Origin of the sequence: Pseudomonas sp. TWP3-2 (genome assembly GCF_049897765.1) — a bacterium.
Lineage (GTDB): Bacteria > Pseudomonadota > Gammaproteobacteria > Pseudomonadales > Pseudomonadaceae > Aquipseudomonas.
In genome coordinates, this window is the sequence record NZ_JAFCWW010000005.1 from 102,691 (window position 1) to 216,478 (window position 113,788).

At 58.3% G+C, this 113,788-nt stretch carries 107 protein-coding genes, 1 tRNA gene, 1 other RNA gene and 1 pseudogene; 75 read left to right on the top strand and 35 right to left on the bottom strand.

What is annotated here, in order from left to right:
- Positions 1 to 74 precede the first annotated feature (74 nt).
- Positions 75 to 1,115: an NADP(H)-dependent aldo-keto reductase gene (locus tag ACP7EE_RS09940; RefSeq protein WP_426205768.1), complete on the bottom strand. Its 1,041-nt coding sequence runs from the start codon at positions 1,113 to 1,115 to the stop codon at positions 75 to 77.
- A gap of 245 nt (positions 1,116 to 1,360) precedes the next feature.
- Here ACP7EE_RS09940 and rplM point away from each other — a divergent pair, with 245 nt between their 5' ends.
- The 7 genes from rplM to ACP7EE_RS09975 all read left to right on the top strand — a co-directional run bounded on the left by rplM (position 1,361) and on the right by ACP7EE_RS09975 (position 6,248).
- On the top strand, positions 1,361 to 1,789 hold the full coding sequence (gene rplM, locus ACP7EE_RS09945) for a 50S ribosomal protein L13 (protein ID WP_420650835.1): 429 nt from the start codon (positions 1,361 to 1,363) through the stop codon (positions 1,787 to 1,789).
- Positions 1,790 to 1,803: 14 nt separating this feature from the next.
- Complete coding sequence (gene rpsI / locus ACP7EE_RS09950) at positions 1,804 to 2,196, top strand: 30S ribosomal protein S9 (RefSeq protein ID WP_420650836.1); 393 nt, start codon at positions 1,804 to 1,806, stop codon at positions 2,194 to 2,196.
- 269 nt (positions 2,197 to 2,465) lie between these two features.
- Positions 2,466 to 3,059 carry a ubiquinol-cytochrome c reductase iron-sulfur subunit gene (gene petA, locus ACP7EE_RS09955; RefSeq protein ID WP_420650837.1) on the top strand — a complete coding sequence of 198 codons (594 nt, stop codon included), beginning with the start codon at positions 2,466 to 2,468 and terminating at the stop codon, positions 3,057 to 3,059.
- Positions 3,059 to 4,270: a cytochrome b gene (locus tag ACP7EE_RS09960; protein WP_426234388.1), complete on the top strand. Its 1,212-nt coding sequence runs from the start codon at positions 3,059 to 3,061 to the stop codon at positions 4,268 to 4,270. The genes petA and ACP7EE_RS09960 overlap by 1 nt, the downstream gene beginning before the upstream one ends.
- Positions 4,270 to 5,052: a cytochrome c1 gene (locus tag ACP7EE_RS09965; protein ID WP_420650839.1), complete on the top strand. Its 783-nt coding sequence runs from the start codon at positions 4,270 to 4,272 to the stop codon at positions 5,050 to 5,052. Before ACP7EE_RS09960 ends, ACP7EE_RS09965 begins: the two co-directional genes overlap by 1 nt.
- 148 nt (positions 5,053 to 5,200) lie before the next feature.
- Complete coding sequence (locus ACP7EE_RS09970) at positions 5,201 to 5,818, top strand: glutathione S-transferase N-terminal domain-containing protein (RefSeq protein WP_007905304.1); 618 nt, start codon at positions 5,201 to 5,203, stop codon at positions 5,816 to 5,818.
- A gap of 16 nt (positions 5,819 to 5,834) precedes the next feature.
- Positions 5,835 to 6,248: a ClpXP protease specificity-enhancing factor gene (locus ACP7EE_RS09975; protein WP_420650840.1), complete on the top strand. Its 414-nt coding sequence runs from the start codon at positions 5,835 to 5,837 to the stop codon at positions 6,246 to 6,248.
- Between the two features lie 51 nt (positions 6,249 to 6,299).
- Here the strand turns inward: ACP7EE_RS09975 and ACP7EE_RS09980 are convergent, their stop codons facing one another.
- From ACP7EE_RS09980 to ACP7EE_RS09995, 4 genes are all read right to left on the bottom strand, one after another.
- Positions 6,300 to 6,878, bottom strand: a complete 579-nt coding sequence (locus ACP7EE_RS09980) for a BON domain-containing protein (protein ID WP_420650841.1) — start codon at positions 6,876 to 6,878, stop codon at positions 6,300 to 6,302.
- Complete coding sequence (locus ACP7EE_RS09985; RefSeq protein WP_007928463.1) at positions 6,875 to 7,468, bottom strand: phosphoheptose isomerase; 594 nt, start codon at positions 7,466 to 7,468, stop codon at positions 6,875 to 6,877. Before ACP7EE_RS09985 ends, ACP7EE_RS09980 begins: the two co-directional genes overlap by 4 nt.
- 102 nt (positions 7,469 to 7,570) lie before the next feature.
- Positions 7,571 to 7,933: a YraN family protein gene (locus ACP7EE_RS09990; RefSeq protein ID WP_420650842.1), complete on the bottom strand. Its 363-nt coding sequence runs from the start codon at positions 7,931 to 7,933 to the stop codon at positions 7,571 to 7,573.
- On the bottom strand, positions 7,933 to 9,744 hold the full coding sequence (locus ACP7EE_RS09995; protein WP_426205769.1) for a penicillin-binding protein activator: 1,812 nt from the start codon (positions 9,742 to 9,744) through the stop codon (positions 7,933 to 7,935). The genes ACP7EE_RS09990 and ACP7EE_RS09995 overlap by 1 nt, the downstream gene beginning before the upstream one ends.
- A gap of 177 nt (positions 9,745 to 9,921) precedes the next feature.
- On the opposite strand from ACP7EE_RS09995, the gene rsmI reads away from it, so the two are divergent.
- From rsmI to ltrA, 19 genes are all read left to right on the top strand, one after another.
- Positions 9,922 to 10,827 carry a 16S rRNA (cytidine(1402)-2'-O)-methyltransferase gene (rsmI, locus tag ACP7EE_RS10000; protein ID WP_426205770.1) on the top strand — a complete coding sequence of 302 codons (906 nt, stop codon included), beginning with the start codon at positions 9,922 to 9,924 and terminating at the stop codon, positions 10,825 to 10,827.
- A gap of 73 nt (positions 10,828 to 10,900) precedes the next feature.
- Positions 10,901 to 11,254, top strand: an RNA gene (rnpB, locus tag ACP7EE_RS10005) — RNase P RNA component class A.
- Between the two features lie 404 nt (positions 11,255 to 11,658).
- Positions 11,659 to 12,114, top strand: a complete 456-nt coding sequence (gene mraZ / locus ACP7EE_RS10010; RefSeq protein ID WP_003178209.1) for a division/cell wall cluster transcriptional repressor MraZ — start codon at positions 11,659 to 11,661, stop codon at positions 12,112 to 12,114.
- A complete protein-coding gene (rsmH, locus tag ACP7EE_RS10015) occupies positions 12,111 to 13,058 on the top strand; it encodes a 16S rRNA (cytosine(1402)-N(4))-methyltransferase RsmH (protein WP_420650845.1) in 948 nt (315 codons plus the stop codon). Before mraZ ends, rsmH begins: the two co-directional genes overlap by 4 nt.
- Complete coding sequence (ftsL, locus tag ACP7EE_RS10020) at positions 13,055 to 13,348, top strand: cell division protein FtsL (protein WP_420650846.1); 294 nt, start codon at positions 13,055 to 13,057, stop codon at positions 13,346 to 13,348. The genes rsmH and ftsL overlap by 4 nt, the downstream gene beginning before the upstream one ends.
- The gene (locus ACP7EE_RS10025) at positions 13,348 to 15,087 is read left to right on the top strand and encodes a peptidoglycan D,D-transpeptidase FtsI family protein (RefSeq protein ID WP_426205814.1); all 1,740 of its coding nucleotides are present in this window, start codon (positions 13,348 to 13,350) and stop codon (positions 15,085 to 15,087) included. Before ftsL ends, ACP7EE_RS10025 begins: the two co-directional genes overlap by 1 nt.
- Positions 15,087 to 16,550 carry a UDP-N-acetylmuramoyl-L-alanyl-D-glutamate--2,6-diaminopimelate ligase gene (locus ACP7EE_RS10030; protein WP_426234389.1) on the top strand — a complete coding sequence of 488 codons (1,464 nt, stop codon included), beginning with the start codon at positions 15,087 to 15,089 and terminating at the stop codon, positions 16,548 to 16,550. Before ACP7EE_RS10025 ends, ACP7EE_RS10030 begins: the two co-directional genes overlap by 1 nt.
- Positions 16,543 to 17,910, top strand: a complete 1,368-nt coding sequence (locus tag ACP7EE_RS10035; RefSeq protein WP_426234390.1) for a UDP-N-acetylmuramoyl-tripeptide--D-alanyl-D-alanine ligase — start codon at positions 16,543 to 16,545, stop codon at positions 17,908 to 17,910. The genes ACP7EE_RS10030 and ACP7EE_RS10035 overlap by 8 nt, the downstream gene beginning before the upstream one ends.
- Positions 17,910 to 18,992 (top strand): phospho-N-acetylmuramoyl-pentapeptide-transferase, encoded by a 1,083-nt coding sequence (gene mraY, locus ACP7EE_RS10040; protein ID WP_420650849.1) that lies wholly within the window; start codon positions 17,910 to 17,912, stop codon positions 18,990 to 18,992. The genes ACP7EE_RS10035 and mraY overlap by 1 nt, the downstream gene beginning before the upstream one ends.
- Before the next feature lie 5 nt (positions 18,993 to 18,997).
- The gene (gene murD, locus ACP7EE_RS10045) at positions 18,998 to 20,344 is read left to right on the top strand and encodes a UDP-N-acetylmuramoyl-L-alanine--D-glutamate ligase (RefSeq protein WP_426234391.1); all 1,347 of its coding nucleotides are present in this window, start codon (positions 18,998 to 19,000) and stop codon (positions 20,342 to 20,344) included.
- Positions 20,341 to 21,558, top strand: a complete 1,218-nt coding sequence (gene ftsW / locus ACP7EE_RS10050) for a putative lipid II flippase FtsW (RefSeq protein WP_426205776.1) — start codon at positions 20,341 to 20,343, stop codon at positions 21,556 to 21,558. Before murD ends, ftsW begins: the two co-directional genes overlap by 4 nt.
- Positions 21,548 to 22,618 (top strand): undecaprenyldiphospho-muramoylpentapeptide beta-N-acetylglucosaminyltransferase, encoded by a 1,071-nt coding sequence (gene murG / locus ACP7EE_RS10055; protein ID WP_426205777.1) that lies wholly within the window; start codon positions 21,548 to 21,550, stop codon positions 22,616 to 22,618. The genes ftsW and murG overlap by 11 nt, the downstream gene beginning before the upstream one ends.
- A 13-nt stretch (positions 22,619 to 22,631) precedes the next feature.
- Positions 22,632 to 24,071, top strand: a complete 1,440-nt coding sequence (gene murC, locus ACP7EE_RS10060) for a UDP-N-acetylmuramate--L-alanine ligase (protein ID WP_426205815.1) — start codon at positions 22,632 to 22,634, stop codon at positions 24,069 to 24,071.
- Positions 24,068 to 25,033 carry a D-alanine--D-alanine ligase gene (locus ACP7EE_RS10065; protein ID WP_426234392.1) on the top strand — a complete coding sequence of 322 codons (966 nt, stop codon included), beginning with the start codon at positions 24,068 to 24,070 and terminating at the stop codon, positions 25,031 to 25,033. The genes murC and ACP7EE_RS10065 overlap by 4 nt, the downstream gene beginning before the upstream one ends.
- Positions 25,034 to 25,037: 4 nt before the next feature.
- Positions 25,038 to 25,904: a cell division protein FtsQ/DivIB gene (locus ACP7EE_RS10070; RefSeq protein ID WP_420650855.1), complete on the top strand. Its 867-nt coding sequence runs from the start codon at positions 25,038 to 25,040 to the stop codon at positions 25,902 to 25,904.
- Positions 25,905 to 25,919: 15 nt separating this feature from the next.
- Entirely contained in the window at positions 25,920 to 27,182 is a 1,263-nt protein-coding gene (ftsA, locus tag ACP7EE_RS10075; protein ID WP_420650856.1) for a cell division protein FtsA, read from the top strand.
- Between the two features lie 75 nt (positions 27,183 to 27,257).
- Entirely contained in the window at positions 27,258 to 28,454 is a 1,197-nt protein-coding gene (gene ftsZ, locus ACP7EE_RS10080) for a cell division protein FtsZ (protein WP_201146599.1), read from the top strand.
- A gap of 112 nt (positions 28,455 to 28,566) precedes the next feature.
- Entirely contained in the window at positions 28,567 to 29,478 is a 912-nt protein-coding gene (lpxC, locus tag ACP7EE_RS10085) for a UDP-3-O-acyl-N-acetylglucosamine deacetylase (RefSeq protein ID WP_019693551.1), read from the top strand.
- A gap of 480 nt (positions 29,479 to 29,958) precedes the next feature.
- Positions 29,959 to 31,380, top strand: a complete 1,422-nt coding sequence (ltrA, locus tag ACP7EE_RS10090) for a group II intron reverse transcriptase/maturase (protein WP_426206972.1) — start codon at positions 29,959 to 29,961, stop codon at positions 31,378 to 31,380.
- A gap of 164 nt (positions 31,381 to 31,544) precedes the next feature.
- Here the strand turns inward: ltrA and ACP7EE_RS10095 are convergent, their stop codons facing one another.
- The 7 genes from ACP7EE_RS10095 to ACP7EE_RS10125 form a co-directional block, all read right to left on the bottom strand.
- On the bottom strand, positions 31,545 to 33,047 hold the full coding sequence (locus tag ACP7EE_RS10095; protein ID WP_426234393.1) for a sensor domain-containing diguanylate cyclase: 1,503 nt from the start codon (positions 33,045 to 33,047) through the stop codon (positions 31,545 to 31,547).
- Positions 33,048 to 33,261: 214 nt separating this feature from the next.
- Positions 33,262 to 34,578, bottom strand: coding sequence for an OprD family porin (locus ACP7EE_RS10100; protein WP_426234394.1), 1,317 nt, complete (start codon positions 34,576 to 34,578; stop codon positions 33,262 to 33,264).
- A 194-nt stretch (positions 34,579 to 34,772) separates the two neighbouring features.
- The gene (locus ACP7EE_RS10105) at positions 34,773 to 34,997 is read right to left on the bottom strand and encodes a hypothetical protein (protein WP_426234395.1); all 225 of its coding nucleotides are present in this window, start codon (positions 34,995 to 34,997) and stop codon (positions 34,773 to 34,775) included.
- 299 nt (positions 34,998 to 35,296) lie between these two features.
- The gene (locus tag ACP7EE_RS10110) at positions 35,297 to 36,661 is read right to left on the bottom strand and encodes a heavy metal sensor histidine kinase (protein ID WP_426234396.1); all 1,365 of its coding nucleotides are present in this window, start codon (positions 36,659 to 36,661) and stop codon (positions 35,297 to 35,299) included.
- The gene (locus tag ACP7EE_RS10115) at positions 36,651 to 37,328 is read right to left on the bottom strand and encodes a heavy metal response regulator transcription factor (protein WP_090180292.1); all 678 of its coding nucleotides are present in this window, start codon (positions 37,326 to 37,328) and stop codon (positions 36,651 to 36,653) included. The genes ACP7EE_RS10110 and ACP7EE_RS10115 overlap by 11 nt, the downstream gene beginning before the upstream one ends.
- A gap of 9 nt (positions 37,329 to 37,337) precedes the next feature.
- The gene (locus ACP7EE_RS10120) at positions 37,338 to 40,439 is read right to left on the bottom strand and encodes a multidrug efflux RND transporter permease subunit (RefSeq protein WP_426234397.1); all 3,102 of its coding nucleotides are present in this window, start codon (positions 40,437 to 40,439) and stop codon (positions 37,338 to 37,340) included.
- Positions 40,436 to 41,596: an efflux RND transporter periplasmic adaptor subunit gene (locus ACP7EE_RS10125; RefSeq protein WP_426234398.1), complete on the bottom strand. Its 1,161-nt coding sequence runs from the start codon at positions 41,594 to 41,596 to the stop codon at positions 40,436 to 40,438. The genes ACP7EE_RS10120 and ACP7EE_RS10125 overlap by 4 nt, the downstream gene beginning before the upstream one ends.
- A gap of 743 nt (positions 41,597 to 42,339) precedes the next feature.
- On the opposite strand from ACP7EE_RS10125, the gene ACP7EE_RS10130 reads away from it, so the two are divergent.
- A complete protein-coding gene (locus ACP7EE_RS10130; protein ID WP_426205786.1) occupies positions 42,340 to 42,567 on the top strand; it encodes a hypothetical protein in 228 nt (75 codons plus the stop codon).
- Positions 42,568 to 42,571: 4 nt separating this feature from the next.
- On the opposite strand, the gene ACP7EE_RS10135 is transcribed toward ACP7EE_RS10130, so the two are convergent.
- The 5 genes from ACP7EE_RS10135 to norR form a co-directional block, all read right to left on the bottom strand.
- Entirely contained in the window at positions 42,572 to 43,321 is a 750-nt protein-coding gene (locus ACP7EE_RS10135; RefSeq protein ID WP_426205787.1) for a YkgJ family cysteine cluster protein, read from the bottom strand.
- A gap of 87 nt (positions 43,322 to 43,408) precedes the next feature.
- The gene (locus tag ACP7EE_RS10140) at positions 43,409 to 43,732 is read right to left on the bottom strand and encodes a hypothetical protein (RefSeq protein ID WP_426234399.1); all 324 of its coding nucleotides are present in this window, start codon (positions 43,730 to 43,732) and stop codon (positions 43,409 to 43,411) included.
- 55 nt (positions 43,733 to 43,787) lie between these two features.
- Entirely contained in the window at positions 43,788 to 44,246 is a 459-nt protein-coding gene (locus ACP7EE_RS10145; protein ID WP_426234521.1) for a GNAT family N-acetyltransferase, read from the bottom strand.
- Between the two features lie 27 nt (positions 44,247 to 44,273).
- Positions 44,274 to 45,176 (bottom strand): chemotaxis protein CheV, encoded by a 903-nt coding sequence (locus ACP7EE_RS10150; RefSeq protein WP_420650868.1) that lies wholly within the window; start codon positions 45,174 to 45,176, stop codon positions 44,274 to 44,276.
- A 327-nt stretch (positions 45,177 to 45,503) separates the two neighbouring features.
- Entirely contained in the window at positions 45,504 to 47,060 is a 1,557-nt protein-coding gene (gene norR / locus ACP7EE_RS10155) for a nitric oxide reductase transcriptional regulator NorR (protein ID WP_426234400.1), read from the bottom strand.
- A 163-nt stretch (positions 47,061 to 47,223) separates the two neighbouring features.
- Between norR and hmpA the strand changes: the two genes are divergently transcribed.
- From hmpA to ACP7EE_RS10205, 10 genes are all read left to right on the top strand, one after another.
- Entirely contained in the window at positions 47,224 to 48,405 is a 1,182-nt protein-coding gene (gene hmpA / locus ACP7EE_RS10160) for an NO-inducible flavohemoprotein (RefSeq protein ID WP_426234401.1), read from the top strand.
- A gap of 278 nt (positions 48,406 to 48,683) precedes the next feature.
- On the top strand, positions 48,684 to 49,193 hold the full coding sequence (locus ACP7EE_RS10165; RefSeq protein WP_426234402.1) for a disulfide bond formation protein B: 510 nt from the start codon (positions 48,684 to 48,686) through the stop codon (positions 49,191 to 49,193).
- 837 nt (positions 49,194 to 50,030) lie between these two features.
- The gene (cyoA, locus tag ACP7EE_RS10170; RefSeq protein WP_420650872.1) at positions 50,031 to 50,975 is read left to right on the top strand and encodes a ubiquinol oxidase subunit II; all 945 of its coding nucleotides are present in this window, start codon (positions 50,031 to 50,033) and stop codon (positions 50,973 to 50,975) included.
- 3 nt (positions 50,976 to 50,978) lie between these two features.
- Positions 50,979 to 53,009 carry a cytochrome o ubiquinol oxidase subunit I gene (cyoB, locus tag ACP7EE_RS10175; protein WP_420650873.1) on the top strand — a complete coding sequence of 677 codons (2,031 nt, stop codon included), beginning with the start codon at positions 50,979 to 50,981 and terminating at the stop codon, positions 53,007 to 53,009.
- A gap of 3 nt (positions 53,010 to 53,012) precedes the next feature.
- The gene (locus ACP7EE_RS10180) at positions 53,013 to 53,636 is read left to right on the top strand and encodes a cytochrome o ubiquinol oxidase subunit III (RefSeq protein ID WP_420650874.1); all 624 of its coding nucleotides are present in this window, start codon (positions 53,013 to 53,015) and stop codon (positions 53,634 to 53,636) included.
- Entirely contained in the window at positions 53,637 to 53,966 is a 330-nt protein-coding gene (cyoD, locus tag ACP7EE_RS10185; RefSeq protein WP_426234403.1) for a cytochrome o ubiquinol oxidase subunit IV, read from the top strand.
- A gap of 10 nt (positions 53,967 to 53,976) precedes the next feature.
- Complete coding sequence (gene cyoE, locus ACP7EE_RS10190) at positions 53,977 to 54,864, top strand: heme o synthase (RefSeq protein WP_420650876.1); 888 nt, start codon at positions 53,977 to 53,979, stop codon at positions 54,862 to 54,864.
- A 124-nt stretch (positions 54,865 to 54,988) separates the two neighbouring features.
- The gene (locus ACP7EE_RS10195) at positions 54,989 to 55,333 is read left to right on the top strand and encodes a toxin (RefSeq protein WP_426234404.1); all 345 of its coding nucleotides are present in this window, start codon (positions 54,989 to 54,991) and stop codon (positions 55,331 to 55,333) included.
- Positions 55,330 to 55,644 carry a helix-turn-helix domain-containing protein gene (locus tag ACP7EE_RS10200; protein ID WP_426234405.1) on the top strand — a complete coding sequence of 105 codons (315 nt, stop codon included), beginning with the start codon at positions 55,330 to 55,332 and terminating at the stop codon, positions 55,642 to 55,644. The genes ACP7EE_RS10195 and ACP7EE_RS10200 overlap by 4 nt, the downstream gene beginning before the upstream one ends.
- Before the next feature lie 210 nt (positions 55,645 to 55,854).
- A complete protein-coding gene (locus tag ACP7EE_RS10205) occupies positions 55,855 to 56,346 on the top strand; it encodes a RidA family protein (protein WP_426234406.1) in 492 nt (163 codons plus the stop codon).
- Between the two features lie 65 nt (positions 56,347 to 56,411).
- Here the strand turns inward: ACP7EE_RS10205 and ACP7EE_RS10210 are convergent, their stop codons facing one another.
- The 5 genes and pseudogenes from ACP7EE_RS10210 to ACP7EE_RS10230 form a co-directional block, all read right to left on the bottom strand.
- Positions 56,412 to 57,116 (bottom strand): hypothetical protein, encoded by a 705-nt coding sequence (locus ACP7EE_RS10210; protein ID WP_420650878.1) that lies wholly within the window; start codon positions 57,114 to 57,116, stop codon positions 56,412 to 56,414.
- 134 nt (positions 57,117 to 57,250) lie between these two features.
- The gene (locus ACP7EE_RS10215) at positions 57,251 to 57,766 is read right to left on the bottom strand and encodes a DUF6622 family protein (protein WP_426234407.1); all 516 of its coding nucleotides are present in this window, start codon (positions 57,764 to 57,766) and stop codon (positions 57,251 to 57,253) included.
- Between the two features lie 83 nt (positions 57,767 to 57,849).
- Positions 57,850 to 58,263 carry a GNAT family N-acetyltransferase gene (locus tag ACP7EE_RS10220; RefSeq protein WP_426234408.1) on the bottom strand — a complete coding sequence of 138 codons (414 nt, stop codon included), beginning with the start codon at positions 58,261 to 58,263 and terminating at the stop codon, positions 57,850 to 57,852.
- Positions 58,260 to 58,385 (bottom strand): annotated as a pseudogene (locus tag ACP7EE_RS10225) (diguanylate cyclase); the annotation flags it as partial. The pseudogene ACP7EE_RS10225 and the gene ACP7EE_RS10220, both read right to left, overlap by 4 nt.
- A gap of 183 nt (positions 58,386 to 58,568) precedes the next feature.
- A complete protein-coding gene (locus ACP7EE_RS10230; RefSeq protein ID WP_426234409.1) occupies positions 58,569 to 59,474 on the bottom strand; it encodes a LysR family transcriptional regulator in 906 nt (301 codons plus the stop codon).
- A gap of 103 nt (positions 59,475 to 59,577) precedes the next feature.
- Here ACP7EE_RS10230 and ACP7EE_RS10235 point away from each other — a divergent pair, with 103 nt between their 5' ends.
- Positions 59,578 to 60,750 (top strand): aspartate aminotransferase family protein, encoded by a 1,173-nt coding sequence (locus tag ACP7EE_RS10235; RefSeq protein WP_426234410.1) that lies wholly within the window; start codon positions 59,578 to 59,580, stop codon positions 60,748 to 60,750.
- Positions 60,751 to 60,759: 9 nt separating this feature from the next.
- On the opposite strand, the gene ACP7EE_RS10240 is transcribed toward ACP7EE_RS10235, so the two are convergent.
- Positions 60,760 to 62,679: an alkaline phosphatase D family protein gene (locus tag ACP7EE_RS10240; protein ID WP_426234411.1), complete on the bottom strand. Its 1,920-nt coding sequence runs from the start codon at positions 62,677 to 62,679 to the stop codon at positions 60,760 to 60,762.
- A 193-nt stretch (positions 62,680 to 62,872) separates the two neighbouring features.
- Between ACP7EE_RS10240 and ACP7EE_RS10245 the strand changes: the two genes are divergently transcribed.
- Complete coding sequence (locus tag ACP7EE_RS10245) at positions 62,873 to 63,628, top strand: hypothetical protein (RefSeq protein WP_420650885.1); 756 nt, start codon at positions 62,873 to 62,875, stop codon at positions 63,626 to 63,628.
- Between the two features lie 34 nt (positions 63,629 to 63,662).
- On the opposite strand, the gene ACP7EE_RS10250 is transcribed toward ACP7EE_RS10245, so the two are convergent.
- Entirely contained in the window at positions 63,663 to 63,992 is a 330-nt protein-coding gene (locus ACP7EE_RS10250; protein WP_420650886.1) for a hypothetical protein, read from the bottom strand.
- A gap of 97 nt (positions 63,993 to 64,089) precedes the next feature.
- A complete protein-coding gene (locus ACP7EE_RS10255) occupies positions 64,090 to 64,872 on the bottom strand; it encodes an AraC family transcriptional regulator (RefSeq protein ID WP_426234412.1) in 783 nt (260 codons plus the stop codon).
- Positions 64,873 to 64,991: 119 nt separating this feature from the next.
- On the opposite strand from ACP7EE_RS10255, the gene ACP7EE_RS10260 reads away from it, so the two are divergent.
- The 5 genes from ACP7EE_RS10260 to ACP7EE_RS10280 all read left to right on the top strand — a co-directional run bounded on the left by ACP7EE_RS10260 (position 64,992) and on the right by ACP7EE_RS10280 (position 70,559).
- On the top strand, positions 64,992 to 65,912 hold the full coding sequence (locus tag ACP7EE_RS10260) for an EamA family transporter (protein WP_426234413.1): 921 nt from the start codon (positions 64,992 to 64,994) through the stop codon (positions 65,910 to 65,912).
- Between the two features lie 330 nt (positions 65,913 to 66,242).
- Positions 66,243 to 67,379, top strand: a complete 1,137-nt coding sequence (locus ACP7EE_RS10265; RefSeq protein WP_426234414.1) for a polymorphic toxin type 44 domain-containing protein — start codon at positions 66,243 to 66,245, stop codon at positions 67,377 to 67,379.
- Entirely contained in the window at positions 67,366 to 67,758 is a 393-nt protein-coding gene (locus tag ACP7EE_RS10270; protein WP_426234415.1) for a hypothetical protein, read from the top strand. Before ACP7EE_RS10265 ends, ACP7EE_RS10270 begins: the two co-directional genes overlap by 14 nt.
- 336 nt (positions 67,759 to 68,094) lie before the next feature.
- Positions 68,095 to 69,750, top strand: coding sequence for an AAA family ATPase (locus tag ACP7EE_RS10275; RefSeq protein ID WP_426234416.1), 1,656 nt, complete (start codon positions 68,095 to 68,097; stop codon positions 69,748 to 69,750).
- Between the two features lie 2 nt (positions 69,751 to 69,752).
- Positions 69,753 to 70,559 (top strand): HNH endonuclease, encoded by an 807-nt coding sequence (locus tag ACP7EE_RS10280; RefSeq protein ID WP_426234417.1) that lies wholly within the window; start codon positions 69,753 to 69,755, stop codon positions 70,557 to 70,559.
- Positions 70,560 to 70,756: 197 nt separating this feature from the next.
- On the opposite strand, the gene ACP7EE_RS10285 is transcribed toward ACP7EE_RS10280, so the two are convergent.
- Entirely contained in the window at positions 70,757 to 71,329 is a 573-nt protein-coding gene (locus ACP7EE_RS10285; RefSeq protein ID WP_426234418.1) for a hypothetical protein, read from the bottom strand.
- 107 nt (positions 71,330 to 71,436) lie between these two features.
- Positions 71,437 to 71,521, bottom strand: a tRNA-Leu gene (locus ACP7EE_RS10290).
- Between the two features lie 107 nt (positions 71,522 to 71,628).
- Between ACP7EE_RS10290 and queA the strand changes: the two genes are divergently transcribed.
- The 6 genes from queA to ACP7EE_RS10320 all read left to right on the top strand — a co-directional run bounded on the left by queA (position 71,629) and on the right by ACP7EE_RS10320 (position 77,732).
- Complete coding sequence (queA, locus tag ACP7EE_RS10295) at positions 71,629 to 72,693, top strand: tRNA preQ1(34) S-adenosylmethionine ribosyltransferase-isomerase QueA (RefSeq protein WP_426234419.1); 1,065 nt, start codon at positions 71,629 to 71,631, stop codon at positions 72,691 to 72,693.
- A gap of 14 nt (positions 72,694 to 72,707) precedes the next feature.
- Positions 72,708 to 73,823 (top strand): tRNA guanosine(34) transglycosylase Tgt, encoded by a 1,116-nt coding sequence (gene tgt, locus ACP7EE_RS10300; RefSeq protein WP_420650625.1) that lies wholly within the window; start codon positions 72,708 to 72,710, stop codon positions 73,821 to 73,823.
- A gap of 43 nt (positions 73,824 to 73,866) precedes the next feature.
- Positions 73,867 to 74,205: a preprotein translocase subunit YajC gene (gene yajC / locus ACP7EE_RS10305; protein WP_003227923.1), complete on the top strand. Its 339-nt coding sequence runs from the start codon at positions 73,867 to 73,869 to the stop codon at positions 74,203 to 74,205.
- 65 nt (positions 74,206 to 74,270) lie between these two features.
- Positions 74,271 to 76,139: a protein translocase subunit SecD gene (gene secD, locus ACP7EE_RS10310; RefSeq protein ID WP_426234420.1), complete on the top strand. Its 1,869-nt coding sequence runs from the start codon at positions 74,271 to 74,273 to the stop codon at positions 76,137 to 76,139.
- A 9-nt stretch (positions 76,140 to 76,148) separates the two neighbouring features.
- Positions 76,149 to 77,063 carry a protein translocase subunit SecF gene (gene secF / locus ACP7EE_RS10315; protein ID WP_426234421.1) on the top strand — a complete coding sequence of 305 codons (915 nt, stop codon included), beginning with the start codon at positions 76,149 to 76,151 and terminating at the stop codon, positions 77,061 to 77,063.
- Between the two features lie 120 nt (positions 77,064 to 77,183).
- Positions 77,184 to 77,732, top strand: a complete 549-nt coding sequence (locus ACP7EE_RS10320) for a glycine zipper 2TM domain-containing protein (RefSeq protein ID WP_426234422.1) — start codon at positions 77,184 to 77,186, stop codon at positions 77,730 to 77,732.
- A 126-nt stretch (positions 77,733 to 77,858) separates the two neighbouring features.
- Here ACP7EE_RS10320 and suhB read toward each other — a convergent pair whose 3' ends face one another.
- Positions 77,859 to 78,677, bottom strand: coding sequence for an inositol-phosphate phosphatase (gene suhB / locus ACP7EE_RS10325; protein WP_420650561.1), 819 nt, complete (start codon positions 78,675 to 78,677; stop codon positions 77,859 to 77,861).
- A gap of 145 nt (positions 78,678 to 78,822) precedes the next feature.
- Here suhB and trmJ point away from each other — a divergent pair, with 145 nt between their 5' ends.
- The 21 genes from trmJ to ACP7EE_RS10430 all read left to right on the top strand — a co-directional run bounded on the left by trmJ (position 78,823) and on the right by ACP7EE_RS10430 (position 97,703).
- Positions 78,823 to 79,593 carry a tRNA (cytosine(32)/uridine(32)-2'-O)-methyltransferase TrmJ gene (trmJ, locus tag ACP7EE_RS10330; protein ID WP_277759169.1) on the top strand — a complete coding sequence of 257 codons (771 nt, stop codon included), beginning with the start codon at positions 78,823 to 78,825 and terminating at the stop codon, positions 79,591 to 79,593.
- A gap of 2 nt (positions 79,594 to 79,595) precedes the next feature.
- Entirely contained in the window at positions 79,596 to 80,372 is a 777-nt protein-coding gene (cysE, locus tag ACP7EE_RS10335) for a serine O-acetyltransferase (RefSeq protein ID WP_426234423.1), read from the top strand.
- A gap of 170 nt (positions 80,373 to 80,542) precedes the next feature.
- Positions 80,543 to 81,034: a Fe-S cluster assembly transcriptional regulator IscR gene (gene iscR / locus ACP7EE_RS10340; protein ID WP_420650563.1), complete on the top strand. Its 492-nt coding sequence runs from the start codon at positions 80,543 to 80,545 to the stop codon at positions 81,032 to 81,034.
- Between the two features lie 50 nt (positions 81,035 to 81,084).
- Entirely contained in the window at positions 81,085 to 82,299 is a 1,215-nt protein-coding gene (locus ACP7EE_RS10345; protein ID WP_426234424.1) for an IscS subfamily cysteine desulfurase, read from the top strand.
- An 83-nt stretch (positions 82,300 to 82,382) separates the two neighbouring features.
- Positions 82,383 to 82,769, top strand: coding sequence for a Fe-S cluster assembly scaffold IscU (gene iscU / locus ACP7EE_RS10350; protein ID WP_064589074.1), 387 nt, complete (start codon positions 82,383 to 82,385; stop codon positions 82,767 to 82,769).
- Between the two features lie 34 nt (positions 82,770 to 82,803).
- A complete protein-coding gene (gene iscA / locus ACP7EE_RS10355) occupies positions 82,804 to 83,127 on the top strand; it encodes an iron-sulfur cluster assembly protein IscA (protein ID WP_048722793.1) in 324 nt (107 codons plus the stop codon).
- 8 nt (positions 83,128 to 83,135) lie between these two features.
- Positions 83,136 to 83,657 (top strand): co-chaperone HscB, encoded by a 522-nt coding sequence (gene hscB, locus ACP7EE_RS10360; protein ID WP_426234425.1) that lies wholly within the window; start codon positions 83,136 to 83,138, stop codon positions 83,655 to 83,657.
- Between the two features lie 51 nt (positions 83,658 to 83,708).
- On the top strand, positions 83,709 to 85,574 hold the full coding sequence (gene hscA, locus ACP7EE_RS10365; protein ID WP_426234426.1) for a Fe-S protein assembly chaperone HscA: 1,866 nt from the start codon (positions 83,709 to 83,711) through the stop codon (positions 85,572 to 85,574).
- On the top strand, positions 85,574 to 85,915 hold the full coding sequence (gene fdx / locus ACP7EE_RS10370) for an ISC system 2Fe-2S type ferredoxin (RefSeq protein ID WP_064392064.1): 342 nt from the start codon (positions 85,574 to 85,576) through the stop codon (positions 85,913 to 85,915). Before hscA ends, fdx begins: the two co-directional genes overlap by 1 nt.
- Before the next feature lie 14 nt (positions 85,916 to 85,929).
- Positions 85,930 to 86,130 (top strand): Fe-S cluster assembly protein IscX, encoded by a 201-nt coding sequence (iscX, locus tag ACP7EE_RS10375; protein ID WP_426206946.1) that lies wholly within the window; start codon positions 85,930 to 85,932, stop codon positions 86,128 to 86,130.
- 88 nt (positions 86,131 to 86,218) lie between these two features.
- Complete coding sequence (ndk, locus tag ACP7EE_RS10380; protein WP_007916882.1) at positions 86,219 to 86,644, top strand: nucleoside-diphosphate kinase; 426 nt, start codon at positions 86,219 to 86,221, stop codon at positions 86,642 to 86,644.
- A 28-nt stretch (positions 86,645 to 86,672) separates the two neighbouring features.
- Positions 86,673 to 87,821 carry a 23S rRNA (adenine(2503)-C(2))-methyltransferase RlmN gene (gene rlmN / locus ACP7EE_RS10385; RefSeq protein WP_420650568.1) on the top strand — a complete coding sequence of 383 codons (1,149 nt, stop codon included), beginning with the start codon at positions 86,673 to 86,675 and terminating at the stop codon, positions 87,819 to 87,821.
- A gap of 12 nt (positions 87,822 to 87,833) precedes the next feature.
- A complete protein-coding gene (pilW, locus tag ACP7EE_RS10390) occupies positions 87,834 to 88,592 on the top strand; it encodes a type IV pilus biogenesis/stability protein PilW (RefSeq protein WP_426234427.1) in 759 nt (252 codons plus the stop codon).
- Positions 88,592 to 89,611: a RodZ domain-containing protein gene (locus tag ACP7EE_RS10395; RefSeq protein WP_426234428.1), complete on the top strand. Its 1,020-nt coding sequence runs from the start codon at positions 88,592 to 88,594 to the stop codon at positions 89,609 to 89,611. Before pilW ends, ACP7EE_RS10395 begins: the two co-directional genes overlap by 1 nt.
- A gap of 3 nt (positions 89,612 to 89,614) precedes the next feature.
- On the top strand, positions 89,615 to 90,724 hold the full coding sequence (gene ispG / locus ACP7EE_RS10400; RefSeq protein ID WP_420650571.1) for a flavodoxin-dependent (E)-4-hydroxy-3-methylbut-2-enyl-diphosphate synthase: 1,110 nt from the start codon (positions 89,615 to 89,617) through the stop codon (positions 90,722 to 90,724).
- Positions 90,725 to 90,760: 36 nt separating this feature from the next.
- The gene (hisS, locus tag ACP7EE_RS10405; RefSeq protein ID WP_420650572.1) at positions 90,761 to 92,050 is read left to right on the top strand and encodes a histidine--tRNA ligase; all 1,290 of its coding nucleotides are present in this window, start codon (positions 90,761 to 90,763) and stop codon (positions 92,048 to 92,050) included.
- Between the two features lie 41 nt (positions 92,051 to 92,091).
- Positions 92,092 to 92,733 carry a tetratricopeptide repeat protein gene (locus ACP7EE_RS10410; protein WP_420650573.1) on the top strand — a complete coding sequence of 214 codons (642 nt, stop codon included), beginning with the start codon at positions 92,092 to 92,094 and terminating at the stop codon, positions 92,731 to 92,733.
- Complete coding sequence (bamB, locus tag ACP7EE_RS10415; protein ID WP_426234429.1) at positions 92,726 to 93,877, top strand: outer membrane protein assembly factor BamB; 1,152 nt, start codon at positions 92,726 to 92,728, stop codon at positions 93,875 to 93,877. Before ACP7EE_RS10410 ends, bamB begins: the two co-directional genes overlap by 8 nt.
- Positions 93,878 to 94,014: 137 nt before the next feature.
- A complete protein-coding gene (der, locus tag ACP7EE_RS10420; RefSeq protein ID WP_420650575.1) occupies positions 94,015 to 95,484 on the top strand; it encodes a ribosome biogenesis GTPase Der in 1,470 nt (489 codons plus the stop codon).
- Positions 95,485 to 95,775: 291 nt separating this feature from the next.
- Positions 95,776 to 96,924 (top strand): pyridoxal phosphate-dependent aminotransferase, encoded by a 1,149-nt coding sequence (locus tag ACP7EE_RS10425; protein ID WP_426234430.1) that lies wholly within the window; start codon positions 95,776 to 95,778, stop codon positions 96,922 to 96,924.
- Entirely contained in the window at positions 96,912 to 97,703 is a 792-nt protein-coding gene (locus ACP7EE_RS10430; RefSeq protein WP_426234431.1) for an amidohydrolase, read from the top strand. The genes ACP7EE_RS10425 and ACP7EE_RS10430 overlap by 13 nt, the downstream gene beginning before the upstream one ends.
- A 203-nt stretch (positions 97,704 to 97,906) precedes the next feature.
- Here the strand turns inward: ACP7EE_RS10430 and leuA are convergent, their stop codons facing one another.
- From leuA to xseA, 3 genes are all read right to left on the bottom strand, one after another.
- Positions 97,907 to 99,586, bottom strand: a complete 1,680-nt coding sequence (leuA, locus tag ACP7EE_RS10435) for a 2-isopropylmalate synthase (RefSeq protein WP_426234432.1) — start codon at positions 99,584 to 99,586, stop codon at positions 97,907 to 97,909.
- A gap of 526 nt (positions 99,587 to 100,112) precedes the next feature.
- Entirely contained in the window at positions 100,113 to 100,934 is an 822-nt protein-coding gene (locus tag ACP7EE_RS10440; RefSeq protein ID WP_426234433.1) for a peptidoglycan DD-metalloendopeptidase family protein, read from the bottom strand.
- A gap of 3 nt (positions 100,935 to 100,937) precedes the next feature.
- Positions 100,938 to 102,317: an exodeoxyribonuclease VII large subunit gene (xseA, locus tag ACP7EE_RS10445; protein ID WP_426205939.1), complete on the bottom strand. Its 1,380-nt coding sequence runs from the start codon at positions 102,315 to 102,317 to the stop codon at positions 100,938 to 100,940.
- Positions 102,318 to 102,380: 63 nt separating this feature from the next.
- On the opposite strand from xseA, the gene ACP7EE_RS10450 reads away from it, so the two are divergent.
- From ACP7EE_RS10450 to guaA, 4 genes are all read left to right on the top strand, one after another.
- Positions 102,381 to 103,145 carry a sulfite exporter TauE/SafE family protein gene (locus tag ACP7EE_RS10450; RefSeq protein WP_426234434.1) on the top strand — a complete coding sequence of 255 codons (765 nt, stop codon included), beginning with the start codon at positions 102,381 to 102,383 and terminating at the stop codon, positions 103,143 to 103,145.
- Between the two features lie 151 nt (positions 103,146 to 103,296).
- Entirely contained in the window at positions 103,297 to 103,845 is a 549-nt protein-coding gene (locus tag ACP7EE_RS10455) for a sugar ABC transporter ATPase (protein ID WP_420650583.1), read from the top strand.
- Between the two features lie 115 nt (positions 103,846 to 103,960).
- Complete coding sequence (gene guaB, locus ACP7EE_RS10460; RefSeq protein WP_115147749.1) at positions 103,961 to 105,430, top strand: IMP dehydrogenase; 1,470 nt, start codon at positions 103,961 to 103,963, stop codon at positions 105,428 to 105,430.
- 98 nt (positions 105,431 to 105,528) lie between these two features.
- Positions 105,529 to 107,106 (top strand): glutamine-hydrolyzing GMP synthase, encoded by a 1,578-nt coding sequence (gene guaA, locus ACP7EE_RS10465; RefSeq protein ID WP_420650585.1) that lies wholly within the window; start codon positions 105,529 to 105,531, stop codon positions 107,104 to 107,106.
- Between the two features lie 161 nt (positions 107,107 to 107,267).
- On the opposite strand, the gene ACP7EE_RS10470 is transcribed toward guaA, so the two are convergent.
- The 4 genes from ACP7EE_RS10470 to ACP7EE_RS10485 form a co-directional block, all read right to left on the bottom strand.
- On the bottom strand, positions 107,268 to 109,340 hold the full coding sequence (locus ACP7EE_RS10470; protein WP_426234435.1) for a TerD family protein: 2,073 nt from the start codon (positions 109,338 to 109,340) through the stop codon (positions 107,268 to 107,270).
- A 218-nt stretch (positions 109,341 to 109,558) separates the two neighbouring features.
- Positions 109,559 to 111,703: an alpha-ketoglutarate-dependent dioxygenase AlkB gene (locus tag ACP7EE_RS10475; RefSeq protein ID WP_426234436.1), complete on the bottom strand. Its 2,145-nt coding sequence runs from the start codon at positions 111,701 to 111,703 to the stop codon at positions 109,559 to 109,561.
- 20 nt (positions 111,704 to 111,723) lie between these two features.
- Complete coding sequence (locus ACP7EE_RS10480; RefSeq protein ID WP_426234437.1) at positions 111,724 to 112,821, bottom strand: AAA family ATPase; 1,098 nt, start codon at positions 112,819 to 112,821, stop codon at positions 111,724 to 111,726.
- Positions 112,818 to 113,645, bottom strand: a complete 828-nt coding sequence (locus tag ACP7EE_RS10485; protein ID WP_426234439.1) for a hypothetical protein — start codon at positions 113,643 to 113,645, stop codon at positions 112,818 to 112,820. Before ACP7EE_RS10485 ends, ACP7EE_RS10480 begins: the two co-directional genes overlap by 4 nt.
- Positions 113,646 to 113,788 lie beyond the last annotated feature (143 nt).

Below are 113,788 nucleotides of genomic sequence, written 5' to 3' on the forward strand. Positions count from 1 at the left end.
GGCAAGCCACGCTCCCACAGGTATCGCTGAACCTGTGGGAGCGTGGCTTGCCCGCGATTGGTTTTAACGGTAAATCAAGGGGCCGGATTCGGATGATCCTTGTGAATCGCCTCAATCCCCGCCAGCACTTCGTCGGAAAGTTTCAGCTCATAGCTGGCGATGTTGCTATCCAGTTGTTCCAGCGTCGTCGCACCAATGATGTTGCTGGTGACGAACGGCTGCTGATTTACAAAGGCCAAGGCCATCTGCGCCGGATCCAGATCGTGTTCGCGTGCCAATGCCACATAACGGCTGCACGCCGCTTCCGATTGCGCGTTGAAATAACGGCTGAAGCGGCTGTAGAGACTCAGGCGGCCCTTCGGTGGGCGTGCGCCACCCTCGTACTTGCCCGACAGGAACCCGAACGCCAGTGGCGAATAGGCGAGCAGACCGCACTGTTCACGGATGGCGATTTCCGCCAGACCTATCTCGAAGCTGCGATTGAGCAGGTTGTACGGGTTCTGGATCGACACCGCGCGCGGCCAGCCACGGGCTTCGGCCAACGCAAGAAACCGCATGGTGCCCCACGGTGTTTCGTTCGACAGGCCGATATGGCGAATCTTGCCGGCGCGCACTTGCTCGTCGAGCGCTTCGAGAGTGTCTTCGAGCGGCGTCAGGTTGGCTTCAGTCTGGTGCTTGTAGCCGAGCTGGCCGAAGAAATTGGTGCTGCGTTCCGGCCAATGCAGTTGATACAGGTCGATGTAGTCGGTCTGCAGGCGCGCGAGGCTGGCGTCCACGGCCTGGGTGATGTGCTGGCGGTTGTGGCGCAGATTCTTGTCGCGGATGTAGTCGATGGTGTTGCCCGGGCCGGCGATCTTGCTCGCCAGAATCCAGTCCGCGCGGTCGCCGCGACTCTTGAAGTAATTGCCGATGTAGCGCTCGGTGGTGGCATAGGTTTCGGCTTTCGGCGGCACCGGGTACATCTCGGCGGTGTCGATGAAATTGATCCCGGCTTCCTTGGCTCGTTCGATCTGGGCGAAGGCTTCAGCTTCAGTGTTTTGCTCGCCCCAGGTCATGGTGCCGAGGCAGATTGCACTCACGTTCAGGTCGGTACGGCCTAGCTGGCGATAGTCCATCGGGTGCTCCTTGGGCAAAACAATCATAAAAGCAGGTTGAAATATTTTTCGCAATCTGCATAATTGCCGACCTCTTTCTGCAGTGGAAGTGATGCGCCGCCGCCGAAGAATCTTGCCGTTGAACGGACGCGCCGACCCGAGCCCCCGAAAGCGTCTGTATCCGGCTGCCTTTGACTTGTCAAAGTACGCACTATTCAGTAAGATCCGCCGTCTAATTTACAGGGCGGCCCCTGAGGCTATAAAGAATGAAAACTTTTACTGCTAAACCGGAAACAGTACAGCGCGACTGGTTTGTCGTCGACGCTGCTGGTCAGACCCTGGGTCGTCTGGCCACTGAAATCGCCAGCCGTCTGCGTGGCAAGCACAAGGTCGAGTACACTCCTCACGTTGACACCGGCGACTACATCGTCGTAATCAATGCTGAGCAGATTCGTGTTACCGGTGCTAAAACCACTGACAAAATCTACTACTCCCACTCCGGTTTCCCGGGCGGTATCAAGTCGATCAACTTCGAAAAACTGATCGCCAAGGCCCCTGAGCGCGTGATCGAGACCGCGGTTAAAGGCATGCTGCCTAAAAACCCACTGGGTCGCGACATGTACCGTAAGCTGAAAGTCTATGCGGGCGCTGTACACCCACATACTGCTCAGCAGCCCCAAGAACTGAAGTTTTAACGGAATAGTACATTATGTCGGCGACTCAAAATTACGGCACTGGCCGTCGCAAGACCGCAACCGCACGCGTTTTCCTGCGTCCGGGTACTGGTAACATCTCCATCAACAACCGCACCCTGGAAAACTTCTTCGGCCGCGAAACTGCCCGCATGGTAGTTCGTCAGCCGCTGGAACTGACTGAGACTGTCGAGAAGTTCGACATCTACGTCACCGTGCTCGGTGGTGGTGTAAGTGGTCAAGCTGGCGCAATCCGCCACGGTATCACTCGCGCACTGATGGACTACGACGAAACCCTGCGTGGCGCTCTGCGCAAAGCCGGCTTCGTTACTCGCGACGCCCGTGAAGTTGAACGTAAGAAAGTTGGTCTGCGTAAAGCGCGTAAGCGTCCGCAGTACTCGAAGCGTTAATTCGCTTCCACGTTCAAAAAGAACGCCCGGCATCCTTACGGATCCGGGCGTTTTTTTATGCCTGCGATTTATCAAACAATTGCGCTGTGACAACTTGCCTCATTCGTAGACCCCCTATACTGCAAGGCCTGAGGCCCAAGCCTCCGGGTAATTCCCTTGTCAGAATTGGGGCTTTTCATTACCATTCGGCAAAATTTTTATAAGTACATAGATTCATATTTAGTAGATGCCTGATTTAACAGGCCACAAAGCTGATGGGAGAGGACTGAATGAGCAATGACGGCGTGAATGCAGGCCGGCGTCGCTTCTTGGTAGCAGCCACATCCGTGGTGGGTGCTGCAGGAGCGGTGGGGGCTGCGGTCCCGTTCGTGGGGTCATGGTTTCCCAGTGCCAAGGCGAAAGCCGCCGGTGCACCGGTGAAAGTGAATGTCAGCAAAGTCGAGCCAGGACAGCAGATGATTGCTGAATGGCGTGGCCAGCCGGTGTTCATTGTCCGCCGTACCGAGGAAATCCTGGGGAATCTGAAAAAGATCGAGGGCCAGCTCTCCGATCCGACCTCCAAAAACTCCGCGCAACCTACTTATGTCGATCCGGAAGTGCGTTCGATCAAGCCGGAGATCCTCCTGCTGATCGGTATCTGCACCCACTTGGGTTGCTCACCAACCTTCCGTCCCGAAGTGGCACCCGCGGATCTGGGCAAAGACTGGGTGGGCGGCTATTTCTGCCCTTGTCACGGTTCCCACTACGATCTGGCTGGCCGCGTCTACAAGTCGCAACCTGCGCCTTTGAACCTGCCAGTACCCCCGCATTCCTATGAGACCGACGACATCATTGTCATTGGCGTCGATACGGAGAAAGCGTGATGAGCAAGTTCATGGATTGGGTTGATGCGCGCTTCCCCGCGACCAAAATGTGGGAAGACCATCTCAGCAAATATTACGCTCCGAAAAACTTCAACTTCTTCTATTTCTTCGGTTCGCTCGCGCTGCTGGTTCTGGTCAATCAGATCGTTACCGGTGTCTGGCTGACGATGAGCTACACCCCTTCGGCGGAAGAGGCATTTGCTTCTGTCGAATACATCATGCGCGACGTCGAGTACGGCTCGATCCTGCGTCTGCTGCACTCCACTGGCGCTTCGGCGTTCTTCATCGTGGTCTATCTGCACATGTTCCGTGGCTTGCTCTACGGTTCATACCAGAAGCCGCGTGAGCTGGTGTGGGTGTTCGGCATGCTGATCTACCTGGCGTTGATGGCCGAGGCTTTCATGGGTTATCTGCTGCCGTGGGGCCAGATGTCCTACTGGGGCGCGCAGGTGATCATCTCGCTGTTCGGCGCGATTCCGGTGATCGGCAACGACCTGACCCAGTGGATTCGTGGTGACTACCTGATTTCCGGGATCACCCTGAATCGCTTCTTCGCCTTGCACGTTGTGGCGCTGCCGATCGTGATTCTCGGTCTGGTGGTGCTGCACATTCTGGCGCTGCACGAAGTCGGCTCGAACAACCCGGACGGCGTCGACATCAAGAAACACAAAGACGAAAACGGTATCCCGCTGGACGGCATTGCCTTCCACCCGTACTACACGGTGAAAGATATCGTCGGCGTTGTAGTGTTCCTGTTCATCTTCTGCTTCATCGTGTTCTTCTTCCCGGAAATGGGCGGTTACTTCCTCGAAAAACCGAACTTCGAGCCAGCCAACCCGTTCAAGACACCGGAGCACATTGCGCCGGTCTGGTACTTCACGCCGTACTACGCAATTCTGCGGGCGATCCCTGACAAGCTCATGGGCGTTATTGCCATGGGTGCGGCAATTGCGGTGCTGTTCGTCCTGCCTTGGCTCGACCGTAGTCCGGTCAAGTCGATGCGCTACAAAGGCTGGATGAGCAAAGTCTGGCTGCTGGTGTTCTGCATTTCGTTCGTGATTCTGGGTGTTCTGGGGGTTCTGGCTCCGACGCCAGGTCGTACGTTGCTGTCGCAGATCTGCACCTTCCTGTACTTCGCCTACTTCATTCTGATGCCGTTCTACACCAGGCTCGAGAAGACCAAAAAGGTTCCGGAAAGGGTGACTGGCTGATGAAAAAGTTATTTTTTGCACTGATTCTTGCTGCTTTGCCTGCGCTGTCGTTCGCGGCTGAACACGGTGGTCCGGAACTGGAAAAAGTCGACATCGACGTCTCCGATAAGGCCGCCCTGCAAGATGGCGCGCGTACTTTTGCCAACTATTGCATGGGCTGTCACAGCGCCAAATTCCAGCGCTATGAGCGCGTAGCCGATGACCTCGGCGTTCCGCACGAGTTGATGCTGGAGAAACTGGTATTCACCGGTGCCAAGATTGGCGACCACATGAACATCGGCATGCAGCCAGCCGATGCCAAGACCTGGTTCGGCGCCGCGCCGCCAGATCTGACGCTGGTGGCTCGCGTGCGTGGCACGGATTGGCTCTACGGTTACCTGAAGTCGTTCTACGAAGATCCTGCGCGCCCTTGGGGCGTGAACAACAAGGTCTTCCCGAACGTCGGCATGCCTAACGTGCTGGTCGGCCTGCAAGGTCGTCAGGTGGTTGGCTGCAAGCAGGTGCAGATCGTCGAGGACGGCAAGAAGCAATATGATCCGCTGACCGGTACGCCGCTGACTCATGAAGCGTGCGATCAGTTGACCATCGTGCCGAAGTCCGGTGCTCTTAACGAAGAGCAGTTCGATGAGAAGGTCAAGAATCTGGTAACCTTCCTGGCTTACTCGGCTAACCCGGTTAAGCTGCAACATCAGCGCATCGGCACTTACGTCTTGTTGTACCTGGCGTTCTTCTTTGTGTTCGCCTACCTGCTCAAGCGTGAATACTGGAAAGACGTGCACTGATACGCTTCAAGCAATTGCTGTTAATCGCGCGCGCCCAAGGGCGTCTCTGTAAACGCAACGTCTGGTCTGCCAGATGTTGCGGGAGACGCCCTCTGGGCGCGCGCGTTTTTTCCGGCTCCGATAATTTCAACAAGCGAGGAGGATCGCCATGGGCGTGACCAATCGGTTGGCCTGTTACTCCGACCCCGCCGACCACTATTCCCACCGAGTGCGCATCGTACTTGCAGAGAAGGGTGTCAGCGCCGAGATCATTTACGTGGAGGCTGGTCGTCAGCCGCCTAAACTGATTGAGGTGAACCCTTACGGCAGTCTGCCCACGCTGGTCGATCGTGACCTGGCGTTGTGGGAGTCGACCGTGGTGATGGAATATCTGGATGAGCGTTACCCGCATCCGCCATTGCTGCCGGTGTATCCGGTGGCGCGGGCCAACAGTCGTCTGCTGATTCATCGTATTCAGCGTGACTGGTGTGGTCTGGTGGATCTGATTCTGGATTCACGCACCAAGGAAGCCGCGCGCGTCGTGGCGCGCAAGGAATTGCGTGAAAGCCTGACTGGCGTGTCGCCGCTGTTCGCCGACAAGCCGTTTTTCCTCAGTGAGGAACAAAGTCTGGTGGATTGCTGCCTATTGCCAATACTCTGGCGTTTGCCGATTCTGGGTATTGAACTGCCACGGCCAGCCAAGCCGTTGCTTGATTACATGGAGCGCTCGTTTGCGCGTGAGGCATTCCAGGCGAGTCTGTCTGGTGTCGAACGCGACATGCGCTAAGGCTTAAGGAGCCGCTATGAACTCCAGTCGACCATATCTGGTCCGCGCGCTCTACGAGTGGATTGTGGATAACGATTGCACCCCGCACATGCTGGTCAATTCCGAATACCCGGCGGTGCAGGTTCCGCAGGGTTTCGCCAGTGACGGGCAGATTGTCCTGAACGTCTCGCCAAGCGCTGTACGGCATTTGCACATGGACAACGACGTGGTGACCTTCGAAGGTCGCTTCGGTGGTGTCCCGCACAGCCTGTACGTGCCTATCGCCGCTATTCTGGGTATCTATGCCCGGGAGAATGGTCAGGGCATGGTGTTTGATCTGGAATCGCCGATGGATGACGAGGAAGAGATCGAACCGGATGACGATGTTCCACCACCGGGCAGCGAGCCGCCGCGACCTAGCGGCCGGCCAAGTCTGAAAGTGGTGAAGTAATAAAAAAGGCGACCCGAGAGGGTCGCCTTTTTTATTGCGTAGAAAACGTGATCAGTCGATGTATTCGAACAGCTTCACGATCTTCTGTACGCCGCTCACGCCTTGCACCAGGTTGGTCGCCTGAGCGGCTTCCTGTTTGGTCAGCAGGCCCAGCAGGTAAACGATGCCGTTCTCGGTGATGACCTTGATTCGCGAGCCCGGGATGCTGGCGTCGGTGAGCATCTGGGTTTTGATCTTGGTGGTCAGCCACGAATCGTTCTGGCGGGCGACGAAACCGGAAGGCGCGATGACTTGCAGTTCGTTGTGTACTTTCTTCACGCGCTGCACGCTGGCGGCTGCCTGTTCGGCTTTGGCCTTGAGGTCTGCGCGTGGGGTTTGGCCGGCCAGCAGCACTACGCCGTTGAAGCTGGTGACGACAACGTGCGAATCGTTGTCCAGTGCCGGATCGGCCTTGGCGATGTTGACGCCGACTTTGGTTTCGATCAGCGAGTCATCGATCTTGCTGCCGAAGGTGCGCGTGCCACGGTCATCTTCAATCGGCGCTTCACGGCTGGCGTTGACCACCGAGGTGCAGCCGCTGATGCCGAGGCACAGGGTCAGGGCCAGTAGGCCTAGGCGATTAGGGGTCATTCTTCACTCCCGAACAGTTGGCTGTCGATCAGATCACAAAGGCAATGGATCGCCAGCAAGTGGACTTCCTGAATACGTGCGGTGACGTTGGCCGGTACGCGAATCTCGACGTCCTCGGGCAGTAGCAGTGATGCCATGCCTCCGCCATCGCGGCCGGTCAATGCTACGACAATCATTTCGCGATCATGTGCGGCCTGGATCGCTTGAATAATGTTCGCCGAATTGCCGCTGGTCGAAATCGCCAGCAAAACGTCGCCTGGCTGGCCGAGGGCGCGGATCTGCTTGGAGAACACTTCGTTGTAGCTGTAGTCGTTGGCGATCGAGGTGATCGTCGAGCTATCGGTGGTCAGTGCGATGGCCGGCAGGCTCGGGCGCTCGCGCTCGAAGCGGTTGAGCAGTTCCGAAGAAAAGTGCTGGGCATCGCCGGCTGAGCCGCCGTTGCCGCACGAAAGCATTTTGCCCTCGTTGAGCAACGCGTTGACCATCACCTGGCTGGCTTGCTCGATGTGCGGTGCAAGTACGTCCATCGCCTGTTGCTTGGTGTCGATACTGGCCTGAAAAAGCTGGCGAATTCGGGATTGCATGTCCATCTGTGTGACCTTAATTAGCGCGGCTGTCCGGCACGTGAATGTGCAGCCCGCAAAGCAAAGAGCAAAATTGTGGGGTGAAAATGTCCGGGTCGGCGCAGGCGCTCAACTGTCGAACGCATTCTGCAACCAGTTCAGCTGATCATGATGGCTGTCGATGGCCACCACGTCGAAACGGCAGGGGGAATTGGCCCAGCGCGACTCACGCTGAAGAAAAAACTGCGCGGCGAAAATCACTTTCTGCCGCTTGCGCCCATCGATGCTGTCGAGCGCGCCACCCCATTGAGTGTTCTTTCGGTAACGGACTTCGACGAATACTACTGTATCGCCATCAAGCATGACCAGATCAAGCTCGCCGCGTTTGCATAACCAGTTCTGCGCCAACAGGCGCAGACCGTGCTGTTGCAGATGCTCGAGCGCTAGGCGCTCGGCATCCTTGCCGCTTTGCAGGTGTGCCGCGTCGGGCATCAGCGCGGGGTGTCCGGCAGGCGCTGAATCTGACCGCTGACGAACTGCGCCCATGGCAACTGGCGAACCACGCGCTGGGTCTGGGTCATGCCGAGGCTGCCCGATTGACCTTCGATACGGCTGTCCGGCAAGGCCTTGAGTTGACCGAGGCGCGGCGCCAGACGATAGGCATCAACACCCATCGCGTACAGACGACCGAGGCTGCCTGAGGCTTGCGGCCATTGCGCGGCCACTTGTTTGCGCAACGGATCGTTGGCATCCAGCAACCAAGGCGTTTCGCAGAAGCGCACGCCGTTCATGTCGTTGTACTGGTTGACGTCACCGCTGGCGCTGAACACGTGCGAAGTCGCGTAAACCGGAACGTCACCAGCGTACTGGAAGTTCAGGGTCGGCTTGATCTGCTGCGCCTGTTGCGGGGTGGCGGCGAGGAAGATGAACTCGATGTCCTGGCGGCGCGAGGGCTGTGCGGCTACGTTGGTGCCAGCAGCATTCTGCAGGCTCTTGGCGCGACCTTCGCTCTGACGCAGCTGGAACATGTCAGCGATCTGCTGGGCCAGTTGTACCGGCTGATCGACGCGCTCGGTGGCGACGATGCTGCCGCCGTTGGCTTGCCAGTCCTGGCTGAACGCACGCAACACGCGGTCGCCCCATTCGCCTTTCGGCACCATGATTGCGGCGCGATGCAGGCCGTCGGCGCGGGCGCGGCGGGATACTTCACGAGCTTCGTCTTCAGCGGCCAGACCGAACTGGAACAACTGCGCCGGACCTTGTTCGCCTTCGCTGTAGTTCAGCGCGAGGGTGGTGATCGGCAGTTGCGGACGAGTGCTCAGTTGTTTGACCAGTGGTTTTTCCAGCGGGCCGACAACCAGTTGCACGCCATCGGCCTGAGCCTTGCGATAGAACTCGTCGAGGTTGCTCAGTTTCGAGCTGTCATAGAACTGGATGGCTGGCGGGTTTTGACCGGCCTGTTGCGCTTGATAGTGAGCAGCCATGAAGCCTTCGCGCAACGCTTTGCCGACCGCAGCGAGCGGGCCGTCTTGCGGCAGCAGCAGGGCGATCTTGCTCAGTGGCTGGCTCGCCAGTTCCTTGAGTTTGGTCAGCGGCAGCGGCAGGTTGATCGCGGCCGGGTGTTTCGGGTTCTGCGCGCGCCAGGTGTCGATCGCGGCTTGCTGCTGTTCCAGAGTGCCGGCGGTTTTCACTGCCAGAGCCAGGCTCATCCAGCCGCCGAGGTCGTCGGTGGTAGTCGGTTGCAGTTGCTCGGTCGGCAGAGAGGCGATCAGGGTCCAGATCGCTTCGTGGTTTTTGCTGGCGGCTTCACCCTGCAGCATCGGCGCGATGAAGATGCGCTCGCGGGCGGCAGCCAGAGTCTGGCCGTCTGCTTCAAGGGCGCGGGCGTGAACGGTGCCGGTGCGCACTTGTTGCTCTTCGGACAGCTCGCCGAGACGTTGCAGGCTTGGATGGCTCAAAGCCGTCAGCGCCGCTTTCGGCTGGTTGCGGGTCATCGCCAGCTCAGCAGACAAGGTGGCAGCGAAGACCTGCTGGCCGGGCTTGAGTTGCTCCATTGGCACTTGTTGCAGGATCTGCGCGGACTGGCCGGCGTTGCCCTGACGATAGGCCAGGTCAGCGGCGCTCAGGCGCAGCAACGCAGCTTTTTCCGGGGTTTTGCTTTGAGCGGCCTGCTCGAGCAGTTGCTCGATGCTGGCATCCGGGGTCCGTGGAAGTTCGCCAAGGCTGGAAGAAGAATTGCTGGCGCAAGCCGCCAGCAAGGCAGCGAGGCAGAGGGCAGTAAACAGCCGCAGGCAAGCGATCATGTAAGTGTTCCTGATACTCGATCAAATTAGCGTGGAATTGTACCCAAGCACTGGCCGGGGCGCGACGTTGCTGGCGTGAATCAGTCAATTTAGCTGGTGAAACCACAATCGCCCGGCATAACAGTGCTACAAACCGTGTCTGCACCGAGTGCGTCGCCAGTCGCGTGACACGCTACAATGGCCGCTTTTACCGATCATGAGGTGTGCGCTTTGACTGCTCCAGGTGCTTTGAATTCCGCTGCGGGCTCGCTATTTGTGGTGGCGACGCCCATCGGCAACCTGGACGACATCAGCGCCCGCGCGTTGAAAATCCTCCGTGAAGTGGCGCTGATCGCCGCTGAGGACACGCGTCACTCCCAGCGGCTGATGCAGCATTTCGGTATTTCCACGCCGCTGGCGGCTTGTCATGAGCACAACGAGCGCGATGAAGGCAGCCGGTTTATCACGCGACTGCTCGCTGGCGACAACATAGCCTTGATCTCCGATGCGGGCACGCCGCTGATTTCCGATCCGGGTTATCACCTGGTGCGTCAGGCGCGCGCCGCCGGCGTCAATGTGGTGCCGGTGCCCGGTGCCTGTGCGTTGATCGCGGCGTTGTCGGCTGCCGGTCTGCCGTCGGATCGTTTTATCTTTGAAGGTTTTTTGCCAGCCAAGGCTGTAGGGCGCAAGGCGCGTCTGGAAGCGATCAAGGAAGAGCCGCGCACGTTGATTTTCTACGAAGCGCCGCACCGCATCCTCGAATGTCTGCAGGACATGGAGACAGTATTCGGTCCTGATCGCCCGGCATTGCTTGCTCGGGAAATCACCAAAACCTTCGAAACCCTCAAGGGTTTACCGATGGCTGAGTTGCGCGCATTCGTCGAATCGGACAGCAATCAGCAGCGCGGCGAGTGCGTAGTCGTGGTTGCGGGCTGGACAGCGCCGGAATCGGAAGACGCGGTCAGCAGCGAGGCGATGCGTGTGCTCAATCTTCTGCTCGAAGAGATGCCGCTCAAGCGCGCAGCGGCTTTGGCAGCGCAAATCACCGGTGAGCGCAAAAACGTTCTGTATCAAGTGGCGCTGGATCAGCAAAAAGGCGTGTAAGCCGTCGCCCATAACGCTCTTGGGGCTTTTAGCGCTTGTTCTTCGGCCGCTCTGCCGTTAACCTTTGCGGCGGAGAGTCGATCGGACAGTCGCTGCCCTCTATGAAAATTAGGGGGGGGAGGAAAGTCCGGGCTCCATAGGGCGAAGTGCCAGGTAATGCCTGGGAGGCGCGAGCCTACGGAAAGTGCCACAGAAAATAACCGCCTAAGCGCTTCGGCGCCGGTAAGGGTGAAAAGGTGCGGTAAGAGCGCACCGCACGTCTGGCAACAGTTCGTGGCTAGGTAAACCCCACTTGGAGCAAGACCAAATAGGGTCCCAAGGCGTGGCCCGCGCTGGGACCGGGTAGGTTGCTAAAGATGTCCAGTGATGGCCATCGTAGACGAATGACTGTTCAAGACAGAACCCGGCTTACAGATCGACTCTCCACCTTTTTCTTTTCCCTGCTTGAAATTGAAGTGACAGGGCTGTTAATTATCAGCAGCCCTGCTCGGAAAGTTCGGCAGCGGCACCCCGCAGTAATAGCCATTTCCCACTGCGCTTCAATCAACAGCAGAAGCGCGTTTGTAATACCGAAAAAATCTTACTCTTAACAAATTACATTAACTTTCGAGCGCAGCCTTCCGTGCTGCATCAAGTTATTGCCCTCAAGTCGACGTCAGATTCCCGTTACACCTCCTTTTATGCTGCTAAATCTCCGTTCTGTAAGGGTTTTCCTTTAATGCGCGCCTTGACGGTGTGGTGGGCGCATTCCTATAGTGTGCGCAAGTGGCGGAAAGTGGCATGAAGTGGGTTTTTTGAGCTCAAAACGATAAAAATTGGAGAAACGCTGACGTGTTTCGCGGAGCTAACGCTATCAGTCTCGATGCAAAGGGCCGTCTCGCTATGCCGAGCCGGTACCGTGACGAGCTCGTTTCGCGTAGTTCCGGCCAATTGATCGTGACCATTGATGCCGTTGATCCATGCCTGAGTGTCTACCCGCTCGATGAGTGGGAAATTATTGAAACCAAGCTGCGCGCGCTTCCTTCGCTTCGCGAAGAGAACCGTCGCCTGCAACGTTTGCTGATTGGTAATGCCGTCGACCTCGAACTCGATGGCAGTGGTCGTTTTCTGGTTCCACCGCGTCTGCGCGAATACGCCAAGCTCGATAAGCGCGCGATGCTGGTGGGCCAACTGAACAAGTTCCAATTGTGGGACGAGGATGCCTGGAATGCGGTTTCTGCCGCTGACCTGGCTGCTATTCAACAACCGGGCGCGATGCCTGACGAACTGCGTGATTTGATCCTGTGACTATTGATAGCGGCTTTAACCACATCACCGTACTGCTTGACGAAGCCGTCGAGGCTCTCGCCGTACGTCCTGATGGATGCTATCTGGACGGTACGTTCGGGCGCGGCGGGCACAGTCGGTTGATCCTCAGCAAGCTCGGTCCTGACGGTCGGCTTCTTGGATTTGATAAAGATCCACAAGCGATTGCCACCGGGCAAACGCTAGCGGCCGAAGACGGCCGCTTTGTCGTTGTGCAGCGCAGCTTTGCCGAGCTCGGTTCGGAAGTCGCCGAACGCGGCATGGCCGGCAAGGTCAGCGGCATTTTGCTCGACCTCGGCGTGTCCTCGCCGCAGCTCGATGATGCCGAACGCGGCTTCAGTTTCCTCAACGACGGCCCGCTGGACATGCGCATGGATCCGTCGCGCGGCATCAGCGCGGCCGAGTTCGTCAACACTGCGCCAGCCGAAGAAATCGCCCGAGTGTTCAAGGAATACGGCGAAGAACGTTTCTCCGGTCGCATGGCGCGCGCCGTTGCCGAGCGCCGCGACATCAAGCCGTTCGAGCGCACCGCCGATCTGGCTGAAGTGTTGAAAGTCGCCAACCCGGCGTGGGAAAAGGGCAAGAACCCGGCCACCCGTGCATTCCAGGGGCTGCGCATTCACGTCAACAACGAATTGGGCGATCTGGAGGCCGGTCTCGAAGCCGCTCTGGAAGCGCTGGAAATCGGCGGTCGTCTGGTCGTGATCAGCTTCCACTCGCTGGAAGACCGCATCGTCAAACTGTTCATGCGCAAACTGGTGAAAGGCGAAGCCGATAACCTGCCGCGCAACCTGCCGGTTCGCCACGTAGCGTTCGAACCGAAAATCAAAGTCCATGGCAAAGCGCAGACGGCCTCCGACGCCGAACTCAAAGCCAACCCACGTTCGCGTAGCGCCGTCATGCGCGTGGCGGAGAAGTTGCGGTGAGCAAGCTTTTCGCCAAGCCCCTGCCGGGCGGCAGCTTCTTCATGCTGCTGCTGTTTGTCGGCGTGCTCGTATCGGCGATTGCCGTGTCTTACAGCGCGCACTGGAACCGCCAGTTGCTGAACAATCTGTACAACGAACTCAGCGTGCGCGACAAGGCGCAGGCCGAGTGGGGCCGGCTGATTCTCGAGCAGAGCACCTGGACCGCCCACAGCCGGATCGAAGTGCTGGCCAGCGAACAGCTGAAAATGCACATCCCTGGCGCGGCTGACGTGAAGATGGTGGCGCCATGATGAAACTCGAAGGCGCGCTCTTTCCGTGGCGGTTCCGGTTGATGGTCGCGCTGCTCGGCGTGATGGTGGCTGCAATTTGCTGGCGCATCATCGACCTGCAAGTAGTCGACCGTGACTTCCTCAAAGGTCAGGGCGACGCGCGCAGTCTGCGGCACATTCCGATTCCGGCACACCGTGGCCTGATCACCGACCGTAATGGCGAACCTTTGGCCGTGAGTACCCCGGTGACCACCCTGTGGGCCAATGCCAAGGAAATGCAGACCGCCAAGGAAAAGTGGCCAGCACTGGCTGCCGCGCTGGGTCAGGATCCGAAAGCCCTGACCGAACGCCTCGAAGCTCAGGCCAACAAAGAATTCATTTATCTGGTGCGCGGGCTGACCCCCGAGCAGGGCCAGTCGGTGCTCGATCTGAAAGTGCCGGGCGTCTATGGCATTGAAGAGTTCCGCCGCTTCTACCCGGCAGGCGAAGTCACCGCGCACATGGTCGGCTTTACCGACATTGATGATCACGGTCGCGAAGGGGTCGAACTGGCCTACGACGAATGGCTGGCCGGTGTCCCCGGCAAACGCCAAGTCATCAAGGATCGGCGCGGACGCCTGATCAAGGATGTCCAGGTCACCAAAAACGCCAAGGCCGGCAAGCCCTTGGCGTTGTCGATTGACCTGCGTCTGCAATATCTGGCCAACCGCGAGCTGCGTAACGCGATCATCGAGAACGGCGCCAAGGCTGGCAGCCTGGTGATCATGGACGTGAAGACCGGCGAGATTCTGGCCATGGTCAATCAGCCGACTTATAACCCGAACAACCGCCGCAACCTGCAGCCGGCGATGATGCGTAACCGCGCGATGATCGACGTGTTCGAACCAGGTTCGACCATGAAAGCCATCTCGATGAGCGCTGCGATCGAAACCGGCCGCTGGAAGCCGAGCGACACCGTTGAGGTGTATCCGGGTACTTTGCAGATCGGCAAGTACACTATTAAAGACGTTTCCAAGTCGGAAGGCCCGGTGCTGGATCTGACCGGGATTCTGATCAATTCCAGTAACGTCGGCATGAGTAAGGTCGCGTTCGATATCGGCGGCGAAACGATTTTCCGTCTCGCGCAGAAAGTCGGTCTTGGCCAGGACACCGGTCTCGGTTTCCCGGGCGAGCGTGTGGGAAACCTGCCGAACTACCGCGAGTGGCGTAAAGCTGAAACGGCGACGCTGTCTTACGGCTACGGTATTTCCGTGACCGCGATCCAGTTGGTGCATGCCTTCTCGGCGCTGGCCAACAACGGTCGCCTCGCGCCGCTGACCCTGATCAAAACCGACAAAATGCCGCAGACCACGCAAGTGCTCCCCGAAACCGTGGCGAAAACCATGCAAGGCATGCTGACCCAAGTGATCGAGGCGCCGCGCGGCGTGTTCCGTGCGCAGGTGCCGGCGTATCACGTGGCCGGCAAGTCCGGTACTGCACGTAAAACCTCGGTCGGCACCAAGGGTTACGCCGAAAACTCGTACCGTTCGCTGTTCGCCGGTTTCGGTCCGATGAGCGATCCGCGCTATGCAATCGTTGTAGTGATCGATGAACCGAGCAAGGCCGGTTACTTCGGTGGTCTGGTTTCCGCGCCGGTGTTCAGCCGTGTGATGTCCGGCACCCTGCGCCTGATGAACGTCACCCCGGACAACCTGCCGACCACACAACAGGCCAATGCCAACCCGGTCGTTCCGCTGAAAGCCAATGGAGGGCGCGGCTGATGTCTCTTAGTCTGAACAAGATTTTTCCCCACGCCGGCCACGATCTGCTGATTCGTGAACTGGCGCTGGACAGCCGTAACGTACGCGCGGGTGATTTGTTCCTCGCGGTGCCCGGCGGCAAATTTGATGGCCGTGCGCACATCGCCGATGCCTTGCAACGCGGCGCCGCAGCCGTGGCTTATGAAGTCGAAGGCGCCACCGTGCTGCCAATCACCGACGTGCCGCTGATTCCGGTCAAAGGTCTGGCGGCGCAGCTGTCGGACATCGCCGGACGCTTCTACGGTGAGCCAAGCCATCATCTGAATCTGGTCGGCGTGACCGGCACCAACGGCAAGACCAGCGTCACCCAACTCGTCGCGCAGGCGCTGGATCTGCTCGGTCAGCATTGCGGGATTGTCGGCACCCTCGGCACCGGTTTTTACGGCGCGCTGCAAAGCGGCCTGCACACCACGCCGAATCCGATTGCCGTGCAAGCGACCCTCGGCGACCTGAAAAAGGCCGGCGCCAAAGCTGTGGCCATGGAAGTTTCCTCCCACGGTCTGGATCAGGGGCGCGTTACTGCGCTGGCATTCGACGTGGCGGTGATGACCAACCTGTCGCGTGATCATCTGGATTACCACGGCAGCATGCAGGCTTACGGCGAGGCCAAGGCCAAGCTGTTCGCCTGGAATGACCTGAAGTGCCGCGTGGTCAATCTCGATGACGAATTCGGCCAGCAACTGGCTGCCGAAAAACGCGAGTCGCGCCTGATTACTTACAGCCTGCTCGACAAGAGCGCTTACCTGTATTGCCGCGAAGCGCAGTTCGATGACCACGGCGTGCGCGCCACGCTGGTCACGCCGCAGGGCGAACATCACCTGCGCAGCACGCTGCTTGGCCGTTTCAACCTGAGCAACGTACTGGCTGCGGTCGGCGCTTTGCTCGGTCTGGATTACGCGCTGGACGAAATTCTCAAAGTGCTGCCCAAGCTCGAAGGCCCGGCCGGACGCATGCAGCGTCTCGGCGGTGGTACTCAGCCGCTGGTGGTGGTCGATTACGCGCATACCCCGGATGCGCTGGAAAAAGTGCTGACCGCGCTGCGCCCGCACGTCAAAGGCCAGTTGCTGTGCCTGTTCGGCTGCGGCGGCGACCGTGATCGCGGCAAGCGTCCGCTGATGGCCGAAGTGGTCGAGCGTCTGGCTGACCGCGTGCTGGTCACCGATGACAACCCGCGCACTGAAGATCCGGCAGTGATTTTCGATGACATCCGCGCCGGTTTCACGTCTGTGGATAAAGTCACCTTTGTCGCCGGCCGTGGCCAGGCGATTGCACAACTGATTGCTGGCGCAACCGCCGATGACGTGATTGTTCTGGCCGGTAAAGGTCACGAGGACTATCAGGAAATCAACGGCGAGCGTCATGCCTTCTCTGATCTGGTCGAGGCGGATCACGCCCTGACCGCGTGGGAGGTGAGCCATGCTTAAAGCACTCAAGCTCAGCGAGCTGACCAACGCCCTCGACGCACGCCTGATCGCTGACGATGCAAGTTTCGACGGCGTGAGCATCGACAGCCGGGCGATCAAGCCTGGCCAACTGTTTATCGCCCTGACCGGCCCGCGCTTCGACGGTCACGACTATTTGAATGACGTCGCCGCTAAAGGCGCGGTTGCAGCACTGGTTGAGCGTGAAGTCGCCGACAGCACTTTGCCGCAACTGTTGGTCAAGGATACCCGTCAGGCCCTCGGCCAGTTGGGTGCCCTGAACCGCGCGGCATTTGCTCAGCCAGTGGCGGCAGTTACCGGTTCCAGCGGCAAAACCACGGTCAAGGAAATGCTCGCGAGTATTCTGCGCACCCGTGGCTCGGTGCATGCGACCCGCGGCAATCTGAATAACGACCTCGGCGTACCGCTGACCTTGCTCGAACTTGCCGCTGAACACAGCGCGGCAGTCATCGAACTGGGCGCTTCGCGCTTGGGCGAAATTGCTTACACCGTAGGGCTGACCCAGCCGCACGTGGCGATCCTCAACAACGCAGGGACCGCCCATGTCGGCGAGTTCGGCGGGCCGGAGAAAATCGTCGAAGCCAAAGGCGAAATCATCGAAGGCCTGGCCGCTGATGGCGTCGCCGTGCTCAATCTTGATGACAAGGCGTTCGGCATCTGGAAGACCCGCGCCGCGGGTCGCAAAGTGCTGACCTTCGCCTTGAGCAACACTCAAGCAGACTTCTACGCCAGCGATCTGGCCACCGATGCACGCGGTTGCCCGGCGTTCAATCTGCACAGTCCTGAAGGTGTGGAACGGGTGCAACTGAACCTGCTCGGCACGCATAACGTCGCCAATGCGCTGGCCGCTGCCGCTGCTGCGCACGCCTTGGGCGTGTCACTGTTCGGCATTGCCACCGGGCTTGGCGCGGTACAACCGGTCAAGGGTCGCACCGTCGCGCAACTGGCGAAAAACGGCATGCGCGTAATTGATGACACTTACAACGCAAACCCCACCTCCATGTGCGCGGCCGTTGATATACTCGCCGGCTTTTCCGGCCGCACCGTCCTGGTGCTCGGAGATATCGGCGAGTTGGGCGACTGGGCGGAGCAGGGGCACCGCGACGTGGGCGAATACGCCCGGGGCAAGGTATCTGCGCTGTACGCAGTCGGGCCAAACATGCTTCACGCCGTCAACGCTTTCGGTGAGCAGGCGCAGCACTTCGGCACACAAGCCGAACTGATTCAGGCCCTCGCCGTCGAGCAGGACACAAACACCACCATTTTGATCAAGGGTTCGCGCAGTGCAGCGATGGAAAACATCGTTGCGGCTCTGTGCGGGTCAAGTCTGGAGAAACATTAATGCTGCTGCTGCTAGCGGAGTATCTGCAACAGTTCTACAAAGGCTTCGCGGTCTTTCAGTACCTGACCCTGCGCGGGATCCTCGGTGTGCTGACCGCGCTGGTTTTGTCGCTGTGCTACGGCCCGTGGATGATCCGCACCCTGCAGAACCGTCAGATCGGTCAGTCGGTGCGTAACGACGGCCCGCAATCGCACCTGTCCAAGTCGGGCACCCCGACCATGGGCGGCGCGCTGATTCTGTCTTCGATCGGCGTCAGCACTCTGCTCTGGGCTGACCTGAGCAACCGCTATGTGTGGACCGTGCTGCTGGTGACCTTGCTGTTCGGCGCCATCGGTTGGGTCGACGATTACCGCAAAGTCATCGAGAAGAACTCGCGTGGCCTGCCGAGCCGCTGGAAGTATTTCTGGCAATCGGTGTTCGGCCTCGGCGCAGCGATCTTCCTGTATATGACCGCTTCGACCCCGGTGGAAACCACCCTGATCCTTCCGATGCTCAAGGACTACAGCATTCCGCTGGGCTTCGGTTTCATCGTGCTGACTTACTTTGTGATCGTCGGTTCGAGCAACGCAGTCAACCTGACTGACGGCCTCGACGGCCTGGCGATCATGCCAACCGTGATGGTCGGCGGTGGTCTGGGCATTTTCTGCTACCTGTCGGGTAACGTGAAATTCGCTGAATACCTGTTGATCCCGTACGTACCGGGCGCGGGCGAGCTGATCGTGTTCTGCGGTGCGCTGATCGGTGCCGGCCTCGGCTTCCTGTGGTTCAACACCTATCCGGCACAAGTATTCATGGGCGACGTCGGCGCACTGGCACTCGGCGCAGCGCTGGGCACTATCGCCGTGATCGTGCGGCAGGAGATCGTCCTGTTCATCATGGGCGGCGTGTTCGTGATGGAAACCCTGTCGGTGGTCATCCAGGTTGCGTCCTTCAAGCTGACCGGTCGCCGCGTATTCCGCATGGCGCCGATTCACCACCACTTTGAACTCAAGGGCTGGCCTGAGCCGCGTGTGATCGTCCGTTTCTGGATCATCACCGTGATTCTCGTGCTGGTTGGCCTTGCCACCCTGAAGCTGAGGTAGAACGAGTGTCTCTGATCGCTTCTGACCACTTCCGCATCGTTGTCGGCCTCGGCAAGAGCGGCATGTCCCTGGTTCGCTTCCTGGCGAACCGGGGCACGTCGTTTGCCGTGGCAGACACGCGGGACAATCCACCGGAACTGGCCACGCTCAAGCGTGACTATCCGCACGTGGAAGTGCGTTGTGGCGAGCTGGACGTCGAATTTCTGTGCCGGGCCGACGAGCTCTACGTGAGCCCCGGTCTGGCGCTGGCGACTCCGGCCCTGCAAGCCGCTGCGGCGCGTGGCGTGAAAATGTCCGGCGACATCGAGCTGTTCGCGCGTCACGCGAAGGCGCCGATTGTCGCGATCACCGGTTCCAATGCGAAAAGCACCGTGACCACACTGGTCGGCGAGATGGCGGCTGCGGCCGGCAAACGCGTGGCAGTCGGTGGCAACCTCGGAACGCCGGCGCTGGATCTGCTCAGCGACGACGTTGAGTTGTATGTGATGGAACTGTCGAGTTTCCAACTGGAAACCACCGACCAGCTCAACGCCGAAGTGGCGACTGTGCTCAACATCAGTGAAGACCACATGGATCGCTACAGCGGTCTGCCGGCGTATCACCTGGCCAAGCACCGGATCTTCCGTGGGGCGAAGCAGTTTGTCGTCAACCGTCAGGATGCACTCAGCCGTCCACTGATTGGCGAGGGCCAACCGTGCTGGACCTTCGGCCTGAGCAAACCTGATTTCAAGGCGTTTGGCATTCGCGAAGAAGACGGCGAGAAGTATCTGGCCTTCGAATTCCAGAACCTGATGCCGGTGCGCGAGTTGAAAGTTCGCGGCGCACACAACCAGTCCAATGCCCTCGCGGCGCTGGCGCTCGGTCACGCGGTCGGTTTGCCGTTCGATGCGATGCTCAGCGCGCTGCGCAGCTTCGCCGGGCTCGAGCACCGTTGCCAATGGGTGCGTGATCTGGACGGCGTCGGCTATTACAACGATTCCAAAGCCACCAACGTCGGCGCCGCACTGGCCGCCATCGAAGGCCTCGGCGCGGACATCGACGGCAAAGTCGTGCTGATCGCCGGTGGCGACGGCAAGGGTGCCGAATTCAACGATCTGCGCGATCCGGTGACGGCCAACTGCCGCGCCGTGATCCTGATGGGCCGCGACTCCGACAAGATCGGCGCGGCCATCGGTGATGGCGTGCAACTGATTCGTGTCGGCTCGCTGGTCGAAGCTGTCGAGCAATGCCGCGCTGCTGCCCAACCGGGTGATGTAGTGCTGCTGTCGCCGGCCTGCGCCAGTTTCGACATGTTCAAGAATTATGAAGACCGTGGTCACCAGTTCGTCCGCGCCGTGGAGGAATTGGCATGAACCTGAGAAACATCATCAAGCCGTACCCGTCGCCGCTGATTACCGGACGCGGCATCGACCTCGATTTTCCGATGCTTGCCGGTTGCCTGGCACTGCTCGGCCTCGGCTTGATCATGATCGCCTCGGCATCCACTGAAGTGGCCGCCGCGCAGTCGGGCAGTCCGCTGTATTACATGATTCGCCACCTTATTTATGTGGTGCTGGGCCTGGGCGCGTGCATCGTCACCATGATGATTCCGATCGCGACCTGGCAGCGCCTCGGCTGGTTGATGCTGCTCGGCGCGTTCGGTCTGCTGATCATGGTGATCATCCCGGGGATCGGCCGTGAAGTTAACGGTTCGATGCGCTGGATCGGTTTCAGCTTCTTCAACGTGCAACCGTCCGAGATTGCCAAGGTGTTCGTGGTGATCTACCTCGCCGGTTATCTGGTACGTCGTCAGAAAGAAGTGCGCGAGAGTTGGATGGGCTTCTTCAAGCCATTCATCGTGCTGCTGCCGATGGCCGGCCTGTTGCTGATGGAGCCGGACTTCGGTGCCACCGTCGTGATGATGGGTGCTGCGGCGGCGATGCTGTTCCTTGGCGGGGTCGGGCTGTTCCGCTTCTCGCTGATGGTGGTGCTGGCCGTTGGCGCGGTGGTGTTGCTGATTCAGATGCAGCCGTACCGGATGGCGCGTCTGACCAACTTCGCCGACCCGTGGGCTGACCAGTTCGGCGCCGGCTATCAGTTGTCGCAAGCCCTGATCGCATTCGGTCGCGGCGAATGGCTGGGCGTAGGTCTGGGCAACAGTGTGCAAAAACAGTTTTATCTGCCGGAAGCGCACACTGACTTCGTGTTCTCGGTACTTGCCGAAGAACTCGGCGCCGTTGGTTCGCTGTGCACCGTCGCGCTGTTCGTGTTCGTGTGTATTCGCGGCATGTACATCGGCTTGTGGGCCGAGAAGGCCAAGCAATTCTTCGCCGCTTATGTTGCCTACGGCCTGTCGTTCCTGTGGATCGGCCAGTTCCTGATCAATATCGGTGTGAACGTCGGCCTGCTGCCGACCAAGGGCCTGACCCTGCCGTTCCTCAGTTACGGCGGCAGCTCGTTGGTGATTTGCTGTGCCTGCCTCGGCTTGTTGCTGCGCATCGAGTGGGAGAGTCGAACGCACCTGGGCAGTGAAGAAATGGAATTCCATGAGAGCGACTTCGCAGAGGAGCCGAATCATGGGCGCTAACGTATTGATCATGGCCGGCGGAACCGGCGGCCACGTGTTCCCGGCGCTGGCCTGTGCCCGCGAGTTTCAGGCGCGCGGTTACACCGTGCACTGGCTCGGCACGCCGCGCGGCATCGAAAACGATCTGGTGCCGGCTGCAGGGCTTGAATTGCACCGGATCAACGCCAGCGGTCTGCGCGGCAAGGGCAAGCTGTCGCTGCTCAAGGCGCCGTTGATGCTGCTGAAATCAGTGTGGCAGGCGCGGGCGATCATTCGCCGTCTGCGTCCGGTGTGTGTGGTCGGCTTCGGCGGTTATGTGACCGGCCCCGGTGGCCTCGCCGCGAAACTGGCCGGCGTGCCGGTGATCGTCCACGAGCAGAACGCTGTGGCCGGCACCGCCAATCGGTTGCTGGTGCCGTTCGCCGCCCGAGTGTGTGAAGCGTTCCCCGACACCTTTACCCTGTCGGACAGCCGCCGTACCACCGGGAATCCGGTGCGCAGCGAGCTGTTCCTCGACACCCCGCGTCCGGCCCTGGCCGGACGCAAAGCGCGTTTGCTGATCCTCGGCGGAAGCCTGGGCGCAGAGCCGTTGAACAAATTGCTGCCTGAAGCGCTGGCGCAAGTCGCTGCCGATTTGCGTCCGGAAGTTTTCCATCAGGCTGGCAGAAACCACGATGAAGTGACTGCAGAGCGCTACCGCGCCGCCGGCGTTGAAGCGCAGGTGCAGCCGTTCATCAAAGACATGGCCCAGGCGTATGGCTGGGCTGACCTGGTGGTGTGCCGTGCAGGCGCATTGACCATCAGTGAACTGGCCGCCGCCGGTCTGCCCTCGATGCTGGTGCCTTTGCCCCACGCGATCGACGATCACCAGACCCGCAACGCCGATTATTTGGCCCGTGAAGGCGCAGCCTTCCTGATGCCGCAAAGAACGACTGGTGCAGCGGATCTTGCCGCGCGCCTGACAGAGGTCTTGATGCAACCGCAACGACTTGAAGAAATGGCCCAAGCGGCCCGCCGTCTGGCGAAACCCGAAGCCACCCGCAGTGTGGTCGATACCTGTCTGGAGGTGGCCCGTGGTTGAGAATCAGAAAGCCATGCCGCAACCGGAAATGCGCCGCATCCGTCGCATCCACTTCGTCGGCATCGGCGGTGTGGGCATGTGCGGCATCGCCGAAGTGTTGTTGAACCTTGGCTACCAGGTCTCTGGTTCGGACCTGAAGGCGTCGCCAGTCACCGAGCGTCTGGAATCTTTCGGCGCACAGATCTTCATCGGCCACCGCGCCGAGAACGCTGCGACTGCCGATGTGCTGGTAGTGTCGAGCGCCGTCAACACGTCCAACCCGGAAGTGGCGAACGCGCTGGAACGCCGTATCCCGGTGGTGCCGCGTGCCGAAATGCTGGCTGAACTGATGCGCTACCGCCACGGCATCGCCGTCGCCGGTACGCATGGCAAAACCACCACCACCAGCCTGATCGCTTCGGTGTTCGCTGCCGGTGGTCTGGATCCGACGTTCGTGATCGGTGGTCGCCTGAATGCAGCGGGCACCAATGCCCAGCTCGGCACCAGCCGTTACCTGATCGCCGAAGCCGACGAAAGCGATGCGAGTTTCCTGCATCTGCAACCGCTGGTGGCCGTGGTCACCAACATCGACGCCGACCACATGGCGACCTACGACGGCGACTTCAACAAATTGAAGAAAACCTTCGTCGAGTTCCTGCACAACTTGCCGTTCTACGGTCTGGCGGTGGTATGCCTGGACGATCCGGTGGTGCGTGAAATCCTCCCGCTGGTGAAGCGTCCGACCGTGACTTACGGTTTCAGCGAAGACGCCGACGTACGCGCAATCAATGTGCGCCAGCAGGGCATGCAGACCTTCTTCACTGTGCTGCGTCCTGACCGCGAGCCGCTGGATGTTTCGGTGAACATGCCGGGCAACCACAACGTACTCAACTCGCTGGCGACCATCTGCATCGCCACCGATGAGGGCGTCAGCGACGAAGCCATCGTGCAAGGTCTGTCCGGTTTCCAGGGTGTTGGCCGACGCTTCCAGGTCTACGGCGAACTGCCGGTGGACGGCGGCAGCGTGATGCTGGTCGATGACTACGGTCACCACCCGACCGAAGTCGCAGCCGTGATCAAAGCCGTGCGCGGTGGCTGGCCGGAGCGCCGTCTGGTGATGGTCTACCAGCCGCACCGTTACAGCCGCACCCGCGACCTGTACGACGATTTCGTCAATGTACTGGCCGACGCCAACGTGCTGCTGCTGATGGAAGTCTATCCGGCCGGTGAAGAGCCGATACCCGGTGCCGACAGCCGCAAGCTGTGCAACAGCATCCGTCAACGCGGTGCGCTCGACCCGATCTACATCGAGCGTGGCGTCGATCTGGCGCCGCTGGTCAAGCCGCTGCTGCGTGCCGGCGACATTCTGTTGTGCCAGGGCGCCGGGGATATCGGCGGTCTCGCACCGAAACTGTTGAAAAGTGAGTTGTTCGCCGGTGCCGTGGTTGCATCGGTCGAGGGGAAGTTGAAATGACTGCTGCCTACGCCAATCTGGTTTCCACCATCGCGCCGAAAGACTTCGGTCGTGTTGCCGTGCTGTTCGGTGGCAAGAGTGCCGAGCGCGAAGTTTCGCTGAAGTCTGGCAATGCCGTGCTCAGCGCATTGCAAAGCGCTGGCGTGAACGCATTCGGCATCGACGTCGGTGATGACTTGCTGCAGCGTTTGCTGGCCGAAAAGATCGACCGTGCGTTCATCATTCTCCACGGTCGTGGCGGTGAAGACGGCAGCATCCAGGGCCTGCTCGAATGCGCCGGCATTCCTTACACCGGCAGCGGCATTCTGGCTTCCGCACTGGCCATGGACAAACTGCGCACCAAGCAGGTCTGGCACAGCCTCGGGATTCCGACGCCGCGTCACGCCGTGCTGTGCAGCGAAGCCGATTGTATTTCGGCAGCGACGGAACTGGGCTTCCCTTTGATCGTCAAACCGGCGCATGAAGGTTCAAGTATCGGTATGGCCAAAGTGAATTCTGCGTCCGAGTTGATCGACGCATGGAAAGCGGCCAGTACCTACGATTCGCAAGTGTTGGTCGAGCAATGGATTCAAGGTCCGGAGTTCACCATCGCCACCCTGCGTGACCAGGTGTTGCCTCCAATCGCCCTGGGTACGCCCCACACGTTTTACGACTACGACGCCAAGTACGTGGCCAACGATACCCAGTATCGGATCCCGTGCGGGCTCGATGCTGCCAAGGAACAAGAACTCATGGACCTCACGGCGAAAGCCTGTGAGGCGTTGGGTATCGCCGGTTGGGGCCGCGCCGACGTGATGCAGGACGCCGACGGGCAGTTCTGGTTCCTCGAAGTGAATACCGCACCGGGCATGACCGATCACAGCCTGGTGCCGATGGCGGCGCGAGCTGCCGGTCTGGATTTCCAGCAACTGGTTGTAGCGATTCTGGCCGCCAGTGTTGGCCAGCAAGAGGCGCGAGGTTAAGACCATGCAAGGCGCACAGCTCAGACATCAGCCACCCGCTCCCGGCCGCAAGCCGGTGCCGCGGGGTGCCAGCCGAATGGTGGCCAAAGAGCCGATGTCCGCGCGCCTGCCGAAAACCAATTTCAGCTTTCTGAAAGGGCTGTTCTGGCCGGTGCTGCTGGTGGCTTTGGGTTTCGGCACCTACGAAGGCGCACAGCGGCTGTTGCCGTACGCCGACCGGCCGATCACCAAGATCGCGGTGCAGGGCGACCTGAGCTACATCAGCCAGCAAGCGGTGCAACAGCGAATCGCCCCGTTCGTGACGTCGAGCTTCTTCACCATCGACCTGGCGAGCATGCGCGCCGAGCTTGAGCAGATGCCATGGATTGCCCACGCCGAAGTCCGTCGCGTGTGGCCGGACCAGGTGGTGATCCGCCTCGAAGAGCAACTGCCGGTGGCCCGTTGGGGCGACGAGTCTTTGCTGAACAACCAGGGCCAGGCGTTTACGCCCAAGGAACTGGCGAACTACGAACACCTGCCACAACTGTTCGGCCCGCAGCGTGCCCAGCAGCAAGTGATGCAGCAATACCAGGTGCTGAGCCAGATGCTCCGGCCATTGGGCTTCTCGATTGCGCGCCTCGAGCTGCGTGAACGTGGCAGCTGGTTCCTGACCACCGGCGCCGGCAGTGCCGGTCCGGGCATCGAGCTGCTGCTGGGACGCGGCGCTTTGGTCGAGAAGATGCGCCGCTTCATTGCCATCTATGACAAGACGCTCAAAGAACAGATTACGAACATTGCGCGCATCGATCTGCGCTACGCCAACGGCCTCGCCGTTGGCTGGCGGGAACCAGTAGCGCCGACGACAGCCCAACCCGCTGTCGCAAAGAATTAAGAAGAGGCAGGACCCATGGCAAACGTGCAAAGCGGCAAAATGATCGTCGGTCTCGATATCGGCACCTCCAAAGTGGTGGCGCTGGTCGGCGAGGTCGCGGACGACGGCACGCTGGAAATCGTCGGGATCGGTACGCATCCGTCCCGCGGCCTGAAGAAAGGCGTGGTGGTGAACATCGAGTCCACCGTGCAATCGATTCAGCGCGCTATCGAAGAAGCGCAGCTGATGGCCGGTTGCCGGATTCACTCGGCGTTCGTCGGCGTGGCCGGCAATCACATCCGCAGCCTGAACTCCCACGGCATCGTGGCGATTCGTGATCGTGAAGTCAGCTCGGCTGACCTTGAGCGCGTACTCGACGCCGCTCAAGCCGTGGCGATTCCGGCTGACCAGCGTGTCTTGCACACCCTGCCGCAGGATTACGTGATCGATAACCAGGAAGGCGTTCGCGAGCCACTGGGCATGTCCGGCGTACGCCTGGAAGCCAAGGTTCACGTGGTCACCTGCGCCGTCAACGCCGCACAGAACATTGAAAAATGCGTGCGTCGCTGCGGTCTGGAAATCGACGACATCATTCTTGAGCAGCTTGCTTCCGCGTATTCGGTACTGACCGACGACGAGAAAGAACTGGGCGTGTGCCTGGTCGACATCGGCGGCGGCACCACCGACATCGCGATCTTCACCGAAGGCGCAATTCGCCACACGGCGGTGATCCCGATTGCCGGTGATCAGGTGACCAACGACATCGCCATGGCGTTGCGTACGCCGACCCAGTACGCCGAAGAAATCAAGATTCGCTACGCCTGCGCTCTGGCCAAACTGGCCGGTGCCGGTGAAACCATCAAAGTGCCAAGCGTTGGCGACCGTCCACCGCGCGAACTGTCGCGTCAGGCCTTGGCCGAAGTGGTCGAGCCGCGCTACGACGAACTGTTCACACTGATTCAGGCTGAACTGCGTCGCAGCGGCTACGAAGACCTGATCCCGGCCGGCATCGTCCTGACCGGTGGTACGTCGAAGATGGAAGGCGCCGTTGAACTGGCTGAAGAAATTTTCCACATGCCGGTACGCCTCGGTGTGCCGCACGGCGTGAAAGGTCTGGATGACGTGGTGCGTAACCCGATCTATTCGACCGGCGTTGGCCTGTTGATGTACGGCCTGCAAAAGCAGTCCGACGGGATTTCGTTCTCGGGCATCGGCAGCCGCGACTACGGCAACAGCAATGAAGAACCGAAAGCCGCTCTGCTCGATCGCATCAAGAGCTGGGTACAAGGCAATTTCTAAAGATTTACCGCGACACCGCTACACCGCAACAAACGCAGTAGGCGAAAAAAACTAGAGAATGTAAGGAGAGGGAAAATGTTCGAACTCGTAGACAACATCCCCGCAAGCCCGGTAATCAAAGTTATCGGTGTCGGCGGTGGCGGCGGCAACGCTGTCAACCACATGGTCAAGAGCAACATCGAAGGCGTTGAATTCATCTGCGCCAACACTGATGCTCAAGCGCTGAAAAACATCGGCGCGCGTACCATTCTGCAACTGGGCACCGGCGTGACCAAAGGTCTGGGCGCCGGCGCCAACCCTGAAGTAGGTCGTCAGGCCGCTCTCGAAGACCGTGAGCGCATTGCCGAAGTCCTGCAGGGCACCAACATGGTGTTCATCACCACTGGCATGGGCGGCGGTACCGGTACCGGTGCTGCACCGATCATCGCCGAAGTGGCCAAGGAAATGGGCATTCTCACCGTTGCGGTGGTGACTCGTCCGTTCCCGTTCGAAGGCCGCAAGCGTATGCAGATCGCCGATGAAGGCATCCGCATGCTCTCGGAAAGCGTCGACTCGTTGATCACTATTCCCAACGAGAAGCTGCTGACCATCCTCGGTAAAGACGCCAGCCTGCTGTCGGCTTTCGCCAAGGCTGACGATGTACTGGCCGGTGCCGTTCGCGGTATCTCCGACATCATCAAACGTCCGGGCATGATCAACGTCGACTTTGCCGACGTGCGTACCGTGATGAGCGAAATGGGCATGGCGATGATGGGCACTGGCTGCGCCAGCGGTCCGAACCGTGCACGTGAAGCTACCGAAGCAGCAATCCGTAACCCGCTGCTGGAAGACGTGAACCTGCAAGGCGCACGCGGCATCCTGGTGAACATCACCGCCGGTCCTGACCTGTCTCTGGGTGAGTACTCCGACGTGGGTAGCATCATCGAAGCCTTCGCTTCCGAGCACGCGATGGTCAAGGTCGGTACCGTTATCGATCCGGACATGCGCGACGAACTGCACGTAACCGTGGTTGCCACCGGTCTGGGCGCGAAAATCGAGAAGCCTGTGAAGGTCATCGACAACACCGTTCATACCTCGATGGCTGCATCGCAGGTGCAACAACCGGCCGCCGCCCGTCAGGAAGCGCCTGCGGTGAACTACCGTGATCTGGACCGTCCGACCGTCATGCGCAACCAGGCTCAGGCCGGTGCTGCGACTGCCGCGAAGATGAATCCGCAAGATGACCTGGACTACCTGGACATCCCGGCTTTCCTGCGTCGTCAGGCCGATTGATGGAATGTATCAGGGCTATGAAGGTGATTGGTGTTCAGCAAAGGCATGGTCTGCTATCATCGCCAGCCTTTGTTGATACCAGTTCGCAATTTGCGCTGAAGCGGCCCAAGCCATGATTAAACAACGCACACTGAAAAATATTATCCGTGCCACAGGTGTAGGCCTGCACTCGGGGGAGAAGGTCTACCTGACCCTCAAGCCTGCGCCTGTCGACACTGGCATTGTGTTTTGTCGCGCTGACCTCGACCCTGTGGTGCAGATTCCTGCCCGCGCGGAAAACGTCGGTGAAACCACTATGTCGACCACGCTGGTTAACGGCGACGTCAAAGTGGACACGGTAGAGCACTTGCTCTCGGCCATGGCTGGCCTGGGCATCGATAACGCCTACGTCGAGCTCTCCGCGTCCGAAGTCCCGATCATGGATGGCAGCGCTGGACCTTTCGTATTCCTGATTCAATCGGCAGGCCTGGAAGAACAGGACGCCGCCAAGAAATTCATCCGCATCCTGCGTGAAGTGACAGTGGAAGATGGCGACAAGCGCGCCACTTTCGTGCCTTTCGAAGGGTTCAAGGTGAGCTTCGAGATCGATTTCGATCACCCGGTTTTCCGGGACCGCACCCAAAGTGCAAGCGTGGATTTTTCCAGCACTTCGTTCGTAAAAGAAGTCAGCCGCGCACGTACTTTCGGTTTCATGAGTGATATCGAGTACCTGCGCAAGCACAACCTCGCACTCGGCGGCAGCGTTGAAAACGCGATCGTGGTTGATGCCGATGGCGTACTGAACGAAGACGGCCTTCGCTATGAAGACGAATTCGTGAAGCACAAGATCCTCGATGCAATTGGCGATCTGTACCTGCTGGGCAATAGCCTTATTGGTGAGTTCAAGGGCTTCAAGTCCGGCCACGCACTGAACAACCAGCTACTGCGCAAGTTGATTGAGCAGAAAGATGCCTGGGAAGTCGTGACGTTTGAAGACGCCAGTGCTGCACCAATCTCTTACATGCGCCCTGTTGCGGCCGTGTAAGTAAAAAACCTCTCTAGTTTTTTGAAGGCCACCCTCGGGTGGCCTTTTTTTATGTGCGCCAGGCATGGCGCGTTGCGCGCAAGCGCAACCAGCTTGGCTGTGGTGGCCTCGCTGGTGACTTGGAGGTGAAAGTCCTCTACACACCCGGCAAGGGGAAGTGTTAGCCAGAGGCAAGGGTGTCGCGGGTGACCGCGAATCTGAAGGAAGCCCGAGGCAAAATGCTGGCCTGACGAACAGCAAGCGGATAGAGGCGGCGCAGCGGGGTAAAGGGGCGTGTTTCCCTAAAGCCCAATACTTGCACGGGACGCTGCGACGTAGATCCGACAGGCATAAGCAGGAAGGTCGCGCGAATTACCCTGGGAGATCTGCACGTTTGCCACAGTGCTACCGAGCGTCGAGAGGCGACGGGATGAACGTGCAGAAGTCAGCCGAGGCCGTAGTAAGTGGCGAATAACCCCGTCACCAAGGGCCGAACAAGTTATGCCGCCAGTAGGCGTCAAAGTCTCGTTGAATACCGAAATGCAGAAATTTCTCCAAGAGAAGACTGTTACTCCGAGTCCCGGACAGTATCCGAGGATGACGGCTGACAGCGCACAGGTATCGGCGGCGTCTGTGACGTGGACGAACGCGGAGCCGGACACGCTGATGGAGCGGGTGCTTGCACCGGCCAACCTTAGGCGTGCGTATCAACGTGTGGTCAGCAACAAGGGCGCACCGGGTGCCGATGGCATGACGGTCGACGACTTGGCGGACTACGTGAAACAGTATTGGCCGACCCTCAAGGTGAGGTTGCTGGCCGGCGAGTATCACCCGCAGGGTGTACGCGCCGTTGACATCCCCAAACCCAAAGGCGGAACACGGCAACTGGGTATTCCCAGCGTCGTGGATCGCTTGATCCAACAGGCACTGCTGCAACAGCTCACGCCAATCTTCGATCCTCTGTTCTCGGACTACAGCTACGGCTTTCGTCCGGGTAGAAGCGCTCACCAAGCCATCGAAACCGCTCGCGACCACGTGGCAGCGGGTCACCGCTGGTGCGTGGAGCTTGATCTGGAGAAGTTCTTTGATCGGGTCAACCACGATGTCCTGATGGCCTGCGTGGCGCGTCAAATCGAAGACAAGCGTGTGCTCGCGCTGATCCGTCGTTACCTCGAAGCGGGAACGATGTCGGGCGGACTCGTCAGCCGACGGCAGGAAGGGACGCCGCAAGGCGGCCCGCTCTCGCCGTTGCTGTCGAACATCCTGCTCAACGAACTCGACCGCGAACTGGAACGGCGAGGCCATCGCTTCGTGCGTTATGCCGACGACGCGAACATCTATGTGCGCAGTCAGCGAGCTGGCACGCGGGTGATGGCCGGTGTTGAGCGTTTCCTGAATCAGCGCCTGAAACTGACGCTGAACCGGGAAAAGAGCCACGTAGCACGGCCTTGGGTCTGCGACTATCTGGGTTATGGGATGAGCAGGCATCAGCAACCGAGGCTGAGAGTGGCGACGATGAGTCTGGGTCGCTTGCACGACCGGTTAAGAGACCTGCTGCGCGGGGCGCGGGGCCACAAGATGGCGAATGTCATCGAACGGATAAACCCTGTGCTGCGCGGGTGGGCAGGCTACTTCAAGCTCAGTCAGAGCAAACGGCCACTTGAGGAAATTGACGGCTGGGTGCGGCGTAAACTTCGCTGCGTCGTCTGGCGTCAATGGAAGCGGCCCTCAACGAGGGCACGTAACTTGAAGCGCCTGGGGCTTAGCGAAGCTCGCGCCTGCAAATCAGCCTTCAATGGCCGAGGCCCATGGTGGAGCTCGGGAGCATCTCATATGAATCAGGCGCTGCCGAAGAAGCTATGGGATCAACTTGGGTTGGTCTCGGTACTGGATACGATAAACCGGCTTAGCCGCATAGCTTGAACCGCCGTATACGGATCCGTACGTACGGTGGTGTGAGAGGACGGCGGATGTAAATCCGCCTCCTACTCGATCCCTTAGAGTCAAAAGATCGCAGCCTTCGGCAGCTCCTACATTGAAAATGCGTTCCTCTGTAGGAGCTGCCGAAGGCTGCGATCTTTTGACTTTCAAGACGCCACGACAACCCGATTACGCCCACCTTCCTTGGCTTGATACAGCGCTTTGTCCGCCGTAAACAACAACTGCTCCAGACTCATCTCGCTCGCTGCCGTCCAGGTGCTGATGCCGATACTCACGGTCATCGGCCTATCGGCGCCATTCACACGGGGCAACTGTTCGACCGCCGTTCGAATCTTCTCGGCAATCAGTTGCGACCCGGCACTGTCGGTTTCGGCCAGAATCACCGAGAACTCTTCCCCGCCATATCGCGCCACCAGATCCGCCGGGCGCCGCACGTTGGCGCTGATCACCTTGGCCAATTCGCGCAACGCCTGATCCCCGGCCTGATGCCCGTGCTGATCGTTGAACGCCTTGAAGTGATCGGCATCGATCATCATCACTGACAACGCTTTGCCCGAACGCTGGGCGCGGAACCATTCATGGCGCAGGGATTGATCGAGCATCCGGCGGTTGGCCACGCCGGTCAGCGCATCGGTTGCGGCCAGTTGCGCGAGTTCGTGTTCGGCACGTTGCCGCAGGCGCAGTTCGCGGGCGAGCAACCAGGTCAGCCATAACAGCCCGATACACAGCACGCCGGTAGCGCCGCTGATGACTATCGCGGTGCGCCGCCAGGCCGCGAACACCTCGTTACTGGAAACGGCAACAATCACCGTCAACGGCAAATTGCCAACCCGCGAATAAGTGTAAAGCCGCTTCTGATGATCGATGCTCGACACACTGCTGAAACTGCCGTTGCCCTCGCGCAAAATGCGCACGACGTTGGGGCGGGAGGCGAAGCTTTTACCGATCGAGTCGCTTTGCAGATAGGGCTTTTGCGCCAGCAGTACGCCGTCGTTGTTGATAATGTTCAGCGTGCTGTCACTACCGATGTCGAGGCTGTTGAACAGTTGATCGAAGTAGTCGAGCTTCATCGACGCCACGGCCACGCCCATGAATTCGCCGGTGTCTGAGGAGATGCGCCGGCTGAAGCTGATCCGCCACTGGTTCGCCTCGTCGCAGTCGCAACGGGTCTTGAACGGACGGCTGATGAACATGCCGACATCGCGGTTGAAGGCATGCGCGAGAAAGTACTCGCGGTCGGCGAAGTTACCCGGCTTCGGCTCGATCCGGGAAGAGTCGGCCAACACATCACCATGCTTGTCGAGCAGCAGGATGTCGCCTTTGAAGCGCGCAGTGGTCGAACGGTCGAACAGCGCCAGATGGCGGATCTGCGGCGACACGCTTTGCAAATCATCGCGCTGGGCGGCGGCGATCAGGCCTTGCAGGGTCAGGTCGTAGAGCTCGACGGTGCGCAGCACATCGGCGTCGATCAGTTGCGCGACGGTGGTGGCGCTACGGGTGGCCGACTCCTGAGCATTGGCATGCTCACGAATCAGCAGGAAAGTGACAATGCACACAATCGCGATCACCGTCAGCAGGCTGCCGGAAATCAACAGCAGCTCGGGACGTCCGGTTTTGCCCGAAACGGGTGGGGTGCGGCTGGCGATCATGGTCGGGGGTATCAATGGAGGATTGGTATAAGCGTAGTTGGATGAGACCAGCCTGTCTGTGGAACGTTGTTGTGGCGAGGGAGCTTGCTCCCGCTGGGGCGCGAAGCGGCCCCGCTCTTTAATCAAGAGCAGGGCCTGCTGCGCAGCCCAGCGGGAGCAAGCTCCCTCGCCACAAGGTCAATGTGAAGTTGACCCATTCACGGTAGAGCCGATCTTAGAAGACGTTGATCGGGTAGTCGATGACCACACGGTACTCATCTGTATCGGTATCAATCGCGCCGTAGCCGTTGCCGCCACGGTTGGAGGCCCATTGCAGGCGTACCGCGAGGTCTTTGGCCTGGCCGCTTTGCACCACGTATTTGAGATCGATGTCGCGCTCCCAGTGCTTGGCGTTGCGGCCTTCGGCGCTGTACCAGTTGGAGTAGCCCTTGCTGTCCGGGTCGGCTTTGGTCAGGTCGACAGTACCGCGCGAATAGGACACACCCGAAGTCAGGCCCGGCACGCCCACGCCGGCGAAGTCATAGGCGTACTTGAGCTTCCACGACCGCTCGTTGGGGCCGTTGAAGTCCGAGTATTGCTGAGAGTTGTCGAGGTAAACGCTGTCGCCTTGGCTGATGTAGTCGAACGGCGTGTTGCCGTTAACGCGCTGATACGCCGCAGTAACACTGTGATTGCCCACGCCGACGGTGAAATGCAGGCTGTAGGTGTTGTTGTCGATGTTGCCCAGCAGCGCATCGCCGGTGTCTTGCGTGTGATAGAAATGCAGACCCGGGTTGAGGCTGACCAGATCGTTCAACGCCCAGGTGTAATCCAGGTCGTAGTAGTACTGGTTCCAGATGTCCTTCAGCTCGGAGGCGTACAGGCTGCTGGTCAGGCCTTCGACACCGCTCCAGGCGACGCCGGCCCAGTTCAGGTGCTGGCTCTCGTCACCGTCGGCCAACGTGCCGTAGGACGTGCCGATGCGTTGGTGGCCGCTCTGGTTATACGGCTTGTTGAAACTCGCCTGGCCGCCCTCGATCAACCAGCCGTCGAAACTGTGGTTGGTCAGGCTCACGCCACGGAAAGTCTGCGGCAGCATGCGCGAGTCACCGCCGGCAATTACCGGGTTGGTGAGGAACAGGTCGCCGGCCTTCAATTCAGTATCGAACGCACGCATTTTCAAGGTGCCGCCAGCGGTGGAGAACGAATGCGGCGCTTTGCCGTTGCCATCGCTGATCGGCAGGATGCTCGAACCGTCGGTGCCGCCACCGCCATCAAGCTTCAACCCGAGCATGGCGTGAGCATCGATGCCGAAACCGACTGTGCCTTCGGTATAGCCGGACTGGAAAATCCCGAGGAAGCCCTGGCCCCACTCGATATTGTCGTCGGCTTGCTGCAACCGATTGCGGTTCATGTAGTAGTTGCGGGCGTTGAGGTTGAGGCTCGAACCTTCGACGAAGCCTTCTTTCTGTGGCTCCTCGGCGTGAACGGAGGGCGCCATCGTTGCGGCGATTGCAATGAACAACGGGGTAAAGCGGACTGGGTAACGCACGTGCGGTAAAGCTCCTTGGGTCAACTTACACATCATTATTTTCAACAGCGGGATGTTTCCAATTGTAAGAGACGAACCTGAACGCTTTCAGACCACAACGAAAAAAGGCCGCTGAACATCAGCGGCCTGGAATGACGACGGTTGAACGGGAAGAGCCAAACAACCGCGTCGAGGGAAACGGTGCGCTGTGCGACTCAGCTGTCTGCGCCGGAAGCCGATGGAGCCTCGGAAGTGGCAGCCTGCGGGGCTTGCGTAGCGTCTTTGGCCTTGGCCATCATTTCTGCCTGATGCTGGTCATACGCTTGGGCGCGGGCGGAGTTCTGCGCGACGAAGGCGTGGGACTCTTCAGCCATCGCGATTGGCGAGAGGAACAATGAGGACAAAACGAAAGCGCTGGCAATACCCATACTGTTGGACATCTGGAAAACCTTCTTGCTTGGCAAGTGCTGTTTGGTGCGGGCAAAGATAAGGTTGTGGAGCGCCCGGAAACAGCGTGATTTTCATAAATGACTGTTACAGCAAAAGCAAAGATCACCCCCTCACCCCAGCCCTCTCCCCCAAGGGGGCGAGGGGGAAAGGGAGCCGATCTTCATGCTTTTCAAGCCTGAGTTCGACTCGATAGTTCAGGTCGATGAATGTCGAAAGTGCGGCGCGGTCAGTCCCCTCTACCTCTGGGAGAGGGCTAGGGTGAGGGCATTGGATCGAAAGCCATGCGCGATCAAACCGGCAAATAAATCCCGAACGTATTCATCCCCCGATCACTGCGCACAAACACATCCCCACCATGCATCAGCGCAATCGCCTTGACGATCGCCAACCCCAACCCATGGTTATTGCCGCTGTTGCTGCGCGATGCATCGACCCGGTAGAAACGCTCAAACAACCGAGGCAGATGCTCACTGGCAATCGGCAACCCCGGATTGGCCACCCCGATACTCACCTGATGTTCCTCAACCGTGATCTGCACCTCGATCACCTGTCCCGGCGCGGTATGTTGCACCGCGTTGCTCAACAAATTGATCAACGCGCGGCGCAGATGCGCGATTTCGATTTGCACCTGCGCATCACCGCTGACCTGCACCTGCACCTGCGCGTCTTCAAGAATGAAATCCAGATATTCGAGGGTCGTCGCCACTTCATCGGCCAGCGAGGTGGAGGTCAGTTTGGTGGCCTTGCTGCCCTGATCGGCGCTGGCCAGGAACAGCATGTCGTTGATGATCGAACGCAGCCGTTCGAGTTCTTCGAGATTGGATTGCAGCACTTCAAAGTAGTGTTCGGCGGAGCGGCCACGGGTAAGCGCAACTTGAGTCTGACCGATCAGATTGGTCAGCGGCGAGCGCAGTTCATGGGCAACGTCGGCGTTGAACGATTCCAGCCGCGAATAAGCTTGTTCAACGCGTTCCAGCGTCGAGTTGAACGAGTCGACAAACTGTTCCAGTTCCGGCGGCAGCGGCGACAAACGCAAACGCCCCGCACGCAATGGCGGTGCCAGACGCTGCGCTTCCTGCGAGAGTTTGATCAACGGTTTCAAGCCGATCCGCGCTACCCAATAGCCCAGCGCCGACGCCAGCAACACACCGATCACCGCCAGACTGATCAACGCGATCAACAACTGGTGCTGAGTCTGGTGAAAAGTATCGGTTTCGATGCCGATCATGAAGCGCAGCGGCGGGCGCTGATCCTTGGCCGGGAATTGGCTGACCAGCACCTTCAGCGGGTAGGGCTGACCGGGCAATTGCAGATCGCGCCGGCCCAGCGGGCCGTTGGCGAAGGCGCGGATCTGCGGCGTGAGGTCACCATATTCGTACTGCGCATCGCCGCTGACGATCCAGAAGCGGATGCGTTTGTCTTCCTCGCCCAGCAGCTTGAGTTTGTTGTTGATCTTCACCCAATGCTCGGGTGTGCCGAAGCGCCCGACCGTGGATTCGAGCACGCTGTAACGCGCATCGAGCTCGGCTTCCGGCAACAGCCCCAAACCTTTGTCGACCTGCTGATACAACGCGCCGCCGATCAACATAAACACCAGCAGCGCCACCAGCGTGAACATCCCGCTCAGGCGCAGGGCAATCGAATTACTGGACACCACGGCTCTCCAGCACATAACCCATACCCCGGATGGTGTGCAGCAGTTTCTCGTCGAACGGCCCGTCGAGCTTGGCCCGCAGGCGCTTGATCGCGACTTCGACAACGTTGGCGTCGCTGTCGAAATTGATGTCCCAGACCATTTCGGCAATCGCGGTTTTCGAGAGGATTTCGCCTTGGCGTCGCGCCAGCACGCTGAGCAGTGAAAACTCTTTCGCGGTCAGGTCCAGTCGAGTACCGGCGCGGGTTGCCTTGCGGCTGATCAAATCTATCCACAGGTCGGCGATGCTCACTTGCACCGGTTCGTGCCCGCCGCTGCGCCGCGTGAGTGCTTGCAGACGCGCCACCAATTCGAGGAAGGAAAACGGCTTGCCGAGGTAATCGTCGGCGCCGTCGCGCAAGCCTTTGATTCGGTCTTCCACCCGCTCGCGGGCGGTGAGCATGATCACCGGCGTTTGCTTGCGCGCCCGCAATGCGCGCAACACGCCGAAGCCGTCGAGGCCCGGCAGCATCACGTCGAGGACGATCACCGCGTAATCGCTTTCCAGCGCCAGATGCAGGCCCTCGATACCGTCGCGGGCCAGATCCACGGTGTAACCCTGTTCCGTCAGACCACGATGCAGATAGTCCGCGGTTTTTTCTTCGTCTTCGATAATCAGGACGCGCATGACCCCGCCTCAGTCTGTGGTCGCCAGCGCCGGTACGGGCGCGGCTTTGGGTCTATGGAAAAGTCGCTCAAGCCACAAGTATATGACCGGTGTGGTGAACAGCGTCAGCGCCTGACTGACCAACAATCCGCCAACCACCGCAATGCCCAGCGGCTGGCGCAGTTCAGCGCCAGGCCCGTAGCCGAACATCAACGGCAGAGCGCCGAGGAGGGCGGCGAGGGTGGTCATGATGATCGGTCGGAATCGCGTGAGGCACGCTTCAAAAATGGCATCCTGCGGTGACATGCCGCGCTCGCGCTGAGCTTCGAGGGCGAAGTCGATCATCAGGATGCCGTTCTTCTTGACGATGCCGATCAACAGCACCAGCCCGATCAACGCCATGATCGAAAAATCCTGGCCGCAAATCCACAGCATGATTACTGCGCCGAGTCCCGCTGCCGGTAGCGTCGAGATGATGGTCAGCGGATGGACGAAGCTTTCATAAAGCACGCCGAGAATGATGTACACCGCCACCAGTGCGGCGAGAATCAGCCACGGCTGACTTTTCAGCGAACTCTGAAACGCCTGCGCTGCGCCCTGGAAATTGCCGCTGATCGCGGTCGGCATGCCGATTTCGGCCTTGGCCTGATTGAGCAAAATCACCGCATCGCCCAACGCGACACCGGGCGCGAGGTTGAACGACATGTTGGCTGCCGGGAACATGCCGTCATGCGCGATGGACAATGGGCCGATGGTCGGTGCATCGAACCTGGCCAGCGCCGACAGCGGCACCATTTCCCCGCTGAGCGGCGAGCGCAGGTAGAAATAATTCAGGCTTTCGGCCTTGCCGCGCTGTTTGGTGTCCAGCTCCAGTATCACGTTGTACTGGTTGACCTGGGTCTGGAATTCATTGATCTGCCGCTGGCCGAACGCATCGTAGAGCGCCTCATCGACATCACTTGCGGTCAGGCCGAAACGCGCGGCGGCACTGCGGTCGATGCTGATGTGGGTGATGCTGCCGCCCAGTTGCAGGTCGTTGGAAATGTCGCGGAACGCCGGGTTGCTGCGCAGCTTTTCGGTCAGGCGCTGGGTCCAGGTGGCGAGGGTCGGGCCGTCGTTGCTCTTGAGCACATATTGATATTGCGCACGGCTTGGGCCGGAGCTGAGGTTGATGTCCTGACCCGCGCGCAGATAGAGCACGATGCCTGGGACTTTCATCAGTTGCGGACGAATCCGGTCGATGAACTGGCTGGCGGATACATCGCGGTCGCCGCGTTTTTTCAGGGCGATCCAGAAACGGCCGTTGGCGATGGTCTGGTTGCTGCCTGACACGCCAACCGAATGCGAGAACGCTTGCACCGCCGGATCAGCGGCGACGATTTCGGCCATGGCCAAGTGTTTTTTCACCATGTCGCCGTAGGAAATGTCCGCAGCGGCTTCGGTGGTGCCGAGTACAAAACCCGTGTCCTGCACCGGGAAGAAACCCTTGGGGATAAGCACATAACCGCCGATCGCCAGCGCCACCGACAAACCGAACACGCCGATCATCAATGTCTGATGGGCGAGGGCGCGGCGCAGGCCTCTTTCGTACCAGCCGAGCAGGCGTTCACTGAAACCTGGTTTGGCGCGAGCGTGATGCACCGGTTTGCGCATGAACAGCGCGGCGAGAGTAGGCGCCAAGGTCAGCGACACCACCACTGAAATCAGAATCGTCGAAGTGGCGGTCAGGGCGAATTCCTTGAACAAACGCCCGACCACGCCGCCCATGAACAGCAGCGGAATAAACGCCGCCACCAGCGAGAAACTGATCGAGACCACGGTGAAGCCAATCTCGCCGGCCCCCTTGATCGCCGCCTCGCGCATGTCGTCGCCGGCCTCCAGATGACGGTGGATGTTTTCCACCACCACGATCGCATCGTCGACCACAAACCCCACCGCAACCACGATGGCCACCAGCGTCAGATTGTTGAGGCTGAAACCCAGCAGGTACATCAACGCGAAACTCGCGGTCAGCGACACACCGAGCACCGCCGACACAATCATCGTCGCCGACAACTGACGCAGGAACAGCGCCATCACCGCCACCACCAGCAGCACCGCAATCAGCAGGGTGATTTCCACTTCATGTAATGAGGCGCGGATGGTCTGGGTCCGGTCGATCAGCACTTTGACCTGTACCGAGGCCGGTAGCATGGCTTCCAGGCCGGGCAGGGCGGCTTGAATCCGGTCGACGGTCTCGACGATGTTGGCGCCCGGCTGACGCGAGATCACCAGATTGACCCCCGGTTGATCGCCGGCCCACGCTTGCACGTAGGCATCTTCCGAACCGTTGACGACTTTCGCGACATCCCTGAGATGAACCGGGGCGCCATCCTTGTAGGAAACGATCAGTTGGCTGTATTCCTCGGGGTGGAACAACTGGTCGTTGGTCGACAGCGTGGAAATGCTCGACTCGCCGTACAACGCACCTTTGGCGAGGTTGAGGCTGGTCTGCTGGATTGCCACGCGAATGTCAGCGAGGGTCAGGCCGATGGCGGCCAGTTTGTCCGCCGAGGCCTGCACGCGGATCGCCGGACGTTGCTGACCGGTGATGTTGATTTGGCCTACGCCGTCGATCTGACTGATCTGACGGGCGAGCAGGGTTTCCACCAGATCGCTGAGTTCGGTACCGGGCATCAACGTTGAGCTGATGCTGAGGATCAGCACCGGGCTGTCGGCCGGGTTGACCTTCTTCCATGTGGGCAGGGTCGGCATGTCTTTCGGCAGTTTGCCGGCGGCGGTGTTGATCGCGGCCTGCACTTCCTGTGCGGCGGTGTCGATGCTCTTGTCGAGAGAGAACTGCAGCGTCAGCAGGGTTGAGCCCAAGGCACTGCTGGAGGTCATTTGGCTCATGCCGGGAATGGCGCTGAATTGCACCTCAAGCGGCGTGGCCACCGACGAGGCCATGGTGTCGGGACTGGCGCCGGGCAACTGTGCCGAAACCTGGATCGTAGGAAATTCCGCTTCCGGCAGTGGGGCAATCGGCAAGCGCGGGAAGGCAATGATGCCTACCAGCACCAGTGCGATGGTCAGCAAAATGGTCGCCACCGGGTGGTCGATGCACCAGGTCGAGATCCCTTTGTGCTGCTTCATGGTTTCGGCTCCGCTTGCACCACTTGCGGCGGCTCGGTCATGACTTGCACGGTCGAACCGGGCTTGAGCCGTGACTGGCCGTCGCTGACCAATACGTCGCCGGGGTTCACGCCTTTGATGATGTCCTGACCGCTACCTTGGTAAACCATCTGCACTTGCACCGCTTCGACCTTGTCACCGTTGACCCGGTACACGAAGTGTTGATCGAGGCCACGTTGTACGACGGTGGGCGGCACTACCAGCGCATCTTTATCCAGCGCTGTCTGAATTTTTACCGTCACCAGCAGGCCGGGCCAGAGTTTCTGGTTCGGATTGTTGAATTCGGCCTTGGCGCGGATGGTGCCGGTGTTGGCGTTGATCTGGTTGTCGATCAGGGTCAGATGACCTTCGCCGAGCAGGTTGGCGGTTTCGCCATCGGTGTCGGCACCGATGTAAGCCTTGACCTGCGCGCGCTGTGGATCGCCGATCAGGCCTTGCAGGGTTGGCAGCATTTGCTGTGGCAGCGAGAACTCGACGGCGATCGGATCGATCTGAGTCACGCTGAACAGGCCTTGCGCGTCGGTCATGCGTAGGAAGTTGCCCTCGTCGACGGTACGAATCCCGACCCGACCGCTGACCGGGGAGCGGATCTGCGTGTAGGAAAGCTGTACTTGGGCGGCGTCAATCGAGGCCTGATTGCCTTGGGCGGTGGCTTTGAGCTGGTTGACCAGGGCTTGTTGCTGGTCGTAGGTCTGTTTCGATATGCCGTCGTCGACGCTGAGCAGTTTGTAGCGCTTGAGGTTGACCTGAGCGACTTGCAGTTGTGCCTGACTTTCGCCGAGTTGCGCGCGGGTCTGGTCAAGGCTGGCGCGGATCGAGCGGTCGTCGATGGTGGCTAGCAGGTCACCCTGTTTAACCAGCTGGCCTTCTTTGACGAGGATTTTGGTGAGGATGCCGTCGACTTGTGGGCGTACCACGACGCTGTGCAGGGACAGGACCGAGCCGATGCCGCTGGTGTAGCGGGGGACGTCTTTTTCACTGACGCTGATGACTCGCACCGGGATTGCTGTGGGCGCTGCCAGTTTGGTTGGGGCGGGTTTCAGGGTGAGCCATAGGGCCCCGGCTGCGATGGCGATCAACAGGGTGGCGAGCAGGGCTTTGGTTTTTTGGATTTGCATGCTGTTGGGCGCCAGGGGACGGAGTTTGGGCGGGATGGTTCTTTATAAACTTGTTTGGGGGTCGGGAGGGTGACGGCTGGCTGTCCTGGCTGTCAGTTTGGGCTTTTGGTTCTGGGGGCATATCCGTTGCTGCGGTTGTTGCGGGTTATGGTTCCGCCCTGACGGCGGGTCACCTTTTCCAAACGCCGAAAAGGTAACCCAAAAGGCTTTACCCTGACGTTCGGCCCGCTCGCTTAGGCTCGGGGTTCCTTCGCTCCGGGGTTCATCCGGGGGCATCGCCTCCGGTTTGCTGCGCTGCACCTCCTCTCGATGTGTTCGACTGCGTCGAACGGCGCTACGCGCCTACCCCGAATGAACCCCTCCACTCAGCCTGCCGATGGGCGCTTGAGATCAAGAGCTGCACTCGAGCTAACGCTCATTGTGTTGAGTGGTGAAGAGCAGGGCGGGCGGGGGGCTGCTTGCTTTTCTGTGGGAGCTGGCTTGCCAGCGATGGCGGCCTGACAGCCGACCAATATCTAACTGAATGCACCCAAGTCCAAACTGTGTGAGCTAGCCTGCTAGCGATAAGGCCCGCCCGGTCACTCGGAATGTTTCAGCGAATGATGGATTGTTCCACTAGTCGCGCAGTCCCAAAAAGGGACCGGTCGTTCCCTTTTTGGGACTCTAAATTTCGCGCGCGCAGGTATACTGCGCGCTTTCGCGGCTCACCTACCGGGCCCGACTTTTTGCTTCCCGGAGCTTTCATGACTTCCCCAATCGACGACGCCGTGAGCGATGTCCCGGCCGAGCTGACCGAAACCAGCGCAACCAAACCGGTAATCCCGGCTTTCAAGTTCCCGTTCAAACCGGGCGAGTTAGCGGCAGCCAAAGCCGCTAAGCAGGAGCCTTTCAAGGGCAAGGACGGTGACCGTCACGCCAAGATTCCGGGTGTGGCGCCATCGGGCACCCGTCGTTCGATGGGCAAGCGCTGATTGATCATCCCGCTCGTAGCGAGATGAAGGCGTAGATCTGCGCAGGTTCGGTCACGACTTGCGCGCCCGCCGCCAGGAGTTGTCCGGCAATATCTTCGCCGGACACATGGAATTGCCATTCGCTGTTCGCAGCAGCAACTGGCAGTGCCGTGACCTGATCAATCACCGAAGCAAACGCAGCCATATCCGGCAGATACGCAGTAAACCCATCGCCCTTGAGCGCCGTAGTCCGAATCCCCAGCGCCTGGCAGATCAAGTCCTTGATCTGAATGTCATCGCGATCCGCCTGACGCGAACGCTCGATCAATCGCACAAGCTCCTGATCCACCAACTCGCCGCCAACAATCAACTCCGGCCCCTGTTCCCAGGACTCCGGCGGGCAATCCTTGGCAGCGGGGTTGAGCGGGATGTGCGGATTGATTTCCGCAGGATAAATGCGACACACCAGCGGCCGACGTTCGTAGATTCGGCACAGCTTGTCTTCGTCAAGATTCCGGCAGGGGCCAACGTTGTAGGCGGCGAAGGTGATCGCAACGTGCGCGTCTGAAGCGCCGCTGCGTACGACCTGTGAACGGCGTTCGGCGTGTTCGCGCTGCGCTGCGGGCAGGCCGAGGCCGTTGCTGAGGAAGGCTTCGACCAGCACGATCACCTGGCCGCCGTCGTTGGCCCACATGCGCGCTTCGGCCAGGGTCAGCGGAACGTGGTGATCGGTGCAGCATTTGCCGCAGCCTACGCAGGAAAACGTCGTATTCATTGAGCGATCAATCTTCAACCGATGTGTGAATCGGCGACATTAAGTCGCCGTACAGACGCGGGTTGAAGCAAGTTGTGCGCCACTCGTTCAAGGCTTGGCGGTGGGCCGGATCGAGTCCCACTCGGTGACGTATGCGGTTTTGCTTTTTTTGTTGTACAGACACAGCTCGCTGCCTTGCTGGCCCTTCATGTGTTTTTGCGGGTATTGCCCTTGCAGCAACAGGGCGGTGTAGCCGACGCGGTCATCGAATTGCGCAGCGTTGCCGACTGGTTTGGCGTTTTTCAAACCGCTGGCCTTGGTGCAACTGGCGAGCACGGCTTTGTCGTAGGCGGCCCAGGCGTCGGGGCTTGAGGCGTGGGCCAGTGGGGCGAGGGCGGTGAGGCAGAACAGGCTGAGGGCAATTGTTTTCATGGTGGGCATCCTTGGTAATGGCCAAGGTTGGAGTCTATCGCGGGTGTTTAGTTTTTCACTCCGGCACCAATTCGCGGCGGACTACGTACATCCCGGCACCTTCATACAGGCTTTGTGCCCGTCGGTTGTCTTCCAGTACCTTCAGATCAACAAAGCCTTCGCGCCGTTGCTGAAATGTCCTGAACGCATGCAGCAGCAATAATCTGCCCAATCCCCGGCCCTGAGCCCGGGGATGCACCACCAGATTCTTGATATACGAACTGGTCCAGCACTGCGCCACGCCGACAATTCCCTCGGCATCGCGAGCGATGAAACATAACGTCGGATCATATTCAGGATCGCGTTCAAAGCGCTGCTGCCACACATCCAGCGCCGGCACCCGACCGCCGCCTTCGCGGTAGCCAAGCTCCATCAAGCTGTGCACGGCTGGCGCCAGTTCGGCGCGGTAGGTGCTGAGTTCAAACTCTTCAGGCCAGTCGATGACGGGCACGTCCTTAACAAGGTCGCGCCGCATCAAAAAGCAGAACGTCTCGGCCACAACTCAGTGACCTTGGGCGGCGACGTATTTGGCCGCTTCGATCAGGCAATGGGTCAGTTCCGGCGAGGAGAACTTGGTCAGCACGCCATTGGCGCCGGCCAGTCGCGCCTTTTCACCGTTCATCGCGCTGTCCAGCGAGGTGTGCAGCAGCACGTAAAGGTGGGCGAAATCCGGGGTTTCGCGCAGAGTGCGGGTGAAGGCGTAGCCGTCCATTTCGGACATTTCGATGTCGGAGACGATCAGATTGATCTGCTGCGCGGTGCCTTGCAGGTCGAGCAGGCAGTCGATGGCTTCCTTGGCACTGCGCGCCGTGTGGCATTGCAGGCCGAGGTTGCGCAGGGTGTGGACTGATTGCTGCAGCGCCACCTGGCTGTCATCGACCACCAGAATCCGCGCGTTGCCGAGCACATCGGCGTCTTCCATGCTCAGATCGGTCGGGGCCATTTCAATTTGCGCCGGCGCGATGCTGTGGATGACTTTTTCGATATCCAGCACTTGTACCAGCGTACCGTCGACCGAGGTCACGCCAGTGATGTAAGCGCGTGAACCGCCGGAGCCGAACGGCGGCGGTTTGATGTCGGTGGTCAGGCAATGCACGATCTTGCTCACGGCCTGCACGTGCAGACCCTGCTTCGATCGGCTGACATCGGTGACGATCAGGCAGCCACCGTTGGGATCTTCCAGCGGCCGCTCGCCAATCGCCCGGCTCAGGTCGATGACCGACAGCGCCGCGCCGCGCAGGGTGGCGATGCCTTTGACGTGCGGGTGCGACTCCGGCAGCTTGGTCAGCGGCGGGCAGGGAATGATTTCACTGACTTTAAGCAGGTTGATCGCCATCAGCTTGCCGCTGCGCAAGGTAAACAGCAGAAGCGAAAGTGAATCTGCGCGGGCTTTGGTGGAGGACATAAAAACCTTCTGTGGAAAAGGTGATGGGCGAGGGTGGGAATCGCCAGAAACTATTGATGCCGGGTTATCGGCGTTAAAGGGTTGGGCTTTAGGTCGGTCGTCGGCTGACGCTCAGATCCTAAGCCCCTCACCCCAGCCCTCTCCCGGAGGGAGAGGGGGCTGACCGAGGTGTTTTGCGTCATACATCGACCTGAAGAACCGAGCCGATTATGGATTCGGGGAAGCAAGATCAGGTCGGCGAATATCTCCAGCATCCCGCAATCAGTCCCCTCTCCCTCCGGGCGGTCCGACGTTTCGGGAGGGTTAGGGTGAGGGGCTCTTTGGCTTTTAGCTTTTCATCCCAAGCCGCTTGGCCATCCGCCCCAGATTCGCCCGATCCAGCCCCAGCTCCCGCGCCGCGCTCGCCCAGTTATCCTGATTACGCTCCAGCGCCGCCGCGATCAAGCGTCGTTGATACTCCTCAGTCGCGGCGCGCAAATCCCCGCCAATCAATGGCCCCTTGGCAATCGAACTCGCTGCCTGCGGCAAGTTATCCACAACCTCACGTGGCAGATCCAGATCCGCCGCGCTCAAGCTGAGAATCTTCGGCCGCACCTTGCAGTTACCCAGCGCTTTTAAAGCACTGCGCCCGATCAAGTGTTCCAGTTCGCGCACATTGCCCGGCCAGGTGTAGGCCAGCAGCGCTTCCTGGGCATCGCTGTTCAGTCGCAGACTGTTCAGGCCCATGCGCGAGCGGTTCTGTTCGAGAAAAAAACCGCTGAGCAACAACACATCACGACCACGATCACGCAATGCCGGCACCCGCAGCGGATACACGCTTAAACGATGATAGAAGTCGGCGCGGTAACGCCCGCTGCGCACTTCCTCGGCCAGATCGCGGTTGGTCGCGGCGATCAGGCGCACGTCGACTTGATGCTCCTTGTCCGAACCCAAACGCTGCAATTGCCCGCTCTGCAACACGCGCAACAGCTTGGCCTGCACCGTCAGGGACAACTCGCCGACTTCATCGAGAAACAGCGTGCCGCCGTTCGCCAGTTCGAACTTGCCGCGCCGGTCGCTGGTGGCGCCGGTGAAGGCGCCGCGTACATGGCCGAACAGTTCGCTTTCAACCAAGGTATCCGGCAGCGCGGCGCAATTGAGGCTGATGATCGGTTTGTCGGCGCGCTGGGAGGCGGCGTGAATCGCCTGGGCCACCAATTCTTTGCCGACTCCGGTTTCACCGGTGATCAGCACGGTCAGGTCACTGCCGCCGACCAGATTGATTTCTTCCACGAGTTTTTTGTGAGTCTTGCTCTGGCCGATCATTTCGCGGTTCTGCTGGCCGCTGGCCTGACGGTAGACCTCGGCGCGCTGATGTTCGTCTTCGGCGCGGGTGGCCAGCCGTTGAATGCGTTCGGCCGCGTTGACCGTCGCCGAGGCGAGGCTGGCGAAGGCTTGCAAGGCGTCGAGTTCGATCGGCTCAAAGCGCTCCGGGTCGAGCGCATCAAGGGTGATCAGGCCCCAGAGTTTTTCATCGACGAACAATGGGCAGCCGAGGCAGTCGTGGACTTCGAGATGATCGTCGAGACCATCGACCAGTCCGTCATACGGATCAGGCAAGTCGCTGTCGGCGGCGAAGCGCGTCGGCCCAATGCCGGCCAGCAGCACTTCGAAGCGCGGATGCTCGCTGACCTTGAACCGCCGACCGAGGGTGTCAGTGCTCAAGCCGTCCACCGCCAGTGGCACCAGCGATTCGCCGTCGAGGCGCAATAGCGCGGCGGCGTCGCATGGCAACAAGGCGCGCATGGCTTCGAGCAGACGTCGATAGCGCTCACCCTCCGGCAATTCGCGGGACAGGTCGGAGACCAGGGGGAGCAGCGCGGTAAGCAGCGATTTGGCGGACATGGTTTTGTAGTCAAAGAGACAAGATGTAGTCCGAACGACTATACGAGGGTCTGCGTCGATATGACTACTTAAAATTTAAGCCATTGATATTAATCAATAAATTAGTTGGCACGAAAACTGGAATACATACGGTAACTTTCAAGATAGCTCAGGAGTCACCCTTATGCTTAGCGCCCAGGATCGTGCCATCGTCAAATCCACCGTGCCCCTGCTGGAAAGCGGCGGTGAAGCGTTGATCACGCACTTCTATCGCATGATGCTCTCGGAATACCCGGAAGTCCGTCCGCTGTTCAACCAGGCGCACCAAGCCAGCGGCGACCAGCCTCGGGCCTTGGCCAACGGTGTGTTGATGTACGCCCGTCACATTGATCAGCTCGACCAACTGGGCGATCTGGTGGCGAAGATCATCAACAAGCACGTAGCCCTGCAGATCCTGCCGGAACATTACCCGATCGTCGGCACCTGCCTGTTGCGTGCCATCTCCGAAGTGCTCGGCGATGAAATCGCCACCCCGGAAGTGATGAGCGCCTGGGGCGCGGCTTACGGGCAACTGGCGGACATTCTGATCGGTGCCGAAACCGCCATCTACGACCAGAAGGAACACGCAGTCGGCGGCTGGCGCGGGGCGCGGGAGTTCATCGTGGCGGACAAGGTTGAAGAGAGCGCGGAGATCACCTCGTTCTACTTCGAACCAGCCGACAAAGGTCCGATCCTCGCCGCCGAGCCAGGTCAGTACATCGGCATGAAACTCACCCTCGACGGTGAAGAAATCCGCCGCAACTATTCGCTGTCGGCACTGGCTGATAAGGGGCAGTACCGCATCAGCGTCAAACGCGAACCGAACGGTCGTGCGTCGAATCACTTGCACGATCAACTGCACGTCGGCGCTACTATTCAACTGTTTCCGCCATCGGGCGAGTTCACTTTGACTGCCAGCGACAAGCCGCTGGTGCTGATCAGTGGCGGCGTCGGTATCACGCCGACCCTGGCGATGCTCGAAGCAGCGCTGCAAACCGAACGTCCGGTGCATTTCATCCACTGCGCGCGCAATGGCAGCGTGCATGCCTTCCGCGACTGGGTCGATGGTCTGGCCGAGCGTCATCCGCAACTCAAGCGTTTTTACTGCTATGCCGAAGATGATGGCGTAAGCCCGGCGGCGGACAAGGTCGGCATGTTGAGTCAGGAGCAACTGGGCGAGTGGCTGCCGGAACAGCGCGACGTGGATGCCTACTTCCTTGGGCCGAAGGGTTTCATGGGCGCGATCAAGCGTCACCTGAAAGCGCTGGGAGTGCCGGAGAAACAGAGCCGTTACGAGTTCTTCGGCCCGGCTTCTGCTTTGGAATAACCTTAGAGACCGAGTCGTCTGCATCGCGGGCAAGCCCGGCTCCCACAGGTTCGGCGGCGATCACATATTTTGTGTGCGCCACAAATCGTGTGGGAGCCGGGCTTGCCCGCGATTGCCGTTATGCGGTCTAGATTCATGAAAGTGTTCAGAGGTTAATGGTTCCTTAACCGCTTTATCGTTTATTCCCCCGATGCTGCGTGGCGTCGTGCCCCGCGTGTAGACTTGCGACAACTTTCAGCCGCTCGCCGGCTGAACCATGGACATGAAAGGGAAACGCGATGAGCGAGGAAACGATGCGGTTGGGCCGTGAGCGGCGCTATCTGGTGTTGCTGGGGATCATCTGCCTGGCGCTGATTGGCGGAGCTTTGTACATGCAAATCGTGCTCGGCGAGGCGCCATGCCCGCTGTGCATTCTGCAGCGTTATGCGTTGCTGCTGATTGCGCTGTTCGCGTTCATCGGCGCTGCGATGCGCACGCGCCGCAGCCTCACGGTGTTCGAGGTGCTGGTGGTGATTTGCGCGATTGCCGGGGCAGGGGTGGCGGGACATCATGTCTACACCCAGTTCTATCCGACAGTGAGCTGCGGCATCGATGTGCTGCAGCCGATTGTCGATGATCTGCCGCTGGCGAAAATCTTCCCGCTGGGCTTCCAGGTCGACGGTTTCTGCTCGACGCCGTACCCGCCGATCCTCGGCCTGTCGCTGGCGCAATGGGCGCTGGTGGCGTTCGTGCTGGTGGTGATTCTGGTGCCATTGCTGATCTCGCGTAACCGCAAAGCCTTGCGCTGAGTCAAGCTTCAGGCGCGCTTGCCGATATAACAAAACGCCGCGCTTTCCGAGTCAGGAAGGCGCGGCGTTTTGCATTTCAGAGCATTTGTGAAAACACCGTGACGAACGGCAATGAAGGTTTCGACAGGCGTGCGACATGTTGTCACAGCAGGTCTGTCGCGGGCCGGATCGGTGGCGCGGATTGGTCTGCGACTGTGTAACCGGATTGGTCTGTTTCCGGATTTGTCGGCGTTTATACACAGCGGCGACAACAGGCAGTTTTAACAACCTCTGGCAATTAGCCAGAAGCCTTGGGTTACCGGGGCTTGCGCCGTTCACGGCCAGGGAAAAAGCTTTCAGAGCTGTCTGATCTGAGGCGGGTAGACCTACATTTTTTGGTGTTTTTGTTGAGAATCGATTTCGATACCATGGGCGACTTTTGCAAAAACCGGAATGGATTGTTGCTGTAACGGATAAAAATTATTTCGGGATAAGACATGGTGTATAGGGCGCTACCTATCTACAATCGCCCGCACTGAATTCCCGGCACTGTTCAGCCTTTATTAAGGAACACTTTAATAAGGCGCTACGCAGGAAGTCGGGTGTCGAGCAGCCGTAAGGCTGTAAGTCACCCTGGTGTCGGTGCCTCAACTTTCCGCACCAAATGGAATTGGTCTGTAACAAGGCCTTTGACCACGAATTCGAATAAGAACTCACCGCTGTCCCAGGATTTGTCGAGCGTCTGACGCGAGACGGGCGGCCCTTATTCAATCCAAAGAAAATGCCAACCCTTGGCAGGGTGAAGTGTTGGCGATCAAAACCCAACTGCATTGCGCAAGCTGCTTTAGAGGTCGTGAGATGAGTAAAAACAGGTACCCCAGATTACTAGGCCTAGTGCCGCTGCTCGGCACGTTGTTGCTGGGAGGCTGCAACATGACCTTGTTCAATCCCACGGGCCAGGTTGGCCTGGAACAGCGAAACCTGATCATCACCGCGACCCTGCTGATGCTGTTGGTCGTCGTGCCGGTTATCGTCATGACCTTCCTCTTCGCCTGGAAGTACCGCGCCTCCAACAAGGATGCCGTGTACACCCCGAAGTGGTCGCACTCCACCAAAATCGAAGTGGCAGTCTGGACCATTCCGGTACTGATCATCATTGCCCTGGGTTACATCACCTACAAGTCGACCCACGAGCTGGACCCGTATCGTCCGCTTGAATCCGACGTCAAGCCGATCACTATCGAAGTGGTCGCGCTGGACTGGAAGTGGCTGTTCATCTACCCGGAACAAGGCATTGCCACGGTCAACAAGATCGTGTTCCCGACGAACACTCCGGTCAATTTCAAAGTGACCTCGGACGCCGTGATGAACTCGTTCTTCATCCCGGGCCTGGGCGGCCAGATCTACGCGATGGCCGGCATGCAGACCAAACTGCACCTGATTGCCAACCGTGACGCTGAAATGGACGGTATCTCCGCCAACTACAGCGGCGCTGGTTTCACCGGCATGAAATTCAAAGCCATCTCTACGACTCAGGAGCAATTCGACGCCTGGGTCAGCGAAGTCAAAAAGGCACCTAAACAGCTTGAAAAAGCTGAATACGAAGCCCTTTCCAAGCCAAGCCAGAACAACCCAGTCGAGCTCTACTCCTCGGTCACGCCGAACCTGTTCCAGATCATCGTCGACAAGTACGAAGGCATGAAACCGGGCAAGCCGCTGAAGCACGAGAAGAAAGAGAAAGAAGTGGCCGCGACGCAAGGATCGGACATGAACTCGCATTCAGCTGCCGGGGCAGAGGAGTAAACGATGTTTGGTAAATTAAGTTGGGAAGCGGTCCCGTTCCACGAGCCGATCGTGATGGTGACCATCGCCATGATCGCCCTCGGTGGTCTGGCGCTGTTCGCTGCAATCACCTACTTCAAGAAGTGGACTTACTTGTGGACCGAGTGGCTGACGTCGGTCGACCACAAGAAAATCGGCGTGATGTACATCATCGTCGCCATGGTCATGCTGCTGCGCGGTTTTGCCGACGCCATCATGATGCGTACCCAGTTGGCCATGGCCACCGAGGGTTCGCCTGGCTACCTGCCACCTGAACACTATGACCAGATCTTCACCGCTCACGGTGTGATCATGATCATCTTCATGGCGATGCCATTCTTCACCGGCCTGATGAACCTTGCAGTGCCGCTGCAGATCGGCGCGCGTGACGTTGCGTTCCCGTTCCTGAACTCCCTGAGCTTCTGGCTGCTGGTGTCCGGCGTTGTGCTGATCAACCTGTCGCTGGGCGTCGGCGAATTCGCCAAGACCGGTTGGGTTGCTTATCCACCGCTGTCGGGTCTGCAATACAGCCCTGGCGTGGGGATGGACTACTACATCTGGGCGCTTCAGCTATCCGGGTTAGGTACGACGCTGACGGGGGTCAACTTCCTCGCTACCGTGCTGAAAATGCGTACCCCTGGCATGAAGCTGATGGACATGCCGATCTTCACCTGGACCTGCACCTGGGCCAACGTTCTGATCGTGGCTTCGTTCCCGATCCTGACCGCTACCCTGGCACTGCTGACGCTTGACCGTTACATGGATTTCCACATTTTCACCAATGAACTTGGTGGCAATCCGATGATGTACGTCAACCTGTTCTGGGCATGGGGCCACCCTGAGGTTTACATCCTTATCCTGCCGGCATTCGGCATTTTCTCGGAAGTCATCTCGGCCTTCACCGGCAAGAAACTGTTCGGCCACCACTCGATGATCTACGCATCGGGCGCAATCTCGATCCTGGGCTTCATGGTTTGGCTGCACCACTTCTTCACCATGGGTTCGGGTGCGAGCGTCAACGCCTTCTTCGGTCTGGCGACGATGCTGATTTCGATCCCGACGGGTGTGAAACTATTCAACTGGCTGTTCACCATCTATCAGGGCCGTCTGCGTTTCACCAGCCAGGTTCTGTGGACCCTGGGCTTCATGGTGACCTTCGCCATCGGCGGCATGACTGGCGTACTGCTGGCCATTCCGGGTGCTGACTTCGTGCTGCACAACAGCCTGTTCGTGATCGCTCACTTCCACAACGTGATCATCGGCGGCGCGGTATTCGGTTACATCGCAGGTTTCGCGTTCTACTTCCCGAAAGCGTTCGGCTTCAAGCTGCACGAAGGCTGGGGTAAAGCAGCGTTCTGGTTCTGGATCACCGGTTTCTTCGTCGCGTTCATGCCGCTCTACGTACTGGGCTTCATGGGCATGACCCGTCGTCTGAACGCCACCACCAACCCTGAGTGGGTACCGTACCTGTACGTTGCCATGTTCGGTGCGGTGATGATCGCTGTCGGTATCGCTTGCCAACTGATCCAGCTGTACGTATCGGTTCGTGACCGCAACAAGCCAGAGAACATGTGCGAACACGGTGACCCGTGGAATGCTCACACTCTGGAATGGTCGACCTCGTCGCCACCACCGTTCTACAACTTTGCCGTGCTGCCTAAGGCTGACTGCATCGACCCGTTCACCGAAGCCAAGGAAAACGGTACTGCGTACCAGGCTCCGGCCAAGTACGAGCCGATCCACATGCCAAACAACACCGCTACCGGTGTGGTCATGGGCGCTCTGCTGACCGTGTTCGGTTTCGCAATGATCTGGCACATCTGGTGGCTGGCCATCGCAAGCCTGGTCGGTACTGTTGTGTACTTCGTGATCCACGCTGCACGTGATGACCAGGGCTATATGGTTCCGGTTGAAACGATCGAGCGCATCGAAGCCGAGCAGCACAAGCGTCTGGTCGCGGCAGGGAAAATCCCGGCCTCCGCCACCCGTGTTGAAACCTCGTTGGAACAGGCTTAAACCATGTCGAATTTAGTGACCAATGCTGGACACGCCCATGGTGAACATGGGCACGATGACCATCACCACGATTCGGGCGAGATGACCGTATACGGTTTCTGGCTCTACCTGATGACCGACTGCATTCTGTTTGCATCGATCTTCGCGGTATACGCGGTACTGGTAAACAACGTCGCCGGTGGCCCGTCGGGCCACGACATCTTCGAACTGCCATACGTGCTGGCCGAAACGGCTCTGCTGTTGTTCAGTTCGATCACCTACGGCTTCGCCATGCTGGCGTTGTACAAAGGTAAAAAGCAGCAGGTTCTGGGTTGGTTGTTCATGACCTTCCTGCTGGGCGCAGGCTTCATCGCGATGGAGATCAACGAGTTCCACCTGCTGATCTCCGAGGGCTTCGGTCCTAGCCGTTCGGGCTTCCTGTCCGCGTTCTTCACCCTGGTCGGTACCCACGGTCTGCACGTTTCGGCGGGTCTGATCTGGATGGGCATCATGATGTACCAGGTGCAGAAAAAAGGCCTGACGGCGACCAACAAGACCCGTCTGAGCTGCCTGAGCCTGTTCTGGCACTTCCTGGACGTGGTCTGGATCTGCGTATTCACCGTTGTTTATCTGATGGGGACTATGTAAATGGCTAACGCACATTCCCACGACGACGCCGGCCACGGCAGCGTCAAGTCCTATGCGATCGGCTTCATTCTGTCGGTAATCCTGACGGTGATCCCGTTTGCTCTGGTCATGTACCCGACGCTGCCGAAGTCGATCACGCTGATGATCGTCCTGGCATTCGCCGTGATTCAGGTGATTGTTCACCTGTATTACTTCCTGCACCTGGACCGTTCCGTTGCGCAGCGGAACAACGTGATTGCGTTCGTCTTCACGGCCATCGTGATCGTGCTGTTGGTCGGCCTGTCGCTGTGGATCATGTTCAGCATCCACACGTTCATGATGGCGAAGTGAGGTAGACCCGATGTCGCTCAAGCACTTTATCCAAATCACCAAACCGGGGATCATTTTCGGTAACGTGCTTTCTGTGGCAGGCGGGTTCTTCCTGGCCTCGAAAGGGCATGTTGATCTGGCCGTGTTTCTGGCAGCCATGATCGGCACTTCCCTAGTTGTGGCCTCCGGTTGCGTGTTCAACAACTGCATCGACCGCGACATCGACCTGAAGATGGAACGCACCAAGAACCGGGTGCTGGTGCAGGGCTTGATCTCCCTGAAACTGGCCCTGATCTATGCGACCGTCCTGGGTGTTCTCGGCGTTGCGTTGTTGTACAAAGTGGCCAACCCGTTGGCGGCTTTGTTCGCCGTGATCGGCTTCGTGATCTACGTCGGCTTCTACAGCCTGTACCTCAAGCGCAAGTCGGTTCACGGCACGCTGGTGGGCAGTCTGTCGGGCGCCATGCCACCGGTGATCGGTTACGTGGCCGTGACCAACAGCTTCGACATGGCCGCGCTGACCCTGCTGGTGATGTTCAGCCTGTGGCAGATGCCGCATTCCTACGCCATCGCGATCTTCCGCTTCAACGATTACCTGGCCGCATCGATTCCGGTGCTGCCAGTGAAGCGCGGGATCAAAGTGGCCAAGAAGCACATCCTGCTCTACATCCTGGCGTTCCTCGTGGCGACCTTGATGCTGACCTTCAGCGGCTACGCCGGCATGAGCTACCTCGCCGTCGCCGCGGCCATGGGCATGTACTGGTTGTACATGGCCTGGACCGGTTACAAAGCAGTGGATGACACGGTCTGGGCACGCAAGCTGTTCGTGTTCTCGATCTTCACCATCACCGCGCTGAGCGTCATGATGTCCCTGGACTTCAAGGTGCCGGCCGAACTGCTGGTGACGTACGCGCCGTAAGGTTCGAACGTGGTAAGAAAAACCCCGCCATCAAGAGATGCGCGGGGTTTTTTGTTGATATCTGCTCATTTGAAGAAGCAGTTCTCGCCTATTCGTCTATAAGCAAGTTAACTATAGTCCGGCGATGCGAATCCAATTTTTTGAAACCACCGTGTTCACCGCGACCGTCGGGCAGTACCTGGCCGACGATGAGTATCGTGCGCTGCAGACGTACATGCAGCTCAATCCCTCAGCCGGCGATGTAATGCCCCGTACGGGAGGCTTCCGCAAGCTGCGTTGGGCTGATGCACGCCGAGGCAAGGGCAGGAGGGGCGGGTTGCGAGTTATCTATTATTGGCTTATGAATGATGGCCAGTTTTGGATGTTTGCGATTTACGACAAAGATGAGCTTGAGAATTTGAACGCCGAGCAAGAGAAGGCGCTTAAAAAAGCCATAGAGAATGAGTTGAAAACACGAGGTACCCCATGAAAAAGCGCGACCTGTTTGCAGAGCTGATGCAGGGCGTTGACGAGATGGCGGCTCAACGCGAAGGCAAGATCACTTTGCGCAATACGGTTATCGAGGACAAGCCCGTTCCCGAAGTCGGCGCTCAGGAGATCGTTGCGCTTCGAGAGAAGCTGCATATGTCCCAGGCAGTTTTTGCCAGGCGAATCAGAACCAGCCCCAGCACTCTGAGAAATTGGGAGCAGGAAAAGTCCAAACCCAATGCCCAAGCGGCCTTGTTGATTCGTCTGGTGGAGAAATTCCCGGACATGGTTGATCGGTTAAGTGCCGTGTAATCATGCATACAACTTGAGCTAAGCCCCGTATTTCTTAAGAAATACGGGGCTTTTTGTTGTTCGAATTCTGGATGTTTCAGGCACTCAGCGAGGCGTAAGTAGAGTAGCTATAGCCCGAAACAACTAGCTAGAAATCGACAGGTTGCGGTTGCTTGGCAAAAGCCCTAGATTCGGATCCAACTACACGCATCGATCACGAGGCTGGGCGACATGACTGAGAGGATGACCTGCGACGAACGCTTCATTGCCCTGGCAAAAGAGCTGAATTACGACATCAATGGCGAGAACACGGTGGGTGGTAACTACGCGCCGCTGGTTCGTCACCATGACGAGTTGTACATCAGCGGCATGGTGCCACGCGCCGACGGCAAGATTCAGTACCCGGGCCGGGTGGGGCAGGAGTTGACGCTTCAGGATGCGCAGGCAGCGGCGAGCATCAGCGCCATGCGGTGTCTGGCCTTCATCGTCGATGCCGTGGGTTCGCTGGATAAGATCAAGTCGTTGCTGCGGGTCACGGTGTATGTGAAGTCCACCGCCGATTTCGTTGATCTGAGTGAAGTCGCCAACGGTGCTTCGGATGTGTTCAGCCATGTGCTGGGTGATGTCGGCCGACACACGCGCACCACCGTCGGCGTGTATCAGTTGCCGAAAAACGCCGCTGTCGAAGTCGACATGATCGTGGCGCTGCTGCCGTCGGCCTGATTGCCAGCCTGAAAAAAAAGCCCCGCCCTGAATCTCAGGGCGGGGCTTTTTCGTCAGCGCCGGGCTTACTGAACGGCGATGCTGTAGCCATCGAACGCGGTCTGCTGTTGCAGGGCGGTGATGATGTTTTTGCGGTTGATCGCCTGTTCGGTGCCGGCGTTGTCGACGAAGGTTTCGCCGTCCAGCTCGGCTTCGTCGCCTTCACCAACGAAAGTGAAACCGAGGAATTCCAGCGCTTCCCGGTCCATGCTCAGGCGCGAGCGCGGCGTGCGCAGCGGCAGGGTCACGCTGATGCCATCCTTGCTGATGCTGAACACTTCGGCTTCTTTCTTCGCGCGCGCGGTTTTGCTCTTGCCGCTGCTCGGATTGCTGATCGCCTGATGCGTCTGGTTCAGCACTTTCAAGGCCAGACCGTAGACGATTTCCTGAAACGCCGGATCGTCTTTGAAGCTGGACAGAATGCGGCTGATCGGGAATTTGCTGCTCAGGTCTTCAAGGGCAGCGATATCCGCAGCTTCGGCGTCCTTCAAGCGCTTGAGTTCGCCCATAAGCTCATAAGCCTGATCGTCATCAAAGCGGTCGTGAGCCTGACGGATCGCCGCGCGCAGATCGCGAATCTCATCGCTTTCGCGCGACGACTGGAACGCGTCCAGCACCATCTCGCTGATGATCTTCGCCTGTGGGATGTGTTGTGAAAGATTGATGGAGTTTTCGTATTCCGCTTTGGACGACTGGGTGACTACGGATTCAGCGGTGTTGGAATCGGACATTGAAATTTCACTACTTCTTTAACTTGAGTTGAGACGAGAAAGCACGGGGTCTTTTTCAGGCCGCCTAATTTAGGGGAGCGGGGCGTGCTTGTCACGGAGCAACGGGCCTGCGGTCGGGTTTTTTTCCCAGTCGCCTAGCGAGTGCCCAACGGAGGGCGTTGCGCCTGAAGCGTTCGCAACAGCCAGTAGAATTTCAGCGAGCGCGTGCTGATCAGTCCGCAGACAAATCCTGATACGACGGCCTTGAGCAATAAAATTTGCGAAGTGGAAGATTGCTCGGGATGCACATCGTCCTGATAGCCGAAGTAGTAGTTCACCGTAAAAAACAGCAGGTACAACATCAATACCTTCCAGGTGCCCGGTACGATCAATCCAGTTTCCGCATCGTCCAGCGTCACGCCTCGGCGCGAGAAAATCAGCCATGCCGAGACTGCGCCAAGCAACATGGCGCAGAGCCAACAGCTCAACGACAGGCCAGGATCGAGATTCAGATTTAATGAGAACAGCGACCAGGCAATCAGCACCAGCGGGGTCAGTAGCAGGGCGAATCGGCTTTCATGGTGGGGCGTACGGGCCTTGAGGCCGCAATACAGCAGAAACAGCAGAATCGCATAAACCCACAAAGGGGTGTTTTGCAGAATGGCGAGCATTGAGCGGCTTCCATGCTAAATAACTAAAGATACGTAATCAGACCGATCAAGATGCCGTGCATCGAAATGATGCCCGGCCATGGTCACCTTGCATATTGACCGCGGGGCCGCTCCATCGCAATCTCGGATGTCTTGAACCCCACGCTGGAAAAAAATGCCTCGGCGCCCTCACGCCCGGCGCGTAATACCCACGTGATGTCCGGGTTTTCGCCGATCACCCGTTCAACCAGCGCACGGCCGATGCCAGCCCGGCGGTGCTGTGCGTCGACAACCACCATCGACAGATAACCGTTGGATAACCCATCGGTTATGCCGCGGGCGAAACCTGCGATCTGGCCATTCTTCAGTGCAACTGCGGTACGTTGGGAGTTACGGATCAATTGCGCGAAGTATTCGCTGGAACCGACGCGATGACCCCAGCCATGCGCGCCAAGAAACAGTCTCACGGCTTCGAGTTCGGAGGGCAGCAGGTCGCGAATAATCAATTCGTTGTTCATCCGCTAATCAGTTCCTTGCCGGCAATCTTCGAGCGATATAACGCCTGATCGGCGCGGGCCATCAGTCCGGTCTGCTGTTCCTGATCGAAGCGCTGGACCACCCCGAAACTCATGCTCACCCACCAGTCCCAGATACCGTCACTGATCAGCTCCAGAATTGTGTGCCACACGCCTTCGTTGAGATCCGTCATGTTGAATTTCAACGGATCGATGTTCGATGCCTCACCCATCATCGCGCCCCTGGTCGTGCTGATATCAAAGTGATTTGCCCGTGCAGGAGATTAGTGCATACCGGGTGAGCGCGACTAGGGTCTGCCCCACGTCTGCACTGCAAACTCGACGAACCGCCGCAATTTCGGCAAACGGTAGCGATCCTGAGCGTAGAGCAGGTGCATCGGCCGGCTCGGCGGTTGGTAGTCGGGGATTACCGTCACCAGTTTGCCGTCGCGCAGATCCTGTTCCACCAGCGCATCGGGCAGCATGACGATGCCCATGCCGGTGCGCGCGGCCTGATGCAACCCGGCGGAGCTGTTGAGTAGCATCGGCCCTTTGACATCGACCATCACTTCGCCGTCCGGCCCACTTAGGCGCCATTCTTTCTCGACCGACTGCCAGTCATCGCCGGCAGGGTAGGCGAAGGACAGGCAGTCATGCTGACGCAAGTCGTCGGGTGTGAGCGGCATACCGCGTCGCGCCACGTAATCCGGGGAGGCGCACACGGTCAGGGTGTAGTCGATGAGCGGCCGGGCGATCAGATTGGTCGCTTCGAAATTGCCCAGTCGAAATGCCACATCGAGGCCATTTTCCAGCAACTCCGGACGCCGGTTGGTCAGTGCTACATCGAGTTTGAGCTGCGGGTATTGCAGTGAGAATTCGCTGAGTGCCGGGGCCAGACGTTCGACGCCGAAGGTTAGCGGTGCGGTGATGCGCAGAGTGCCGCGCGGCTCATCGAGGGTCTGTTCGGCCAGACGCTCGGAGTCTGCGACCAACCCGAGGACTTCCAGACAACGCTGATAGTAAACGCTGCCGAATTCGGTAAGCCGTTGGCGGCGCGTGGTGCGTTGCAGCAGTTGCACGCCGAGCCGTTGTTCCAGGGCGCGCAGGTGATTTCCGACCATGGTCGTGGACATTTCGCACTGCAACGCGGCCGCCGTCATGCTGCCGGCTTCCACGACTTTGACGTAAACGCTCATCGACTGGAACAAGTCCATTATCAAGCTCCGCTTTTAAATGATTGAAGTTTTGCCGAGTTTACCCAGTTCAGGTGGATAACCATACTGCCAGTACACCGAACCTGCGCTGGAGTAGACCAACATGACCGCCGCCCTGATGAACACCTATCAACCGCTGGCCCTGAGCTTCACCAAGGGCCTGGGCACGCGACTGTGGGATCAGGCCGGTCGCGAGTATCTGGATGCGGTGGCCGGTGTGGCGGTGACCAATGTCGGCCATTCACATCCGCGGATCGTCTCGGCCATCAGCGAGCAGGCCGGACTGTTGCTGCACACCTCCAATCTGTACAGCATCGACTGGCAGCTACAACTGGCGCAGAAACTCACACAACTATCGGGGATGCAGCGCGCGTTCTTCAATAACTCCGGGGCGGAGGCCAACGAAACGGCGTTGAAGCTCGCGCGGTTATTCGGCTGGCGCAAAGGCATCGAACAGCCGCTGGTGGTGGTCATGGCCAACGCTTTTCATGGCCGCACCTTGGGCACCTTGTCCGCCAGCGATGGCCCGGCGGTACGCTTGGGTTTCAACGAGCTGCCGGGGGATTTCGTCAAAGTCCCGTTCGGCGATCTGGCCGCACTGGAAGAAGTCCAGCAACGGCACGGCGCGCGCATCGTGGCGATTCTGGTCGAGCCGATTCAGGGTGAGAGCGGGGTGCAACTGGCGCCACCGGGTTACCTCAAAGCCCTGCGTGATCTATGCAGCCGTCACGCCTGGCTGCTGATGCTCGACGAAATCCAGACCGGCATTGGCCGTACCGGCCGGTGGTTCGCGTTTCAGCACGAAGACATCGTCCCCGATGTCATGACCCTCGCCAAAGGCTTGGGCAACGGCGTGCCGATCGGCGCATGTCTGGCGCGGGGCAGGGCGGCGGATCTGTTCACGCCGGGCAGTCACGGCAGCACCTTCGGCGGCAACCCGCTCGCCTGCCGGGTCGGCTGCACCGTACTCGAGATCATCGAAGAACAAGGCTTGCTGGAAAACGCCCGGATTCAAGGTGAACGCTTGATCACTCGGCTACGCGCAGAACTGGCAGACAACCCGAATGTGCAGGCGATTCGTGGCCAAGGCCTGATGATCGGCATCGAGCTGAAACAGCCGATCCGTGATCTGACACTGATCACGGCGCGCGATCATGGGCTGCTGATCAACGTCACCCGCGGCAAAACCATCCGGCTGCTGCCGCCGCTGACGATTGATGAGCGAGAGGTGGGGATGATTGTCAGAGGTGTGGCGCGGGCGCTGGATTGTCGGTAGCCACCCGCATTATTCCGGATAATCCGACAAATCCGGTGCGAGCATCCGGGTCTTCGGGGAGCCGTTCGAGTTGTGTTGGAATATCTCGCGCGGCTGCCCTTGCTCATTGAAAAACACCTGGCCAATCCCCGCCGAATTCCACAGTCGCTCACCCGCTTCAGCATGTTCCGGCACATACGGCACGATGCGCATGCGCCTGCGTTTGGTCAGCCAGTTGAGTGGTGAACGTGGTGAGTAGAGCCAGCGGTTGAGGCGGTCGAACCATTCCAGCAGGGTCTTGGGGAATTCGTTCTTGATGCCGCTGCTGGTGATCTGCCAGATGCGCGGGCCGGCCTTGCGGTGTCGGATAAGCACTTCGTAGACGAAGGAATAATGCACATCGCCGGACAGCACCACGTAATTGCCCGGTGTACGCGTGTGTCGGAAAATGTTCAGGATCACCTGCGCGGCACCGCGATGGGCCATCCAGTTTTCCGCGTCGACCAGCAGTGGAAAGCCACACCAACTGAATATCCGCTGCACGGTTTCGATCAGCTTCACGCCGAAGATCGGCGCCGGGGACACGATGATCGCCGAGGGGTGATCGAGCAGCTCCTGTTGCAACTCGCTCAAGGCTTCCCAGTCGAGCAATCCCGATGGCTGTTTGAGCGCCATTTCGCTGCGCCAGCGCCGGGTGCGAGTGTCGATCACCACCAGTGCCGGGCTGGTCGGCAACACGAAGTGCCAGTGTTGAAAACGCAGCAGCTCATCGATCAGCGCGTCCTGCACCGGGCTGTCTAGATAACGGTCGTCGCCGCTGGCGCTGAGGCCTCGTGTTCTCTCCAGCAACGTGCCGAACGCGTCGGGGTTATTGCCCCATCCCTGACACAACATGTAGGCGATCAGCGCGTTGCCGATGATGCGTTTGGAGAACGGATGGCCGTAGGCGGTTTCCTCCCATTGCGCGGAAAGATTCCAGTCATCGGTAATGTCGTGGTCGTCGAAAATCATCAGGCTCGGCAGATGCGCCAAGGCGCGCGCGACGTTGCCCAGGCCTGCGGTGAAGGCATTGATCCGAGTCTGTTCGAGGGCATAACGCTTGGCGCGCTCGGGTGTCAGCACCGGCGGCTGCGGCTCGATCAGCGTCCACGGCGTCGGCGACCACACCAGCATGTACATCGCCATGACTTCGGCAAATGTCACCAGGTGATTGTCGGCACTGCTGCTGGTGAAAATCGGCTTACGCGCACCACCGAAAAATCGCTCGCGCAATGTCTCGTTGCTCTCAAGCGCCGGTAACAAATCCGCACGGTGGTAGTAGCTGGCCGGGTGTTCATAGAGTTTCGCGCTGTCACTGACCACCGCACCTTCGAGGTGTTCTTCAAACAGCCCGAGACGTTCGATCAGCGCATGAATCGCGCGCAGCATCGGCCCGGCGACATCGTCGGCGTAGACCTGATCGCCGCTCATCATCAACAGCGCGGGGCGTTGTTGCGGATCGGTTTCGGCCGACAACAGTTGATCGACGCACAGCAAGCCATCGGCTGCCGGGTGATGCGGTTTACGGCAGGAGCCGTGCAGCAGTTGATCGATGCGCGAGCGAATCACGAAATTCGGGCAGATGGCATCGGCGTAGAGCAAGTGCGCAGCCCAATCGGCGATCCCGGTTTTGCCGTCGATCAGCAAGTCATAGTCGATGCGCGTGTCGCAGGGCAGGGCGCTTTCGAGAACGACATCAATCAGATGCACGAACGCGCGGGCGCCTACAGGAATGACCGTGCATTTCGTCTCGTCGAGAGGAATATCTCCCACACCTTGCAGACGCAAAGTCAGCGACAGCGGGCGAGTGCCCACCAGCCACATCACGCAACGCGCAGGTTCCAGCCGCCGCAACAGCGGGCCGGCCAAAACCGGTGGCAACGGGTTCAATTCATCAAGCGATCGGGACATTCAGGATCAAGGCTCTGGGCGCGCAGGCCGGCGATGATAGCGCAGCCGGCGCCCATTGCCCTTAAGCGAGGCTTAAGATTCGCTTTTCTTCAACTTCAGATCGAGCCGGTTGAAGGCCTCCAGCGAAAGTGGACAGCCAGATATCAAAATAGTAGCTTCGCGCCACTTTCTTCATCTGCGTAACGGACTACACATGCCTACCGTTTCTTCTGTCTCACGCCTGCTCGGCGCGTTCCTCCTCGCCATCGTAATGACCCCGGCGCTTGCCGACCGGGATGAAACCCCGGAGGTCGCCTGGAAGGGATACCTCTCCGATTGTGAGCGTTTTCAGCAAGTAGTGAACAACGTTCAAAACGGGACCATGACTGCCAGGGAAGCGATGGTCCGCGTCGATAACTTGAATCAAACTGTTTTCGCCCATCACGAGCAACTCGCCCAGGCAAGCCTTGCCTCTCCAGAGTATGCCCGTTGCAAAAACGTCATTGCCCAAGCGACCGAGATCTGGCACAACGAACATTACGTCCAGGACAAAGAGATTCTACAGCAAGCCTTCGCGTCACAGGCCGAGCATTTGGAGTCCCCGCAGTACAAGCGCGCCCGCGCTCTGGGCTTTAGCGACGTCGGCGAACTCGGCAAGCTCAAGGAACTCGCCCGGGATTCGGAAACGGATGGTGAAGCATATCTGAAGACGTTGATGATTACGGTCGACTGGGGCTGCGGCCGACATTTCCGCGCTGTGCGCTACGTCAAACCCTATGTGATCTACACCGCCCATCCCGATGAGGGCAGCTGCGCAATCTATAGAGAGGTCGCGGTGCTGGGTGGAGAACTGGTGGAGAGGGGCGAGACCATCGATCAGGAAGCGGTTTTTCAATACGTGGGATGGAAGAAGCTGGAAGGCCCTGGTGGGTTTCCCATCGACATTCGAGTGGTAAAAGTGCGGGAGTAATCCGGAGGGCAGTTTCTTCAGATCGCGTGTCTGATTACAGAATGTCCTTCAAATAACCTTTGAGCGCGAGGAGCGGCGCATCGAGCTGCTCCATCGTCTGCGCGTGGCTGAGCTCGGCGGTCAAGCGTTGCAGCTCACGCCCGAGCGGCTTGTCTACACCCCCCAAGGCGCTCAGCGCCAGACTCAGGCATTCATTCAGCTTGAGCTGAATTGTCTCGACATCGCCACGCCGCACCAGCAACTCGAAAACGTCGCGGTCGTAATCACCCATCACCAGATCATCGCGCAGAATGGGGCTGACGCCTTCTTCCTCGTAAGCGAGTTTCAGGCAGAACAGGGCGACGGCTTCCAGTGACAATTGCATGGTGCAAATCCTTCGGGAGTTAGGGTTTGGAGCACGGGATCAAAAGATTCGGGCCGCGATTGTAGGAACGTGGCTGGGCTTTTTCCAACCCGATGTTTCAAAGCCCGTTTTTTGAGAAGTATCGACTCGGCGCATCGCCCAGCACACGCCTGAAAACACTGGTGAACGCGCTGGGGCTGCTGTAACCCAGATCGGTCGCGACGCGCGTGATTGACTCGCCGTTGCCCAGCCGTACGACGGCCATCAACAGGCACGCCTGCTGACGCCATTCGACGAAACTGATACCGGTCTGTTGGCGAAACAGTCGGGTGAAGGTACGGCGGCTCATGCCGACTTGCCGGCACATGTCGTCAATGCCGATTTCCAGCGACGGCTGTTCGAGCAATCTGCGACAGGCCCGAATCAGCCGTGGCTCGCTAGGCAGCGGCGCATTCAGCGACAGCGGTGGCATGTCGGCGATCTCATGCAGCAGCAAGCTCATCAAGTGACCGTCACGCTGCTGCTCGGCATACAGCGCCGGCACGTCAATCGCGCGGATCAGCAACTGCCGCAGCAATGTCGAAACGCCAAACACCTGACAATGCGCTGGCAGCCCGACTCGCTCGACGGCGCTCGTGCGGATGTAAGTATTGAGCATGGTCACCGGCCCATTCATGCTCATCTCATGCGGCACGCCCGCCGGCACCCAGATCGCCCGCTGCGGCGGCACCACCCAATTGCCCTGATCGGTGAACACCGTAATCACGCCGCAAGCCGCATAGGCAAATTGCCCGCGTTGATGGGTATGCAGCACAAAGTGCTGACCGTCTCGATAGTCATTGGCCGTGACCACCGCATCGCGGGGAATGTTTTCGTGAAGATCCAGTTCAGTTTCGCGCATGGCCCGAATTTAATGATGTGTGACCTGATAGTGCAAGCGAGCCAGTGCACTGATTGCCCATAGTGACGGCTTGGTTGGCGCACACAGCCGCCGACCCTCACATCTGGAATCAGAGCGCGATGCAAAAGAAACACTTGGCCTTGGCCATATTGGTGACAGCAGTCTGGGGGCTGAATTTTCCAATCACAAAGTTGGGACTGGCCGCAGTTGATCCACTGTTGCTGACGGCGCTGCGCTTTACCTTGGCGGCATTACCTTGGGTGTTTTTTGTGCAGCGTCCAGCAATCGCCATCGGTTGGTTGGCTGCATATGGACTCATCTTCGGCGTCGCAATGTGGGCGCTGATCAACCTCGGCATCGAAATGGGCGTGCCGCCAGGAACCGCCGCGCTGTTAATCCAGTTCAGTGCTTTTTTCACTTTGGGTTGGGGCGTCTTGCTGTTTCGCGAGCGCCTGAGCCTGGGACAAATTGCCGGCGTAATACTTGCCGCCCTTGGCTTGATCAGCATCATCGTCGCCAGCCCCGGACACGCGGCAACGGTCGGCTACGGATTGTTGCTGGTGAGCGCATTCAGCTGGAGCGTCGGCAACGTCATCATCAAACAGTCGAAAGTGCGCGAGATGTTTGCCTTCGTAGTATGGGCCAGCCTGTTTCCACCGATCCCGTTGCTGATCCTCACTTGGCTCGCGCATGGAACAGCGCCGTTTACCAATCTGGTGACGCACTTCGAGTGGATGGCCGTGTTCTCGCTGTTGTTCCAGGTCTACGCGGCAACGCTGTTCTGTTACTGGGGCTGGAACCTGTTGCTGCGCGAATACCCGGTGTCGAAAGTTGCACCGCTTTCGTTGTTGATTCCGGTGTTTGGGATCGCGGGGTCGATGCTGATGCTTGGGCACAGGATTGAGTTTAGTGAAGGGGTTTCGATTGGGTTGATTTTGACGGCGTTGGTGGTCGGGATGGTGAAGGGGCGGGGGAATTTCCGAGCCCGTATGTGTCTCAAAGCCTCAGGGACCCCAGCACCTCCTGAGTCTCATCGCTGATGGAACGCGTTGCTAATGGGGAGCGGGGACGGATACCTTTCAAATGTGGCGTTATAAGTGTTACAGGTGTTACGCAATAGCTTAAGTGACTGTTTATAAAGGACAAAACTGACGTAACACCTGCGGGCGGCTTACCTTGTGTCTGGTGTAACACTGCGGAACGGTGTTACGGGATTTTAAGATCCCCTGTTGTAAAAAACCTGCAGGCGCATGGCCCAGGCTCAGACTTTTCCTAAAGACTTGCCCCCGCCCTGTGCGCTAGTCTTTCGAAAACTATTGAACGCTTCGATCTCTTAATTGAGGTTTTTGATTGCACGACAAGGACGACGAATGACTCCCTCCGCTCGATTGGGTGACAAGCATGTCTGCCCATTGCCCGGCCACGGCACCACCCCGATTGCCTCCGCCAGTGGCGACGTAAATATCAACTTTATGGGCTCCGCACGTGTCGGCGATACATGTGGTTGTGGTGCCGTAATAACCACAGGGTTTCCATCGATTCAGGTTAATGGCCGTCCTATGGCCCACTTGGGCAGTCCTACCAGCCATGGCGGAACCGTCATCACCGGGTCAGGTGATGTGGGGGGCGGGTTTGTGATGGGCAATTCTGGTGGTGCAACCATCATCAACTTCATGGCACTTGGAGCGTTCCGCCCAGATGGCACCGTGGACGATGAAAAGATGGCGACCTTGCTCGCTGACCCAAATTTGAAAGAGAAGGCTCTGGCGGCGAATGCTTTGGTAGATCCGCAGGCCAGCACCGAACAACCTGAAGTGAAGGCAGAGCCAGAAGCACCCACTACGTGCAAAGACCCTGACATGATGGAGCAACTGGCTGGATACATTGCCGGTGAGATGAACCGCAATATCAAAGACCCAGCAGTCTTGGAAATGAAAGAGCTCAACAGCTTCGATCCTGAGGCGGAAACCAAGAAATTTATGGAGCTTCCGCTCTACCTGCGTCTAGGGCAAGACCCCCAGTTTTACAATATGGCACTGGGGAAAAAGGCGAAGGCTTTCGCCATCTGGACGAAACAGGTGGGTCAGGGTCAGGATTGGGACCACAAGAAAGAATTGGCCCAACTGTTTGGTGCCCCTTGGCACAAACAAGGGGCGTATGACTTCTACTACGACATCTGGTCGAACATTCATTATGGGTATGTTGGCTTAGCCGGTGGACTCTCTGACAGCGTGCAATTGGACGGTGCTGGAGTTGAGCAAATAGGCTCAGACAGTTGGCGCTTCCTCCAAGACCCTAAGAGGTTTAATGGCCCGCGAAGGACGGAGGGCGTCGAAGGAATGCGAGCATGGGACGATGCACCTGATAGGGTGTCAATCATGCTCGGAATGGAACTCTACAAGGAGTATCCGAACGGCGGTGTCACTGCACGAATCATCATGGACAAGGTATTGGCAGTGCCAATTGCTGACTGGGGTACAGGGGTTCAAAAACATGTCTGCAAGTGAAAAGCGATCACGACACATTGGGCGGTGGATAGGGCTGCTTCTCATTGGTGTGGTGGCATGCTGGTACGTAGCAATACCGCGAGTTGTCGTTTTCTACTCAAAAGACGGTACCAAGAAAATTAGTTACATCCTGAACACGCAGCACATCATCGTTCGCGGTGAACTGTTGCCTGGAAAGACAACGGGCGACGTAGGACATATCTTTCCGGACGATGAGTTTTTCATGCGTCTGGACTGGTGGAATGCGAAGGGCTTGAACCGTTGCGTCAGCATTGCTCCTCAATGGCCGACAACGGAAATTCATATTGACCGTAACGGCGAGATTGACTCCAGTGAAGGCAGTGGCACTGATAGAGAGCGATTGAAAAGTTGCAAGTAGGATTTAGCCAAGCATGCTAGTGAGCGGATCTCCGATCGGATTCTCTGGCCAGACGAATATTTCAACGATGTCAGTTGCTTGCAGAGGCTATGGCTAGGGCAGGTGATAGTATCCGCGTTGAATGAGATAGATGTTTTGCCATTGCTAAAGTGGCCTAGGTTTTGTAGTCGCTGGGTGGCTGCTCGTGTCTATTTCTGTCCGTCGCGAGAGTCAGAAAAGGTCTTGAGGCTGCCGTTCGGATTCAATCCATTGAATGCACGAACGCGTCGCGACTCGGGTGTGGCGAAATGCTACCATCCTGTTTTTTAAATTGTTGTGTTTATGAAGGAGCGGAAAATGGCATGGAAAATTAAGCTAGAGGACGCACCTGATCATTTTGGTGACTGTATAAATATAAGTTCCTCAAAGCCTAACTGGAATGATTTCGGGTTTAATTTTCATGCCTCAGTATATTTTCACTATAAAGGCGAGATGATATTTTTGAGTGCATATGTATTGCCTCTGAATATCAAAGAGCAAAAACCGTATAATTATCTCACCGGTGCGCCTCCAGGCGAATTGAAATATTTCGTTAGCCTTCTGTCCAATCCAGAGCAATATAGAAGTTTAGCTAGCAAGCTGTCGGGCGACGCTTTTATATACTTACTAAAAGAACTGCATGAGGTGTCCTACGATCGCTATGTAGGTACTGGGAAGTACGAGCATGTGATCCAGATTGAACCTTTCAGGCTCGGGGTGCTTCGTGATCAAAAAGCCTATTTGTCATTGATTAATGGATTTGCTGGTGCCTATGTTCAGCCACCTATAGGTGATGCAAAAACTCCTTTTAGTTTCTCAACTTTGCTCCCTGGTACGGAAAACTTTGTGAAACTTGATGTTGGTTTTCGTCATCATGAGCATTTTGACGACAGGGTGCACTGCCTAATAGGAGTCAATGGCACAGGAAAAACTAACTTGCTTGCTCGATTGGCCGTTGAGGCAGCGTCCCTATCCAATAAAAAGCAAGATGGTCCACCGACGCAGCTATATTCTGAGAATAAAAAGCTAGTACAGTATGATAGCTCTGCTCTAGATTTTGCTGATGACTTTAGATTTAATCGCGTCGTTTCGTACTTCTCTGATCCTTCTTCAGCTCTCCCGCGCTTCAGCAGTGTTGGTGCTTTTGAGTATCATGCATTCAATACGACTGCAAAAAAAGAAACAAATGAATTTCATCAAAATCTTTCTTATTTGTTAGTGACTCTGCTAAGAGTTACGGATGATAGGTTTAATCAAGCCAAAAGCAAAATTTTTACAGAAGCATTGTCTGGCATTATGCCTATGGATTTGTTAGCCATTCCCGTATCAGAAGATTGCCCGGAATATTGCTGCGTAGCGGATAGCGAAGGAAAAAAATGGAGTTTTATAAACCAGATGAACGGTGAGCAACGTTCGCTGGATATTCTAGGAACAATCGATTTTACCAGAGAGCCTAGTTTCTTAAGCGCTGGCTCAAGGCGTGCTATAGATTTGAGTAGTGGGCAACGCAGTATGTTTCACTTTGCGCTGCATTTCCTGACACTTGCTGGCTACGGTACGTTACTGATAATTGATGAGCCAGAAACATATCTTCACCCGAATCTTGTCAGTGATTACATGATGTTTCTTTATAGTATCTTGGAGCTGACGTCATCGATGGCTATCATAGCCACACATTCCGCCTACGTCGTTCGTGAAATTCCTACGCACTGTGTTCACATTCTGGAGCGAAAAGGCTTAACTGCGTCAATCAGTAGACCTTACCTTCAAACGCTAGGTGCAAATGTAGCTGAAATATCTCTGGCAGTTTTTGGTGATAGTACTGTTGATGCTTATCATCGTAAAATTAGCGAAATGCTCGCCAAGACCAATATGAGCTTTGATCAGATAGTGGAGGGTTACAAGGATATTTTTAATATTGAGATGCTTGTGGAAATCAAGGATAGGATTTCAAATCCGGAGGAGTATGATTAACCATGCAGTATTTCAGTCATGTGCAAGCTATCGACGATTTAAAAACTCTCAAATCTTTAACCCTTGGTTATGCGTTCCTGAATGGTACCTACAATGCAATACATGATGCGTACTCTGACTATTTAAAAAGTTTCGGCTCGCCTCACCTGAAAGCTATTGGTTTGTCTAAAGATCAAAAAACATGCTTGCATGCAGCATATGAAGGTGGTGCAAAAAAATATGGGCTCGATTGGATCCCTAAAGTGCGAGATGTACTCATCGGATCTTGCCCTATGTGCGGAAACTCAGCAGTTGGAACCGTGGAGCACTACCTACCTAAGACTCCATTCCCGGAGTTCTCTGTCTTTAGTTGGAATCTCGTACCGTCATGTAATTCATGTAATCAGAAGCGAGGCAGCAAGCATGCGAATGGGGTGAGGCACAAACTGCTACATCCGATTTTTGATAAAGACATTTTTACCAGATTGAAACTCGTAACCAACTTCGATGTGTCCGGAGCGGTCACAGAATTTGAGCTTGGGTTTAATGAGCTTGATTTTGACTCAGACGAGCAATCTCGAATTCAAGCGCACATTATGATCTGTATTGATCGGCGGGCGTTTAAACTTGCGACCAATGTTCAAATCAGCACCATGGCGGCGCGAGTTGCACGGAAAAAAGAAGCGGTATGGAAGGCCGTCATAGAGGAAGAACTGGATATCATGCACGCGGCAAATTTGGGGTGTGGCTGGGGCGCGTCATGCCTCAGGGGACTTCTTGAAGTAAATCAAACCCAACGAAGTGCTATCCTGATCCCAAAGCTCTTGTAATGGCTAGCGGCGATTGCGTACGTGACTCCTTGAAGCAGCTTGGACATTTTTCCAAGTCAAGGAATTGGGGACGGATTTATTATTCAAGGAATTGGGGACGGATTTATTATTGGCCACAGTCGGCATCAAAACATTTGATCAGTCTGAAGCACTGGCGAGAGAACATGGGAGTACAGCCTGATATCTGAGGTCGTGCATCACATCGTCAAGTTCGAGCCGCTTTCCGAAAACTCACGAAGCTTCGCAAACACCCAAAACCCAACATACTCGGACGGGTGTTTGTACAGACGCCGGTAGTAGCAATCCCAGTAACTGATCATGCGTGCTTGCGTCGTGTGAAAGTACGCCGGATTGTCGCGAATGAAACAACCGTAAAGCTCGGGATCGAGCATCGGCAGATGCGCTTCAATGGTTTCTAGAATTTCGATGACGTACTCGCCCGTCAACTGCAGCACGAACGGGACAATCCACGTCTCATGCACTGAGAGAATCCGCTCCAGATGACGCTGGCGCACATGACCATCGTGGTGTCGTGTCAGAAGACACGAGTACAAAATGCTCTGGGTTTCAGTCAGGTGGGGAAAGGCATCCTCATAATCATGAGGATAGATCCGGTAGGGGATGGATAATTTCTCGTCATCGACTCGGACTTCTATGAATCGATGCGTTGCCACGCGCGTCTGGCCGAGCTGGCCCATAACCTGGTCGAGAGCTTTCGCTTCTTGTTTAAGGCATGACGGAAACACTTGGTGTTCACGCGGCATCATCACTCACTGAATCCTTCCAATTCCTTCGGCAACTCAGACAGGTCGGGTGACGCTACCCACTTTCCTCCAGACGAAAAAAAGGCCTTGCTAAGCAAGACCTTTCTTAATTTTGGTGCCCCGAGGGAGACTCGAACTCCCACTCCTTTCGAAAACGGATTTTGAATCCGCCGCGTCTACCAATTCCGCCATCAGGGCTCAATGGCGGCGAAGTATAGAGATGAGATTACCGTCGGTCAATCAGGTACATAGAGAATTTTCACTATTTCGGCTAGACTTCCGGCCCCTGCTAGACGAACCCCATCATGCGCGTTGCTGACTTTACTTTCGAACTCCCTGATTCGCTGATCGCCCGCCACCCTTTGGCCGAGCGTCGCGGTAGTCGCCTGTTGACCCTGGATGGGGTCAGCGGCGCCCTGGCACACCGTCAATTCACTGATCTGCTGGAGCATTTGCGTCCGGGCGATCTGATGGTGTTCAACAATACCCGGGTGATTCCGGCGCGCCTGTTCGGGCAGAAGGAGTCCGGCGGCAAGCTGGAAATCCTCATCGAACGCGTGCTCGATACCCATCGCGTGTTGGCGCATGTGCGTTCCAGCAAGTCGCCGAAGCCGGGTTCGAAGATTCTCATCGATGGCGGTGGTGAAGCAGAAATGCTTGCCCGCCACGATGCGTTGTTCGAGTTGGGCTTCAGCGAAGAAGTGCTGCCGCTGCTCGACCGCGTCGGGCACATGCCGTTGCCTCCTTATATAGACCGCCCGGACGAAGGTTCGGATCGCGAGCGCTATCAGACCGTGTACGCCGAGAAGCTCGGTGCGGTGGCGGCGCCGACGGCGGGGCTGCATTTCGATCAGGTGCTGATGGAAGCGATTGCCGCCAAAGGCGTCGAAACCGCGTTCGTCACGCTGCACGTTGGCGCCGGTACGTTCCAGCCTGTGCGCGTCGAAAAACTCGAAGATCACCACATGCACACCGAGTGGCTGGAAGTCGGCCAGGACGTGGTTGATGCGGTCGCCGCGTGCCGTGCGCGCGGTGGTCGGGTGATTGCCGTGGGCACCACCAGCGTGCGCTCGCTGGAAAGTGCCGCGCGCGATGGCGTGCTCAAGCCGTTCAGTGGCGACACCGATATCTTTATTTTCCCGGGCCGGCCGTTCCATGTGGTCGATGCCTTGGTGACCAATTTCCATTTGCCCGAATCCACGCTGTTGATGCTGGTTTCGGCGTTCGCCGGTTATCCCGAAACCATGGCCGCCTACAAGGCCGCCGTCGACAACGGATACCGCTTTTTCAGCTACGGTGATGCGATGTTCATCACCCGCAATCCCGCGCCGACTGCCCCTAGTGAATCGGACCCAGAGGAAACAGTATGAGTCGCACCTGTCGTATGTCGTTCGAGCTGCTTGCCACCGATGGCAAGGCTCGCCGTGGTCGCCTGACCTTCCCGCGTGGCACCGTTGAGACCCCGGCTTTCATGCCGGTGGGTACTTACGGCACGGTCAAGGGCATGTTGCCGCGTGACATCGTCGCCACCGGCGCAGAAATGATTCTGGGCAACACCTTCCACCTGTGGCTGCGCCCGGGCACCGAAGTGATCAAGGGTCACGGCGACCTGCATGATTTCATGCAGTGGAAAGGCCCGATCCTGACCGACTCCGGCGGCTTCCAGGTGTTCAGCCTTGGCGCCATGCGCAAGATCAAAGAAGAGGGCGTGACCTTCGCTTCTCCGGTCGACGGCTCGAAAGTCTTCATGGGCCCAGAAGAATCGATGCAGGTTCAGCGCGATCTGGGTTCGGACGTCGTGATGATCTTCGACGAATGCACGCCGTACCCGGCTGACGAAGACGTCGCTCGTGTGTCGATGGAGCTGTCGTTGCGCTGGGCGCAGCGTTCGAAGAATGCCCACGGCGAGAATACCGCTGCACTGTTCGGTATCGTGCAGGGCGGCATGCACCAGGATCTGCGCAAGCGCTCGCTGGAAGGCCTCGACAAGATCGGCTTTGATGGCTTGGCCATCGGCGGTCTGTCGGTGGGCGAGCCGAAACACGAAATGATCAAGGTGCTGGATTATCTGCCGGGCCTGATGCCGGCTGACAAACCTCGTTACCTTATGGGCGTTGGCAAACCGGAAGATCTGGTTGAGGGTGTGCGCCGCGGTGTGGACATGTTCGATTGCGTGATGCCAACCCGTAATGCCCGCAATGGGCATCTGTTCATTGATACCGGCGTGCTGAAGATCCGTAACGCGTTCCATCGCCATGATGATTCGCCACTGGATCCGACCTGCGATTGCTATACCTGCCAGAACTTCTCGCGCGCTTATCTGCATCATCTGGACAAGTGCGGCGAAATGCTCGGCAGCATGCTCAATACCATCCACAATTTGCGCCATTATCAGGTGCTCATGGCTGGTTTGCGCGAGGCTATTCAACAGGGTACATTGGCCGCCTTTGTCGATGCCTTCTACGCCAAACGCGGGCTCCCCGTTCCGCCTTTGGACTGAGTTTTCTGACCCCAAGATTCAACATTTGCAACTGGAGTGCTAAATGAGCTTTTTTATCTCTAACGCCATGGCTGACGCTGCTGCACCGGCAGCTGCCGGCCCAATGGGCGGCGGTTTCGAGTGGATTTTCCTGGTCGGCTTCCTGGTCATCTTCTACCTGATGATCTGGCGTCCACAGGCCAAGCGCGCCAAAGAGCAGAAGAACCTGCTGAGCAGCCTTGCGAAGGGCGACGAAGTGGTCACCACCGGCGGCATCGCCGGCAAGATCACCAAAGTGGCCGATGACTTCGTGGTTCTGGAAGTTTCCGACACCGTGGAAATGAAGTTCCAGAAAGGCGCCATCGCTGCCACGCTGCCAAAAGGCACGCTGAAAGCGATCTAAAGGTTTCAACTTCTACTCAATCGACGGGGCGCGCAAGGCGCCCCGCGTTCATAACGGGCGGCGTGATGCTGAACAAATACCCTCTGTGGAAATACATTCTGATCCTGGCGGTGCTGGCGGTCGGTCTGATTTATTCCGCTCCCAATCTGTATCCTGATGACCCGGCCATTCAGATCAGCGGCGCCAGCACGGCTCTGCAAGTCAATCAGGCCGATCTGGATCGCGTCAGCACTGCGCTGAAAGAATCCGGGATCAACGTCAAGGCTTCGAGCCTGGCGGCCAACGGCAAGGGCGGTCTGATCCGTCTGAGCAAGGCTGAAGACCAGCTGCCGGCCAAAGACGTTGTACGCAAGGCGCTGGGTGATGACTACGTCGTCGCACTGAACCTGGCTCAGACCACCCCGCAATGGCTGCGCAGCCTTGGCGCGCACCCGATGAAACTGGGTCTGGACTTGTCCGGTGGTGTGCACTTCCTGCTCGAAGTGGACATGGACAAAGCGCTTGATGCACGCCTGAAAGTCTACGAAGGCGACGTCAAGAGCCTGTTGCGCAAAGAGAAACTGCGTTATCGCAGCCTGCCGCAACTGGGCGGTGCCATTCAGTTGGGCTTCAGCGATGAAGATTCCCGCGAACAGGCCCGTGCACTGATCCGCAAGAGCTTCAACGATTTCGACATTGTTCCGGCCGATCTCAACGGTCAACCGGTGCTGCGTCTGGCGATGACCCCGGCCAAGCTGGCGGAAATCCGTGAATACTCCATCAAGCAGAACTTGACCACGGTACGTAACCGCGTCAACGAGCTGGGTGTTGCCGAACCGATCGTTCAGCGTCAGGGTGCCAACCGTATCGTGGTTGAGCTGCCGGGCGTGCAGGACACTGCCGAAGCCAAGCGTATCCTCGGCAAGACGGCCAACCTTGAATTCCGTCTGGCCGCTGAGCCTGGCGCTTCGAAAGCCACTTCCGAAAGCTTCGAGTTCCGTGAGGGCAACCGTCCTCCGGCGCAGATCGAACGTGGTCTGATCATCACCGGTGACCAGGTTACCGACGCCAAGGCCGGTTTCGGCGAGCACGGCACGCCTGAAGTGAACATCCGTCTGGATGGTCACGGTGGCGAGCTGATGAGCCGCGCAACCCGCAGCAACGTCGGTCGCAGCATGGCGGTGATCTTCATCGAGCAGCGTCCGGTTACCACTTACACCAAGCAAGTGGTCAACGGCGTCGAGAAAGACGTGCCGGTTCAGACGTTCAAGGAAGAGAAGAAGATCATCAGTCTGGCGACCATTCAGTCGCCGCTCGGTGCTCAGTTCCGCATCACCGGTCTGAACGGTCAGGGCGAGTCGTCCGAACTGGCGCTGTTGCTGCGTGCCGGTGGTCTGGCCGCGCCGATGTACTTCGCTGAAGAGCGCACCATTGGTCCGAGCCTGGGTGCCGACAACATCACCAAAGGTATCGATGCATCGCTGTGGGGCATGCTGTTTGTCTCGCTGTTCATCATCGCCATCTACCGCTTCTTCGGTGTCATCGCCACTGTCGCTCTGGCGGTGAACATGGTGCTGCTGCTGGCGCTGATGTCGCTACTGGGTGCAACGCTGACCCTGCCGGGTATCGCCGGTATCGTATTGACCATGGGTATGGCGGTCGACGCCAACGTGCTGATCTTCTCGCGGATTCGTGAAGAGATCGCCGCCGGCATGACCATCCAGCGTGCAATCAACGAAGGCTTCGGCCGGGCATTCACCGCGATTCTCGACGCCAACCTGACTACGTTGCTGGTCGGCGGGATTCTCTTTGCAATGGGCACCGGCCCGGTCAAAGGTTTCGCAGTGACCATGTCCCTCGGGATCTTTACCTCGATGTTCACGGCCATCATGGTGACCCGCGCAATGGTCAACCTGATCTTCGGCGGACGTGACTTCAAGAAGTTGTGGATTTAAGGGGCTGCCATGTTACGTACAATCAACTTCATGGGCGTTCGCAACTTCGCGTTCGGCGTCACAGTATTCCTCACCGTGCTGGCCTTGTTCAGTGTTGCCACCAAGGGCATGAACTGGGGTCTGGACTTCACCGGCGGTACGCTCATCGAGCTGACCTACGAGCGTCCGGCCGATGTCACCAAGGTGCGTGAGCAATTGGCGACCTCGGGTTACCACGAAGCCATCGTGCAGAGCTTCGGTGCGACTACCGATCTGCTGGTGCGCATGCCGGGTGAAGATCCGCAGTTGGGTCATCAGGTAGCGGAAGCGCTGCTGAAAGTCGGCGGCGACAACCCGGCGACGGTCAAGCGTGTCGAGTTCGTCGGCCCGCAGGTCGGTGAAGAACTGCGGGACCAGGGCGGCCTCGGCATGCTGCTGGCGCTCGGCGGTATCCTGATTTACCTGGCTTTCCGCTTTCAGTGGAAGTTCGCGGTAGGCGCCATCGTTTCGCTGATCCACGACGTGATCGTGACCATCGGTATCCTGTCGTTCTTCCAGATCACCTTCGACCTGACGGTGCTGGCGGCGGTACTGGCGATCATCGGTTACTCGCTGAACGACACCATCGTGGTATTCGACCGGGTACGTGAGAACTTCCGTGTGCTTCGCAAGGCTACGTTGATCGAGAACATCAATATCTCGACCACCCAGACCCTGTTGCGCACCATGGCGACTTCGATCTCCACTCTGCTGGCGATTGCTGCGCTGCTGTTCTTTGGCGGTGACAACCTGTTCGGCTTCTCCATCGCGCTGTTCATCGGTGTGCTGGCGGGTACTTACTCGTCGATCTACATCGCGAACGTGGTGCTGATCTGGCTGAACCTGACGACCGAAGATCTGATCCCACCGGCTAACACCGAGAAGGAAGTCGACGACCGTCCATAACGGCCATCGGTTTCCCGGCTGTCAGCCAAAAAAGGCGCGAGTTGAACTCGCGCCTTTTTTTATGCTCCAAGGCTGGGAGAAGCGCGGGCGCGTCCCGCATGTGATGGTCAGGAGGTTCATGTGAACAAGTCGTTGCTGGTTGGTGCGGTATTGGGTGCTGTCGGTGTGACTGCCGGGGGTGCTGTTGCCACCTACAGCCTGGTTAAAAGCGGCCCTGAGTATGCGCAAGTGTTGGCCGTTGAGCCGGTGAAGACACAAATCAAGACGCCACGTGAAGTGTGCAAGGATGTCGCAGTGACCCGGCAGGCGCCGGTCAAGGATCAACATCAGATTCTCGGCACCGCGATTGGTGCGGTAGCCGGTGGTTTGCTGGGCAACCAGATTGGCGGCGGCACCGGCAAGAAGATTGCCACGGTGGCCGGTGCGGTCGGTGGCGGTTACGCCGGCAATAAGGTGCAGGAAGGCATGCAGAATCGCGACACCTACACCACCACGCAAACCCGTTGCAATGCGGTGAACGACATCAGCGACAAGGTCGTTGGCTATGACGTTCGTTATTCGCTGGATGGCAAAGAAGGCAAGGTGCGCATGGATCGTGATCCGGGCAACCAGATTCCAGTCGACAAGGAAGGTAAACTGGTTCTGTCGCAGAACGAGCCAGCCCAGTGATCGGCTGATCGCTTAAAGAGAAGCACCCTTCGGGGTGCTTTTTTTGTGCTCGGTTTTTTCGGTTTCAGCAGTTCGCAGGCATAAAAAAAGCACCCCGAAGGGTGCTTTTTGCGTTTCGCGGGAAGCTTAGCGCTTCAGCGAAGGCGGCAGGTGCGGCTGGATCGCCGTCAGAACTGCTTTGAAGCATTTGGTGTTGCCGGCAACGATGTGGCCTTTTTCCAGGAAGTCGTGACCGCCAGTGAAGTCGCTCACCAGGCCGCCGGCTTCTTGAATCAGCAGGGCGCCAGCAGCCATGTCCCACTCGGACAGACCCGACTCCCAGAACGCATCGAAACGACCTGCGGCCACGTAGGCCAGATCCAGGCTCGCTGCGCCAGCGCGACGGATGCCGGCAGTCTGACCAACCAGAGCGCGGAACATGCCGAGGTAGTTCTCGAGGTTGTCCATCTGGTCGTCACGGAACGGGAAGCCAGTACCCAGCAGAGCGCCGTCGAGGCTGGTGCGACCGCTGACGCGCAGACGACGACCGTTCAGTTGAGCGCCGCGACCACGGCTGGCAGTGAATTCTTCCTGGCGAACCGGGTCCAGAACAACAGCGTGTTCCAGGCGACCACGGTATTTGCAGGCAATGCTCACAGCGAAATGCGGGATGCCGCGCAGGAAGTTGGTGGTGCCGTCCAGCGGATCGATGATCCACAGGTACTCTTCGCCTTCGATGCCGGTACCGGCGTGCATGCCGGTCTCTTCGCCGCGGATCGAGTGATTCGGGTAAGCCTTGCGCAGCGCGTCGATGATTTTCTGCTCGGCGGCGCGATCCACCTCGGATACGTAATCCTTGGCGTCTTTTTCGTCGACCTTGATGGTATCCAGGCGCTCGATGGAGCGGAAGATCAGTTCACTGGCGCTGCGGGCGGCGCGCAGCGCGATATTCAGCATGGGCTGCATGGATGTGTCACCTAAGGTTGTTAAAGAAAGCCGCGCATTCTATCAGAACTTTTCTTCAGGTGAAGGTCGCTGTTCGCTTTCATAGCTTAACGGTAGGCTGTTCTGTAAGATTTGCTCCCCTTTCCCCAGTCCGAGAGCGCCCGCCGTGCTGCAAAATATTCGTGTCGTCCTGGTCAATACCAGCCATCCCGGCAATATCGGCGGGGCCGCGCGCGCCATGAAGAATATGGGGTTGTCGCGACTGGTACTGGTCGAGCCGCGCCTGTTTCCGCACCACGAAGCCGATGCCCGCGCCTCCGGTGCTGGCGACATTCTGGAAAACGCGCAAGTCGTCGCCACTCTTGAAGATGCACTGGTCGGCTGCAACCTGGTACTTGGCACCAGCGCCCGTGATCGCCGTATCCCGTGGCCGCTGCTGGATCCGCGCGAGTGCGGGACCAAAGTGGTCGAGGAGGCCGGGCAGGGCGCGGAAATCGCTCTGGTGTTTGGTCGTGAAGATTCCGGCCTGACCAATGACGAGCTGCAGCGATGTCACTTTCACGTACACATTCCCTCCGATCCGGAGTTCAGTTCGCTGAACCTCGGCGCGGCGGTGCAGGTGTTGAGCTACGAAGTGCGCATGGCCTGGCTGGCGGCACAAGGTCAGCCGAGCAAGGTCGAGAAAGAAGAAGTCGCCTCGGTGAAAAGCGCCGAGCTGGCGACCATGGACGAGTTGGAGCGATTCTATGAGCACCTGGAGCAGACGCTGGTGGCCATCGAATTCCTCGATCCCGAAAAGCCACGGCACTTGATGGCGCGCCTGCGCCGGTTGTACGGACGCAGCTCGGTCAGCCGGGCGGAAATGAATATATTGCGTGGCATCCTCACGGAAACCCAGAAAGCGGCCCGTGGTGAGCTTCTTAAGCGGAAGGATTAATGATGTTCGAGCGTTTGCGTGAAGATATCCAGAGCGTATTCCACCGAGATCCGGCGGCGCGTAACGCTTTTGAAGTCCTGACTTGCTACCCCGGCATGCATGCCATCTGGATTCATCGATTGGCCGGTATGCTGTGGCGCAACGACCTGAAATGGCTCGCGCGGCTGGTGTCGAACTTCGGTCGCTGGTTGACCGGGATCGAGATTCATCCGGGGGCGAAAGTCGGTCGGCGCTTCTTTATCGATCACGGCATGGGCATCGTCATCGGCGAAACTGCCGAGATCGGCGATGATGTGACGATCTATCAGGGCGTGACCCTTGGCGGCACGAGCTGGAACAAGGGTAAGCGTCACCCTACGCTGGGTGATGGCGTTGTAGTCGGTGCGGGCGCGAAGGTGCTCGGCCCGTTCACCGTCGGTGCTGGTGCGAAGGTCGGTTCCAATGCGGTGGTGACCAAGGAAGTGCCGCCGGGTGCAACCGTGGTGGGCATTCCGGGGCGGATCATCATCAAGTCCGATGAAGAGCAAGACGCCAAGCGCAAAGCGATGGCCGAGAAGATCGGTTTTGATGCCTATGGTGTCAGCGAAGACATGCCCGACCCGGTGGCCCGCGCTATCGGCCAGTTGCTCGATCACCTGCAAGCGGTGGACGGGCGTCTGGAAGGCATGTGCGGTGCGTTGAAGGATCTGGGCAGCAATTACTGTGCGAAAGATCTGCCCGAGCTGCGCGAAGAAGATTTCGCCTGCGTCAAAGGCAAGGACGAAACCAAGACGCACTGATGCGCCCTGCAGGGCCTGCCGCCGACCGGTGTGCCATTACGCCGCAGACCCTGCTATGATTCGCGCGCTCTTTTGCGGGTAAACCTGACTAAAGTACTAGGTCTTAAAGTTGACTTAAATACTCGGGAATTGCATACTCGCACCCATTCCGAACTCCGTGGTAATTGTCCATGCGACTGACTACAAAAGGCCGATACGCCGTGACAGCCATGCTTGACCTGGCGTTGCACGCGCAGCACGGGCCGGTGTCCCTGGCCGATATCTCCGAGCGCCAAGGCATCTCCCTGTCCTATCTCGAACAGCTTTTCGCCAAGCTGCGCCGCAGTAACCTGGTTTCCAGTGTTCGCGGCCCGGGCGGTGGTTACCAGTTGTCCCGCGACATGCAGGGCATTCAGGTAGCTCAGGTGATCGATGCGGTAAACGAATCGGTCGATGCCACCAAGTGCGGGGGGCAGGGTGATTGCCATTCCGGCGACACTTGCCTGACCCATCATCTGTGGTGCGATCTGAGCCTGCAGATTCACGAATTTCTCAGCGGTATCAGCTTGGCCGACCTCGTAACTCGCCGTGAGGTACAGGAAGTGGCCCAGCGTCAGGATCAGCGCCATTGCAATGGCAAGGCGCCGCGCCTGGACAAGATTGAAGCGTCCGCCGTCGAATGACAGCCAAAGAGCTAGCGGCACGCCAGCCAGCCTGATTTAGGAGATAGTCCATGAAATTGCCGATTTACCTTGATTACTCAGCGACGACCCCGGTCGATCCGCGCGTTGCGCAAAAAATGAGTGAATGCCTGCTGGTCGACGGAAACTTCGGTAACCCGGCGTCCCGTTCCCACGTGTTCGGCTGGAAAGCCGAAGAGTCCGTCGAAAACGCTCGTCGTCAGGTGGCCGATCTGGTCAACGCCGACCCGCGTGAAATCGTCTGGACCTCCGGTGCTACCGAGTCCAACAACCTGGCAATCAAGGGTGCGGCACATTTCTACGCCTCCAAGGGCAAGCACCTGATCACCACCAAGATTGAGCACAAGGCTGTCCTCGACACCATGCGCCAACTGGAGCGTGAAGGTTTCGAAGTGACTTACCTCGAGCCGCAAACCGATGGCCTGGTTACCCCGGCGATGATCGAAGCGGCGCTGCGTGACGACACCATCCTGGTTTCGGCCATGCACGTGAACAACGAAATTGGCACCGTCAACGACATCGCCGCCATCGGCGAGATGCTGCGCGCCAAAGGCATCCTGTTCCACGTCGACGCTGCTCAGTCCACCGGCAAGGTCGACATCGACCTGTCGAAGCTGAAAGTCGACCTGATGTCGTTCTCTGCCCATAAAACTTACGGCCCTAAAGGCATCGGTGCGCTGTACGTCAGCCGCAAGCCGCGTGTGCGCATCGAAGCGACCATGCACGGCGGCGGTCACGAGCGCGGCATGCGTTCCGGCACTCTGGCGACCCACCAGATCGTCGGCATGGGCGAAGCCTTCCGTGTAGCCAAGGAAGACATGGCTGCCGAAAACGTTCGCATCAAAGCCCTGAGCGACCGCTTCTACAAGCAGGTCGAGCATCTGGAAGAGCTGTACGTCAACGGCAGCCTGAACGCCCGCGTTCCGCACAACCTGAACCTGAGCTTCAACTACGTTGAAGGCGAGTCGCTGATCATGGCGCTCAAGGATCTGGCGGTATCGTCCGGCTCGGCCTGCACCTCGGCTTCGCTTGAGCCTTCGTACGTGCTGCGCGCCCTGGGCCGCAACGACGAACTGGCACACAGCTCGATCCGCTTCACCTTCGGCCGTTTCACCACCGAAGAAGAAATCGACTACGCCGCGCAGAAAGTCTGCGAGGCCGTTACCAAGCTGCGCGCTCTGTCGCCACTGTGGGACATGTACAAAGACGGTGTCGACATTTCGAAAATCGAGTGGGCGGCACACTGATTTCAAGTCGCCGCGAACCAGCCCTGCGGACTTCGGTTGCGGGGCCCAAAGAGCGACTCTCTGATGAGTGAGGAATAAGCATCATGGCTTACAGCGAAAAGGTCATCGACCACTACGAAAACCCGCGTAACGTCGGCAAGATGGACGCCGAAGATCCGGATGTCGGCACTGGCATGGTCGGCGCGCCAGCGTGCGGCGACGTCATGCGTCTGCAAATCAAGGTCAACGATCAGGGCGTTATCGAAGACGCCAAGTTCAAGACCTACGGTTGCGGTTCGGCCATTGCTTCCAGCTCCCTCGCCACCGAGTGGATGAAGGGCAAGACCCTGGACGAAGCCGAGACCATCAAGAACACTCAGCTGGCCGAAGAACTGGCCCTGCCGCCAGTGAAAATTCACTGCTCGGTACTCGCTGAAGACGCTATCAAAGCGGCTGTTCGCGATTACAAGCAGAAGAAAGGCTTGATCTGAATTCCAGGATTTGGCGACGAGTAAGGAGTCACCGATGGCTATCAGCATGACAGAAGCGGCTGCTCGACACGTGCGACGCTCCCTTGACGGGCGCGGCAAAGGTGAAGGGATTCGTCTGGGGGTTCGTACCACAGGCTGTTCCGGCCTTGCCTACGTGCTGGAGTTTGTCGACGAGGTGGTCGAAGAGGATCAGGTGTTCGAAAGTCACGGCGAGAAAGTGATCATCGACCCGAAAAGCCTCACTTACCTGGACGGCACCGAGCTCGATTTCGTCAAGGAAGGGTTGAACGAAGGCTTCAAGTTCAACAATCCCAACGTACGCGGTGAATGTGGCTGCGGCGAAAGCTTCAACATCTGAGGCTAGTCGTGGGTATTCCTTGTCATTTCGCTTTATTCGAGCTGCAACCGAGTTTCCGTCTGGATCTCGAGCAGTTGGCCACGCGCTATCGTGAGTTGGCGCGCGGTGTTCATCCTGACCGTTTTGCCGACGCTTCCGAGCGTGAGCAGCGGTTGGCGCTCGAGCAGTCTGCACGACTGAACGAGGCCTATCAGACGCTCAAGAGTTCGCCCCAGCGCGCGCGTTACCTGCTCGCCATGGGCGGTCGTGAGCTGCCGCTGGAGGTCACGGTGCATGATCCGGAGTTTTTGCTGCAACAGATGGAGTTGCGCGAAGAGCTCGAAGATCTGCAGGACAGCGCCGATCTGGACGGTGTCGCGGCGTTCAAGCGTCGTCTGAAAACCGCTCAGGATCAGTTGAACGAAAGCTTTGCAGCCTGTTGGGATGATGCGGCGCAACGCGAACAGGCCGAACGCCTGATGCGGCGCATGCAGTTCCTCGACAAGCTGTCCTACGAAGTGCGCCAGTTAGAAGAGCGCCTCGACGATTAACCCAGTGCCGCTCCGGTCGCACGCCTGATATACAGATAAGTCCTGATCACGATGGCCCTACTGCAGATCGCCGAACCCGGCCAAAGTCCTCAACCGCACCAGCGTCGTCTGGCTGTGGGGATTGACTTGGGCACTACCAATTCGCTGGTCGCTGCGTTGCGCAGTGGTCTTTCCGAGCCGCTGGCCGACGCTGACGGGCAGGTCATCCTGCCGTCCGCCGTACGCTACCACGCCGATCGCGTCGAAGTCGGCGAGTCGGCCAAGCTGGCCGCATCCTCCGATCCTTTGAATACCGTGCTGTCGGTCAAGCGCTTGATGGGTCGTGGTCTGTCCGACGTCAAGCAATTGGGCGAGCAACTGCCTTACCGTTTTATCGGTGGCGAGTCGCACATGCCGTTCATCGACACAGTACAGGGGCCGAAAAGCCCGGTCGAAGTCTCCGCCGATATCCTCAAGGTGCTGCGTCAGCGCGCTGAAGAAGCGCTCGGCGGCGAACTGGTCGGTGCGGTGATTACCGTTCCAGCCTACTTTGATGATGCTCAGCGCCAGGCTACCAAGGATGCGGCGAAGCTCGCCGGTCTTAACGTACTGCGCTTGCTCAACGAGCCGACTGCTGCGGCGGTTGCCTACGGTCTGGATCAGCACGCTGAAGGTCTAGTGGCGATTTATGACCTGGGCGGCGGTACTTTTGATATTTCGATTCTGCGCCTGACCGGCGGCGTCTTCGAAGTGCTGGCCACCGGTGGCGACACCGCGCTGGGCGGCGATGACTTCGACCACGCAATTGCTGGCTGGATCATCGAGAGCGCCGGTTTGTCCGCCGACCTCGATCCGGGCGCGCAGCGCAGCCTGCTGCAAACCGCTTGCGCGGCCAAAGAAGCGCTGACCGATACCAATAGTGTTGAAGTCGCCTACGGTGACTGGAAAGCTGCTCTGACTCGCGAAGCCTTCGATGCGCTGATCGAGCCAATGGTCGCGCGCAGCCTGAAAGCCTGCCGCCGCGCTGTGCGTGATTCCGGTATTGAGCTGGAAGACGTGCACGCTGTGGTCATGGTGGGTGGTTCGACCCGTGTGCCGCGTGTTCGTGAAGCTGTCGCCCAAGCCTTCGGCCGTGAGCCACTGACTGAAATCGATCCGGATCAAGTGGTGGCCATCGGGGCCGCGATCCAGGCTGATACGTTGGCTGGCAACAAGCGCGATGGCGGCGAACTGCTGTTGCTCGATGTGATTCCGTTGTCCCTGGGGCTGGAAACCATGGGTGGCCTGATGGAGAAGGTGATTCCGCGCAACACCACCATCCCCGTCGCTCGTGCTCAGGATTTCACTACTTATAAAGATGGCCAGTCGGCCATGGCGATCCATGTTTTGCAGGGCGAGCGCGAGCTGATCAGCGATTGCCGCTCGCTGGCACGCTTCGAATTGCGCGGCATTCCGGCGATGGTTGCCGGTGCGGCGAAGATTCGCGTGACCTTCCAGGTCGATGCCGACGGTCTGCTCAGCGTGTCTGCGCGTGAACTCGGTTCGGGCGTCGAGGCGAGCATTCAGGTCAAGCCGTCCTACGGTCTGACCGACGGCGAAATCGCCAAGATGCTCAAGGATTCGTTCCAGCACGCCAATGACGACAAGGTCGCCCGCGTCCTGCGTGAGCAGCAGGTCGACGCTCAGCGCCTGATCGAAGCCGTGCAGGCTGCACTTGAGGTTGATGGTGAGCGGTTGCTCGACGCCGAAGAGCGCATGGTTATCGACATGCAGGTGCAGGAACTCACCGAACTGATGAAAGGCACCGATGGTTACGCCATCGAGCAGCAGACCAAGCGTCTGTCGCAAGTGACCGATGCTTTTGCTGCCCGCCGCATGGATCTGACGGTGAAAGCCGCTCTGTCGGGGCGCAATCTGAATGAAATCGAGGATATCTGATGCCGCAGGTCATTTTTCTGCCCCACGAGAAGTTCTGCCCTGAAGGCATGGTTGTAGACGCTGCGCCCGGCACGTCGATCCTCGAACTGGCTCACGAACACCATATCGAGATGGAAAGCGCCTGCGGCGGCGTCTGCGCTTGCACTACTTGTCACTGCATCATCCGCGAGGGTTTTGACTCGATGGAAGAGGCTGACGAGCTGGAAGAAGACTTCCTCGATCGCGCCTGGGGTCTGGAAGCGCAATCGCGTCTGGCCTGTCAGGCTATCGTTGGTGAAGAAGATATCACCGTCGAGATTCCGAAGTACTCGCTCAACCACGCCGCCGAAGCGCCGCACTGATTGGTACTACTGTCATGAGTTATGGTTGGAATGATGTTCAACGCATTGCAGAAGAATTGGCCGAAACCAAGCCGGATGTGAATCCACTTTCTGTCAATTTCGTCGACTTGCAGCGATGGATCATGGAACTTCCCGATTTCGACAACACTTCCGGCCGTTGTGGCGAGAAGGTGTTGGAAGCGGTTCAGGCGCTCTGGATCGAAGAAGCCGACTGATCGTCCTCGCAGGTTAGGCAATACCCAAGAACCCGCGTATAATTCGCGGGTTTAATTTTTCACAAATTACCGTTTCTGGAGTTACACCATGGCTGTTCAACGTACTTTCTCCATCATCAAGCCTGACGCTGTTGCAAAAAACGTCATCGGCGAGATCACCACTCGTTTCGAAAAAGCAGGCCTGCGCGTTGTAGCTTCGAAACTGAAGCAACTGTCCAAAGCTGAAGCTGAAGGCTTCTACGCTGAGCACAGCGCTCGTGGTTTCTTCGGCGACCTGGTTGCTTTCATGATCTCCGGCCCTGTTGTTGTTCAGGTTCTGGAAGGCGAAAACGCTATCGCTCTGAACCGTGAGCTGATGGGCGCTACCAACCCTAAAGAAGCTGCTGCCGGCACCATCCGTGCTGACTTCGCTGATTCCATCGACGCCAACGCTGTGCACGGTTCGGACTCCGAAGCCGCTGCTGCGCGTGAAATCTCGTACTTCTTCGCAGCTACTGAAGTAACCACTCGCTAAGCATTGGCTTAAGAGTGAAGGTGAATCCATGACTACATCGACTGTAAAAACCAACCTGCTGGGTCTCACTCAACAGGAAATGGAAAAATTCTTCGACTCAATCGGGGAGAAGCGTTTCCGTGCCGGTCAGGTAATGAAATGGATTCACCACTTTGGCGTCGATGATTTCGACGCCATGACGAACGTCAGCAAGGCCTTGCGCGACAAGCTCAAGACCATTGCTGAGGTCCGTGGTCCGGAAGTTGTCAGCGAGGACATCTCCACCGACGGCACCCGTAAGTGGGTGGTGCGTGTGGCGTCCGGCAGCTGCGTCGAGACCGTGTACATTCCCCAAGGCAAACGCGGCACTCTGTGCGTTTCGTCCCAGGCAGGCTGTGCCCTGGATTGCAGTTTCTGCTCCACCGGCAAGCAAGGCTTCAATAGCAACCTCACCGCCGCCGAAGTCATCGGTCAGGTGTGGATTGCCAACAAATCTTTCGGCAGCGTCCCGGCAACCGTCGACCGTGCCATCACCAACGTGGTGATGATGGGCATGGGTGAGCCGCTGCTGAACTTCGATAACGTCGTGGCCGCCATGCATCTGATGATGGATGACCTCGGTTACGGGATCTCCAAGCGCCGCGTGACCCTGTCCACTTCGGGCGTGGTGCCGATGATCGATGAGCTGTCCAAGCACATCGACGTGTCCCTGGCGTTGTCGCTGCACGCACCCAATGACGCATTGCGTAACCAATTGGTGCCGATCAACAAGAAATATCCGCTTAAGATGCTGCTCGAGTCGTGCCAGCGCTACATGTCGTCTCTGGGCGAAAAACGCGTGCTGACCGTCGAGTACACCTTGCTCAAAGACATCAACGACAAAGTCGAACATGCCGTTGAGATGATCGAGTTGCTGAAGAACACTCCGTGCAAGATCAACCTGATTCCGTTCAACCCGTTCCCGCATTCCGGGTACGAGCGGCCGAGCAACAATGCCATCCGCCGGTTCCAGGATCAGCTGCATCAGGCAGGCTACAACGTCACTGTGCGCACCACTCGTGGTGAAGACATCGATGCTGCTTGCGGACAATTGGTAGGGCAGGTGCTGGATCGCACCCGTCGCAGCGAACGTTACATTGCCGTGCGTGAATTGAACGCCGATGGCGATCTGGCGCAGAACGCCGCGAATACAAACTAAGAGAGGATCTCTATGTCCCTGCGCTTTGCGCTGCTGTTGCTGTTGGCCAGCCTGAGTGCTGGCTGTGTCCTGTCGGGCGATTACAACCCGATGAAGACCAGCAAGGGCCGCGATGAAGCGCGGGCTGCCTACGTGCAGTTGGGGCTGGGGTATTTGCAGCAGGGCATGACCGAGCGCGCGAAAGTGCCGCTGAAAAAAGCCCTCGATCTGGACAGCTCGGATCCTGATGCGAATGCCGCGCTTGGCCTGGTATTCCAGGCCGAGATGGAGCCTGCACTGGCCGATGAGCATTTCCGCAAGGCCTTGTCTTCGCGTCCCGCCGATGCCCGCACCCTCAACAACTACGGCAGTTTTCTCTACGAAGAACAGCGTTACAAGGAAGCCTACGAGCGTTTTGAACAGGCTGCCGCCGATACCCTGTATCCTGAGCGCTCGCGCGTGTTCGAGAACCTCGGCATGACGGCGGCAAAGCTCGGCCAGCGTGATCTGGCGCAGCAGCAACTGGAAAAAGCCTTGCGCTTGAATCGTCAACAACCACGCGCATTGCTGGAAATGGCTGAGTTGTCATTCGAAGACAGGCATTATGTGCCCGCGCGTGACTATTACGAGCGTTTCAGCCTGCTTGCCGAGCAAAATGCACGTAGTCTGTTGCTCGCCGTTCGGTTGGCGAAAGTATTTGAAGATCGCGACAAGGCCGCCAGTGCGGGCCTGCAATTAAAACGACTCTATCCCGGTACGCCGGAATATCAGCAATACCTGTCGGAGCAATGATGAAAGCGGCGCATCCCGAAGTTGTAGCAGCGAATCGCGTTAACCCCGGTGAGACCTTGCGCCAGGCCCGCGAAAGCAATGGCTGGTCGCTGGCCGAAGTGGCCCTCAAGCTCAACCTCACCGTGACCTCCCTGAGCAATCTTGAAGCCGGCGCGTTCGACAAGCTGCCGGGGCATACCTTTGCTCGCGGCTATATTCGCGCCTATGCCAAGTTGCTCGGCATGGACCAGACCGCTTTGGTCCAGCAATTCGACCAGTCCACCGGCACCGATTCCCAGGGCAGCAATGTGCACGCCCTCGGTCGTATCGAAGAGCCCGTGCGCGTCTCCCATACTATTTTGCGTATCGTCAGCCTGCTGTTGCTGATCGCGGTCATCGGCGGCGGTTTCGTCTGGTGGCAGGATCAGACTTCGCAGCGCACCAAGGATTTGACCACGCTGGCGCCTGAGCACGTCGAAGTCGAAGGCGCTGACGGCACCACGCAGATTCATCCGCTGGACGAGCCGGAAGATCAGGCTGTCGAGCAAGCGCAGGCCGAGGGCTCGACTGCTCTGACACTGCCGCAATCGGAAACGGCTGCTGACGAATCGACCACCGCTGAAGCGCCTGTACCAACGACCACGCCGACAGCTCCGGTTGTTGCGCCTGTCGCACCGGTTCACACGCCCGCGCCGGTTGTAGCGACACCAGCGCCAACTGCTCCAGCTACACCAGCGCCAACCGTCACTGCTCCAGTTGCCCCGGCAGTTGCTGCTGCGCCGACCGCTGCGGTCGCCGGCCAAGGTCAGGTGCAAGTGCAGTTCGTTGCCGATTGCTGGACTCAGGTCAGCGATGGCAGTGGCAAGGTTCTGTTCAGTGGCCTGAAGCGCAAGGGCGACAGTCTCGCCGTTGCCGGCAAGCCACCGTTTGCCGTACGTCTGGGTTATGCCCGTGGCGCGCAGATCAGCTACAACGGCCAGCCGGTCGACATCGCTCCGTTCACCAGTGGCGAGACCGCTCGCCTGAAGTTGGGTCAATAAGTCATGCACGGCGAATCTCCAATCAAACGTCGCGTTTCGCGCAAGATCTGGGTCGGTAACGTACCTGTTGGCGGCGATGCGCCTATCGCTGTGCAGAGCATGACCAACAGCGACACCAATGACGTCGCCGCCACCGTTGCGCAGATCAATCGTCTGGAAGCTGCCGGCGTCGACATCGTGCGTATTTCGGTGCCGGACATGGACGCTGCCGAAGCGTTCGGCAAGATCAAACAACTGGTCAAGGTGCCGCTGGTTGCCGATATCCACTTCGACTACAAGATCGCTTTGCGCGTAGCCGAACTGGGTGTCGATTGCCTGCGTATCAACCCCGGCAACATTGGTCGCGAAGACCGTGTGCGCGCCGTGGTCGATGCCGCCCGTGATCGCGGGATTCCGATCCGCATCGGCGTCAACGCCGGTTCGCTGGAAAAAGACCTGCAAAAGAAATACGGCGAGCCGACCCCGGCCGCGCTGGTTGAATCGGCCCTGCGCCACGTCGAGCACCTGGAACGCCTGAATTTTCAGGACTTCAAGGTCAGCGTGAAGGCCTCCGACGTGTTCATGGCCGTCGAAGCCTACCGTTTGCTGGCCAAGGAAATCGTCCAGCCGCTGCACCTGGGTATCACTGAAGCCGGTGGATTGCGTTCAGGCACAGTGAAATCTGCCGTGGGCCTCGGTATGCTGCTCGCCGAAGGGATTGGCGATACTATCCGCATCTCGCTGGCGGCCGATCCGGTCGAGGAAGTGAAGGTCGGTTACGACATTCTCAAGTCTTTGCATCTGCGTTCCCGTGGCATCAACTTCATCGCCTGCCCGAGCTGCTCGCGGCAGAACTTCGATGTGGTGAAAACCATGAACGAGCTGGAAGGGCGCCTTGAAGACCTGCTGGTCCCGCTGGATGTCGCGGTGATCGGTTGTGTGGTCAACGGCCCCGGCGAAGCCAAGGAAGCGCATATCGGCTTGACTGGCGGTACCCCGAACCTGATTTACATCGACGGCAAGCCGGCGCAGAAACTGACGAATGACAATCTGGTAGATGAGCTTGAACGCTTGATCCGCCAGAAAGCGGCCGAGAAGGTCGAAGCTGACGCAGCGGTTATCGCGCGCGGCTGAGCCAACTGCAGAGCCGAACGAATTTAAGGATTTATAGTGAGCAAGTCTCTACAAGCCATTCGTGGCATGAACGACATCCTGCCCGAACAGACGCCGTTGTGGCGTTACTTCGAAGGCACCGTCTCGCGCCTGCTGGATAACTACGGTTACAAGCAGATCCGCATGCCGATCGTCGAGTTCACCGAGCTGTTCAAGCGCTCGATCGGCGAAGTGACCGACATCGTCGAAAAAGAGATGTACACCTTCGACGACCGCAACGGTGACTCCCTGACCCTGCGTCCGGAAGGCACCGCTGCGTGCGTGCGCGCGGTTCTCGAACACGGCATCACCGGCGGCGGCCAGGTGCAGAAGCTCTGGTACATCGGCCCGATGTTCCGTCACGAACGTCCGCAGAAAGGTCGTTATCGTCAGTTTCACCAGATCGGTCTGGAAGTCTTCAATCTTGACGGCCCGGATATCGATGCCGAACTGATCGTGATGACCTGGCGCCTGTGGGGCGAGCTGGGCATCCGCGATGCGGTCAAGCTTGAGCTGAACAGCCTCGGCACCAGCGAATCCCGTGCCCGTTATCGCGATGCGCTGGTCGAGTATCTCTCGGCGCACCACGACAAACTCGACGAAGACAGCCAGCGTCGCCTCAAATCCAACCCGCTGCGCGTGCTCGACACCAAAAACGTCGACACCCAAGCGGTGCTGGTTGATGCGCCGAAAATGGCCGACTACCTGGATGACGAATCCCGTGCCCATTTTGAAGGCTTGAAAGCGCGTCTGGATGCCATTGGCATTCCTTACGTACTCAACCCGAAACTGGTACGCGGTCTCGATTACTACAGCAAAACCGTATTCGAATGGGTCACCGACAAGCTCGGCGCCCAGGGCACCGTGTGCGCTGGTGGTCGTTACGACGGTCTGGTCGAGCAGATGGGCGGCAAGCCAACCCCGGGCGTCGGTTTCGCCATGGGCATCGAGCGTCTGGTGCTGCTGCTGGAAACTCTCGAGCAGATCCCGGAAGAGATCGCCCGTCAGGTCGACGTCTACCTCTGCGCCTTCGGGGAAGAAGCAGAGCTGGCCGGTCTGGCCTTGGCCGAGCGTGTCCGTGATCAACTGCCCCACCTGCGCCTGCAAGTCAATGCCGGCGCTGGCAGCTTCAAAAGCCAATTCAAGAAAGCCGACAAGAGCGGTGCGCTGTACGCACTGATCCTCGGTGACGACGAGATGGCCCAGCAAGTGGTAGGTTTCAAACCCCTGCGTGGCCAGGGCGAACAACAAAGCATTGCCTGGGATGCGCTTGCCGCTCACCTGGCCACCTGCGTCGTGCAGGGTTGAAGCTGTCCAAACAGCCGATTTAGCGATTAAGGAGTATTGGGGTGTCGAGTACCGAAGACGAACAGTTGGCGGATTTGAAGGACTGGTGGACACGCAACGGCAAACCTCTGGTCACTGGCGGCCTGTTGGCGCTGGTCATCGTGTTCGGCTGGCAGGCTTATCACAAATATCAGGGCAACCAGTCGCAAGGCGCCTCGGTGCTCTATCAGCAACTGCTGGAAACGACGCTGACCCCGGATGGCAAGCCTGACGCCGCGCGCGTTGCGGATCTGGCCGGCAAGCTCAACAGCGAATACGCCGGCAGCGCTTACGCGCAGTACGGTAGCCTGTTCGTGGCGAAAGTAGCGGTCGACAGCGGCAAGCTGGACGACGCAGCCACCGAGCTCAAGGCCATCGTCGCCAAACCGGCCAACCCGGCGCTGGGCGAAATCGCCCGTCAGCGTCTGGCGCAGGTATTGGGCGCACAGAACAAGGCTGATGAAGGTCTGAAACTGCTTGAAGGCGACGCCGACAAGTCGTTCCTGGCCACTCGTGAAGAACTCAAGGGCGACCTGCTGGTGCAGTTGGGTCGTACCGACGAAGCGAACACGGCGTATCAAAAAGCCAAGGCGGCACTGTCGGATGAAGCGGCGGTCGGTGGCCTTCAAATCAAGCTGGACGATCTGGCCAAAGGGGATGCGTGACGTGATCCGTTGGAAGCATGCAGCATTGCTGGCTCTGGCCATTCTGGCCGCGGGTTGCAGCAGCAACAGCAAAAAAGAATTGCCACCGGCTGAACTGACCGACTTCAAAGAAGAAGTGGTCCTGCACAAGCAGTGGAGTCGTTCGATCGGTGACGGTCAGGGCGACACCTACAACATGCTGGTGCCGGCGATCGACGGTGACACCATCTACGCTGCCGATGTAACCGGCGTGGTGATGGGCCTGGATCGTGGCAATGGCGATGTGAAGTGGAAGCAGGATCTTGATTTGCCTGTCTCCGGCGCCGTTGGCGTGGGTTACGGTCTGGTCATGGTCGGCACGCTGCGCGGTGATGTGATCGCCCTCGACGCCATCAACGGTGAAGAGAAGTGGCGCGCTCGCGTCAACAGTGAAGTCCTCGCGCCACCGGCCAACAACGGTGACGTAGTGGTCGTGCAGACTCAGGACGATCGTCTGATCGGTCTGGATGCCTCCACCGGTAATCAGCGTTGGGTGTATGACAGCACTCCGGCCGTTCTGACCTTGCGCGGCACCAGCGCACCGATCGTCACCAACCGCCTCGCGGTGGCTGGTCTGTCGACCGGTAAAGTGGTTGCTCTGGATATTTCCAACGGCGTGCCGGTTTGGGAGCAACGAGTTGCGATTCCACAAGGTCGTTCGGAACTGGAGCGCGTTGTCGACATCGACGGCGGTCTGCTGCTGTCCGGCGGTACCCTGTACGTTGCCAGCTACCAGGGTCGCGTTGCGGCACTGGATCTGGAAAGCGGCCGTCAACTCTGGCAGCGCGATGCGTCGAGCTACGCTGGCGTGGCCCAGGGTTTCGGCAACGTCTACGTGAGCCTGTCTTCGGGCACTGTTGAAGGCGTCGACGAGCGTTCTACCACTGCACTGTGGAGCAACGATTCGCTGGCCCGTCGTCAACTGTCGGCTCCGGAAGTGTTCTCCAGCTATGTTGCAGTCGGTGACCTGGAAGGTTATCTGCATCTGCTGAGCCAGGTTGACGGTCGTTTCGTCGGCCGCGAGCGCATCGACAGCGACGGCCTGCGTGCCCGTCCGCTGGTGGTGGGTGACACGATTTATGTATATGGCAACAGTGGCAAACTGGAAGCCCTGACCATCAAGTAACAACTATGCTTGGGGTTAACACCCCCAGGCGGCCCCGGATTCATGGGGCTTGCAGCGCTATCAGGCGTTGCCCCGAGCACCAGCCGCTGCCTCGCAGCGGCTTTTGTATTTTCTGAAATAACGAAGTGGAGAGCCGCATGGTTCCCGTAATCGCCCTGGTGGGCCGACCGAACGTCGGCAAGTCCACCTTGTTCAACCGCCTGACCAGGACTCGCGACGCCATCGTCGGCGACTTGTCCGGTCTGACCCGTGATCGCCAGTACGGTGAGGCCAAGTGGCAAGGGCGTTCCTACATTCTGGTCGACACCGGTGGTATCTCCGGTGACGAGCACGGTATGGACGAAAAAATGGCCGAGCAGTCGCTGCTGGCCATTGAAGAAGCGGATGTTGTTCTGTTCCTGGTAGATGCCAAGGCCGGTTTCACCGCCGCCGACCAGATGATCGCCGAACACTTGCGCAAACGTAACAAGCGTTCCTACGTGGTTGCCAACAAGGTCGACAACATCGACCCGGAAATGGCCCGCGCTGAATTTGCTCCGTTGGGCATGGGCCACGCGATTCCGATCGCCGGTGCTCACGGCCGTGGCATCACCCAGATGCTGGAAATCGCCCTGGGCGACTTCCCGAGAGACGAAGAAGAGCCGGAAGACGGCGAAGAAGAGATCGTTGCTGAAGGCGAGGAAGCCAAGCGCATTCCTGGCCCGAGCGAAAAAGACGGGATCAAGATCGCCATCATCGGCCGGCCGAACGTCGGCAAGTCGACGCTGGTCAACCGCATGCTCGGCGAAGACCGGGTAATCGTCTACGACCAACCCGGCACGACGCGCGACAGTATCTACATCCCGTTCGAGCGTAACGAAGAAAAGTACACGCTGATCGACACGGCTGGTGTGCGCAAGCGCGGCAAGATCCACGAAGAAGTTGAAAAGTTCTCCGTGGTGAAAACCCTGCAAGCGATCAAAGACGCCAACGTGGTGATCTTCGTGATGGACGCGCGCGAAGGCGTGGTTGATCACGATCTCAACCTGCTGGGCTTTGCCCTCGAAGCAGGTCGTGCGCTGGTGATCGCGATCAACAAGTGGGACGGCATGACGCCGAGCGAGCGCGATTTCGTCAAGATCGAGCTGCAGCGTCGCCTGTTCTTCGTTGAGTTCGCCGACATCCACTTCATCTCGGCACTGCACGGTACCGGCGTGGGCAACCTCTACGCTTCGGTGCAGAACTCGTTCAAGTCGGCGGTTACCCGCTGGCCGACCAACCGTCTGACCCAGATTCTGGAAGATGCGGTTGGCGAGCACGCCCCACCGATGGTCAACAATCGCCGGATCAAGCTGCGCTATGCCCACTTGGGTGGTGCCAACCCGCCGATCATCGTGATCCACGGTAACCAGATCGAGAAAGTGCCAAAGTCGTATGTGCGCTATCTGGAGAACACTTACCGTCGCGTGCTGAAGCTGGTCGGTACGCCGATCCGCATCGAGTTCAAGGGCGGTGAAAACCCGTTCGAAGGCAACAAGAACTCGCTGACCGACCGTCAGGTCAACCGCAAGCGCCGGATGATGTCGCACCACAAGAAAGCCGACAAAAAACGCCGCGACAAGAAGTGATCACAGTGCCTCGCACATTCTCGTGCGGGGCTTCTGTGGCGAGGGGATTTATCCCCGTTGGGTCGCGCAGCGGCCCTAAAATCTGTGCCCGCGGTGTATCAGTAAAACCGCATTCCTCGGGTTAGCGACTGCTTTGCAGCCGATCGGGGATAAATCCCCTCGCCACAAGGTCTAGCGGTGTTACAAAGAAGAAGGGCGCCATTCGGCGCCCTTTTTTTATGGGCGCCGGATGGGCTATCCTCGGGCTCTCCCGCGCCGTCGTCAGAGCCGGGTGCAGAGCAGGGAATCCCGATGATCACCAGTAAGCTGCCGAATGTCGGCATCACCATCTTCACCCAGATGTCCCAGCTCGCGGCGCAGACCGGCGCGATCAACCTGTCCCAGGGTTTCCCCGATTTTGATGGCCCGCAGGCACTGCGTGATGCAGTCGGTCGGCACATTGCCAGCGGTCATAACCAATATTCGCCAATGACCGGGTTGCCTGCGTTACGCCAGCAGATCGCGGCGAAAATTTCCCGTAGCTATGGCGTCAACGTGGATGCCGAGCATGAGGTTACGGTAACGCCCGGTGCGACTCAGGCGATCTTCTGTGCGATTCAGGCCGTGATCAACAGCGGCGACGAAGTGATCATTTTCGACCCGTGCTACGACAGCTACGAACCGGCGGTGGAGTTGGCTGGCGGACGCTGTGTGCACTTGCAACTGGGTCTGAACGACTTCGCTATCGACTTCGACAAACTCAGCGCCGCACTCACTCCGCGCACACGGATGATCGTCCTCAACACCCCGCACAACCCGAGCGGCGCATTGATCAGTCGTGCGGAGCTGGATCAACTGGCCGCGTTGATCCGTGATCGCGACATCTACGTGCTCAGCGATGAAGTCTACGAACACCTGGTGTTCGATGGCGTGCCGCACGTCAGCGTGCTTGCTCACGAAGAGCTGTATCAGCGTGCATTCGTGGTCAGCTCGTTCGGCAAGACCTATCACGTCACTGGCTGGAAAACCGGCTACGTCGTCGCGCCCCCGGCCCTCACGGCGGAACTGCGCAAAGTGCACCAATACGTCAGTTTCTGCGGCGTGACCCCGCTGCAATATGCGTTGGCCGATTACATGGCCGAGCACCCTGAACACGTCGAAGAGCTGCCAGGTTTCTATCAGGCCAAGCGTGACCTGTTCTGCGATCTGCTGACGCCGTCGCGTTTCACGTTCAGTCGGGTCGCCGGCACCTATTTTCAGTTGGTCGATTACTCGCAGATTCGCCCGGATTTGAACGATGTCGAAATGGCCAAATGGATGACCCTCGAGCACGGCGTGGCGAGTATTCCGGTGTCGGTGTTCTATCAGACGCCTCCTGAAGGTCAGCGCCTGGTGCGGCTGTGCTTTGCCAAACGCGAGGAGACGCTGCGTGAGGCAGCGGCCAAACTATGCGCGATCTGAGTGCTCTGCCTGATCTCAATCTGGCGCTGATCCAGACCACCCTGGCCTGGCATGATCGCCAGGCCAACCTCGAGCATTTCGAGCTGTTGCTGGAGCAGGCGCGCGGATCGGATCTGATTATCCTGCCGGAAATGTTCACCACCGGCTTCTCCATGGAGTCCGAGACCCTCGCCGAAGCGGTCAACGGCCCGACCAGCAAGTGGCTACGCGCTCAAGCGGCGAAGCTTGATGCGGTCATCACCGGCAGCGTGATCATTCAGGCTGCGGACGGCAGTCATCGCAATCGCTTGCTGTGGGCGCGACCGGACGGCGAGGTGCTGCACTACGACAAGCGTCACCTGTTCCGCATGGCCGGTGAGCATAATCACTACACCCCCGGCGAGCGTCAGGTGCAGTTCGAGCTCAAGGGCTGGCGGGTGCGTCCGCTGATTTGCTACGACCTGCGCTTCCCGGTGTGGAGTCGCGACGCGCAGGACACCGATCTGCTGCTGTACACCGCGAACTGGCCCGGCGCTCGGCGTCTGCACTGGAATCGTCTGCTGCCGGCGCGAGCCATCGAAAACCTCTGCTATGTAGCGGCGGTCAATCGTATCGGTACAGATGGCAAGGGCTTCGCTTATACCGGTGACAGTCAGGTGCTGGATTTCCAGGGCGAGACATTGCTCGCGGCGGGGGAGGCCGATGGGGTGTTCAAAGTGGTTCTGGAAGCAGCGTCACTGGCGGCGTACCGCGAGCGCTTCCCGGCCAATCTGGATGCCGACACTTTCGAATTCATCTGAGTTTCTGCGGCGGCTGCGCGGTCCCCATCGCGGGCAAGCCCGCTCCCACAGGGATTTTTGGTGTACCTGCAATTGCATGTGCACCTTGACCACTGTGGGAGCGGGCTTGCCCGCGATGGGGCCATCAAACTCAGCATAAAACCATCAGGCAAAAAAAGGCCCCGAAGTTCACACTCCGGGGCCTTTTGCGTTTCAGCAAAGCGTTACGCCGCTTTCGCTTCCGGCTGGCTCAGCGAGCGGTTCAGCGCGCTGAACAGGGCCTTGAAGCTGGCGGTAGTGATGTTTTCATCAATGCCCACGCCGTGCACTGCACGTTCGCCGTTCACACGCAATTCGATGTAGGCCGCCGCTTTGGCGTTGGTGCCCGCGCCGATCGCGTGTTCGTTGTAGTCCATGATTTCCACCGGAATCGGCAGGCCGGCCACCAGTGCTTCCAGCGCACCGTTGCCCTTGCCGCGCCAGTGCAGATTGGTTTCGCCCTGACCCTGGCTCGCCACTTCTACTTCGACGTTGCTGTTGCCGTTCTCTTCCCGCAGGCGATGGCTGACCAGCGCGTACGGAGTGTTGGCTTGCAAGTATTCGCGCTGCAGCAACGCGTAGATCTGCGGTGCGGTCATCTCCAGACCAACGCGGTCGGTTTCGGCCTGCACCACCTGGCTGAACTCGATCTGCATGCGACGCGGCAGGCTGATGCCGTATTCCTGCTCCAGCAAGTAGGCGATGCCGCCCTTGCCCGACTGACTGTTGACGCGAATCACCGCCTCGTAGCTGCGGCCAATGTCGGCCGGGTCGATCGGCAAGTACGGTACTTCCCACAAGGTGTCTGGTTTCTGCTGGGAGAAACCTTTGCGGATCGCATCCTGGTGCGAGCCGGAGAATGCGGTATGTACCAGGTCGCCAACGTACGGGTGACGCGGGTGCACCTGAATCTGGTTGCACTCTTCGACGACTTTGCGCACGCCGTCGATGTCGGAGAAGTCCAGTTGCGGGTCGAGGCCCTGGGTGTACATGTTCAATGCCACGGTGACCAGATCGACGTTACCGGTGCGCTCACCGTTGCCGAACAGGCAACCTTCGACACGGTCAGCGCCAGCCATCAGGCCCAACTCGGTGGCGGCAACGCCAGTGCCACGGTCGTTGTGGGTGTGCAGGCTGATGATCACGCTGTCACGACGGTTGATGTTGCGACCGAACCACTCGATCTGGTCGGCATAAATGTTCGGCGTTGCGCACTCAACGGTCGCTGGCAAGTTGAGGATCATCTTGTGCTGAGGCGACGGGTTCCAGACCTCGATCACTGCGTCACAGACTTCTTTGGCGAACTCCAACTCGGTCGCGCTGAAGGTCTCCGGCGAATATTCGAAGGTCCACTCAGTGTCCGGCTGCATGGCTGCATATTTGACGAACAGCTTGGCCGCGTTGACGGCGATGGCCTTGATTCCGTCCTTGTCCTGATTGAAGACAATGCGGCGGAAGGACGGCGAGGTCGCGTTGTACAAATGCACGATGGCTTTCTTGGCGCCGCGCAGGGATTCGAAGGTGCGCTCAATCAAGTCTTCACGACCCTGGGTCAGCACCTGAATGGTGGTGTCGTCCGGGATGTGGCCTTCTTCGATCAGGGTACGCACGAAGTCGAAATCGGTTTGCGAAGCGGCCGGGAACGATGCCTCGATTTCCTTTACGCCGACCTGCACCAGGGTTTTCCAGAAGCGCAGCTTCTTCACCGCGTCCATCGGCTCGATCAGCGACTGGTTGCCGTCGCGCAAGTCAGAGCTGCACCAGATCGGCGCGGAGACGATGGTCTTCGAAGGCCAAGTGCGGTCCGGGAGGTTGATCACGGGAAACGCGCGGTATTTCGAAGACGGATCTTTGAGCATGCTCATCGGGAAATTCCTTATTGTCTGGGCCGAAAAGAGGCGGCCTGCCGGTGGAACCAATGTTTGGGGAAAAACGTGTCGGGCGAGGCGCAGCGATTCAGCCCGGCAGTCGTGCGCTGACGAGGCACAGGCTGCGGTGCTGGCGAAGCTGAATGAGGGTGTGAGAGGTTTTCATGCATCCAACCCTAACCGCGAGGGGAAAGGATGGCAAGCAGTCGAAAAAAATTGAGAGGAATACCTGAAAAGCGGTTTTTTGCGCGATTTTATTGTGCTTAAGTCGGCGGATCTTGTTGATGTTTGCGTGAGGTTAGATTGGGGCGCAATTGAAATTTGGAGTATGTCTGCGGATTTTTGCTGGCAGTAAGTCAGCCATCGCGGGCAAGCCCGCTCCCACAGGGATTGGGGTGTACACAAAATTCGTGGCCATCTCAAACCCTCCTACAGGGATTGGGGTGTACTCAAAATTCGTGTTCACCTCAAACCCTGTGGGAGCTGGCTTGCCAGCGATGGCGCCATCCGCCCCAGCGATAAATCAGGGTTGGAATGCGCCAATGAAAATTGCCGGATCAACCCGCGCATCATTCAGGCTGATGTTCCAGTGCATGTGGGGACCGGTCGCGCGCCCGGTTGCGCCCACCTTGCCAACCACCGCACCACGCGCCAGTTGCTGACCATCCTTCACGTCAATCTTCGACATGTGACAGAACATGCTGATAAAGCCCTGACCGTGATCGACAAACACCGTGTTGCCGTTGAAGAAGTAGTTGCCGATCAGAATCACCTTGCCCGCCGCCGGGGTCTTGATCGGCGTGCCGGCCGGCACTGCGAAGTCCAGACCTGAGTGCGGATTGCGTTCCTCGCCATTGAAGAAGCGGCGCACACCGAACTTGCTCGACAGCGGGCCGTTGACCGGTTTGTCCAGCAACAGATTGCTTGGCGTGTTCGGGCTGAAGCTGCGGTAGGCCTTGATCTGCTCGGCCAGTTCACCTTCGATGCGCTTCAGATTGGCCGGGTTCGGATTGACCTGCTGGGTGTTCTTCAGCGTGATGTGCTGTTCCGGGTATTTCTTGTTACCCACGGTGAAGCTCAGATTGCGCCCCGCACTGGCGATTTGCTGGGTGCCGGGTTTGACCGTCAGCGGCACGCCGACAATCGCCAGCCAGTTGTTCTGTTCCTTGACCACCAGCACCGGTTTACCTTGATAGGTGGCTTTCGGCGCTTGTGCGGCGGTGCCCAGATCGACGACAGCCACTCCGCCCGGCACCGGTTTGTTCAGCAGCCGGGTGATGTAACTGTCGGCGTGGGCGTTGAAGGTCAGGCAGAGCAACAGCAGCGGAGCGAGAAAACGCGGCATGGATCAGTCCAGTAAAGAGAGGGTGACAGGCGTCAGGTGATTGTCTTCGACGCGCACTTGCAGTTCGCCTTCGCCGAGTTTGGCTTTCAGGCGCTGGCCAGTGTGGGTCTGCGCCGCGTTGCGAATCGCGTTGCCGCGCTCGTCGAGCAGAATGCTGTAACCCCGGCCGAGTGTCGCCAGCGGGCTGACCACATGCAGCGTCTGCATCTGACTTTGCAATTGCAGACGACGGCTTTTCAGGCCTTCGCGAATGGCCCGTGGCAAACGCTCGGCGAGGCTGTCCAGACGCTGACGCAACATCGCCAGTTGGCGTCCCGGATGTTGCCCGGCGAGGCGGGTTTCCAAGCGGATCAAGCGTTCGCGGCGGGTATTGAGTTGGCGCTCGAAAGCCCGGCGCATGCGCATGTCCAGATCATCCAGACGCTGCGCTTGCTGACGCAGACGTTCGCCGGGATGGCGCAAACGGCGGGCCATGCTTTCCAGGCGCATGCGATCGCGCACCAAGCGGTCACGCATGCGCATCACCAGACGCCGATGCAGGCTTTCGACCTGGCGGATCAAGTGGCTGGAATCAGGCGCGAGCAGTTCAGCGGCAGCCGATGGCGTCGGTGCGCGCACGTCGGCCACAAAGTCACTGATCGACACATCAGTTTCATGCCCGACCGCGCTGACAATCGGCGTCACGCATGCATCGACGGCGCGGGCCACGGCTTCTTCGTTGAAGCACCAGAGGTCTTCCAGCGAACCGCCGCCACGCGCCAGAATCAGTGCGTCGAAACCGCGTGCATCCGCGAGTTTCAGTGCGCGTACGATCTGCGCGGTGGCTTCGCGGCCCTGCACGGCGGTTGGAATCAGCGTCAGTTGCACCTGCGGCGCACGCCGACGAAACACGCTGATGATGTCGCGAATCACCGCGCCGGTTGGCGAACTGATGATCCCGATGCGCTGCGGATGTGCCGGCAGCGGCACTTTGCGTTCGGCACTGAACAGGCCTTCGGCGCTGAGTTTTTCCTTCAAGGCATCGAAGGCCAGTCGCAACGCGCCGTCACCGGCCGGCTCTACGGTGTCGAGGATCAGCTGATAGTCGCCGCGTCCTTCGAACAGCGAGACCTTGCCCCGCACTTTTACCGCCAAGCCATCGCGCAATGCCTGACGCACCCGCGCAGCGTTCTGCCGGAACAGCGCGCAACGCACCTGTGCGCCGCTGTCCTTGAGCGTGAAATAGATGTGGCCGGACGCCGGGCGGGCGAGGTTGGAGATTTCGCCTTCGACCCAGATATTGCTGAACACGTCTTCGAGCAACACCCGCGCGCGGCCGTTGAGCTGGCTGACAGTCAGGACTTCACGGTCCAGGCCAAGTCTTGCAAAGGGATCTTTAATCATGGGCCGCAGTTTAATGGCATTCTCTCGATCAATGCACGGCGGCTCCTACAGGGATGAGTACAAATGTTGGTTGATTTGTTCGGTCAATGGAATTTTGGCACGTTGGACTGGCTGGTCATCGGGGCAGGCATAGCCTTGGCCTACATCGTGTTTGGCATTGCCGGGTTCGGCACAGCGCTGATAGCGGGGCCTATTCTGATCCTGTTCATGCCGCTGTCGAAGATCGTGCCGTTGCTGGTGTTGCTGGATTTTGTCGCGGCGTTCGGCAATCTGCTGCCCTCGCGCCGCGATGTGGCCAAGCCCGAGTTACTGCGACTGCTGCCGTGCATGGCAGTTGGCTGCACGCTGGGGGTGATTTTTCTGCTCAATCTCAAATCGGATTTGCTGTTGCTGCTGATGGGGCTGTTTATCAGCGCCTATGCGATTTACAGCTTGTGGGTCAAAGCACGACCTGCGCAGTTGTCCGCCGCGTGGGCAGTGCCGATGGGGACGGTGGGTGGACTGTTTGGAGCCTTGTTCGGCAGTGGCGGCTTTTTATATGCGATCTATCTCAACAGTCGTCTGCCGAAAGAGGCGGCTCGGGCGACGCAAAGTGCGCTGATCAGTTGCAGCACGGTGGTGCGTTTGAGCCTGTTTGCCGTCGCGGGTGTGTATGCCGAGCTACCCTTGTTAGTGCTCGCGCTGTGTTTGCTGCCGGCCATGGCGTTCGGGTTGTGGATTGGGCGAAGGCTGACCATGCGTCTGTCGCGCGAAGCATTCGTACGGCTGGTGACCTGGCTGGTGCTGGCCAGCGGACTTGCGCTGATCGGTCGCTATTTGAGCACTTGACCGGATTTCGTCAGGGATTATGCTGCCGGCCTTTAGGGCCTCTTCGCTGGCAAGTCGAATCGTCGCACCGCAGCTCCCACAGGGTTCGCGCAAATCCTGTGGGAGCTGGCTTGCCAGCGAAGACGTCAGAAGCCACACCGCAGGACTGTCCATGAACTCGCAAAGCATCATCGTCCCGAAAATTTCCAACCTGCCGGTACACGAACCCCGCGCCCGGGCGATCGTCCGCTGGCTGGTGCGCAAGAACATCATCAAGGAAGAGTTGAGCACCTGCGGACGCACCGGCAACCGCATGGCCTATGCGATTGCCGATGGCGCGCGCGCGGTGGTGCTGCATCCCCAGGCGCTGCCGTTCGGCGAACCGATCAATGGACTGGAGATCGTCACCAAGCGCTGCATCTTCACCCCGGCCAAGGGTTTTCTCGGCGAGGCCGGTTGCGCCGAGTGTCGACAGGAGATCGGCGAAGCTCTGTTCGAAAGCCTCGAAGAGTGGATGCCGGCGCGTACCGACAACTTCACCTGCCCGGAATGCGGGCATGAAGACGACATCAACGGCTTTCTGTTCTTGCAGGAATGCGGATTTTCCAACCTCGGTTTCATCTTCAACAACTGGCTGGAGGCGGGGTTCAAGCAGAGCTTCATCGACGAATTCGCCGATTGGCTGGATCAACCTGTGAGCTGGGTCAAAGTCGAGCTGTAGGTGCGGATTTTTCCGTACATCAGCAACATTGATATAAGACAAGTTTTACATTGAGCATGCAGGGGTGTCTGAGTATAATGGCGCGCTTCCATTTTCCCGCTCGGGAGCCCCCGCGATGCTGCGTATCAGCCAAGAAGCTCTGACCTTCGACGACATTCTTTTAGTGCCTGGTTATTCCGAGGTGCTTCCTAACGAAGTCAGTCTCAAGACCCGTCTTACCCGTGGCATCGAACTGAACATTCCTCTGGTTTCTGCCGCCATGGACACCGTTACTGAAGCCCGTCTGGCAATTGCCATGGCTCAGGAAGGTGGCATCGGCATTATCCACAAGAACATGACCATCGAGCAGCAAGCTGCCGAAGTGCGCAAGGTCAAGAAGTTCGAAGCCGGTGTGGTCAAGGATCCGATTACCATCGAGGCTGACGCCACGGTACGTGATCTGTTCGAACTGACCCGCATGCACAACATTTCCGGCGTTCCGGTACTGCACGATGGCGACCTGGTCGGCATCGTCACTTCCCGTGACGTGCGTTTCGAAAGCCGTCTGGAAGCGACTGTCCGTGAAGTGATGACGCCCAAAGAGCGTCTGGTCACGATCAAGGAAGGCGCGAGCAAGGACGAAGCACGCGAACTGCTGCACAAGCACCGCATCGAGCGCGTGCTGATCGTCGATGACAAATTCGCCCTTAAAGGCATGATGACCGTCAACGACATCGAAAAAGCCAAGGCTTACCCGCTGGCCAGCAAGGACGATCAAGGTCGTCTGCGCGTTGGCGCTGCGGTCGGCACCGGTAAAGACACCGGTGACCGCGTCGCTGCTCTGGTCAATGCCGGTGTGGACGTGGTGGTGGTCGACACCGCGCACGGTCACTCCAAAGGAGTGATCGACCGCGTGCGTTGGGTCAAACAGAATTTCCCTGACGTGCAGGTGATCGGCGGCAACATCGCCACCGGCGCAGCAGCCAAGGCTCTGGCCGAAGCGGGCGCCGACGCAGTCAAGGTCGGTATCGGCCCTGGCTCGATCTGCACCACGCGTATCGTCGCCGGTGTCGGCGTCCCGCAAATCAGTGCCATCGCCAACGTCGCCGCTGCCCTTGAAGGCACAGGCGTGCCGTTGATCGCCGACGGCGGCATCCGTTTCTCCGGTGACCTGTCCAAGGCCATCGTTGCCGGTGCTTCCTGCGTGATGATGGGCTCGATGTTCGCCGGTACTGAAGAAGCGCCGGGCGAGATCGAACTGTTCCAGGGTCGTTCGTACAAGGCTTATCGCGGCATGGGCTCGCTGGGCGCCATGTCTCAGGCTCAAGGCTCTTCCGATCGTTACTTCCAGGACTCCTCGGCAGGCGCCGAGAAACTCGTTCCGGAAGGCATCGAAGGCCGTGTGCCGTACAAAGGCACCCTGAGCGCGATCATCCACCAACTGATGGGTGGCCTGCGTTCCTCGATGGGTTACACCGGCAGTGCCGACATCGAAGAAATGCGCACCAAGCCTGAGTTCGTGCGGATCACCGGCGCCGGTATGGCCGAATCCCACGTTCACGACGTGCAGATCACCAAAGAAGCGCCAAACTACCGCGTAGGTTGAGCCTTCCAGCAAATCGTTAAGCAACCGGGGCTGTGTTATTCAGCCCCGAGTTGTTTCTGAATCACGACTGTTACTGATTGACTAGACGAGACTGAATCATGGCCCTCGATATTCACGCTCACCGCATCCTGATCCTCGACTTCGGTTCGCAATACACCCAACTGATCGCCCGCCGCGTGCGTGAGATCGGTGTGTACTGCGAACTGCATCCGTTCGACATGGACGAGGATGCCATTCGCGAATTCGCACCAAAAGGCGTGATCCTCGCCGGCGGCCCCGAGTCCGTACACGAAGCCAACAGCCCGCGTTGCCCGCAAGCGGTGTTCGACCTCGGCGTGCCGGTTTTCGGTATCTGCTACGGCATGCAGACCATGGCCGAGCAACTGGGCGGTAAGGTTGAAGGTTCCGAGCTGCGTGAGTTCGGTTACGCCCGCGTTGACGTGGTCGGCAAGAGCCGTCTGCTCGACGGCATCGAAGACCACATCGACGCCGACGGCCTGTTCGGCCTCGACGTGTGGATGAGCCACGGTGACAAAGTCACCAAGATGCCGGAAGACTTCCACATCCTCGCCAGCACCCCGAGCTGCCCGATTGCCGGCATGTTCAACGACGAGCGCGGCTACTACGGCGTGCAGTTCCACCCGGAAGTGACCCACACCAAACAGGGTGGTCGCATCCTGTCGCGCTTCATCCTCGACATCTGCGGCTGCGAAGCCCTGTGGACACCGTCGAAGATTGCCGAAGACGCTATCGCTCAGGTTCGTGCACAGGTCGGTACCGACAACGTGCTGCTGGGTCTGTCCGGCGGTGTCGATTCCTCGGTGGTTGCCGCGCTGCTGCACAAAGCCATTGGCGATCAGCTGACTTGCGTATTCGTCGACAACGGCCTGCTGCGTCTGCACGAAGGCGAGCAAGTGATGGCCATGTTCGCCGAGAACATGGGCGTCAAGGTGATCCGCGCCAACGCTGAAGAACAGTTCCTGAACAATCTGGCCGGCGAGTCCGACCCAGAGAAGAAGCGCAAGATCATCGGTCGTACCTTCATCGACGTATTCGATGCCCAGTCGAACAAACTGGACAACATCAAGTACCTCGCGCAGGGCACCATCTACCCGGACGTGATCGAGTCGGCTGGCGCCAAAAGCGGCAAGGCTCACGTGATCAAGTCGCACCACAACGTGGGCGGCCTGCCGGAAGAGATGAACCTGAAACTGGTCGAGCCACTGCGCGAGCTGTTCAAAGACGAAGTCCGCCGTCTGGGCCTGGAACTCGGCCTGCCGTACGACATGGTCTACCGTCACCCGTTCCCGGGCCCGGGCCTCGGTGTGCGCATCCTCGGTGAAGTGAAGAAGGAATACGCCGACCTGCTGCGTCGCGCCGACCACATCTTCATCGAAGAACTGCGCAAGGCCGACTGGTACCACAAAGTCAGCCAGGCGTTCGTGGTGTTCCAGCCAGTGAAATCGGTTGGCGTAGTAGGCGATGGCCGTCGTTACGCCTGGGTCGTGGCCCTGCGTGCCGTGGAAACCATCGACTTCATGACCGCGCGTTGGGCCCACCTGCCTTACGAACTGCTGGAAACTGTCAGCGGCCGCATCATCAATGAAATCGAAGGCATTTCGCGCGTTACGTATGACGTGTCGAGCAAGCCGCCGGCGACGATTGAGTGGGAGTGATCCTGCGGCGTGCCCTCTAGAATTCAAAGTCGGATTCGCAGAGGCGCTGGAGAGGTTATAGAAAATGCCAGTCAGTTAAGCTGACTGGCATTTTTGTTTTTGGGCGGAAAGTGTTGAGGCAGAGTTGTCGTTCTCAATGAACGCAAAGGCAGGCGCAGGTATTAGAGGAACTGTGACCGAATCAAATCCGTATCGAACGGAGTTATCCCTTGATCAGGTGCAAACACCGCTTGTGCCTGCTGCGGCGAAACCACTCGTTCGCCTCGTGCTCGTACATGCAAATCGAACAATGTCTCCAGATCAGGCCTTGGTGTATGTACCAAAGCTCGCAGCATCAACGATATCCCGCTGAGGTTGTTCCCGACATTGTTCCACCGGGGAGCTGAGGTCAATCCCAGGTCGGCCCAGATCACCCGCCGCTCCTGCAAGTCCATCACGAATGGCAGACAGATCTGTGTGTCGGATGCGATATCGATACGATCGAACACCGTTCGTGGCTCGAATACTTCACCCGATGCCGTATCGGCGCGGGCCATCCAGCCAGCGAAGCATTCTGGCAGATCGCAGTACGGCTGCTGGGTGTATGAGTTGATGGACGTGACGACATAACGGATTCCCTTCTCGACGAGGACTTCAAGGTCGAGGTCAATGAACTCCGAAGCCCCCTCGGGCGCGTCGACGATGTCGCCGCTGTGGTAGCCGCCGTAATCTCTCAGGTTGTAGTACGCAACCGTTTCTTTGAACACGAAGTTGGCGTCGAAAAATGCGGCGGACAAATCGATGTCCGTGCGTGAACGACCGTTTTTCCACCATAGGAAAAGGCGAATGAAACGTGTGTCAGGCATAGGCAAGCGACTGCCCCGCACCAGTGTGCGTAGTGACTTCGATGAAGCACGCTGTGCCAACGGTACTCTGTATTCGCGTAATTCTGGATCGATGTAACAGCGACCCAACGGCGCTAGTGTCGCAAAACGCGTTACCAGAGCGTCCTCGCAGATTCGGGCTGCACGAGCTAGCACCTCGGGTGCGAGAGGCTCTCGGTGATCCTTGATGCCATAGACTTTGGCGAATGAACCTTTCGGCGTGAAGGCTCGCAGGGGTAGGGGGCGTGGAGCGCGTACCTGGGCCAGCACCTGCAGCAGGACAGGCGAGGACACTTGTGCCGCAACAGCCTCGAATGCATCGAGAACCGACTCTGGTTCCGTCGCGCGTCGCAGTGTTGCGTCCAGCCGGCGCGCGAACTCACCGGGACGGCTTTGTAGCACGGACACAAGCTCGGCAATATCACGCTGGGCGAACAATGTTTCGACACGTGAACCAAATGAGTCAGTCGCTTCGTTGCGACGCGCCGCAGTGATGGCGGCCAGCGCTTTTGGATACTTATCGGCGTAGTCGCCAGGATGAAGTACTTCAGCCAGACGTTTCCAACGCTCGGCTTGCCGCATCACGTCTTCCGTAGCGTTGGGTATTCGATCGAGAAGGCTCAACAGCAGACGGCGTATCGAGCGCTTCATCGCTTTGAAACGTGTCGTAGCGGTCGCCAGTGACACATCTCCTCCGTTCAACGCGACCGCGAGTCGTAATACGTCAGTTGCTGTCTCGACGTTTCGCTCCAGGAATGCATCCACCCGTGCATCACCGGGTACATGCCGGATCAGCGCCCCGCCAACTTGTGCCCGGATCTCCCGGAACGGAATGACCTCAGGCAGCAGACGGAACACATCACTGTTGTATTCGCGGATAAACCAGATGACATCGGCAGCTTCTTCTTCGGAGAGCGATGTGCGTGATGAAACCAGTGGCTCAAACAGTGACTCGAACTCAGGGATGCTTCCCGGTTCGATAACCCAAGGTACGAGCTTGCCTTCAAGCAATGGAGGTCGAGATTCTTCAGTCGCTGGTAAACGTCGAAGCGTGAGGTAATGCATGACGGCGTTAAGGTACAGCTCGGCCTCCGAGGCCGTCAGAACCTGCTCTGGAAAGTCAGGATAAAACGGCCGGTGGTGCACATGAGCGCCACTCCTGCGCCGAAGAATTCCGACAATGTCATGCAACCAGTGCTTGAGTTCTGTCGCCGACAACAGGCCGATTTGCTCAATCAGAGGCTCTGACAGTACGCATCTGAACGCCGCGATTTCCCGGACAGCCGACGCGACCTGAGCGCGCGTAGCGCCGCCAATGCCCATCGGGACGTGAACTTTGCTACGGCGACGCAGGAACAGCTCCTGATTCATGCTTGATTTTCTCCCTAGGTCGCCGTCGTTAGCGAGCTGCAGCATCATGTCTACAGCCGATATGAAAACGCCTGCTAGGAGCAGGCGCGGTGTGGAGAGCGGAACCCCTAGTTCATAGGGTTTAGAAGGAAGGTGTTCCATAGCCACGGCGGAATTCTACGGGAGGTTCTCCCCGTATGTAAGGTTGTTGCGCAGCCTAACGGTTACAAGCTGCTTCACTAGTTACTTGGTGGCTCTCTATCGACCTTTCTGAAGGTTAACGAAATTCGACGGCCGCGTAGGTTGCCCTGCTCGCTCTTGCGCTGTGGTATCTCATGAGACCATTCGTATCGGGCCGGGCCATCCATTGAAACCGCGCTTCGCTGAGACAGGTTAGTCTCGAATTTTTCATTGCCCGATCTGAATGTCATTTGCCACGTCTCGCACAAACTGATAGTGACAATTGGCCCGCGGAAGCAGTCAGGGCAATCAATGTGCTTACTGATGCCTTGATTTCCTACGTACTCGTTGACGATGACTTGATCGGGTAATTCTTTAACCATGCCTAGATCAAGTAAACGCTGTCCTAGAGTTTGCGCCCACTTTGGCAAGGGTCCCAAGTACGAGGCAGAGTCAACTTTGCGAAGCTTGTAGTTGTACCTCCAACCATAGTGCTGAACCCTGCGTTTCAAGTCAGATAACCACTCACCTAGCTCGACCCATTCGAGCAAGCGGAGTTCTTCTGCCTCGGTTATGAAGTCACGCTTGATCTTAAGACCTTTCGGTGCGAGAGGGTCCGTCACCTCAGCGTTGACAGTTTCGGTAGGTGGGAAAGGTAGCTTCTGCGCAATACTTCCGGTCGCCAGCCATTTTCTGAAAATATCCGAATCGAACCGGTCAACTTGCTCGATATTCTCGGGCAGAGAAAGATACAGATCGCCCGTGACATTCAATTGTCTCGAGTCTCGATCAATTTCAATTCGGCCATCACCCGATAGTTGAATAGCCGCGTTTTGAATACGCAAGGTAGGCCGAATTGCTGCCGGGAAGAGCCATTTGGCAATCTCGATGGCTTTATCTTGAATCAAGGCGTTTTCGAAGTTTGCGCTATACCAGTGTCCGCGCTTGCCTAACGGGCGTTGGGCCCATACTTGATCGGCACATAAAAACTCTATTTGGCCTTCAGCGAGTCTCCAGTTTATTGCTCCGATTTTGTGAGTGGGCCATTGCGGCGCTGGAGACTTTGCACTCGCTCCGGATTGCCATGTGAGCAACGCTAACTGTCTACTCGATTCGGTTAGACCTCTGAAACGTATCTCCAGGTTTCGATAACCAGTGACCAGCCCACTCAAAATCGCGCCTGACCACCAGATAGCAGGTGGTAAGGCAGGCATGTCATTCTTCCAAGTGATGAATTGATCAGGTTTGGGACGCAACAGAATGAGTTGCAACACCAGTCCCACCGGATCGTAGTCGCCTCTCTCTTTTTGTACTACCTGTCTGTCCTCCAGAATCGCGCTCGTCTGCAGCAGCAGATCGTCGAGTGTCCCTGGCTCAATGGCAGCGCATCGCGCTTTGTCGCATATCGTTTCGAGCAGATCCGAAGGACGCCATGCTTCTCGTACATTGACTTCGGAAAATGTTTCCAGCATCGCGCGCCACAAGGCTATGGCCGGCGTCATGTGCGTCGGTCCACCAGGCTGATGCCATGGCAAGTGCGCAAGCCATGGCGCGTCCAGTGATGCGAAAAACTCAGGTGGCTGATGCTCTGAAAATGAGTCGCATAGAGCATGCAGCCACGGATCTATGGTAGGAATAGCCCAGACCGCCATCGTTGCAGCACCTCGCAAAGCATTCCATCGATCTGGTGGGAACGCAGGCGTGCTTGGCGATTTTTTGGGTGGATTGAAAGCCTGGGTGACTTCATCCTCGACGAGAATCGGCTGTTCTGGCAAAGCAAGATTCGAGAAGCCCTGAACCATCGCAATCAAACGTTCTTTGTCCGATTCAGACTTCACGCAGAAGTGGCTCACTGCGAACAGAGGTAATGCGCTAGGCCAGCAGACTTTCTTGTCTTGCTTCGTATCAAGCAAACCGTTGGACCAAGCTCGGTTGCGGTGTCTCAGCACCTTTATTGTTGGAAGCAGGCTCGAATCAAACCAGACGGTAATGGCGATTCGATCCTCTGGGAGCTTGCGCTCCAAAGGTTTGTTTACACCGAGATACAAGCCCGGCTCGTTCGCAGGCATGCACCACTCATCAGCCAGAAAACTCAGCCAGGCCCTGTGGTCGAGCGAGAGAGCCATTCGGCTTTCGGGAGGCTGAGTATTTTCAGGGCGAGCGTCTTCCTGCTCGCTTTCAAGGAACAGTGGCATCGTTGTCATTGGCGCCTGCGGCTTCGCAATCATCTGTTCAAAAGGTTCGGAGCGGGTAATCGAGAGAGCTGATGCTGAGTCAAAGGAGGCAGACCGTTGAAAATGGTGAGGTGATCCCGTGCTCGCGCGCAGAGCATGTACAGGCGTCTTTGCTCATCGGTGAGGCTTTCGCGTGATGGGCGAAAGAGATCTTGCAAGTAGACAGTGTTGAATTCAAGACCAATCACCGCGAGGCTCGTCAGAACAGTAATTCCAGGTGTCATCAGTTTGATTTTGTGTTCGCTTTCCTTTGGCGCTTTGTGGGTGTAAACATCCACGCGTGTGCCAGGTTCCAGGGTTGCCTGAAGGAGGGTTTGCAGATCTATAGCATCTTGGATGGTGTGTACGAGCACGCCGATTGATCCGCCCCGGTTGCGGTAGCCGTTAGCAATTAGTGTGACCGCTTGTGACCAACCGGAAACAAATTCAAGACGTGGAACAGAACCGCTTCGTCCACGCCGGACGATGCCAGGTGGAAGAGTATTACCGCGATGGTGAAAGTGCTCTGCTACCTGGGCAATTTCTTCAGTGTTGCGATGGTTTTCCATTAACCGGAAAGGTTCTGGCATTGGAGCATTACAGATATCTTGAATTGATGCGCGCTGGCCGTCGGTGGTTTGATCCTCATCGGCGAAAACAGTTACGGTCTTTGCTCCGTAACGCACAGCCCAAGAATAGAACGCTGCTGGGAGATTCTGTCCCTCATCGATGATCAGGTGGTCGAGTGTTGGCTCGACCTGAGCAGATTCATATTGCGCCATTACGGCTGGCCAATCGTAGTGAAAGCGTTGGACTGGTTGAGGAGCGATGTATCCGAACCGGCTGGAGAAATCCTTAGTAAAGAACGTATTCATCGTATTCGCTGCGATCTTTTCGCCGCCTAATTGAAGTGCCAGTGCTGCAAGCATACGATTCTTGGTTATCAGGACAGCGCTGCGCTTGAGATTCCTCAAGTATTGGGTTCTGTAGACCGCCATGGTTGTTTTGCCCGAACCAGGGGGACCCAAGACGAACAAATTTTCATCCGGTGGGGCGTGGTAGATTTTCATCTGTTCATCGATCAAATCGTCTAGCACTGGGAGTTTCATAAACACTTGTCTCTGAAATTTTGTTGTTTCGCGCTCTTGAAGAAGAGTGCGTAATGAAGGTCTTTAGGGTTGCGTGTGCGGGTGAACGGTTCGAGATGTTCTCCACAAGACGTAAAACCGCCAGCTATCAGGCTTTCACTGAAGGCAGGGAATTTTTGTCGGGCTTTTTCGCTCGGGCTGTTGGTATAGAGCACCGCGCATGGACCAGGTCCTATGCGTTTGTGAGCGGCTAGGATGTCGGCAACCAATTTCTCCGGCACCAAAGTTGGGCTGGCAAGGAGATATGACGCGACGAAGATTGTGAGCTCACCTCGCACGGCTCCGAAGTCGATGCCTGACAGCTCGTCGGTGAACTGAAAGCGCGTCTGAATGTGCAGGGCGTCCTGGGCCTTAGTGGCTTCTGCCATCCGGTTTCCCAAAACGCGCATCGATTCATATTGATCCACGCCGTAATAACGGAACATCTTCTCCGGTCCCAGTACAGCGGCCAGTGACAGACCCGCCGTAAATGGACCGCAGCCGAGATCGACGACCGTCGGGCGATTGCTTAAAGAGGACGTTTTGAAGAGTTGGTCGAAAGCGCATCTGAGTTCATCCAGATGCCGACCCTGGTTGTACTTCGCATACAGGAGAGCTTTGTCCGGCCCTGTCAGTTCTTTTTGAGGGGAATCGAAGTCAGCTTGGCCGCCCTTGATGACTTCAATAAAAACCTTGTCTCGCGGCCATCCCAAAAACGTGGTGGCTGTGGTTCGAGCGTCAGCGGTTATTGGGGTGTTGACCTCTTGGTCGATGACTTTGTTGAGCCATCCCGGGTATGCAGGCATGCACAATCCTTGTGTTTTCGTTTGGATCCAATAGTTAGGTCAAAGTGCCACTATTTGACGAAGACATCAACCACTCTATCGGAGGATTGCCCAATTTGGTTTGTAGCTGAATGCTGATCGGTGCGTCTCTCGGTCGCCCTTAC

Coding starts and splice junctions, on each gene's coding strand:
- ACP7EE_RS09940 (WP_426205768.1), bottom strand. CDS start 1,115: ATGGACTATCGCCAGCTAGGCCGTACCGACCTGAACGTGAGTGCAATC.
- rplM (WP_420650835.1), top strand. CDS start 1,361: ATGAAAACTTTTACTGCTAAACCGGAAACAGTACAGCGCGACTGGTTT.
- rpsI (WP_420650836.1), top strand. CDS start 1,804: ATGTCGGCGACTCAAAATTACGGCACTGGCCGTCGCAAGACCGCAACC.
- petA (WP_420650837.1), top strand. CDS start 2,466: ATGAGCAATGACGGCGTGAATGCAGGCCGGCGTCGCTTCTTGGTAGCA.
- ACP7EE_RS09960 (WP_426234388.1), top strand. CDS start 3,059: ATGAGCAAGTTCATGGATTGGGTTGATGCGCGCTTCCCCGCGACCAAA.
- ACP7EE_RS09965 (WP_420650839.1), top strand. CDS start 4,270: ATGAAAAAGTTATTTTTTGCACTGATTCTTGCTGCTTTGCCTGCGCTG.
- ACP7EE_RS09970 (WP_007905304.1), top strand. CDS start 5,201: ATGGGCGTGACCAATCGGTTGGCCTGTTACTCCGACCCCGCCGACCAC.
- ACP7EE_RS09975 (WP_420650840.1), top strand. CDS start 5,835: ATGAACTCCAGTCGACCATATCTGGTCCGCGCGCTCTACGAGTGGATT.
- ACP7EE_RS09980 (WP_420650841.1), bottom strand. CDS start 6,878: ATGACCCCTAATCGCCTAGGCCTACTGGCCCTGACCCTGTGCCTCGGC.
- ACP7EE_RS09985 (WP_007928463.1), bottom strand. CDS start 7,468: ATGGACATGCAATCCCGAATTCGCCAGCTTTTTCAGGCCAGTATCGAC.
- ACP7EE_RS09990 (WP_420650842.1), bottom strand. CDS start 7,933: ATGCCCGACGCGGCACACCTGCAAAGCGGCAAGGATGCCGAGCGCCTA.
- ACP7EE_RS09995 (WP_426205769.1), bottom strand. CDS start 9,744: ATGATCGCTTGCCTGCGGCTGTTTACTGCCCTCTGCCTCGCTGCCTTG.
- rsmI (WP_426205770.1), top strand. CDS start 9,922: ATGGCCGCTTTTACCGATCATGAGGTGTGCGCTTTGACTGCTCCAGGT.
- ACP7EE_RS10025 (WP_426205814.1), top strand. CDS start 13,348: ATGAAACTCGAAGGCGCGCTCTTTCCGTGGCGGTTCCGGTTGATGGTC.
- ACP7EE_RS10030 (WP_426234389.1), top strand. CDS start 15,087: ATGTCTCTTAGTCTGAACAAGATTTTTCCCCACGCCGGCCACGATCTG.
- ACP7EE_RS10035 (WP_426234390.1), top strand. CDS start 16,543: ATGCTTAAAGCACTCAAGCTCAGCGAGCTGACCAACGCCCTCGACGCA.
- mraY (WP_420650849.1), top strand. CDS start 17,910: ATGCTGCTGCTGCTAGCGGAGTATCTGCAACAGTTCTACAAAGGCTTC.
- ftsW (WP_426205776.1), top strand. CDS start 20,341: ATGAACCTGAGAAACATCATCAAGCCGTACCCGTCGCCGCTGATTACC.
- murG (WP_426205777.1), top strand. CDS start 21,548: ATGGGCGCTAACGTATTGATCATGGCCGGCGGAACCGGCGGCCACGTG.
- murC (WP_426205815.1), top strand. CDS start 22,632: ATGCCGCAACCGGAAATGCGCCGCATCCGTCGCATCCACTTCGTCGGC.
- ACP7EE_RS10065 (WP_426234392.1), top strand. CDS start 24,068: ATGACTGCTGCCTACGCCAATCTGGTTTCCACCATCGCGCCGAAAGAC.
- ACP7EE_RS10070 (WP_420650855.1), top strand. CDS start 25,038: ATGCAAGGCGCACAGCTCAGACATCAGCCACCCGCTCCCGGCCGCAAG.
- ftsA (WP_420650856.1), top strand. CDS start 25,920: ATGGCAAACGTGCAAAGCGGCAAAATGATCGTCGGTCTCGATATCGGC.
- ftsZ (WP_201146599.1), top strand. CDS start 27,258: ATGTTCGAACTCGTAGACAACATCCCCGCAAGCCCGGTAATCAAAGTT.
- lpxC (WP_019693551.1), top strand. CDS start 28,567: ATGATTAAACAACGCACACTGAAAAATATTATCCGTGCCACAGGTGTA.
- ltrA (WP_426206972.1), top strand. CDS start 29,959: ATGCCGCCAGTAGGCGTCAAAGTCTCGTTGAATACCGAAATGCAGAAA.
- ACP7EE_RS10095 (WP_426234393.1), bottom strand. CDS start 33,047: ATGATCGCCAGCCGCACCCCACCCGTTTCGGGCAAAACCGGACGTCCC.
- ACP7EE_RS10105 (WP_426234395.1), bottom strand. CDS start 34,997: ATGTCCAACAGTATGGGTATTGCCAGCGCTTTCGTTTTGTCCTCATTG.
- ACP7EE_RS10115 (WP_090180292.1), bottom strand. CDS start 37,328: ATGCGCGTCCTGATTATCGAAGACGAAGAAAAAACCGCGGACTATCTG.
- ACP7EE_RS10120 (WP_426234397.1), bottom strand. CDS start 40,439: ATGAAGCAGCACAAAGGGATCTCGACCTGGTGCATCGACCACCCGGTG.
- ACP7EE_RS10125 (WP_426234398.1), bottom strand. CDS start 41,596: ATGCAAATCCAAAAAACCAAAGCCCTGCTCGCCACCCTGTTGATCGCC.
- ACP7EE_RS10130 (WP_426205786.1), top strand. CDS start 42,340: ATGACTTCCCCAATCGACGACGCCGTGAGCGATGTCCCGGCCGAGCTG.
- ACP7EE_RS10135 (WP_426205787.1), bottom strand. CDS start 43,321: ATGAATACGACGTTTTCCTGCGTAGGCTGCGGCAAATGCTGCACCGAT.
- ACP7EE_RS10140 (WP_426234399.1), bottom strand. CDS start 43,732: ATGAAAACAATTGCCCTCAGCCTGTTCTGCCTCACCGCCCTCGCCCCA.
- ACP7EE_RS10145 (WP_426234521.1), bottom strand. CDS start 44,246: ATGCGGCGCGACCTTGTTAAGGACGTGCCCGTCATCGACTGGCCTGAA.
- ACP7EE_RS10150 (WP_420650868.1), bottom strand. CDS start 45,176: ATGTCCTCCACCAAAGCCCGCGCAGATTCACTTTCGCTTCTGCTGTTT.
- norR (WP_426234400.1), bottom strand. CDS start 47,060: ATGTCCGCCAAATCGCTGCTTACCGCGCTGCTCCCCCTGGTCTCCGAC.
- hmpA (WP_426234401.1), top strand. CDS start 47,224: ATGCTTAGCGCCCAGGATCGTGCCATCGTCAAATCCACCGTGCCCCTG.
- ACP7EE_RS10165 (WP_426234402.1), top strand. CDS start 48,684: ATGAGCGAGGAAACGATGCGGTTGGGCCGTGAGCGGCGCTATCTGGTG.
- cyoA (WP_420650872.1), top strand. CDS start 50,031: ATGAGTAAAAACAGGTACCCCAGATTACTAGGCCTAGTGCCGCTGCTC.
- cyoB (WP_420650873.1), top strand. CDS start 50,979: ATGTTTGGTAAATTAAGTTGGGAAGCGGTCCCGTTCCACGAGCCGATC.
- ACP7EE_RS10180 (WP_420650874.1), top strand. CDS start 53,013: ATGTCGAATTTAGTGACCAATGCTGGACACGCCCATGGTGAACATGGG.
- cyoD (WP_426234403.1), top strand. CDS start 53,637: ATGGCTAACGCACATTCCCACGACGACGCCGGCCACGGCAGCGTCAAG.
- cyoE (WP_420650876.1), top strand. CDS start 53,977: ATGTCGCTCAAGCACTTTATCCAAATCACCAAACCGGGGATCATTTTC.
- ACP7EE_RS10195 (WP_426234404.1), top strand. CDS start 54,989: ATGCGAATCCAATTTTTTGAAACCACCGTGTTCACCGCGACCGTCGGG.
- ACP7EE_RS10200 (WP_426234405.1), top strand. CDS start 55,330: ATGAAAAAGCGCGACCTGTTTGCAGAGCTGATGCAGGGCGTTGACGAG.
- ACP7EE_RS10205 (WP_426234406.1), top strand. CDS start 55,855: ATGACTGAGAGGATGACCTGCGACGAACGCTTCATTGCCCTGGCAAAA.
- ACP7EE_RS10210 (WP_420650878.1), bottom strand. CDS start 57,116: ATGTCCGATTCCAACACCGCTGAATCCGTAGTCACCCAGTCGTCCAAA.
- ACP7EE_RS10215 (WP_426234407.1), bottom strand. CDS start 57,766: ATGCTCGCCATTCTGCAAAACACCCCTTTGTGGGTTTATGCGATTCTG.
- ACP7EE_RS10220 (WP_426234408.1), bottom strand. CDS start 58,263: ATGAACAACGAATTGATTATTCGCGACCTGCTGCCCTCCGAACTCGAA.
- ACP7EE_RS10230 (WP_426234409.1), bottom strand. CDS start 59,474: ATGGACTTGTTCCAGTCGATGAGCGTTTACGTCAAAGTCGTGGAAGCC.
- ACP7EE_RS10235 (WP_426234410.1), top strand. CDS start 59,578: ATGACCGCCGCCCTGATGAACACCTATCAACCGCTGGCCCTGAGCTTC.
- ACP7EE_RS10240 (WP_426234411.1), bottom strand. CDS start 62,679: ATGTCCCGATCGCTTGATGAATTGAACCCGTTGCCACCGGTTTTGGCC.
- ACP7EE_RS10245 (WP_420650885.1), top strand. CDS start 62,873: ATGCCTACCGTTTCTTCTGTCTCACGCCTGCTCGGCGCGTTCCTCCTC.
- ACP7EE_RS10250 (WP_420650886.1), bottom strand. CDS start 63,992: ATGCAATTGTCACTGGAAGCCGTCGCCCTGTTCTGCCTGAAACTCGCT.
- ACP7EE_RS10255 (WP_426234412.1), bottom strand. CDS start 64,872: ATGCGCGAAACTGAACTGGATCTTCACGAAAACATTCCCCGCGATGCG.
- ACP7EE_RS10260 (WP_426234413.1), top strand. CDS start 64,992: ATGCAAAAGAAACACTTGGCCTTGGCCATATTGGTGACAGCAGTCTGG.
- ACP7EE_RS10265 (WP_426234414.1), top strand. CDS start 66,243: ATGACTCCCTCCGCTCGATTGGGTGACAAGCATGTCTGCCCATTGCCC.
- ACP7EE_RS10270 (WP_426234415.1), top strand. CDS start 67,366: ATGTCTGCAAGTGAAAAGCGATCACGACACATTGGGCGGTGGATAGGG.
- ACP7EE_RS10275 (WP_426234416.1), top strand. CDS start 68,095: ATGGCATGGAAAATTAAGCTAGAGGACGCACCTGATCATTTTGGTGAC.
- ACP7EE_RS10280 (WP_426234417.1), top strand. CDS start 69,753: ATGCAGTATTTCAGTCATGTGCAAGCTATCGACGATTTAAAAACTCTC.
- queA (WP_426234419.1), top strand. CDS start 71,629: ATGCGCGTTGCTGACTTTACTTTCGAACTCCCTGATTCGCTGATCGCC.
- tgt (WP_420650625.1), top strand. CDS start 72,708: ATGTCGTTCGAGCTGCTTGCCACCGATGGCAAGGCTCGCCGTGGTCGC.
- yajC (WP_003227923.1), top strand. CDS start 73,867: ATGAGCTTTTTTATCTCTAACGCCATGGCTGACGCTGCTGCACCGGCA.
- secD (WP_426234420.1), top strand. CDS start 74,271: ATGCTGAACAAATACCCTCTGTGGAAATACATTCTGATCCTGGCGGTG.
- secF (WP_426234421.1), top strand. CDS start 76,149: ATGTTACGTACAATCAACTTCATGGGCGTTCGCAACTTCGCGTTCGGC.
- suhB (WP_420650561.1), bottom strand. CDS start 78,677: ATGCAGCCCATGCTGAATATCGCGCTGCGCGCCGCCCGCAGCGCCAGT.
- cysE (WP_426234423.1), top strand. CDS start 79,596: ATGTTCGAGCGTTTGCGTGAAGATATCCAGAGCGTATTCCACCGAGAT.
- iscR (WP_420650563.1), top strand. CDS start 80,543: ATGCGACTGACTACAAAAGGCCGATACGCCGTGACAGCCATGCTTGAC.
- ACP7EE_RS10345 (WP_426234424.1), top strand. CDS start 81,085: ATGAAATTGCCGATTTACCTTGATTACTCAGCGACGACCCCGGTCGAT.
- iscU (WP_064589074.1), top strand. CDS start 82,383: ATGGCTTACAGCGAAAAGGTCATCGACCACTACGAAAACCCGCGTAAC.
- iscA (WP_048722793.1), top strand. CDS start 82,804: ATGGCTATCAGCATGACAGAAGCGGCTGCTCGACACGTGCGACGCTCC.
- hscA (WP_426234426.1), top strand. CDS start 83,709: ATGGCCCTACTGCAGATCGCCGAACCCGGCCAAAGTCCTCAACCGCAC.
- fdx (WP_064392064.1), top strand. CDS start 85,574: ATGCCGCAGGTCATTTTTCTGCCCCACGAGAAGTTCTGCCCTGAAGGC.
- iscX (WP_426206946.1), top strand. CDS start 85,930: ATGAGTTATGGTTGGAATGATGTTCAACGCATTGCAGAAGAATTGGCC.
- ndk (WP_007916882.1), top strand. CDS start 86,219: ATGGCTGTTCAACGTACTTTCTCCATCATCAAGCCTGACGCTGTTGCA.
- rlmN (WP_420650568.1), top strand. CDS start 86,673: ATGACTACATCGACTGTAAAAACCAACCTGCTGGGTCTCACTCAACAG.
- pilW (WP_426234427.1), top strand. CDS start 87,834: ATGTCCCTGCGCTTTGCGCTGCTGTTGCTGTTGGCCAGCCTGAGTGCT.
- ACP7EE_RS10395 (WP_426234428.1), top strand. CDS start 88,592: ATGAAAGCGGCGCATCCCGAAGTTGTAGCAGCGAATCGCGTTAACCCC.
- ispG (WP_420650571.1), top strand. CDS start 89,615: ATGCACGGCGAATCTCCAATCAAACGTCGCGTTTCGCGCAAGATCTGG.
- bamB (WP_426234429.1), top strand. CDS start 92,726: ATGCGTGACGTGATCCGTTGGAAGCATGCAGCATTGCTGGCTCTGGCC.
- der (WP_420650575.1), top strand. CDS start 94,015: ATGGTTCCCGTAATCGCCCTGGTGGGCCGACCGAACGTCGGCAAGTCC.
- ACP7EE_RS10425 (WP_426234430.1), top strand. CDS start 95,776: ATGATCACCAGTAAGCTGCCGAATGTCGGCATCACCATCTTCACCCAG.
- ACP7EE_RS10430 (WP_426234431.1), top strand. CDS start 96,912: ATGCGCGATCTGAGTGCTCTGCCTGATCTCAATCTGGCGCTGATCCAG.
- leuA (WP_426234432.1), bottom strand. CDS start 99,586: ATGAGCATGCTCAAAGATCCGTCTTCGAAATACCGCGCGTTTCCCGTG.
- ACP7EE_RS10440 (WP_426234433.1), bottom strand. CDS start 100,934: ATGCCGCGTTTTCTCGCTCCGCTGCTGTTGCTCTGCCTGACCTTCAAC.
- xseA (WP_426205939.1), bottom strand. CDS start 102,317: ATGATTAAAGATCCCTTTGCAAGACTTGGCCTGGACCGTGAAGTCCTG.
- ACP7EE_RS10450 (WP_426234434.1), top strand. CDS start 102,381: ATGTTGGTTGATTTGTTCGGTCAATGGAATTTTGGCACGTTGGACTGG.
- ACP7EE_RS10455 (WP_420650583.1), top strand. CDS start 103,297: ATGAACTCGCAAAGCATCATCGTCCCGAAAATTTCCAACCTGCCGGTA.
- guaB (WP_115147749.1), top strand. CDS start 103,961: ATGCTGCGTATCAGCCAAGAAGCTCTGACCTTCGACGACATTCTTTTA.
- guaA (WP_420650585.1), top strand. CDS start 105,529: ATGGCCCTCGATATTCACGCTCACCGCATCCTGATCCTCGACTTCGGT.
- ACP7EE_RS10470 (WP_426234435.1), bottom strand. CDS start 109,340: ATGAATCAGGAGCTGTTCCTGCGTCGCCGTAGCAAAGTTCACGTCCCG.
- ACP7EE_RS10475 (WP_426234436.1), bottom strand. CDS start 111,703: ATGACAACGATGCCACTGTTCCTTGAAAGCGAGCAGGAAGACGCTCGC.
- ACP7EE_RS10480 (WP_426234437.1), bottom strand. CDS start 112,821: ATGAAACTCCCAGTGCTAGACGATTTGATCGATGAACAGATGAAAATC.
- ACP7EE_RS10485 (WP_426234439.1), bottom strand. CDS start 113,645: ATGCCTGCATACCCGGGATGGCTCAACAAAGTCATCGACCAAGAGGTC.